Raw genomic sequence first — 115,343 nt, 5'->3', positions numbered from 1 at the left:
TAATTAAATGATATTTCAGGGGGGACTAGCTCTTTTTGTGTCTCCTCTGAATTATGATGCAAAGTTATACCATATTAACAAATATATTTACAGGAAAAAGCCTAGATGTTTATTTTTTATTTACCAGCTTACTCCTGCTCCACCTCCACCTGAGCTACCACCACCAAAACTTGAAGATGATGACGATGAGGATGACCATGAAGATCCTCCAGAACTAGAAGAACTACTACTTCTTTCTAATCTTGGAATTATTATTGTTTTACTTTCTTGATAGTTACAGTTTTTACATAAGTAGTCTTCTTTTTTTTCACCACTAGAGTCGTAAGTTGCTTTACGTATAATTTTCGTACTAATTCTTCCATAGGTTTTATAACCACATTTTTTACAATTAGAATACTTTCTACTAGAACCTTCATATTCTAAAATCAAAATATCACTTTCATCTTCTGTAACCCAGACATCATATTCTTTTGACTTAATTTTTTCTTCAAGAATTTGTGCTTTCTCTAAAAAACTGTTTTCACTCCATTCATCTTTTAAATAAAGTTGCTTTCCGTTCTTTTTACTAAAACGAGGAGAAAATCTATATCGTTTAAGCTTAGCTTTTACATATCTATTAATAAAATAAAGTGGTAATGGAAATAAAAAGAGTAAACAACCTAACCCTAGCTTACTCATATCTTGATATTTATCATAAAGATCTTCCTTAGATTTATCTATTGATTTAGCTTTTATACTAAACCAACCTCCTATAAATAAGCCAACTATTGAATAAAAAAGTAGGTATAAAAAAAGCGGATTCTTAAAAAAATTAGTTTCCTCTTCATTATAATAATTAATGTTCTGAGCATAAATTTCATCAATAACATCAGGTTTATTAATTATTTCTTCTACTCTAGAAACAGCAGATAGCAATCCTTTACCAAATTCTCCTTCTTTAAAATACGGTACAATCTCGTCTGTTCCTATTCTATGGCAAACAATATCAGTTAAAATAGGTTCTAACCCATACCCTACCTCAAATTCTGTTCTTCGTTGATCTATTACCGTTAAAATAAGTAACCCGTTATCGACTTCTTTATCGCCTATTGCCCATTCTTCAAATAATTTAACAGCAAAATTTTTAGGTACTTCCTTTCCTATACTTTTAAGAATAACAACAGCTACTTGCGCTGTTGTATTTTGTTCTATTTCCCAAAGCTTTAAATTTAATTGTTGCTCTTCAATTTCATTTATATAGTTATTGGGGTCAGATATAAACCCATTAGCACCATTCTTTTTTGGGTTTGGAACTTCTTTAACCGAATAAACTTCTTTTTGAATATATTTTGGAGGAATAAAACTATCAGGATATGTTTTTTGAGTTTTTACTTCTTCTTCCTGAACCTCTTTTTCTTTTAAAGTTGTAGCTTTATTTTCTTCACCAACAACTTTCTGAAAGCTATATACTTGAAAAACAACAAATAACAACAGGAAATTTAATACGTACTTTTTCATCTTTTATATACTCTAAATTCTTTCTATTTTCTAGTATTTTTTACTTGCTTGTAAAAGTAACAAGTTTACAACAAACATTTCCCTACAAAACTTGCCCAATATAATTCTTTGTACTACTTTTATTATAAACCTAATGAGTAAAAGAGTTTTATTATATGAGTTATAATGCAACGATAGAAGAAGAAAACAAAGAGATAGCAAATAGGTATAAAAATTTATTAAAAGGTACATATCAAACATTATCAGAAGATGATAAAAAACTGATACGTAAAGCTTTCGATATTGCTGTAGAAGCACATTCTGAACAACGTAGAAAATCAGGAGAACCTTATATTTATCATCCCATAGCTGTAGCTAAAATAGTTGCAGACGAAATTGGTTTGGGTGCAACCTCTATTGCTGCTGCTTTATTACACGATGTTGTTGAAGATACGCACTATACCTTAGATGATATGGAGCGTTTGTTTGGAGAGAATATAGCTCGTATTGTGAGTGGTTTGACTAAAATATCAAACCTAAAACAAGAGCAAGACTACTCAATCCAAGCAGAGAATTTTAGAAAGATGTTACTCACACTACACGATGACGTTAGAGTAATACTTATTAAAATTGCTGATAGGTTACACAATATGCAAACTATGGATTCTATGCCTCCTCATAAGCAGGTAAAAATAGCATCTGAAACCTTGTATATATATGCTCCTCTTGCACATCGTTTAGGACTTTATAATATTAAAACTGAACTTGAAGATCTTGGTTTAAAATACACCGAACCTGATGTTTATAGAGATATTGCTAACAAAATAAAAGAAAGCAAAGAAGATCAACAAAAGTATATTGATAGCTTTACTAGTGTTTTAAAAGAAGCATTAAACAAAGAAGGTTTTGCTTATGAAATAAAAGGACGTTTTAAGTCTATTTTCTCTATTCGTAGAAAAATGCGTAAACAAAACGTAACTTTTGATGAAGTGTACGATAAGTTTGCTATTCGAATTATATATAAGCCTACTTCTGAAGATGAAAAGTTTGATGCTTGGAAAATTTATTCTATCGTTACAGACTTCTTTAAGCCAAACCCTGCTAGGTTAAGAGATTGGATTTCTCAACCAAAATCAACAGGATATGAGGCATTACACATAACAGTAATTGGACCTCAGGCAAAATGGGTAGAAGTTCAAATCCGCTCAGAAAGAATGGATGAAATAGCTGAAAAAGGTTATGCTGCTCATTTTAAATACAAACAAGGTTCTGTTAAAGAAAATGGCTTAGAAGGATGGTTAAATCGTTTAAAAGAGAGTTTAGAAAACCAGAGTTTAGACGCTGTAGATTTTGTTGAAGATTTTAAACTAAACCTTTATGCCAAAGAAATCTATGTATTTACTCCAAAAGGAGATTTAAAATCACTTCCTAAAGGAGCTTCAGCATTAGATTTTGCCTTTTCTGTACATACCGATGTTGGATTAAAGTGTCGTGGAGCAAAAGTAAACGGAAAACTAGTGCCGTTAAGTCACGAATTAAAAAGTGGAGATCAAGTAGAGGTACTTACCGCCTCTAACAACAAACCTAATGTGCGTTGGTTAGATTTTGTTATTACAGCTAGAGCCCGTGCTAAGATTAAATCGGCTTTAAAAGCAGAAGAAAAGAAAATAGCAGAAGAAGGAAAAGCTATTTTACAACGAAAGTTACGTCATTTAAAAATCAACTCAAATGAAAAAGTTATTCATGAGTTAGCTAGTTATTTTGGATTAAAAACTAGTTTCGACTTGTTTTATCGAGTTGGTAATGGTGCTATAGATAATACACAACTTAAAGACTTTGTTGCTCAGAGAAGTAATCGCTTTATGGGCTTCATCAAAAGTACTTTTAGGCGTTCTCCATCAAAAGAAATATCAGAAAAAGAAGAAGTTACGAATAAATACGATGCTTTAGTTTTTGGTAAAGAAGAGCAAACATTAGATTATACTTTAGCTAAATGCTGTTCTCCTATTCCTGGTGATAAAGTTTTTGGCTTTGTAACTATTAATGAAGGAATTAAGGTACATAAAAATGATTGCCCTAATGCTATTTCATTACAGTCTAACTATGCTTATAGAATTATGCCTGCCAAATGGATTGATTCTACCAAGCAAGAGTTTACAGCTATTTTACACCTTTCTGGTATGGATAATAAAGGTATCGTAAACAACATTACTAGAATAATTTCTAATAGTATGGATGTGTTTATTCATAGTATTAATATTTCTGGAGACGATGGTGTTTTTGACGGAAAACTATCGTTAAGTGTAAAAAACAAGACTCAACTAGATAAATTAATTAATAACATGAAACAAGTGGAAGGCGTTCAAAAAGTTGAGCGTGTTAATACTTTGTAAATTTCGTTTTTAACATCCTTGTATTTTATCAAGAAATAAACGTAAATTTGTCCTTTCGTAAAATTTAAAAATAAATGAGTAATTCAGCCGAAAATCAAGAAATTGTAAAAAAAGTATTCACTTCTTTTTTAGAAGAGAATAAACACCGTAAAACACCTGAACGTTACGCTATTTTACAAGAGATTTACGATGCTGATGAGCATTTTGATATCGAATCTTTATACATTAAGATGAAAAACAAAAACTATCGTGTAAGTAGAGCTACGCTTTACAATACGATGGATTTATTGTTAGACTGTGGTTTGGTTCGTAAACATCAATTTGAAGGACAATCAATGGCTCGTTACGAAAAAAGTTATTTCGATAAAAATCACGATCATGTTATACTTACTGATAGTGGTGAAGTAAAAGAGTTTTGCGACCCAAGAATTCAAATTATCAAAAAAACAATTGAAGATGTTTTTGATATAGATATTCACAATCATTCACTTTATTTCTACGGAACAAAAAGAAACAACAAATAAAAACACACTTAACAACACACTAAATGGCAGTAGATTTATTACTCGGACTACAATGGGGAGACGAGGGAAAAGGTAAGATTGTAGACGTTTTAACAAAAAACTACGATATAATTGCACGTTTTCAAGGAGGTCCAAATGCTGGTCACACACTAATTTTTGATGGAAACAAGCATGTATTACATACTATTCCTTCAGGAATTTTCCATAAAACAGCTTTAAACGTAGTAGGTAACGGAGTGGTTATTGACCCTGTTATCTTTAAAAAAGAATTAGAAAATTTAGATAAACATAACATTGATTATACTTCTAAATTATTAATTTCTCGTAAAGCACATTTAATTTTACCAACACATCGATTATTAGATGCTGCTTCTGAAACTTCAAAAGGAAAAGCAAAAATCGGATCTACTTTGAAAGGAATTGGGCCTACTTATATGGACAAAACTGGTAGAAACGGAATGCGTGTTGGTGATTTAGAATTAGACAACTGGAAAGAAAAATATAGAGCTTTAACTGAAAAACATTTAAGTATGTTAGCATACTTTGATGTTCAAATCGATTATGATTTAGACGAGTTAGAAGCTGAGTTTTCTAGAGGTATTGAGAAATTAAAAACATTACAATTTATCGATTCTGAAGAGTTCTTAAACACCGCTATTAAAGAAGGTAAAACTATTTTAGCTGAAGGAGCTCAAGGATCGTTATTAGATATTGATTTTGGAACTTATCCATTTGTTACTTCTTCAAACACAACTGCTGCCGGTGCTTGTACTGGTTTAGGAGTTGCTCCTAATAGAATTGGTGAAGTTTTCGGTATTTTTAAAGCATACACTACTCGTGTAGGTTCTGGACCTTTCCCTACTGAATTATTTGACGAAGACGGAGCTACTATGGCTAAAATTGGTCATGAATTTGGAGCTACAACAGGACGTGCTCGTCGTTGCGGATGGTTAGATTTAGTTGCATTAAAGTATGCTGTTGATGTAAATGGTGTTACACAATTAATGATGATGAAAGGTGATGTATTATCTGGTTTCGATACTTTAAAAGTTTGTACTTCTTACAACTATAAAGGAGAAGAAATTTCTCACTTACCTTATAATATTGAGCCAGAAAATGTAAGTGTAAACTATACTGAATTTAAAGGTTGGGAAGATGATTTAACAAAAATGACTTCTGCTGATGAATTACCTCAAAACTTATTAGACTACATCGCGTTTATTGAAAAAGAAACTGGTGTACCTGTAAAAATAGTTTCTGTAGGCCCTGATAGAAAACAAACAATTAATAGATAAAATTTAAAGGAGCTCAATTGAGCTCCTTTTTTATGATGGTAAAAGAATACTTAGAGAATATCACTACCCAATTTAAATCGTATAAAGAGGTAGCTGATAAAACGATTGCACAACTAGAAGAAAAGGACTTACACTGGAAATACAATGAGGAAAGTAATAGCATTGCTGCTATTATTGTACATGTATCTGAAAACATGTTATCTCGTTGGACAGACTTTTTTACTTCTGATGGAGAAAAAGATTGGAGAGATAGAGATGCTGAATTTGAAACTCATGATTTATCTAAAAATGAATTAATTGCTCAATGGGAAAAGGGTTGGAATTGTCTTTTTTCTGCTTTAGACTCATTAAATGAAGAAAATTTCAATCAACCTATTCTTATCAGGAATAAACAAGTTAAACTAATTGAAAGTATTACCAGACAAATAGCTCATTTTCCTTATCATATAGGTCAAATAGCTTATGTAGGTAAGATGATTTTAAACGACAAATGGCAAACTGCTTCAATAGCAAAAGGAAAATCAAAAGAGTTTATACAGGCTCAATTTGAAAAAAACAATTCATAAAAAAACGTCTTTTAGAAATTTCTAAAAGACGTTTTTAATAGGAAACATATGGCAGCTTATTTTTTTACTGTTTCCAAAATACTTGCTACAGTTTCTTTATTGTCTACACCTAAACCTTCTTGTTGATGCACTAATTCCCCTTCAGGATTAAATACACTTATTATATTTGAGTGTGAAAAATCTAACGGAGAAATTTGTTTGTATTTTACTGCCAACACATTTGCAAACTCTCTAACTGATTCTTCTGTACCTTGTAGGAAAGTCCAATGCTCATCATCCATATAATTTTCTTTAGCAAAAGCTTTAAGTTTTTCTGGAGTATCATTTTTAGGATCAATACTGATTAAAACATATTGTAAATCACTATTGTACTTCTTTGGTATTTTAGCCTCAATATTACGCATATCAGCAACCAATCTTGGGCAAGCAGCTTTACAGGTAGTATAAATCATTACCATTACCAACGTTTTACCTCTTAAATCTTCTAAATGAATACTTTTATTTTCTTCAGTTTTCCATTCTGATGTTAAATTGAATATAGAACTTTCAGAAATATTAGTAGCTAAAGCTATTTCTTTAACCTCTTTTTGATCTTTTTGTGTTAAATCCATTTTACAAACTGGACAAACTCCTTCTTCAGTATACGTTTTATCTCCCTCACATAACATTGGGCATTCATATACAATTACTGAACTCGTATTATTCTTTTCTTTTTTACATGAACTCAATAAAGTAATTGAGAAAAGAAGTATCATTATATATTTTACTACTTTCATTGTGCTGTATTTTTATCTTTTACACATCTAAAACCTAAGTTTCGCATTGTGTATTTAGCTTTTAAGCTTCCACGGGTAGCATAACGCATAAAAGCTGCATAATTCATTAAATCTGTCGACCCTATTGCTGCACTACCGCAAAACAAATTACTATCGTTATCAACGTCTTTACGAGACTCTCCCGATACCAATACCGAGTTAAAATCGGAAGTCCATTCCCAAACCAATCCATGCATATCATACACTCCCCAATAGTTTTTAAACGTAGAGCCTATAACATTATCAAAAGTTCTAGGTTTTTCATACCATCCTAAAATATATTCATTATACATTTTTAAAGTTCTTGCATCTGGTAATTTCTGATTAGCCATTCCTACATACTCCCATTCATCTACAGTAGGTAATCGTTTTCCTTGCTTTTCACAATAACACTTAGCTGCAAACCATGAAACATTCGTAACTGGCGATTTTAAACTAAGCTTCTCTCCTATTTCCGTATCACTTTTCCAATTAATAAGATAACTTTTATCAGCAAACAGCTTAATTACTTTAGATTTTCTCCACTTCGGATTTTCTTTTACAAACTGTAAAAAATCTTCATTGGTTACAGGGTATACATCCATTAAAAAATCTTGAATCGTAACTGTTGCTGAATCTCTACCGTACAAAGGAATATAACTTCCTCCTTTAATAGGAACCATTTTAGATTGACAATTCATATGGGAAATGCCTAAGAAAAATATACAAATTGTCAATCTTAAAATAGTTTTCATTTCTTTTAATTTTAAAGTTTTACTACGTTTTTAGTGGGCACTTTTTACTTCCATTACAGTATTTACACTAACATTGGTTTTATTATTGCCCCATGAGTTGTAAACATAAGTCAGTACATCTGCCACTTCTTGATCATTCAACGCTTGTTTAGTCATTACACTATTATATTTTTGACCATTTACAGTTATTTCTCCTGTTTTACCATGTAAAACAATATCGATAGCCCTCTTAACATCATCATTTAAGTAATCTGATTTTGCTAAAGGAGGAAATGCATTTGGAATTCCTTCTCCATTCGCTTGGTGACAAGCAAAACATGTTTTCGTATAAATTTGTTTACCATCAGCTATTTTTTGTGCTAATGATTTTTCTTGCTTAGAAGCAACAGCCTTTTCTTCTTTACCATTTGGCATTTCTTGAATTGTACCTCCTTCTGGGTTATAAATACCTTCTTGTTTTACTCCTGAATAAATCTTTTTACTCTCTTCTCCTTTTACCTTTAACATTCCTAAAGCACCTTTGTTAAAAGCTCTAAAAATAGCGTGATCTACTAAAATAAAAGTACCAGGAACGTCTACTTTAAAATCAACAATTGCTGCCCCACCTGCTGGTATTGAAGTTGTTTGAACATTTTTATTAATTACATCTCCTCCTTCTATATGCACATTGTCAAAAATTTCACCAATAACATGAAAAGATGATGTTAAGTTAGGCCCTCCATTACCTACAAATAAGCGTACTGTTTCTCCAACATTAGCAGTAATTGCATTATCTCCCGTTAAGGCTCCTACACTTCCATTAAACACTACATAATCCGCATCTTCGTCTACTGCTTTTCTCATATCAAAAGCTTGTAAACCTGGCTCTCCATTTTCTCCTTTTGTATAGAAATCTCCTTGCATAATGTAATATTCCTTATCAACCTTTGGTAAACCTCCTTCTGGCTCTACTAAAATTAGTCCATACATTCCGTTAGCAATATGCATTCCCACAGGCGCAGTAGCACAGTGATATACATATAATCCAGGGTTTAATGTTTTAAATGAAAATGTTTTTTCATGACCTGGAGCTACAAATGATGACGTTGCTCCCCCACCTGGTCCAGTAACTGCATGTAAATCGATATTATGAGGTAACCTATTATCTGGATGATTTGATAGTGTAAACTCTACTTCATCTCCTACTCTAGTTCTTATAAAGCTTCCTGGAACAGAACCTCCAAACGTCCAATAAACATATTCTACACCATCTGTCATCGTTCCTTCTTTTTCAAGGATTTCCATGTTTACCAGTAACTTTTTTGCGGATCTATTACCAACAGGTGCTGGAACATGAGGAGGAGCTGTTAATTCTGCTTCTATCGTTCCTTTAACTGCTATATCTGAAGCGCTCTTCATAGCTATACTTTCAGATTTTTCATTTTTACAACTAGCCATTAAAAACATAGCTGCTAAAATCATTGAAATTGTTTTCACTTGTTTCATCTCTCTTCTATTGATGTAGTTATTAATAATTTTATATAAAAGACTTTTTTATCTTTTATATAAGCAAAACTACTAAGAGAAAGGCTTTTGAAATATGACTTTTGTCATAAAAACAAAAAAAGGAGCTTTAAGCTCCTTTTAATTTATTCTTCTTTTAAAATTTCTTCTCCAAACTGATGACACAACTCTAGAGTTTCTTTAATATCGTCCATCGTTGTTTTTGGATTTATTAAACACATTCTCAATACTACTTGCTTATTTAAAATAGTAGTTACTAAAAATGCTTCTCTAGATTCCATTATCTTTTGAGAAATTTTCTGATTTAATTCATCAATTTCTTTTTCTGATAAGTTTAACCCGATAGGATTATATCTAAAATTAATTACTGCCAACGTAGCTGGTGAAATAATTTCCCAATTTCTACTTTTTCGTAACATTTTCTCTACATCATCTGCCAATTGGATATTGTAAGTAACAGCTTCTTTGAAAGCATCTAATCCATAGGTTTTGATGGACATATAAAATTTCAATGCTCTAAAACGTCTTGTTAATTGAATTCCATAATCGTAAAAGTTAATTTCAGATTCATTCCCTTCTATATCTCTTAAATATTCAGGTTTTTCACTAAAAGTACCACTTAACCAAGAAGCATCTTTTACTAATAAGCATCCTATTTCATAAGGTTGATAAAACCATTTATGCGGATCTACAGTAAGAGAGTCAGCTCTTTCAATTCCTCGTAAAGCTTTTGCTCCTTTTTCAGCTAAAATAGCCGCTCCACCATAAGCTCCGTCAATATGGAACCATAAATCTTCTTCTTCACATATATCTGCTATTTCGTCTAAAGGATCTACAGTACCTGTATTTGTTGTTCCTGCTGAAGCGATGTAACAAAATGGTTGTAACCCTTCTAATCGGTCTTTTGCTATAGCGTTCTTTAGTTTGTTAATACTAATTCTAAACTCTAAATCTGTAGGTAAAATTCGAATTTGTTCCTTTTTAAACCCTAAAACACGAATTGCTTTAATATTTGAAGAGTGTGCTTGATCAGACAAATAAATCACTGCTTTAGAAAAATCATCACCACACTTTAAACGTCTCGCGGTAACCAAAGCTGTTAAGTTTGCCATAGAACCACCACTGGTAAAAATTCCTCCTCCTTTTTCAACAGGAAAATTATACATTTTTAGTAACCAATTCATCGTTACAATTTCTAACTCAGCTGCTGCTGGAGAAACCATCCATCCACCAGAAAAAATATTAAATCCTGTTGCCAAACTATCTGCCATAGTACTAATAAAGTTACTAGGTCCAGGTACAAATGAATAAGCTTTAGGGTGAGAAATAACCGTACTGTTTGGTATCACATTGTCCATCACAAAGTCTAGCACCTTTTCAGCAGACATTCCTTTATTTGGGGCTTCTTGTAAGAAAATACTATCCATTTCTTTTCTAGAAGCACTAGCCACAGGCTTTTTTTGCTCTAAAGTAGCCCAATGCTCTGCAATTATATCTACAATTTTATATCCGTAAGACTTCATCTCTTCTTTTGATAAATCAAAATGAGCGCTCATATCTTTATAGTTTTTTAATTTGTTACAAAATTAACCATTTACTAAATGACAGCCTTTTATTTATCTTGATAATTTTATTTCTTTATTAAGATTTTGGCATATTCTTTTCATTATTTTTGTGCATTAAATCGTATTATTTTGAAAAAACTATTTCTATTAATTTTTATATTATTCTCTGTTGTAAGTTTTTCTCAAACAAAAAAAATCAAGATACTTTCTACCGAATTAAGTACTGCTGATGAAAGCAAGTACCCTGGAGCTACTATACTGATAGGAAAAGTTAAAATGTCGCATGAAGGAGCTACTCTAGATTGTAAAAGAGCACTACTTTACAAAGACAAAAACTTATTTAAAGCTATTGGTGAAGTAATTATTGAACAAGGAGATAGTATTATTCAATACAGTGATTTTGCTACTTATAATGGGAATACAAAAAAGGCCAAATCTTGGGGAAATGTAGAAATAAACGATAAAGAAATGACGCTAAAAACTGATACGCTTCATTTTGATAGAATCAATCAAGTATTATACTACCCTAATGGAGGAACTATCCGCGATACAAAAAACACTCTGAAAAGTGTAAAAGGAACTTATCTATTAAGAGAAAAAAAGTTTACAGCAAAATCTAAAGTAACAGTTGTAAATCCTGATAACCATTTAGAATCTGACCATTTAGATTATTATACCAATACAAACTTGGCTTATTTATACGGACCAAGTACCATTACAAACTTAAAGGATAGTACTAAAGTGTATTCCGAAAGAGGTTTTTACGATACTAACACGGATGTTTCATACTTCGTAAAACGAGCAAAATTGTTTTTAAAAGAGCGAACTGTTTCTGCCGATAGTTTGTACTATGACAAGCGTAACGGTTTTGCTTCTGCAACCAACAATATTAAAGTGGTAGATACTGTGCAAAATATGGTAGCTAAAGGAAATTATGCTGAACTATACGAGCACAAAGACTCCTTGTTCATTATTGATAGGGCTGTTGCTATTTCAGTATTAGAAAAGGACTCTATGTATGTAGCTGGAGATAAAATTTTACTAACAGGAAAACCTGAAAAACGTATTGCTCGTATTTTTAATAATGTAAAAATATTTAAGTCTGACTTACAAGGTAAATGCGACTCTATTCATACCAGTCAAGAAACAGGTTTAACCAGAATGTTTAACAGACCTATTTTATGGTCTAATAACAGTCAAATAACGGGCGATAGCATTCAACTACTCACTCATAAAGAGAGTAATAAGTTAGATTCATTAAAAGTATTACAAAATGCATTTATGATTCAACAAGACTCCATTCATAAAGATAACTTTAATCAAATTAAAGGAAGAAACATTTATGGTAAGTTTGAAGATGATGACTTACGAACTATGATGGTTAAGGGAAATGCTGAGTCTTTATATTATAACAATAATGAAGATACTCATAAATTAGAAACTATTACCAAGGAAATTGCGAGTGATATTGAGTTTATTTTAGAAGACGGAGAGATTGTTCAGACTACATATTTTAAGAAGTCTGAAGGAAAAACATACCCTCCTTCCGAATTTCCTTCAGAAGAGAAAAAATTTAAAGGTTTCTTATGGCGTGGTGACGAGCAACCAAAAACAGTAGAAGATATCTTTATAAAAGACTCTACTTCTACTATTCATTCCAAAAGAAAAAAACAACCTGATGTTGTTAAAGAAGCTAGGGAACAGTTTATTAATGAAACTTCAAAAAAGGAAGAAAAACAAAAAAAGCCTAACCTTAAAAAGTTAAAATAATTCCTGTGAAAGACGATTTTTTAAAATACCAAGGCCAAACCACTCCTCACCCATTAGCTATTGAAATTACACATGCGAAAGGGAGTTATATTTATGATAGCAACGGAAAACCTATGTTAGACTTCGTAGCTGGAGTTTCTGCAAATAGTTTAGGTCATAGTCACCCAAAGATTAACGAAGCTATAAAAAATCAGTTAGAGCAATATACGCATGTAATGGTGTATGGTGAGTTTATTCAAAAGCCACAGTTAGAATTGTGCAAAGCTTTAGCAACCACCTTACCTCCTAGCCTATCGTCTGTTTATCTAGTGAATTCTGGTACTGAGGCTACTGAAGGTGCTTTAAAATTAGCCAAACGTTTTACTGGAAGAAGTGAAATTGTTGCGGCTAAAAATGCTTATCACGGAAATACCCAAGGAGCAATGAGTGTTTGTGGTGCAGAACAACAAAATAGAGCTTTTCGCCCGTTAATTCCAGGAAATAAATTTATTGAGTATAACAACGAATTAAATTTAGAAAAAATTACTTCTAACACAGCAGGAGTTATTTTAGAAACCATTCAAGGCGGTGCTGGTTTTATTGAACCTAAAAACGATTACCTAACAAAAGTTAAACGACGATGTGAAGAAGTTGGAGCCTTATTAATTTTAGATGAAATCCAGTCAGGTATTGGACGTACAGGAACATTTTGGGGGTTCGAAAATTACAATGTTACTCCAGATATTATTATCACTGGTAAAGGTTTAGGTGGCGGAATGCCAATCGGAGCTTTTATAGCTTCTTTTGAAGTAATGAATTGCTTAAAAGAACACCCGAAATTAGGACATATTACTACGTTTGGTGGACATCCAGTAATTGCAAGTGCTGGTTTAGCAACGGTACAAGAGATTACTTCCTCTGACTTAATGGAAGAAAGTTTACGAAAAGAGGTTTTAATTCGTAACAAGTTTAAAAATCACCCAAAAGTTAAAGAAATTAGAGGTAAAGGGTTGATGCTTGCTGTATTAGTAGATACACCTGAAAAAGCTTCGCAAGTTATTTTAAATTGTTTAGATAAAGGATTGATTTTATTCTGGCTACTTTTTGAAGGAAGAGCCATTCGTATTACGCCTCCACTAACTATTTCTGACGAAGAAATAGAAAAAGGATGCGATCTTATTTTAAATGAGTTAGATAAGCTGTAGTCTATAGAATATTATTTCTTATAAACACCACTTTCCAAAATTAAAGAACCATTTTTAAAATGCTCTAATAAATTCAATAACTTAGGTTTAGTGGTCTCACCCATAAGAACATTAAGTCCAATTTTTGGTGGTCCCAATTCTTTTATTTTACTGAGCATTCCTTCAAAAAATTCTATTCCTGCTTGCGTTTGATCTTTAGAGGATACTTTCGTAAGGCCTAGTTTTGTTACTATATCATTCATTTCACTGTTTTTGAATAAAAAGCTATGATCTTCGGAAGTTGCCCATGGCATTGGATACTTAACTCTTTCATCATTATTTTTTAGAATGTCATAGTATAGAAAAAAGCCATTAGGTTTCAACACACGATTTATTTCCGAGTAAAATTTCTGCTTGTTAGGTACATTCATTTGAACATGCTGTGTCCAAACCACGTCAAATGATTCATTTTCGAACGGAAGTGCTGTTGCGTCTCCTTGGAAGAAACTTGTTTTAGACTCAAGTTTTACAAGCTGAGATAGCTTTTCTGCCGTCCTAATGTATTCCTTACTAAGATCTATACCTGAGGTAGTACAATTATATCTCTCAGCTAACATTCTACAAGGACCTCCTAGCCCACATCCAATATCTAAAACTGATTTATTATTAAGGTCTATAGATTCTGCCAACTCTTTTGAAACAGCTGCACCACGCACGTGAAATTCATCAACTCCAGCTATATCTTCTCGTGTAATATTTTTAAGGTCTTTTTCCATTTCTGATAGACGCTGTAAAATATCTTCATACAAGCTTTCTTTAAGATAATGCTGTTCAATTGTTTTGTTTAAGTGATTCATCATTATGAGTTTTAATTATTATTACTAACGTTTCTACCATTTTGTTACAGGGAAAAATTAGATTTTTTCGAAGTAAGGTTGTTATAATATAAATGTAGGGATAATTCACATAATCAACTAATTAAGACACATACTATCTTCAATTTGTTACTTTTTTAAGAAAGAGTAATTCACATTCCTCTACATTCAACATTTCTGATAAAGAAATCGAAAAAACTAGCACCTTTATCTTCTATAAATTAAATAAACTTTTAAAATAGAATTATCCTTTTTCATTATTCCTACCAATAGCCTCACCCAAAAACGAGTCTTAAAACACTGGTAATTAATACTTTTTTATTATTTTAGTTTGCAAAAAAATAAAAAGCTATGTCTAAAAAACCAGTTGCAACTCTAGGTAGTAATCATCAATGCCCAATGTATAGTGGGTCTACACCTCATGTTGGAGGACCTGTTACTAAAGGAGAACAAAATATTTTAATTAACGGTAAACCTGTGGCAACCATTGGCAGCATGTGCACATGTAATGCAGGTATAGATACTATAGTCACAGGAAATCCAAGTATTCTTGCCAATGGTAAACCCATAGTGTGTATAGGTGATATGACTGCACATGGAGGAACTATTACTGCTGGAGAGAGTAATGTTCTTGTTAGTAGTAGCTCACCGCAATCAACTGTAGTAATGCCTATTGATCAAATTCCATTTCCTGATATTAGTTTTAAAGACAGAATTGGTGCTGCTTTTACTGGTAATACAAAAATGCTCAAACAAGCTGAAGCTAATCAACAAAAAATAAAAGAACTTGCTGAGCAACAAGAAACAGAAGAAAAAAAGCTTCCAAAACTACAAGGTGAAATTATTTTTATAAATGGTTATTTAAGTGACTTTAAAACAAACAGCGAATCACACTGGAATGCTATAATGGATTTAAATCCTGATAAACCAGGTTGGTTTACCTCAAGAGGTGAAAATACTAATGAATACAAACGTACTGACCATGATGATTATTATACTGCCGAACAACGTGAAAAAGACCTACACAAAAGTAAATTTAGAAAAATAGTTGAAGAAAAGTTTAGAAACCCTAATACGTTAATTTTTAAAACTCCCGAAAGTAAGTATTATGGTTACTGGAACGATATCGCTAATGATTACAAAGCTACAGAAACCTATGCTAAATATTTTAATGCAGAAGGTAGAGTACATTACATAAACGGCTCTCATGGGTTAGGTAGTAGCGGAGCGCATAGAGTTGATCACGGTATTGCATTAGGTTATGAATGGGCTCGCCATAATTGGTTGCTTATAAAAAAAGAAAAAGTTGATGCGAAAAAAGGGGAATCTCCACAAATAGAAAGCTATTCTCCGCATTATAAACCCGTAACTATTGTTGGTCATAGTCAAGGTGCGTGTATGGCAGCAGGTGTAAAACTAGGTATTATTAAATATGCTAACGAAATGGGATGGAAAAAAGTAGCCATAAATACCATTTTTTTAGGAGTGCATCAACCTAAAGGATTGTATGGAAAAAACTACAATAGTCTTATTAAGAAAAAAACGCAAGAGTACATGGTTTACAAAAATGCTGTACTTAGGGGAGAAAATGAAGATAGCGGACATAAATTTTTAAGTGCTATTTCTGAATTATATAGTCCTAAATATAAAAAAGTTTTTAACAAACGAGGTTTATTTGAACATGTAAAAGCTATTTGTTACGATTGGAACGCTTATAAAAGTAGGGCTGTACAATTTACTTTTCCAAACGACAGAGGTGATTTAGTAACTATAGATGGAGATATACCAGAAATAAAAAGTGCCTGTCATCCTAAAAGGGATAAAACGTTATTTAGTGCTGAATATTTTCATAAACAAGATAGTATTCCCTCTTATTACCAAACACAACAAAATAAAAAAATCATTGATTTATCTATGTATGGAGCCGAAAGCGGATATGTAGTTGTTCCTCCTTATGTAGCTGAAGAACGTTACGATTACGATGCTTTAGAAAAATTAGACTCCCCCACTGTAAACCAACAAATGCATGGTGTACATTGGAAGGGTTATAGTAGAGTAGCCATACGCTGGGGAGTAGCTATGAATGCCTTTAAACTAGCTAAATCAAACTACCAAAAGTACACTAACCATAAGTTTGTCGCAGATGCTGTTGGTGATCTTTTAATTGGAATCTATACATTTATAGAAAACAATCATAAAAAAATAGCGTTATATAAAAAACTAATTGCTAGTTATAAAAATAAAACGATCAAAACTAACCTTATAAATTTATTTGAAGGACATTTTAAAACTACTATTAAGATACCTAAACACCTAACTCGTAAGTGGAGCTATTCTAGCGACGAAAAGTATGCTATCATTCTATACAATTTAGCCTATGTAACTTATCAAAATATGCTACTACAATACGCTCCCTTACAAAGTGCTGATTTATATGCTCACTTTGCTCCTGTAGGACATGTTTTACACACAAAATTATTACAAGATAAAAGTGGTAGTTTTAATGATCAGTACGGTAATACTTCTATATTTGAACGTATAAAGAATGCTGGAAAAGATAAGTTCTATAGAATGGTATATAAGAATAATAAGGATGGTTCAGAACTAACAGAAGAACAAAAAAGAGAACAAGAAAAAACAGAAGTGGAAACAAAGTTAATTAAAAAGCTTATCGATTCTTCTATTGCTGACACAGAGTATATAAATAATGTTATCAAAGCATACGTACACAAAAAGAAAAGTTATGAATCTAAATTATATGATGAAAGTAAAAATAAAAATTAGTGTTATTTGTTTGCTTTTGCTAACTAGTTGTAATTATTTAAAAAAGAAAAAGGCTATACAAAAAATGGAAAAAGAATATATAGAATATCAAGATTTACACCAACATAAAGGCTCAGAAAACTATGAGGTGCTAAAAATATTAGAATCTAACACAGTAGTATATGAAATGTTTTTTGAAAAAAAACAATATTTAGTGTCTTTAATCGGTAAAAATGAAAAACTACAAAACTTTAAATATAAAAGGCTTAAGCTTGATGTTTTTGGAAATATTTTGGATGAAGGACAGCTATATGAAACCTTAACAGATGGTACTATGTGGCATATGGATAATTATAACAATTGGTTGATAAATGGAAATGATGAAGAACAAAACTACATTGACCCTTTAACCTATAGTGAAAAAAGAGATTTAAAAAGTTGGTTAATAAAATTCGATGAATTGTATAACAAAGCTTCTTATGTTTACGAATCTTCTTGGAGTTACTATATGAAAGTAGAAAATAATTGGTATAAATTTTCATATGATAAAAAACTATTTACCCCAGAAACCTTTGATACCAAGGTATATGAAAAATACCCTCCCAAAATAACCCCTGAAGAAGTACGTATGGTGAAAATTCCTGAGGTCTTTGATAACTTATTAGAAAACAAAACCCTACAATTAGCAGAATATGTAGAAATGGACAAGCAAAAAAGTAGTGGTTTAAACCCTATTAGTTTTTCTTCTGGTTATTACATGTTCGAATTACATTTACCACAAGGTGACATCTTAAAATTTAGACGTTATGGTGCCATGGGGTTTAATGCTGATATGAATATATATCAAATACCTAAAGAATTAGGTGGTAGCGACGAAGTTTTTTTTATAGAACAATTACCTAGACAAACTTATCCTGATAAATCCTTTGCTGGTTTTTATGCCATACGACCTAAAAATTACAAAGAATTACCTGAGTATAAATCATATTCCGAAAAAGAGAAAAAAAATTAACATGAATAAAAAAAGTGATAATTTTGGTTGTACACATGTGATATATGGTATTGTTTTCTTTGATATCATTGCTATAATTATATGGCATGAAAAATATATCTCTGGTAAATGTAGTTTTTGTACAGGCTTAGGTGAGTTTATTATTTTGTTATTGTATTTAGGAGTAGCTTCGACTATCGGAGCTTTTCTATCACTGCCTTTTCATTACATCTATCACTACATTAAAAAGAAAAAACAAAATAATTAATGTTGACTTCATAAATTCTACTAAAAAACTCAAAGTTTTGTTGTTGACATTAAGTCTAAAATTTATTCAATACTTTTTTATCATATGTTCATTACAATTTAAATTTACTTTGTTTTTGGGTTTGGAACAGATATTAGCAATTCCGAGTGGATTCGGACATAGTCGAATCTGCCGTATTTGCGGTTATATCTTATTAGGTTTTTATTTTTTTATTGAACTAGTTTTGTAATAATGATCATTCTGCAAAATTACTTTTAGTGAATCAAGGTCAAGTTCTTTAGTTTCTCTGGAAAAATCTATTTTCTCATATTGTTTGTAAGATTTTAGATTATTAATTCTTCGGTAAATAGAAATTAAATAATTCTCACTTGTTTTAACATTCTTTAAAAACATATTGATATTTGTTTTTCTACCATTTATTTCTTCATTTTTAATTGAACAGAACTCAGCATACTTGTTTACAAAACTTATTGATTCTGATGTTTCCATTAAATGATCAATTATTATGGGACTTGTCGAAAATGATTGATATTTATTTATGTAAACATTATTTAATCTTGTTGACACGAAAAAAGGTGTATCAATAAATCCTAATATATGATCTTTTCTAAAGTTGAGATAAATTTTCCGAAGATTGTCTTTAACTTCATTTTTCATATGAATAAAAATATTTTCTCTTTCATTTTCGATTGCCGCTTTTTGTTCTTTTAAAGCTTTTATAGCATTATCTACTAATTGTACTTTTATTGAATCGCTTTTTTGTCCATTAACTTTTAAAACATTCTCTAATTCTTTTATTCTTGTACTATCGTTTTGTCTTTTATTTTCTAGCTTTTCAATAATTGTTTTAAAATGAATTGTATCTGTAGCATACTGTTCATTACTAATTTCATCATTTCTAGCAGAAATAAAGCTATTGCCTGCATTAAGAACCAACATTAGTATTATTAAAATCCATCCAAAGAGTGAGATTTTTTTAATCTCAGCAAAGAAGTCTTTTATAGAAACTTTTTTCTTTTTCTTTTTCTCTAGTTTCAATTTACCCTCGAATACAATGGCTAGAAGTAAAACTATTGATGAAAGTATTGTCAATATTATGTTAAGGGTATCCATTTTTTAAATGTTAACTGATTAGTTTACATCCAGAATAAACTTACCATTATATCCTCTTATCAGCAGGATAAGCAGCAATATTTAGCAATTTTATTCTTTTTACTTTTCGCAATATAGCTGTATTCTATAAACTATCAAAAAGGGTATTCACAAAAAAACAACAACTTTTCTTGTTTTTTAGAACATAATTTATACATTTGGCTTAATGTTTAACAACAAAAGACATATTATCTCTATTCCAGCTGTAAGTATTACGGCTTCTTTTGTTGGCACAACAACTACAATTACTACTACAACCCTTTAGGGGTTATTTCTATACATATCATCATTCCGTATATATTTATTTTTTCAAAAGACTTGAAAACAGATAAATAGCTTAAAAAATCTTATTTTTAATTTATTATTCATTTTAAAATGAACGTTTTAAAATTTGGTGGTTCCTCAGTAGCCAACCCTCAAAACATAGAAAAAGTAGTAGAAATTATTGCCAATGCTTCAATAAACAACCAACTCATTGTAGTGGTTTCTGCATTTGGAAAAACCACTAATAAACTCATTGCATCGGCAGAACAAGCTGCTCAAAACAATGTTAATTATCTTGAAAACTTCAAAGAAGTAGAACAATTACACTTTGAAGTAATTCATGAGTTAGTACCTAAAAATCAGCAAGAAGAAGTTAAAACTCATATTACTTCACTGTTTAAACAACTAAAAACCTTGTTAGAAGGTTGCTTTTTACTAAATGAAATTACTCCTAAAACATTAGCGACCATTAGTTGTTTTGGAGAGTTATTATCCTCATATATCATTGCAAGTATAGCTAGTAAAGAACTCGATGTAGTATATAAAGACAGTAGAGAATTAATTAGTACTTCTAATGATTTTGATAAAGCACAGGTAGATTTTCAACTAACCAATGCTAATTGTAAAGCCTATTTTTCAACTAACAAGCACCAAGTAACGCTATTACCAGGATTTATTGCTCGTACAAAAGAAGGAAAATCAACTACCTTAGGACGTGGAGGATCCGATTATTCTGCGGCTATTTATGCCGCTGCTGTAAGTGCAGATGAATTACAAATATGGACAGATGTTAGTGGTATGTACACGGCAAATCCGCATCTAGTAAAACAGGCATTTCCTATTCCACATATCTCGTATCAAGAAGCCATGGAATTGTCTCATTTCGGAGCTAAAGTTATCTACCCTCCTACGATTCAACCTGTGTTAGAAAAAGAAATTCCGATTCGAATAAAAAATACTTTTGACCCTGAAAATGTAGGAACACTCATTTCTAAAATTACAGAAAATGGGAAGCCTGTAAAAGGAATTTCTCATATAGAAAATATCACGTTGCTAACTTTAGAAGGTAGTGGTATGGTGGGCGTTTCTGGCATTTCTAAACGTTTATTTGAAACACTATCTGCACACAATATTAATGTGGTGCTTATTACACAAGCTTCTTCTGAACACTCTATCTGTGTAGGGATTTATGATGAAGATGCCGAAAAAGCAGCTTTAAAAATTAATGAAGCTTTCGCTATAGAAATAGAGCGTCATAAAATAGATCCGATTATTGTAGAACAAGGATTGGCAATTATTGCTTTGGTAGGTGATAAAATGAGAAATCATCAAGGGTTGAGTGGTCAAATGTTTAGTTCTTTAGGCAAAAACAACGTAAATATTCGCGCTATTGCCCAAGGTGCTTCGGAAAAAAATATTTCTGCTGTTATCAATAGTTCAGATGCCAAAAAAGCATTGAATACCCTGCACGAACAGTTCTTTGAGGAGAAAGTTAAGCAGTTAAACTTGTTTGTTACGGGGGTAGGAAATGTGGGTGAACGCTTTTTAGCACAAATCCATCAGCAGAAAAAGTACTTAAAAGAACAATTGAAACTGAATATACGTGTTGTAGGAATTTCCAATTCTAAACAAATGGTTTTTGATGAAAGTGGTATCAGTTTAAAATCATGGAAAGAACAATTACAAAACGGAGAAGCAAGTTCTTTAGAGCTTTTTTTCCAAAGAATAAAAACATTAAACCTTCGTAATTCAGTTTTTATTGACAATACTGCTAATCAACAAGTTTCTGAAGTGTATGAGCATTATTTAGCCAATAATATAGGGGTGGTTACGTGTAATAAAATTGCCTGTGCTTCTGAACTGAACAATTACAAAAAATTAAAGCACATCTCTCATAAGTTCAATGCACCTTTTTTATTTGAAACCAACGTAGGTGCTGGTTTACCTATTATTGATACGCTTAAAAACTTAATTGCTTCTGGTGACCGAGTACATAAAATACAAGCCGTGTTATCAGGGTCGTTAAATTTTGTATTCAACAACTTTAATAAGAATATTTCATTTCACGATGTTGTACAACAAGCACAAGAACAAGGATATACTGAACCAGATCCGAAAATTGATTTAAGTGGTGTAGATGTGGCCAGAAAAATATTAATTCTTGCACGTGAAAGTGGTTATGAATTAGAACTTTCAGACATCGAAAACAATGCGTTTTTGCCTAAAAAGAGTTTGAAAACTACAAATAATGAAGATTTTTATGCTTCATTAACTGAATTTGAGAGTCATTTTCAACAAATATATAAAGAAGCAGCTGATAAAGATTGCCGCTTAAAATATGTAGCTGAATTTAACAATGGAAAAGCGAGTGTAGGCTTGCAACACATTCCGTTTGACCATCCTTTTTATAATTTAGAAGGTAGTGACAATATCGTGTTGTTTTTTACAGATAGATATCCTGTAAATCCTTTACAAATAAAAGGAGCTGGTGCAGGTGCTGAAGTAACTGCTTCTGGAATTTTTGCTGACGTGATACGAATTGGAAATCAATAGTCTATGGAAAAACGTTATCAAAATATCATACAAATCTACAATACCGTAGCTCAAAAGTATCAAGATAAATTTGCTAATGATACAGTATATAATCACAGTTATGACTTACTTCTAAAACATATGAAACCAACTCATAAGAATGTGTTGGATGCAGCTTGTGGTTTTGGAAAGATTACCAACTATCTTTTAAACCACAATCCTAAACTTTCCGTGTTAGGAGTTGATGCTGCTGAAAACATGGTGTCTTTGGCAAAACAAAACAATCCAAATGCTTCCTTTAAAGTGATGGATTGTAGAGAAATTAACAGTTTACATCAAGGTTTTGATGTCATTATCTTCGGATTTTGTTTTCCATATTTAACGAAAGAGGATGTTTTAAAACTTATAAAAGATGCTGCTATTATGTTACCTCCAAACGGATTACTGTACATCAGTACCATGATTGGAAATTACGAAAAAGATTCTCGTATAACTACTAGTTCAGATGGAAAAAATTCGATGTTTATCCATTATCATGAACCAACATATTTAATTGAAGCTCTAGAAGCACAAGAATTCAAAATTTTAGAAAATTACACCAAACTATATCAAGAAGGTGGTGATACCGACTTGTTCTTAATTGCAAAAAAATGAACTATATAAAAATATTTTCACCTGCAACCGTTGCCAATGTTTCCTGCGGATTTGATGCTTTAGGTTTAGCACTCGAAACGGTTGGAGATACTATGACTTTTTCCAAAACGGATACAAAAGGTGTCAAAATAACCAAAATAACAGGGGCTGATTTACCTCTAGACACACAAACAAATGCTGCGGGAGTGGTTGCACTAGCTATGCTAGAAAAACATCCTGTTGATTTTGGTATCAATATTACCATTCACAAAGGATATACTCCAGGAAGTGGTTTAGGAAGTAGTGCTGCCAGTGCTGCGGGAGCAGCGTTTGGTGTAAATCAGCTGTTAGGAGGCATCTTCTCCCCTCTTGAATTGACGCAATTTGCTATGTTAGGAGAAGAAGCAACTTGCGGAACGCCTATTGCAGATAATGCTTCTGCAGCTATTTACGGAGGATTCACATTGGTACGCAGTTACGAACCATTGAGTATTGTAAAAATCCCTGTTCCTGCAGATTTAAGAGTAGTTGCTATTCACCCACAGGTTGAAGTAAAAACAAAAGATGCGAGAGAGGTATTGCCTAAGGAAGTTCCTTTAAAAGACGCGGTTACACAATGGGCGAATGTTGGTGGTTTAATTAGTGGATTACATACCAATGATTATCAATTAATCTCAGATTCACTAACCGATATCATTGTTGAACCTGCTAGAAAAAAACTAATTCCTCATTTTGATTTAGTGAAAAAGGAGGCTTTAAAAGCTGGTGCTTTAGGAGCAGGAATTTCAGGTTCAGGTCCAACTATTTTTGCTTTGTGTAAAGGCGATGCAACTGCTGAGAATGTTTACAAAACCATTCAAAACACTTATCAAGACAAACAAATTGATTTTAACATGATTCTTTCAAAAATCAACACAGAAGGAATTAAAATTTTAGAACAACACTAAATATGAAATTATGAACTATTATAGTCTCAATCATACATCACCCAAAGTTAGCTTTGAAGAAGCTGTAGTTAACGGATTAGCTCCTGATAGAGGATTGTATTTTCCTGAAAACATTACGCCACTATCAAAAGAATTTATTGATAATATTGGTGAATATTCTAATGAAGAAATTGCTTACGAAGCCATTCAACAATTTGTAGGAGATGAAATTCCTAAGGAAGTTTTACAAGAAATCATTAAAGAAACCATCAATTTTGAGTTTCCTGTAGTACCGATTGAAGAAAACATTGGTACATTAGAATTATTTCATGGACCAACCATGGCTTTTAAAGATGTAGGCGCTCGTTTTATGGCTCGTTGTTTAGGTTATTTTAACCGTGATAAAGACCAACAGGTTACAGTTTTAGTTGCTACTTCTGGTGATACTGGAGGAGCTGTTGCTAATGGTTTCTTAGGGGTTAAAGGTGTAGATGTGGTCATCCTCTACCCTAGCGGAAAAGTAAGTGATATTCAAGAAAAGCAATTAACAACCTTAGGACAAAATATTACTGCTTTAGAAGTAAATGGTGTTTTTGACGATTGTCAAGACATGGTGAAAACTGCTTTTTTAGATGCAGAAATTAATTGTACGTTAACCTCAGCAAACTCCATAAATGTTGCTCGTTGGTTACCTCAAATGTTTTATTTCTTCTTTGCCTATAAGCAAGTTTATAAAAAACATAAAGAAGTAGTTTTTTCGGTTCCAAGTGGAAACTTTGGAAACATTTGTGCAGGTATTATGGCGCAAAAATTAGGATTGCCTATTAAACATTTTGTAGCTGCTACCAATGTAAACGATACCGTTCCTAATTACTTACAAAGTGGAGATTATCAACCAAAGCCTTCTAAAGCAACCATATCGAATGCGATGGATGTTGGGAATCCAAGTAATTTTATTAGAATCCAAAAATTATTCAACAATGATTTAGAGGTTTTAAAAAACGCTTTTTCATCTTTTTCTTTTTCTGATGATGAAACTCGTGAAGCCATGAAAAAAATCTATCAAAATTCAAATTATATTGCCGATCCGCACGGAGCTGTTGGGTATTTAGGATTGAAAAAGTATGATTTACTGAATGCCTATGGAATTTTCTTAGAAACAGCCCATCCTGTTAAGTTTTTAGATGTTGTGGAAGATGTTTTAAATGTAGATATTGAAATTCCTTTGCAAATAGCTTCGGTAATAGATCGACAAAAGAGAGCTACAAAAATTAGTTCCTATCAAGAATTGAAAGATTTTTTAAATGTTTAACGCAAAAAAATGCCTCATATTTGAGGCATTTAAAATTTTATAAGGTTCATTTACAATTTACTCTTTGCTTTTTGTAAGCCTTCTTTCATAACTTCTTCAAATTGAGAGTTTGGATAGTCATTTATACCTCTTTCAAAATACTTACTAGCATTTTTATAGTCTTTATATTTTAAATAAAACTGCCCTAGTCTGTTTTGCCAATATGCACTTTTATATCTATTGGTTTCTAAAACATCTTTAAACTCTTCCATAAAAAAACTAAAGTATTTAAAATTATCACGTTTCCATGCTAACCAAATCAATGCGTTTTTCGTGCTATTATCTATTTTTCCGTCACCTCCAAAACGTTTAGCTCTTTCTTTGAAATAAGATTTTAGGTAAGGGATTCCTCCTGCTTTTTCATAGGCTTCAATACTTTCAAACACCAATGAATCGTAATTATGATAATAATACATGATTCCCTTGTACATAGCTAGATGAGGCATTGTTTCATGTACCTCATCATTAAATAACTCATACTTCCAAAGTAAATTTTTAGGGTTGTGCTTTTTTAATACTCTATTAAACTCTTCCGTAGATTCTATATAATATATATCTCTTTTAGAATTTGCTATATATAAATACACATCACCATCCGATTTAAAATTTTCAACTAGCTTTTCAGAAGCATAGCCTCCATCCGTTATAATTGCTCCTTGAAATACATTATTTTCTTCTAAAATTAGTTTGCTTATATAATATGCTGCAGCTTCCCAACCATAAATAACACGTTCGTTTGTAGTTCTAAATTTATCATCTATAAATTTGATTACTTCGTCTTTTAAAAAAGAGGTAAATTTTTTATTTTCACTACTGAAAAGAGTTCTTCTTAAGGGGTTTTCATTTTTTATTCCTACAACAATCATTTCAGGAATTGCTCCTGGAGTTCTCAATGATTTCTGAATAGCTACACCATTGGTAAAAAACCACTGACCATCTAAAATATACAAAACAGGATATGCTTCTTTTGAAGTAGTATAACTATCGGGTAAATAAACCTGAATATCTCTATCCTGATTTAAAATAGTTGATTTAATAGTATAATTAATTCCTATGGTTACCTTGCTTTCTGGTATTTGAGAAAATGAATAAAAGGCGCAAACTAGAGTGAATAATAGCGTAATATGTTTAGTCATTTGGTTAAAGTTTAAACTCAAATGTAAAAATATGATTGTCATATAATTAACATTTGAGTCTTTTTTATAAATACTTTAACTAAAATTAAAGTTCTAATATATTGTCTCTTAAATTTTCATCATTTCTAGTTCCATAAGGGTCTATAGCTATATAATTAGGCTTTTCTTTTACTATAAACCTAATCTCAATAATCTCTTTATTTAATTGTTTAGACTTATAGTACAATACAGAGTTATTATCTTTTACAAGAGATGGATGCTCTGTAAAAGCTCCTATTTTTATAGGTTCATTAATCCCTATTTCTTTAGTTTCTCCATTTTCTAATGTTTCAATTCGTTTTGCTTTTATAGTTGCAGTAACCTCATAGATACCATTGGGTAGCTGTTTGTACGTACTTTTTTCTACAGCCAAGTCATAAGTTATTACCCTTTTAAACCAATCATCTATCAAATGATGATTTTCTTTAGGAGTTTCCTTATATAATTCATCTAATAATTCAATGGTATGTGCTTTAGGAGAGTTTTCAAATCGATATCGGTCTGTGATAGTTTTTAATACTCTATTTACTTGCTGTTCTCCTATTAAGTCTCTCAATGCCATGAACATTATGTATGCTTTTCCATATGATATATAGCCTTCATCCTGTACTTTATAAATTGGTGGTTCTTGAGTTCCGCCAAAAGCTCTTCCGAAGAAATAACGTCTTCTTGCTGCTTCTGCTAATTCGTATAAAGCACGTTTACCATACATTTTTTCCATTACTACAGCTTCAGTATACTTTGCTAATCCTTCTACAAATAAAGCCCCTCCTGCAACAGGTTTAGCTGTTAATGTATGTCCCCACCATTGATGTGCTACTTCATGAATTGTTCTTTTTGAAACTAAATTAAATGTATTTTCTTCACGAACATCTGATAAATACAAACGGTCTTCCACCATGCTAATAACTCCTGGATGCGCATACCCTCCGAATGACCAATGTGAAGGTATTTCTGCTATACGAACATGATTAAAGTTATAAGAACCGAAGTTTTCTTGACAATACGCTAAGGTTTCTTTGGTACTCTCTTCTATTTCACCAATATTAAAATGATGGTCAGCATTATAATACTGCTCTATTGCAATTCCTTTATATTCAGTTTTCTGAGTTTGATATTTCCCCGAAAAATAAGCTACCATAGGCAATATTTTCCCTTGAGATTTATAATGGTAGTAATTTCTATTATTTTCTGACCAAGTCTTTATCAAATCTCCTGAACTTATAGCTGTTTGGTCTTTACTTGTAGATACTATAGTTTCAAATTGTACTTTTTCAATTTTAATATCTTCAAGAGCTATATGAACATCTGAATTATCTTCTTCTTCTCTTTCAGGTAATCCTCTTTTTTTACGCTCAATTCTGTCTGCTATTTCATATCCAGAAGCATATCCAATAATAGGTTCAAAATTTCTGTACGTTATATACGTTCCGTCATAAACAATACTTTTATCTTCCTCATACCCTTTTAGCTCTTTTTCAATAGTAAAAGTATATGCTACTGAATCATTTGGTTGGAGTTTTTCTTTAAATTCAAATACATACGCTCCGTGTATTGTATCTTTCGTAGTCAAAAGAGCATTTTCTATATGAATATACTTCACAGGGATTCGTTCGGTTATTAACAGTTTAGATATAGCTTCGTTACTTGTATTTTTTAAAATGTAATTTGCTTTTACAGTATATTTTCTTTCCTCTGGAAAAATAGCTACTTCCGTTTTTTGTGAGGTTGGATACGGCTTTTCTAACACTTGATATTGCTTATACATACGTTCATAATTTTCACTAAAATTTAAATAATCATTTTCAGTTTGATAATCACCAACAAAGTTTGTATTGTAAAAGACCAAGCTTGCCATACCAATAGCTAGGGAAAGAAAAGTTAAAGACAATACCTTTTCGCTTAAGTTATATCCTTGTTTTAGTTGCTTTATTTTATACGAAAAGCCTTTTACCATTCCTCTGTTCCATATCTTAAAAGCCAATAAGATTAATAGTACCCCTATACTTAACCAATACAAACCTAAATGATTAAATAACTTAGCATTATTGGCATAAGCATTCATACCATCAAAAGTTACTCTAGGCATAAAACCTATACTTGTTAAAGGGTGTTCTAATCCTAAAAGGTTAGCTTTCATACCAACTATGACAAACAGACCGAAAGCTCCCATTCCTATATATTTACTCTTAGTAATACTATTTATAAATATGGCTAGCATAGCATAAATAACCAATTGTAAACCATAATAATAAAACACAGATGTGTACATACTGAAATCAATATCAGTAAAACCTAAGCTTACTTGAAAAACTATACACATAAACACCCCTGATCCTATCAATAACATTGGTAGTAATGATAGACTGATAAACTTAGCAGCAAAATACACCCAGTTTTTTACAGGGGTAGCGCCCATTATTAGATTAAAATTTACACTATGCTCTCTCCATACAATCTCTGAGCCGTAAAAGATTAGTAGTATCAATCCAAAAAGAGTTAGCGGACTTGTTATCAGTTCGATTAATTGATTTGTAAGTGGATAAACACTCACTCCGTATTCACCTCCTTCAACAACAGTTGCATACAACTCTGAAAAAACAATAATCAACCACATACCAACTATTACTAGAAAAGGTAAGCTTTTAAATACACTCTTTAATTCTAATCGTATGAGAGATAGTAATGATTTTATTTGTGCTGTTACTCCGTATGTTCCATTTATAGGTTTGTATGATATGACCTGTTTTTCCTCATTTTTAATTCCTTTTTCTTTCTTAACTTTTTTTGTAGTCATTCTAAAAGAAAAAACTTTATATGTTAGTAACAATACTCCTGTAGAAAATGCTATCCAAAGTATTCTATTCAATAAAAATAATCCTGAAAAAGAAAGCAATTGTGTGTTTTTTTGGTACGCAGTCCAGTATTGAGTCTGTTCAAAAAAAGCAGCTATACCAAAAGAATCTGCTATTGCGGCTACCGACATCATTTCTGGCGATGCTGGAACAGATTGTGCTAATAATGGCGAGTTTAAGAAAATAGAACTTACAAAATACAGCATGTAAATAAATACTGCACTTGCATAAGTGGCAATACTATTTTTGGTAAGTGTACTAACTGAAAATATTAAAGAGGTACAGATAAAAATATTAGGTAACACTAAATACAACCAAGGTTGTAGGTAGTTCAACGCATTAAAGCTTCCTAGTCTTTCAGCATCTAAATTAGAAAAATGATTCCCGAAAATATAGCCAATTACAAAAGGAGTAAAAGCAACAACACTAAAAATAAAAGTACCTAAAAAACGGCTCCAAAAATAATTATTCTTTTTTATGGATGAACTGTAAATTAAGCTTTCCATGTTATGCTGCTTATCTCTTATAATAGCTGTTACCGCAAAAAACATGGTTATAAAAACACTACCTAAAGTAAAAAGACCTGTATGAAAGTAAACTTGATAAACAGCATTAAAATTAACTCCAGTAGGAGCATGCCCTTGACTTCCTGTAAAATACCCTAAACCTAAAAATAAGATTGCAAATATGGGGAAAGCTCGTTGTTTTAACTGATAGTAAATTTCAAATTGTAATAATTTCTTAAACATAGATTAGGCTTTTTTATGGTGAAACAATGTAGCGAAGTAGTAGTCTTCTAAATTAGGAGTGATTCTTTCAAACCCGTTAGATAGTGAAGCTTCAGAGAAGACTCTTATTTGTGTTTCTCCTGACACTAATTTGGTTGAAATAACCTCGTACATCTTTTTGTAGTGCTCGAGGTCGTTTTTAGCTATAATTTTTGTCCAAATATTATGTAGAATACTTGCAACTAATTCTTTTGGATTTCCTTGAGAAATGATTTGACCTTCCGATAAAATTGCCATTTGCGTACATAGGTTTCTAACATCTTCTACTATGTGAGTAGATAAAATAACAATTACGTTCTCTCCTATTTCACTTAGAAGATTTAAAAAGCGGTTACTCTCTTCAGGATCTAGTCCCGCTGTTGGTTCATCTACAATAATTAGTTTTGGGTTTGCTAATAAGGCTTGAGCAATTCCAAAACGTTGTCGCATTCCTCCAGAAAATGTATGTACTGCTTTTTTTCTGTGTTGATAAAGGTTTACTTGCTGTAATAAAGAAGTTACTTGCTTTTTTCGTGCTGAGTTATTAGTAATTCCTTTCAGAATAGCTAAATGATCTAACAATTTTTCTGCTGATATTTTAGGATACACTCCAAACTCTTGAGGAAGATATCCTAAGTGTTTTCTTATTTCCTCTGGTTTATTAATAATATCATGATTATTAAACATAATTTCTCCAGATGAAGGTTCTTGTAAAGAAGCAATAGTACGCATTAAAGAAGATTTACCAGCTCCGTTAGCTCCTAATAAACCAAACATTCCGTTCGATATTTTTAAGTTTATTCCATTTAATGCTTTAACTCCGTTAGGATATGTTTTGGTAAGGTTGGTTATAGTTAATGTATTCATATAAGATTCGTTTTTGTTTGCAACAAATCTCTAGCATCTTAACTTTCTTCTAAATTAAAAATGATGTACTCTATTCTTTTCAGCACACATCATATTCTTTTAATAGCTAACTTATGTTTGACTAAAAAAGCTCTTCATTCATCTAAAAAACAATAGTGTTTATCAATATAATTGTGAGAACAGTTTTACATGAGTAATTTTGAGGTATGATAGATTTTTTAAAGAAATACAAAGCTTTTTTTATTGGGCTTCTAATTATAATTCCATTATTCACTTTATTAGATTATCTAAATTTTCTAAATATACCAGATGATCAACCTGTTGAGGTTATTGTAATTACTTTTTTTTGGGCACTTGTTATTGCCTTACCCATACATAATTATCAATACTTAAAAAGGAAAAAGAAAGCTGTAATTGGTATTGCCGCTCTTTTTGTACTGCTTTTTCTTACTGTGCTTATTGATTCATTTATGAAACTTCCAGATAATCCTATCACCTTCATTCTATTAATGATATTTTGGTGTGGACTAGCCTATTTTTTAATACCTGATTTTATAAAAAAATACTGGAAATTTATAACACTTCTATATACACCGTTACTATTATACTTTTTATACCTACGATTATTTTCTGGTGACTTAGAAGCTTATTTAAAAGTAAAGCAAGAAACTCCTTTCTATATTTTCTTCGTTCCCATTCCTATCTTCTTTTTTCTTTGGGTTTTTGAGCAATGGAAATGGGTACAGGAGCTAAAAAAAGAAAAATCTAAAACAGAACTATCACTCTTAAAAACACAAATAAATCCACATTTTTTCTTCAACACTCTAAACAACCTGTATGCCTTAACCGTAAAAAGTTCACCGCAAGCGCCAGAAGTTATTTTAAAACTATCTGATATGATGCGCTACACAATTTATGATGGAGAAAAAGAAACTGTAAAAGTTTCAGAAGAAATAGCATACTTAAATAATTACATTGAGCTACATAAAATCCGTTACAAAAAGTCTGTTGAAATTACCTTTAATCACAGCATAGATCCTAATTTAAATATTCCGCCATTATTATACATTATCTTACTTGAAAATGCTTTTAAACATGGTATAGAGTCACTAGCGGAAAACGCTTTTATTCATATCAATTTATATGATAATGATGATTCTATTTACTTTGAAATAGAAAACAATTTTGATTCTAATGAAATAACTAATTCTAAAGGAATTGGGCTGCAAAACTTAAAGCGAAGATTATCTTTGTTATACAATCAAGAACACGAATTAATCATTAATTCTACAAACAACATTTACAAAACACTTTTAAAAATCCCGAAGCATGCTTAAATATATAATTATTGATGATGAGCCTTTAGCACATGAAATCATAACGGAGTTTTGTAGCATGCTACCTCATGTTCAATTAGAAAAAAGTTGCTACAATGCTATGGAAGCTATGCAATTTTTAAATGAACATACGGTTGATTTTATGTTTTTAGATATCAACATGCCTAAATTAAAAGGATTGGATTTTTTAAAGACGTTGTCCAATCCACCAAAAACCATTATTACTACCGCCTACAAAGAATATGCTCTTGAAGGCTTTGAATTAAATGTTGTGGATTATCTTTTAAAACCTTTTAGTTTTGATCGTTTGGTAAAAGCGGTCAATAAAGTATCAGATACTTTACCTACCAAAACAATCCACAAAGAAAGCATAGAGCCTAGTCAAGTCAATACCCGACTTTTTATCAAAGGAGATAAAAAACACCATCAAATTGATTTAAGTGATTTGTTGTTTATAGAAGCTTATGGAAATTATACTAAACTATTTTTAGCAGATGAAATGATTGTAAGTCATGAAAAAATTTCTCATTACGAATCTCTGTTAAACCCTATTCAATTTTTAAGAGTACATAAATCATTCATTGTTGCTGTAGATAAAATAAAGTTTATAGAAGGTAACCGTATTATAATTCATGAGCATAAGGTTCCTATTGGTCAAACCTATAAAAGCAGTGTTAGCAAACTTTACAACTAACATCAATTTTATTTTTCGTTTATCTCTTTTATTTTCATAGATTTATGCATCAACCAAAACCATTTAAATGCATATATCTTCAAAAGTTACACGTCTTTTTGATTTCCCATATCACCAACTAGAAAACTATCCACAACAACATTGTTTAGTTTCAAAAGAAAACAATGAATGGAAAAATACCTCTACTCAAAAATACATTGAAGACGCCAATACCATAAGTAAAGCTTTACTAAACCTTGGTGTTAGACCTGGAGATAAAATAGCTGTGATTACTTCTGTAAATCAACCAAAGTGGCATTTGTTAGATATAGGAGTTATGCAAATAGGAGCTGTAAATGTGCCTTTATATCCCACTTTTTCTGAAAAAGATTATGCATATATCTTAAATCATTCTGATAGTATTTATTGTTTTGTTTCAGATGATGAGTTATACCAAAAAGTAATAAAAGTTCAAGAACAAACTCAACTTAAAAAGGTGTTTACTTTTGAAGAACTAGAGACAGACTATGGATGGTGCTCTTTCCTAAGCCTTAGTAAAGGTGAAACCCATCAAACAACAGTGAATGAATTAAAAAAAGCAGTGGAACCATCTGATTTAGCTACTATTATCTATACCTCAGGTACTACCGGAACTCCAAAAGGAGTTATGCTTTCACATAATAACATTGTTAGTAACGTTTTTGCTGTTGGAAAAAGACTGGATTTACAAGGAAATAAAAAAAGAGTAATCAGCTACTTACCTATTTGTCACATTTTTGAGCGAGCAGCATCTTATTATTGTCAATATATGGGCTTTGAAATTCATTTTGCTGAAAGTATTGATAAAGTTGGAGAAAATTTACGAGAGATTCGACCTCATTTTATGGCAGTTGTTCCTAGATTATTAGAAAAAGTTTTTGATAAGATCGTTGATAAAGGAAGTAATTTAAAAGGTATCAAAAAACGGCTGTTTTTCTGGGCATTGCAACTAGGAGAACAGTATAAACCATACAAAGAAAATGGTTGGTGGTATGAGTTTAAACTCTCTATAGCCCGTAAACTTATTTTCTCAAAATGGAAAGAAGCTTTAGGTGGGCAATTAGAATTTATGTTAGCGGGAAGCGCTCCTACACAAGCTAGACTTGTTAGAGTATTTACAGCTGCAGGAATTTCTGTTTTTGAAGGCTACGGACTTACCGAAACCTCTCCTGCTATCTCTGTAACCGATATGCGAAATAAAGGTTTTAAAATTGGAACGGTTGGGAAGATTATTGAAAACGTAAGTGTAAAAATAGCTGACGATGGAGAAATCTTAGTTAAAGGTCCTAACGTAATGATAGGATATTATAAAGATTCTACAAAAACTAACGAATCGATTATAAATGACTATTTTCATACGGGAGATATCGGAGAACTAGACAATGAAGGTTTTTTAAAGATTACGGATAGAAAAAAAGAAATCTTCAAAACTTCTGGAGGTAAATATATTGCTCCTGCTATACTAGAAGGTGAATTAAAAAAATCACGTTTTATAGAACAAGTAATGGTTATTGGTGAAGGAGAAAAAATGCCTGCAGCATTAATCCAAGTTGCTTCAGAATTTGTTCAAGAATGGGCTAAAAGACATGATTATACTATTACAAACATTACTACAGACGAAAAGCTCATCAAACGAATTCAAAAAGAAATTGACTTTTGTAACCAAAAATTTGGAAAATGGGAACAAATAAAACGCTTTGAAATAACCGCTGATGAATGGACAACAAATTCGGGGCATCTAACTCCGACATTAAAAATGAGACGAAAAATTATCTTAGAAAAATACAATAATCTCTACCTAAAAATATATAATCCTCAATAAATCAACTAGTAAACTACAACTTGTGCAATCGGGGTATTTTTCATACTTTGCAAAGCCCAAAAATTTGAACATATGTCGATTGAAATTACGCGTCTTTTTGACTTTCCTTATTATCAACAAGAAAAGTATAATTTAAAAAAAGCATTTATCACTAAATACAATGGTGAATGGCAATCTATATCAACAAACGAATATATAGACAAAGCCAATGCTATAAGTAGAGGTTTATTACGACTAGGAGTACAACCTAACGATAAAATTGCTGTAATTTCTACCAACAATAGAACTGAATGGAATATTTGTGATATTGGAATATTACAAACTGGAGCTCAAAATGTTCCTATTTATCCTACTATTTCTAAAGAAGACTACGAATATATTTTAAACCACTCTGAAGCTACTTACTGTTTTGTTTCTGATGATACAATTTTAGAAAAACTAAATCAAATAAAAGCTAATACAAAGCTTAAAGAAGTTTTTACTTTTGATGATATCCAAGGAGAAAAAAGCTGGCAAGAAGTTTTAGCCTTAGGTGAAGATAATAGCAATCAGAATGAAGTTGAAGAACGTAAAGATGCTATTAAGACAGATGATTTAGCAACTTTAATTTATACTTCAGGAACAACAGGTCGTCCTAAAGGAGTTATGCTAAGTCATAAAAATGTAGTTTCAAATGTACTAAGTAGTGAAAAACGTGTTCCTTTAGAATATGGCCAAGGTAGAGCTTTAAGTTTCTTACCTGTTTGCCACATCTTTGAACGTATGATTTTGTATTTATATCAATACTGTGGTATTTCTATCTACTTTGCAGAGGCTATTGATAAATTGAGTGAAAATGCTCAAGAAATCAAACCAAATGTTATGACTGCTGTTCCAAGGTTGTATGAAAAAATCTACGATAAGATTTATGCCAAGGGAGCTGACTTAACTGGAATTAAAAAGAAATTGTTCTTTTGGGCTATAGAATTAGGTTTACAATACGAACCCTATGGAGCTAACGGATGGTGGTATGAAAAGAAACTAAGCATTGCTAAAAAACTTATTTTCTCTAAATGGCAAGCTGCCTTAGGTGGAGAGTTAAAAATAATGGTTTCTGGTTCTGCTGCATTGCAACCACGTTTAACTAGAGTATTTACTGCTGCTGGAATGCCAGTAATGGAAGGTTACGGCCTTACTGAAACTTCTCCTGTAATTGCTGTAAACGATATGCGTGATGGAGGTTTTAGATTAGGAACTGTAGGTAGATTAATTGATGGTGTTGAGGTTAAAATAGCCGATAATGGAGAAATCCTAGTAAAAGGACCAAACGTAATGCAAGGATATTACAAAGATCCAGAAAAAACTGCTGAAGCATTACAAAACGGATATTTCCATACAGGTGATAAAGGTGAATTAAGTGAAGATGGTTTCTTAAAAATAACTGGACGTACCAAAGAAATGTTTAAAACCTCAGGTGGTAAATATATTATTCCACCATTATTAGAAGGTCAATTAAAACAATCTCGTTTTATTGAGCAAGTAATGGTTATTGGTGAAGGTGAAAAAATGGCTGCAGCTTTTATTCAACCAAACTTTGAGTTTGTGCGTGAATGGGCACAAAGACATAACGTTACCGTAGGAGATAACAAAGACTTGGTAAACAACCCTAAAGTAATAGAACGTATTCAAGAAGAAGTTGACTATGCCAATACTAAGTTTGGTAAATGGGAAACTATTAAAAAGTTTGAATTAACCGAAGAAGAATGGTCTATTGACGGTGGACAGCTTACCCCTACCATGAAAATGAAACGAAATATTATCAAAGAAATGTATAAAGACTTATACGACAAGATTTATAGAGATTAATTGTTTAAAGTGTTGTGAGAGCAACACTTTTTCTTTTTTAAGATGAGTAAAATTATTTCTTTTTCTTCGGATATTTCAACTATTGAATTACCTAAAAAGTTCGATTACCCTTATAATTATTCACCTCATACTCTAGCCCAAATAGCAACAGAGGAATTACAAGAATATTTAACGAGTCAAACTGATTTTTCGCACAACTTCGGAATCAAAAAACCTGAAGATAAAAAAGCTCTTGGAAAAATGTTTGGAGTCTTAGCTGTACAACAACAAGATGGAAATTTAGGGTATTTAGCTGCTTTTTCTGGTAAACTTGCTGAAAGTACACAACACAAACATTTTGTACCTCCAATATTTGATGTGTTAGATGCAAATGAATTTTATATTAAAACAGAAGAACAGCTTAATGAGTTAACTCATAAAATAGTAAGCTTAGAAAACGCTTCTGATTTTATTGAAATAAAAAAAGCATATCTAGAAACACAACAACTACACGAAAAGCTTTTAGCTAAAGAACAGTCTAAAATTAAACAACGTAGAAAACTTAGAAAAGAATTAGCTAAACAAAACAACCAGTTAAATATTAACGAAGAGTTTTACTTACGTGAATATGAAGTTTATTTATTTGATAAAATAGCTCCTTTAAAAAAAGCGTACGATACAAAACAGTACCAAATAGAACAATTAAAAAAGCAACGAGCAAACCTTTCAGCCTGGGCTCAACAAGAGATATTTAAAAAGTATACTTTTCTTAGCTATCGAGGAGAAACCAAAAACTTATTAGATATTTTTACTGACTCTACACAAAATATTCCTGCTGGTGCTGGTGATTGTTGCGCTCCTAAATTACTTCAATATGCATACAAACATCAACTAAAACCTATTTGTATGGCCGAGTTTTGGTGGGGTAAGCCTTTGCAAACCTCTATAAGAAAACATCAAAACTACTACCCTGCTTGTACTGGTAAATGTAAACCTATTTTAACACATATGTTACAAGGAATAACTGTAGAAGAAAATCCATTAGTTGCTCAATTAAAAGAAGAAAAAGAAATTACAATTATTCATGAGGATTCAGACTTGTTAGTAATTAACAAACCACATGAGTTATTATCAGTTGTAGGTAAAGAAATTAAAGATTCTGTATTTAGCCGTATTCAAAAATTATATCCAAAAGCTACAGGTCCGTTAGTTGTACATCGGTTAGATATGTCAACCTCTGGAATACTATTAATAGCAAAAAATGAAGACACTTATAAAGCTTTACAAGCGCAGTTCATTAATAAAACTGTACAGAAACGCTACGTAGCTTTGTTAGAAGGTGTTTTAAAAGAGAAAAAAGGTATTATTGAGTTACCACTTAGAGTAGACCTAAATGATCGCCCTAAACAGCTTGTTTGTTATAAACATGGAAAAAAAGCTCTGACTCAATGGGAAACTATAGAAATTCTAGACAATAAAACCAAAGTCTACTTTTATCCTGTTACAGGACGTACACATCAGTTACGTGTACATGCTGCCCACAATTTAGGACTAAACACTCCTATTATAGGTGATGATTTATACGGTAAGAAAGCAGATAGGTTGTATTTACATGCTGAAAAAATCACATTTGTACATCCAACTTCAAAAGAACAAGTAAGCTATACAGCTCCTGCACCTTTTTAATAGCAGGGCGATAGCCAAAAACTCCTTAAACTTATTTTAAAATAGTTTTAAGTATTATTTGTGTAGCTAATATTACACAATTTTATACTACATATTTTGTCTTTTTAAGTGTGCTTAAAATAATAAACGAAGCTAAAAAGAAAATAGCTAAACACAACACACTCCACTGCATAGAACCTGTAATTGCATTTAATGCTCCATATACAGCTGTTCCTAAAACAATGGCTATTTTTTCGGTAACATCATAAAAACTAAAATACGTAGCATGATCTTCTGTTTCTGGTAATAATTTTGAATACGTAGAACGTGTTAAGGTTTGAATAGCTCCTTGTACTAACCCTAATAAACCTCCTAACCCATAAAAGTAGATATCAACATACTCTTGAGATTTATCTAAAGAAAAAGCACAAAAACAAACTAACATCCACACTGCAATCGTTACTTTTAAAGCGGTAATATTTCCCCATTTTTCTGAAAACCTTGAAAATAAAACAGCTCCTAAAATTGCAACAATTTGTACCAATAAAATAGTAATAATTAAACTCGTAGAAGACAGCCCTAATTCTGATGAACCAAAAATAGCTGCCATTAAAATAATAGTTTGTACACTAATACTTAATAAAAAGAAAGAAATTAAAAAGCGTTTTAATGTTGGGTAGTTTAATAGCTCTTTAATTACTATTTGTAACTCTCTGTACCCTTTCCATATATAATCTTTTTCAGGCTTCTTGTTGTATACATTACCTGGTAAACGTTTAAAGGTAACTTGAGCAAATCCTAACCACCATAAACCTACCATAACAAAGGAAATTCTAGACGCCATTCCTGCACTAATACCTATAGTTTCAGGAAACATAATCATAGCTAAATTTATTAGTAGCAAAATAACAGAACCAATATACCCATATACAAAACCTTTGGCACTCGCTCTATCTTGCTGTTCTGGATGAGCTACCTCTGGTAAATAAGCATTATAAAACACCAAACTTGCCCAAAAGCCTATACTTGCTAAAACAGTAAATAAGATTCCAATCCACACAGTGTCTATTCCATCAAAAAAGTACAAACTCATTACCGATAATGATCCTAGTGTACAGAAAAACTTCATAAACTTTTTCTTACTTCCCGTATAATCTGCAATACCTGATAAAATTGGAGAAATAAAAGCTACTACTAAAAACGAAAACGATAAAGCATAGCTGTATAAACTATCTGGATGCTCCCAATCCATACCCAAAAAGCTTACTATTTTACCTTCCGTTACTCCGCTGTAATACAACGGAAAAACAGCTGTACTAATTACTAATGAATATACTGAATTGGCCCAATCGTAAAATGCCCATCCGTTAATTAACTTCTTATCTCCTATTTTGTACATATAAATTCTAATAAAAAAAACCGTTCATTTTAAATGAACGGTTTGCAATATACTATAATTTATCAATCTTATTTACTCGTAGGAACGTTGTATTTTGCCGCTAACTTTTTAGCTTCAGGTAAAAAATTTCTTAAAGTCTGAATACGCGTTTGATTAGATGGGTGTGTACTCATAAATTCTGGTGGAGCTCCTCCTCCTGAACGTTGACTCATTCGTACCCATACTTCTGCTGCTTCTTCTCCTTTATACCCTGCCATAATCATAAAAACCAACCCTAATTTATCAGCTTCTGTTTCATGTTGTCTACTAAATGGTAACATTACCCCTACTTGAGTTCCTAAACCATAAGCCATATTCCACATTTCAGCATTTTCACTGTTTTGAGTACCTAAAGCTAAAGCTACTCCTCCTAATTGTTGTAATTGCCCTGTAGACATACGCTCTTGTCCGTGTTTTGCAAATGCGTGAGCTACTTCGTGTCCCATTACTGCTGCAATACCATCTTCATTAGCACAAATTGGTAGAATTCCTGTATAAAAAACTACTTTTCCACCAGGTAAACACCATGCATTTACAGTTTTATCTTCAACTAAATTAAATTCCCACTCATAAGCATCTGCTTCTGCTTTCATACCATTAGCTCGCATAAAACGATCTACAGCTGTAGAAATATTCTTTCCTACACGTCTAATCTCATTCGTTTTAGCAGTATTAGTAGATAGTTTATTCTCTTCTAAAAACCCCTTGTATTGTGCAAAACTTGCTGGTAATATTTGAGCATCATTCACAAAATTTAATCTTTTTCTTCCCGTAATTGGCACAGTGCTACACTCTACTAAAAAAGCGGCTAAAAATGTTAGGGCTATAATTTTTTTCATTGTTTAATAGTTTAAAGTTCTATGTTCTTGGTTGTATCTTTTATGACACGAAATTAACTTATTTGTCACAAACTTGATAATATATTATGTCTTTAAAGCTACAAATTCTATCTTTATCTTAAAAACCAATTCATGAATTTTACGCATTCAAAAACAGCTATACCTAGTATTAAAATTCCTAAACCTGTAATATTTTCAGCTAAAGCTTTGCAGTTTATATCTGTAAGTAAAGCTGCTAAATTTGGGGCTAGGCTTTTTACGACTCCTGTTAACTTCCCTATTCCTAAAAGGGAAAAAGTAATGTTAGAGAGTGCACAAAAGAAAACAATAAATGTGCCATCTATTTCAAGAGATGTTCAAGTACTATCGTATGGTTACTCTACTAAAAAAGTATTATGGGTACATGGTTGGGCAGGAAGAAGTACTCAATTATATATGATTGCTGATAAGTTACTAGAAAAAGGCTATATGGTTATTTCTTTCGACGGACCAGCACATGGAAAATCTACAGGAAAAACTACTGAAATGCCTGAATTTCTTGAAACAATTACTGAAATCAATAAACAATTTGGACCATTTGAAGCTGCTATAGGACACTCTTTCGGTGGTGTATGCTTGTATAATGCCTTTTCAGAAGGTTTTACTGTAAACAAATTGGTTACTGTAGGAGCGGCTGATAAAATATCAGATGTTATTTTAAACTTTACTAAAAACTTACAAGTAAAACCTATTATAGCTCATAAAATGAAGAGCTTGTTTGATAAAAAATGGCAACGAGATATTGATACTCACTCTTCAAGTGTAAAAGCTAGAAGTGTAAAAATACCTACTCTAGTAGTCCATGACTCTTTTGATGGTGATGTTGATGTAAGTTGTGCTATAGCAATACGTCAAAACTTACAGAATGGAAAACTTTTAATTACTGAAGGCTTAGGACACACCAGAATTCTTCGTAACCCGAAAGTAGCTTCCAAAATTGTTGATTTTATAATTAAAGAACCATGAAAAAATTAGTTGTTTTATTCCTTTTAGCAATAACAGTTAGTACTACTGTAAATTCTCAAAACAAAAAAAAATACCCTGTAAATAAAACCAATAGTGAGTGGAAACAGTTGTTAACGCCAAAACAATATTATGTGCTTAGGGAAGCAGGTACAGAACGTCCAAACTCAAGTCCTTTAAACTTTAACAAAAAAGAAGGAACCTATGTATGTGCAGCCTGTAAAACCCCACTATATAAATCTGAAAACAAATATGATTCAGGTAGTGGATGGCCTTCTTTTGATAGAGCTATTAAGGGAAATGTAGAGCTTGATACAGATTATAAACTAGGCTATGCTAGAACAGAGTTAAAGTGTAATACTTGTGGCGGACATTTGGGACATTCTTTTAATGATGGACCTAAAAAAACTACTGGTAAACGCCACTGTATTAATGGAGTTGCTTTAGAGTTTATCCCTAAAAAATAAAATTGTAAATTAAGGCTGGTTTTAACCAGTCTTTTTTATTAAAAAATATGCCATGCAAAACTCCTATTTAGAAAGTATCAAAAAACAAATAACCTACTATAAAAGTTTAGGCGATAAAACTTTTAATCAACTTACTCAAGAAGAACTATTTTACCAATATAATCAAGAAAGTAACTCTATAGCTGTAGTAGCTAAACATATTGCGGGTAATATGCTATCACGGTGGAGCAACTTTTTTACTGAAGATGGAGAAAAATCGTGGAGAAATAGAGATGATGAATTTGTAAATACCTTTTCAACCAAAGAAGAAATGATTACCTATTGGGAAAAAGGATGGAATTGTTTTTTAAACACTATTAATTCTTTAAAAGAAACCGATTTAGAAAAAATCATCTACATAAGAAACCAAGGACATACTGTAATCGAAGCAATTAATCGTCAAATTTGTCACTACCCATACCATATTGGTCAAATTGTATTTTTAGGAAAAATGTTACAAAACGAAAAATGGGAATCCTTATCCATTCCTAAAAATGCTTCAAAAAACTTCAATCAAGAAAAATTTAGTCAAGAAAAAAGTCGTAAACATTTTACAGATGATTTATAGCATTTACTCCTTTTCACACCAATAGAAAAACTAAAAAAAGAGACTGCTGTTCTTACAAATCATAAAAAAACACACACTTTTATACAATTAAGCAGAAAAAATCTGCAAACAAATTGCTAAAAACTAACAACTAATAACTAAATTTGTGCCTCTAAAAAATGAAGCCGATACATGTTTAATAATTTAAGCGAAAAGTTAGATAAAGCGTTACACACGCTGAAAGGACACGGAAAAATTACTGAAGTTAACGTTGCGGAAACTCTAAAAGAAGTTCGTAGAGCTTTATTAGATGCCGATGTTAACTTTAAAATAGCAAAGAATTTTACCAAAACAGTAAAAGAAAAAGCCTTAGGTCAAGACGTATTAACAACGTTAAACCCTGGGCAATTAATGGTAAAATTGGTTAAGGATGAATTAACCGAGTTAATGGGGGGTGATACTGTTGGTATAAACCTAGGAGGTTCACCTACTGTAATTTTAATGTCTGGTTTACAAGGTTCAGGTAAAACAACCTTTTCTGGTAAATTAGCTAACTATCTTAAAACTAAGAAAACTAAACAAGTTTTATTAGTAGGATGTGATGTATACCGTCCTGCCGCAATTAACCAGTTACGTGTTGTTGGAGAGCAAATTGGAGTTGAGGTATATGCAGAAGAAGGAAATCAAAATCCGGTAGAAATTTCTCAAAATGCTATTAAGCATGCAAAAGCAAATGGTAAAAATGTGGTAATTATTGATACCGCGGGTCGTTTAGCTGTTGATGAAGAAATGATGACCGAAATTTCTAACATCCATAAAGCAGTAAAACCACAAGAAACTTTATTTGTGGTAGACTCTATGACAGGGCAAGATGCTGTAAACACAGCTAAAGCCTTTAACGATGTATTAAATTTTGACGGAGTTATTTTAACCAAGTTAGATGGTGATACACGTGGGGGTGCTGCAATATCTATTAAATCGGTAGTAAATAAGCCAATTAAGTTTATAGGTACGGGTGAAAAAATGGATGCTATTGATGTATTCCACCCAAGTCGTATGGCTGATCGTATTTTAGGAATGGGAGACGTTGTTTCGTTAGTAGAACGTGCCCAAGAACAATACGATGAAGAAGAAGCTAGAAAATTACAAAAGAAGATTGCTAAAAATCAGTTTGGTTTTGATGATTTCTTAAATCAAATCAATCAAATCAAAAAGATGGGTAGCATGAAAGACTTAGTAGGTATGATTCCTGGTGCAGGTAAAGCCTTAAAAGATGTTGATATTGACGACGATGCTTTTAAAGGAATTGAAGCCATTATACACTCTATGACTCCTGAAGAAAGAAGTACTCCTTCTGTTATTAATGCGAGTCGTAAAAAACGAATTGCTAAAGGTTCCGGAACTTCGGTGCAAGAAGTTAACCAGTTAATGAAGCAATTCAATCAAATGAGCAAAATGATGAAGATGATGCAAGGTGGTGGCGGAAGAAAAATGATGCAAATGATGAAAGGCATGAGATAATATAAAAAAGATAGGCTTCTGCCTGTCTTTTTTTATTTAGTTTACAGTACCAAAGTAAACAGTATTCAGTAAGCTGTATTTATGAGTTTTAAAACTTTATTAGCATACAAAAAAGGATTTGAGTTAGCTATGAAAATTTTTCATATAACCAAAAGCTTCCCTACTACTGAACAATTTGCTTTAACCTCGCAAATTATTCGATCAAGCAGGTCTGTATGTTCATCAATTGCTGAAGCTTACAGAAAAAGACAATATCCAAAACATTTTAAGAGTAAACTTTCTGACGCAGATAGCGAAAACTCTGAAACACAACTTTGGTTAGATTTTGCTTTAGCATGTAACTATATTGATATTGAAAAAAAGAAAGAACTAGAAAACAAAAGCAAAGAAGTTGGGAAACTAATCAATTATATGATTAAGAATCCTGATAAATTTGGAATATAACAACACAACAATTACAACACAACAACTGTATACTGAAAACTGTATACTGAAAACTTAACAAGACTATGATTTTACTAGACGGTAAAAAAACATCAGCAGACATTAAAGAAGAAATTGCTTTAGAAGTAGCAGCGTTAAAAGCTAACGATAAAAAAACACCGCATTTAGCAGCTGTTATCGTTGGTAACGATGGCGCAAGTTTAACCTATGTAAATGCAAAAGTAAAAGCGTGCGAACGCGTAGGGTTTGAATCTACTTTGATTCGTCTTCCTGAAGAAACTACTGAAGAAGAATTATTAAACGAAATTGCTATTTTAAATATAGATAATGATATTGATGGTTTTATAGTACAACTACCTCTACCCGATCATATTGACGAACAAAAGGTATTAATGGCTGTAAATCCTGATAAAGATGTAGACGGTTTCCACCCTATGAATGTAGGAAAAATGGCGTTGAACTTACCAACGTACATTTCTGCAACTCCTTTTGGAATTTTAGAATTGTTAGATCGTTATAATATCGAAACCTCTGGTAAAGATGTAGTAGTTATTGGTCGTAGCCATATTGTAGGAAGCCCAATGAGCATTTTACTATCACAAAAAAGAAAAGTAGGAAACGCAACCGTTACTCTAACACATAGTAGAACCAAAAACTTAAAAGAGGTTACTAAAAGAGCAGATATTATTATAGCTGCTATTGGTATTCCTGAGTTTTTAAAAGGTGATATGGTAAAAGACGATGTAGTAATTATAGATGTAGGTATTACACGAGTTGCCGACCCTTCTAAGAAAAGAGGTTTTAGATTGGTAGGTGATGTTGCTTTTAATGAGGTAAAAGAAAAAGCGTCTCACATTACACCTGTACCAGGCGGTGTAGGACCTATGACAATTGCAATGCTACTAAAAAACACCTTATTAGCTTGCGAACGTAGACAAGAAGAAGATTAAAAAAACACTTTATATATAATACAAAAGACTGCCTTTAAAAGCAGTCTTTTTTTGTTGTAATATCAGTTAAAAGCACTTGTTAACCATATTTAACTATCTTTTTGTTATATTGTTTAGTGTCAGGTTGTAAAAGTCTTGAAAAACAGAACAAAATAGATTTTAATGACAGATAACAAAAAACTATATAAAATAGCATTTGGACTTGCAATATTTACAATAATCTATAACATTGCAGAAGGAATTATCTCAACTTACTTAGGGTTTGAAGATGAAAGTCTTGCCCTTTTTGGTTTTGGATCAGATAGTTTTATAGAGGTTATTTCAGGACTTGGAATTGCCCATATGATAGTAAGAATTCAAAAAAATCCTAATAGTAAACGTGATGATTTTGAACGAACAGCATTAAGAGTTACTGGAATTGCTTTTTATATATTGGTTTTCGGACTTGTAGTAACTAGTATTTATAATATCTGGACAGGACATAAACCACTTACTACTTTTTGGGGCGTTGTTATTTCTATAATTTCTATCCTAATAATGTGGATATTGGTTGTTTGGAAAAGAAAGGTTGGTAATCAACTTAATTCCGCACCAATTTTAGCCGATGCAAATTGTACAATGGTCTGTGTTTATATGTCTATAATTTTACTTGTGAGTAGCGGAGTTTATGAATTGCTTAGTATTCCTTATATAGACAGTATTGGAACACTTGGGCTTTCTTACTTTGCCTTTAAAGAAGGAAGAGAATGCTTTGAAAAAGCTAAAAGCGATAAAAACTGCTGTTGCGATTAAATAAAAAGTCAACGTGCAATAAATATAAAACTACTACTCTCCTCCTTTCTAACCCTCTACTTCTTAAACACCTGTTTAATTACCTTTTTTGCTATATTAGCTAGCTCAAATTAAAAATTGCAATAATCACGTTTATACTTCCTTTTTAGGATATATAAAGGCACTAAAAGTGTTTATATAAACCCAGATTAAAAAAATACTATGAGTTCTACTATAGGAATAATACCTACTAAAAATACCGAAGTTACTTTTGGAGAGATAATAACCCTGTCTGAAAAATACATTAACTCCTCTCTAAATACAATTCAATTAAAAGAAAAAATTAAACTTCAAATACATATTCTAAACTATGATAAAGTTGAAAATAAAGAATCTTATCATGAAGTTGATTTAACAGATATATTTGAATGGAAAAAAAATCAATTACTCATCTTTTCTATTAAAGGAGTTTCTGGTGTTATAAAAACTGATTATGATGTAATATTTGACCCCGAAACCTCCCCTAATGACCCTTGGTGGAAATTAAATACGTATAAGAATGAAACCAAGACTATTCTTAACTTAGAAGATAAATTTGAAAAAGCAAAAAAAACAAACAAATCATGGTTTTTACATCGTTCAGATGAAAAGGACAAAGTTATAAATATTTGTGGTGCTATTATTAGTGCTTCTATTGCTGAATTAACCTCTGCCCTTATATCTTCTACTGACCAAACATGGGAATTTGGACAGTATTTTGTTGAAAAAGAAGAGTTTTTAAACTTTTATCTTCATCCGGAAAAGAATATTACTTCCCCTTTAAAGCCAGAAAAAGTTATAAATAACTCAAGTTTTTGGGACAAACTAAAAAAACTATGGAGTTAGCTTAAACTTATATTTATAATGAGTAGTAAAAGAAAATTTTACATATTAAGTTCAGTTATAAACTTTCTGTTAATATTCTTTGCTTTCATTGTCTACCAAACAACACATATTCAATAACTAAAAAAACTCCAAACAGCAGTTTGGAGTTCTCTTTTATAAGTTATTCTCTGTAAAATCGTATTAAAAATACTGACTAACCTCAGTATTTGTATCTAACTCTACTGGTTCTTTTCCTTGTTTAAATAAGCGTGCGGTATAACTTCCTCTTAACGTAATAGTTGCTCCGTTAACCTCTAACCAACTACCTTCACGTAGTCCTAACACAGGAATTTCGTTAAATATATGATACTCTTTAATACGCGTTTCTCGTGTTTCGCCCATGTGGGTAGAGTCTGGATTAGGGTCTAAATAATGCGCATTGATATTAAACGGAATAAACCCTAGGGTTTTAAAACTCGGTGGATATACAATAGGCATATCGTTCGTATTCATCATAGTTACTCCACAAATATTACTTCCTGCACTGGTACCTAAATACGGAGTTCCGTTTTCAACTGCCGTTGTTAAATCTGGTAGTATATCATTTTTATATAATTGGTTTACCAGTTCAAACGTATTACCTCCACCTGTAAAAATAGCCTCCGCTTGCTGAACAGCTTCTTTCGGGTTATCAAACTCATGAATACCTTTTACCTCTTTACCAATTGTAGCAAAAGCTTTGCGAGCTACAGAAGTGTATTTATCATATGTTTTTCCGCTTGCGCGTGCATAGGGTATAAATAATATAGTAGAAGCTTCTTTAAAAAAATTAGTTAAGGTGGGTAAAATATATTCTAGGTATCCACTACCATGAACGGTAGATGTACTTGCTACAATTAGTTTTTTCATTTTTTATTTTTATTAAATGTTTAATAATTTACTTTTTGTTTGTGCTAAACGTATGTTTTACAACCTACTATAAACACTACGCTCTACAAGTATTTATGGCGAAAATATACAGTTAAAAATAAACCGTAAAATTATTTGATAAATAAAGTAGGGTTATTCAAGTCCTAGTTGTTTTTGTAGGTGTTATTTTATAAATCAAAAGCATATAAAACTATGAAAAAATTATTTTTCCTTTTTACAATTACATTATTATTCTCTTGTTCAGATTCTGTTGAAATTCCTATACATGAAAATGCTTCAATAAAGCCTGAAGGTACTTGGAATTTAACTAGCTTAACATCTGAGTATACAACTAAAGTTACTTCGCGTGTTTTATCTTATGAGAGTAAATCTAATATACATGGAAAGGACTATAACTTTTCGTTTAACTTTTTACAAAACTCTAATAAGTATACAACCAAAGGAGCTGTGAAAATAGTAACTAAAACAAAGATTAATGACAAGGTAGAAACTACAAACCATAATGCAACTGCTATACAAGGTTTAAGTGCTGGTAAATGGGAAGTGAAAGGAAATGAACTAATATTTAAAAACGGTAATAGTAATATAATACAATCAAAATTTACTATTGAGTCGTTTTCTAAAAACAGAATGGTTTTAAAACAAGATTTATCTGAAAACAAGGTAGAAAACAATGATGTTATTGCAATAACAGGAACTGCTACTATTGTGTTAGAAAGATAACATTTTATACTTTTTATTAAATGCCATAAGACCGTTTGAAAGTTATTTTTCAAACGGTCTTTTTTCTTTGTTTAACAAAAATTTACCATGTTCTTAAAACATTTTTAAGACTGCTTGGTGGTTTATTTGTGATATGAGAAAATTGTTACTTGTTCTTTTTATTTGTTTTTCTTGTGTTGCTATCGCGCAAAACACACCTAAAATTATTACCGGTACTGTGTTTATAGATAGTATTGCTACACAAGATGTACATATTATTAATAAAAAAATGGCCATTGGTGCGGTATCTAATGAAAATGGACGTTTTGAAATTTTAGCTGCAGAAAATAATACCTTATTAATTTCTCACCTTAACCTAGAGTATAAAGAGGTTACCATTACTAAAGAGCATATAAAAGCTAAAAACATTGTAATTTTTGTTGATAGTAAAACACACATGTTAGATGAAGTTGTGCTAGAAAGACAAAAAAGTATTTTAGAAATTGATAACGATATTCTTACCAATGCTCCTATTGTTAATGCAAAAACCCTAAAACTCCCTTATGCTAATGTTATACAACCAAAAGATGAAAAAACAGTAAAAATTCAATCGGGAGTAGCAATTAGTTTAACTGGCCTCATTAATGCTTTAAATGGAAAAAACAAGCTAAAAAAACAATTAAAAAAGGCAACTATTGAAGATAAAAATATTGAAAAAATTAGAAAGCACTTTACCGATGGCTTTTTTGTACAACAACTAAAAATAAAGAAAGAAAACATTAATCAGTTTTTGCAAGCGTGCATTTCAAAAGGAATTATAAACCTATATAATAAAGATAAAGTTTTAGAACTTACCGCTGTTTTAATTGAAAATAGTAAAACCTCTCCTTACCTATTAGAAAATGAAAATATAAGAGTTACCAAAAAATAATTGCATGATTAAACAACTACCCATCACACTTTTACTTCTTATTACGTTAGGTGCTACTGCCCAGAAAAAAAGAAAGTTCTTATACGGGGTTTTAAACGATGAACTTGGTGTTATACCTAACGCCCATATTATTAACCTAAATACCCAACAAGGTACATTTAGTAATGATTTAGGTAAGTTTAGAATATTGGCAAAGCCTAATGATACCTTACAGGTTTCGTTTATAGGATACGAAACCAAAAAAGTTAAGGTCACGAGTCTTCATTTCGGAATGGAAGAAAACGAGATTAAACTGATTAAAGTTCCTTTTGAATTAGATGAAGTGGAAGTAAAAAAACACAACTTAATAGGTTCACTTGCTATAGATACTAAACAAACACCTAAAGATATTGGTATGGAAAAAGCTAAAAGTGCTTTGGATTTTTCTATGATTGATTTTCAAGACCCTATTATTATGCCTATTGATGAGATTGATAAAATGGGGGTTCCTAATATGAGAAAAGTAACTGACCCTACTGCTAAATTTGCTGGTGTTGGTACAGGATTTAGTTCTGGTCTTGATAAATACTCACAAGAGCTAAAAAGAACCCGAAAAACAATAAAATTTAAAGAAAGCTTTCCTAAAATGCTACTCTCAGAATTTGGAGAACATTTCTTTTATAAAGAACTTAACATACCTAAAGATAAGTATCTTCATTTTTTAGAATATTGTAATCCCTTAGGTATAGAAAAATTATATAAAGAAAAACAACTCTTAAAAGTGATTGCTATCTTACAACAAGAAAGTAAGAGCTATTTAAAAGTAATTAGTAATAACTAAACACATGAAAAATATACTCCCTTCAATTATTTGTCTGTTTTTTATAGTTAAAGCTACAGCGCAAGAAAGAAGAAAATTCTTTTACGCTACCATACAAGATGAAGTAAGTGCCGTTTCTAGCGCACATGTTATTAACCTAAACACTAAACAAGGAACCTTTACTAATAATAATGGTGAGTTTAGGATTTTAGCCAAAGTAAATGATACCTTACAAATTTCGTTTGTGGGCTATAAAACCAAAAACTTTGTAGTAAACATAAATAACTTCGGAATACAAGAAAGTTACATACAACTAAAAAAAGTACCTATTGAACTGGATGAAGTAGCAATAAAAAAACATAATTTACTCGGATATATTTCTTCTGACTCAAAACATATAAAATCTGAAAAAGAAATAAATGCTGAAACATTAAAGCTACCCTTTGCCGGTTCTAGAATACTTACTCCTGCTGAAAGAAGGCTCTATACCGGAATGGGAGGACGTCCCATGAAACTTGAAGGCCTAGGGTTTGTTTTATCTACAGATTATATTATTAATTCAATATCAGGAAGACTGAGAAAACTAAAAAACAATAAAGCCATTGAAGACAGAGAAAAAAGAATAGAAAATATACGTAACAACTACCATATAGTTATTGAGCATGAAATAAAAATACTAAAAGAGGATATTGACAGGTTCATCTACTTTGCCGAATCTGCCAATGACTTCAATACTCTTTATTTAAATAATGAAGTAGCAATGATTACATTTTTACAGCAAAAATCAGAAGAATTTAAAAAGCTAAATCCTAAAAAATACAATTAAAACACCTCTTCCCTATTTGGTTATTTAAGTTACGCTTTCTTAAAATATTTTGTACCTTTAGGTGTATACTAATCTAACCTTATAAAGTACCATGAAAAAAGTTCTAATAACCTTATTGTTTTTATCTCAATTAGTATTCTCTCAAGAAGAACGAAAAACACTTTTTGGAATTGTTTATGATGAAAACGGTGTGTTAGAAAATGCTCATATTGTTAACTTTTCAACAAACCAAGCAACATTTTCTAACGATAAAGGAGAATACAGACTTTTTGCCAGACCTACCGACTCTATAAGGTATAGTAGTATAGGTTATAAAACCATATATGAAAAGCTTACCAAAGCAGATTTTAACACCTATAGAAAAAGAACTACCCTTGAAAAACAAGATTATGAACTAGATGAAGTTTTACTAAGAAACAACGAACTTTCAGGAGAGTTAGTTAAAGACCTTAAAAAAGTAAAGCGTGATAAAAACTTAGAAATAGCAAGTAAAGCTACCGACTTTTCTAATGTTAACTATACTAATTATCACTCAGACGATTATATAAGTAAACATGTAAAGCCTAATGAGGTTAGAGTAGATCCTACTAAAGCTTTTGAAGGAATGGGTACTACCAATACATTTCCAGTAAAAGACTCAGAAAAACTATGGAAACTTCGTAAAGAATTAGCTTTTAAAGAAAGTATGCCTACAAAATTACTTAATGAATTAGGCGAAGACTTCTTTTTTGGTGAGCTTGAAATTCCTGTAGATAAATATTATCACTTTTTAGAATATTGTAATCCGTTAGGCATAGAAAAACTCTACCAAAACCGTGAAGTGTTAAAAGTGATTAAAATTTTTAGAAAAGAGCATACAGAATACCTTAAAATTATTGGAAAACACTAATTTGGCGCAATAATTGATTTTTAATCAACCATGAAGAAAGTTATCATCCTTTTATTAGTACTTCCATTACTACTATCATTTACCTTACATAAATACTATGTTGCCTTAACTGAAATTGAATACAGAGAAGATACTCAAAGTGTTCAAATGATTATGAATGTTTTTATGGATGATATTGAACTTGCCATAAACAAAGATTATAACACCAATCTTAAAATTGCTACTAAAAATGAATTATCGTCTATTAATGAATATTACTATAAATACTTAAAAGCTCACTTTAAAATATTTATTAATAATGAAGAAAAAGCCTATAATTTTATAGGTAAAGAATATGATGGTAACATTGTTTACTTTTATTTAGAAATTGAAAATGTTTCACTCCCAAAAACAATAAAAGTAGAAAACAATATTTTAGTAGATCACTTCTCTGATCAACAAAACCTTATTAAAGCAACTGTTAAAAAAGAACGTAAAAGTTTGTTTTTATCGAGTGATAATGATAAAGGTTTGTTAAATTTTTAATAAACCTTCTTTTTTAGTAATAAGATTTCATTAACTTTCCGCTTATTTATTCAAAAACTAATAAGCATATAATGAGAAAATATTCTACGCTATTATTCTCGGCACTCTTTGTATCCGCTTCCTTATTTGCCCAAGAAGCTCCTAAAAAAGAACGCCAGCAAGGTCATACCGACCAAAACAAATTTCGACAATTAAAAGATGTTTTAGCAACTCCTAACGATCAACGTACAGCATCAGGAGCGCCAGGTCATGCATACACGCAACAAAAAGTTGACTATGTAATGAGTTTACGCTTAGATGAAGCTACAGACAGGTTATACGGAGACGAAGATATTACTTACCACAATAACTCTAAAGACCATTTAGAGTACTTATGGTTACAGTTAGATCAAAATATGAGAGCTCCAGATTCTAAATCACCTTTAGCTGAATCTAAAGGAGCTAATGGTTTTCAAACTCCTGATAAGTTTGTGAGTGAAAACATGGACAAGCCAAAAGCATTCGGTTTTAATATTGAAGCTGTAAAATATGCTGATGGTAGAGATTTACCTCACACTATTAATCGTACCATGATGCGAATTAATTTGCCAAAGCCTTTGGCTCCAGGTGAAATTTTCAAATTTAAAATCAAGTGGAACTACTTAATCAACAATTCTGTTGAAGACGGTGGTCGTTCTGGTTTTGAGTCTTTCCCTGACGGAAATAAAAACTACACCATTGCTCAGTTCTTCCCAAGATTATGTGTTTATAATAATGTTGAAGGATGGCAAAACATGCAATTCTGGGGTCGTAGTGAATGGGCTTTAGAATTTGGTGATTACGATGTAAAAATTACAGTTCCTGCTGACCATATTTTAGAGGCTACTGGTGAATTACAAAACGAAAAAGAAGTTTTAACAAAAGAACAACGCAAGCGTTTTGAAAAAGCTAGAAAATCGTATAAAAATCCTGTATTTATTGTAACGCAGGTTGAAGCTGAAGCAAACGAGAAAAAAGGAACTACAAAAACTAAGACTTGGCATTTTAAAGCTAACCAAGTACGTGACTTCGCTTTTGCTTCGTCAAGAAAATATATTTGGGATGCAATGGCAGTAAACATCAACGGAAAAGATGTAATGGCTATTTCATTATATCCAAAAGAAGGAAATCCTTTATGGGAAGAGCACTCAACTCGTGTTGTTGCTAATACTTTAGAAGAGTATTCTAAAATGACTTTTGATTACCCATATTCTAAAGCTATTTCTGTACACGCAAAACGTCAAGGAATGGAATATCCAATGATTTGCTTTAACTACGGACGTCCAAATCCTGATGGAACATATTCTGATAGAGTTAAAAACGGAATGATTGGAGTAATTACTCATGAGGTTGGTCATAACTTCTTCCCTATGATTGTAAATTCTGATGAGCGTCAGTGGACTTGGATGGATGAAGGGTTAAACTCTTTTGTAGAAATTTTAGCTGAATTAGATTACGATCCAAACTTTAATACTGGTAATTTACCTAAAGATATTGTTCGTTACATGAGTTTAGATCAGAATAAGTTAAGTCCAATTATGTCTCAAGGTGATTATGTGCATAATTTTGGACCTAATGCTTATACTAAACCAGCAGCAGGTTTATATATGTTACGTCAAACAATTATGGGACCTGAATTATTCGACTATGCTTTTAGAACATACTCAAAAAGATGGATGTTTAAGCACCCTACTCCTGCTGATTTCTTTAGAACAATGGAAGATGCTTCTGGTATGGACTTAGATTGGTTCTGGAGAGGTTGGTTCTACACAACTGATTATACTGATATTGGAATTAAAGAGGTTAAGCCTTTATATTTAACTAATAAACCAAATGAAAAAACTAAGAAGTTACAACAACAATATCCTTCTTACTTTGCTCAATTAGGTAAATTAGTATACTTAACTACTGACAAGGAAAACGCTGATAAATCTGAAGTAGAAGCATATATTAAAGGATTACCTTCTGATAAAAAAGCTAGCTTAAAAGATATTCCTAACTATATGTATCAGGTAGAGTTTGAAAAGCCAGGAGGTTTAGTAATGCCTATTATTGTGGAGTTAACATATGCTGATGGTACTAAAAAACGTGAAACCTTCCCTGCTCAAATATGGAAGAAAGATGAACGTAAAGTATTCAGAGTATTTACTTCTTCTCAAGAAATTAAAAGCATTGTTGTAGATCCTGATTTAGAAACTGCTGATATTGATACTTCAAACAACAGCTGGCCTAAACAAACAACAAACAAATTTGATGCTTTTAAAAACAAAGCAAAAAATTAATAAGGTTATAAAAACCTAGTCATAAAAAAAGCAGCCTTAAAGGCTGCTTTTTTTAACTTATCATCTTAATTATTATTTACTAAATAACTTATTTACTTCTTCATAAGTAAGTAATTTAGAAACTGTCATAATATCTGGATCTCTGCTTACATATTGTTGAATTTGTAACATAACAACTCCATCAACCTTTGTATATTTTAACCAAATTACATCCCCGTTTGCTTTAATTTTATAAGGATCTCTTGGGTTTTCTTCAAAACCTTTTACGATTATTTGATGTAGTTTTTCCACATCATTATCTAAGTTTTTAAAAGAAAAATGAACATACTCGTGAATAGGATCGTTAATATTCTTATAATAAAAGTTATAAGCTTCGTTTCCTATTTTCTCTAAATAAACATACTCTATCTTTCCTACTATTTCAGTTTTAGTAGTTTCAATAAATTCAATTTGAGAATACGAAGCTACAGAGAATAAAAGACCTGTTAATAAAAGTAGTTTTTTCATAAAATTCAAGGGTTTAAATTTGATATTGTTTTTAAGTTTTTAAATATAACTAAAACAACAACGTTTTTTACCTATAAAAAGTATTTTATCTTTTTAATTATCGTCTAAATTCTTTTCTTTTATCTGGACATTATTTACTAAAGTAATCTGTATATAGACTAATAACACTCTATAAACCATTAAAAAAGAACAAAACAAGCTGCTGATTAATAGCTCAAAATATTTAAATATTTTTTATTTTGCAGTTCCTATTAATTCTTTAACTCCTCTAAAAAATCATGTTAAAACAAATTTCGTTTCTCTTCTTAGTATTTTTTACTTGTTTTGTTTCTTTCTCTCAAACAACAAAGAAGTATAGCGAGACTGATTTAAAAGATTTTAAAAAAAAGTTCTACTTGAATAGAGAAATTGGTGTTGATAGCTCTCTATATTATATGAAAAAGCTTTTACAAAGTGATAATGTTGCTTACAAGACTTTTGGGTATGCTGCTACAGAATATTTAAAAGTAAGAGAAAAACAGCCTATAAACATTCCTTTTAAAGATAGTATAAATAAGTATCTACCCAAGATAGCCAAAACTAATAAAAATTTTCCCTTACTATTTGATATCCATATATTATTAGGTAATTCTGATAAAAGAAAAAAGTTAATTAAATCTGCTTTACAAAATTATATAGCAGCTGAAAACTACGCTTTTTTAGCTAAAGATATTGAGCGAACTATTAAAATTAAAGGTAATATAGCGCTCATTTATCAAGATATGGGAGAGTTAGACAAAGCTCTTAATAAAGCAAAAGAAACTCTTGAACTTATAGAAATAAATAAAGAAGCTCTTTCTAATAAGTACTATAGTAGTAAGTACAAAAGAATGTTTAATGTTGCCGCTATTTATGCCACTTTATATAAAAATAACAAAAAGCAACATCAATACGCAGATTCTTCATTACATTACTATAACTCCATACTAAAAACAAAAGAGTTCAATCTTAATAGCTATTACACTGGCAAAGTTTATTATGGTAAAGGGACTATCTATACTTTAAAAGAAGAATACTCTAAAGCCAGTTCTTTCCTTGAAAAAAGCTTAGAATTATTTGAAAAAAGTAAATCACAATCATACTTATATAAAGGTTATTATAATAATGCCTATAATTATTATATGTCTAATAATCTAAACAAAGCAAAAGAGAACTTTCTAAAGGTTTTAAAAATAAAAAAAGACACAATTCTAGATTACAATTATTTACACACACATTATTACCTTTCTAAAATTCACTCTAAGCAAAATAAAATAGACTCTGCTAAATATCATTTAAACACTTTTATTATTGATTATGAAAAACTTACTTCAAGAAAAAAACAGCAAATCAATGGAGCCTACAAGATAGATCTTGATAAAAAAATAAAAGAGTTAAAAGAGTTAAAAGAATACATTGCTAACAAAAGTTTTTATTACAGAACAATTTTTATAATACTAATCCTTACTCTACTAATTATTAGTTTTCTAGTTTTTAAAAATTCTAAAGAAAAAAGAAAAGCTAATGAAAAATTAGATGAATTATTAGCTAAAATCTCAAAAAAAGAAGACTTAAATGAAAAATCTTTTTCATCATCTAATACCGTAAAAATAAAAGATGAACAACATCAACAAATTATTAACGGTTTATTAAAAATAGAGGAGAAAAAATACTTTTTAAAAGAAGAGTTTAACCTGTATAATGCGGCAAAAAAAATAGGTACTAACACAACTTATTTATCAAAAATCATTAAAGATTATAAAAAAATGAGTTTTAATGATTATACAAATGAGTTACGAATTAATTATATTATTGGAGTATTAAGTAATGACAAGAAAGTGAGATCTTATACAACTCAAGCTATTGGAGAAATAGCTGGATACAAGAACTCTAAGTCCTTTACTCGAATTTTTAAAAAACATATAGGTATAACTCCTTATCAATTTATAGAAAAAATTAATAAAGAGTTATAGTGTTGTAATTATTTTAAATACTAAAAACTTTGTACTCATAGCATTTATCTCTACTATCCTCTCCAGGAGGTGGAGGTAAACAATCTTCTTCTCCATCTGTATCAGGTCCACCAAATACTTCTGTGTTTGGTTTTGCAATTGGATCCCCTGCAAATATTTTAAATTTTTCTTCTGATGTTAATTCATACTTCATTAACGACTCAATAGATAAGCATTTCATAAGTTTTAATTTTTCTGTTTAGGTAAAGTTAATTTTTTTATCAGTTTATTTTCCATTTATAAATGCATCACCCTAAACAAAACCACAAGACACTGATAAACAAAAACTTAAAAAACCAATAAGGATGTCATTTTTTTAAAATAGTACCTGCTTTTTTCTTAAATAGTCACTTAATATGCTTCTTTTCCTTTCCTAATCTCCCAATATTTGTGATACATAATTCTTAAATGCGGAACCTGAAAAGCATATAATAGAGTAAGGAAAATTAAATTAATTAACCATGTTAAAATCAATTTCAAGCTTAGGAAATGTTTTGAATAAGTCAGAACAAAGAGAAGTTAATGGAGGTCAAATTGTATGTCCTAGAGGAACTTATTTAAAATGTGACTGGATAAGATGCTGGTGTGAGCCAGAATATACTGAAAAACCTTTTGAAGATTTTGATCATTAAAAACAAATAACTAAAACTAATCAATCATGTTAAAATCAATTGCAAACTTAGGAAACGTTTTGAACAAATCAGAACAAAGAGAAATCAATGGAGGCCAAATAACTTGCCCTAGAGGTCAAGTATTAAGGTGTAACTGGTTAGGTTGCTGGTGTGAGTTTGAATATGCTGAAGAACCTCTTGAAGACTTTGATCATTAAAAAGTTAATACCTAAAATCTATTAATTATGTTAAACTCAATTTCAAAATTAGGAAATGTTTTGAATAAATCAGAACAAAGAGAAATCAATGGAGGAGCTATAAAATGCCCGCCACATACAAGATATGTATGCTTAGGTGTAGCTCCATTAGTGTCTTGTTGGTGTCAGCCATTTGCACTTCCAGGTGACGAAATAGCTACTATGTAATCAAGTAACTTGTTAAAATTAAAAAGCCACTTATATCTTAACAAGTGGCTTTTTTTATAAACTATACAAGTTTCTTAGCATTCTTAACTTTTTGTTTGGTAAGTGCAATATCAATTACCTCACTCATATCGGTTACATAATGGAATGTTAATCCTTTTAAGTAACTTTCTTTTATCTCTTCTATATCCTTTTTATTATCAGCACACAAAATAATTTCTTTGATGTTAGCTCGTTTTGCAGCCAATATTTTTTCTTTAATACCTCCAACTGGAAGTACTTTTCCACGTAACGTAATTTCACCTGTCATAGCTAATTTATTTTTTACTTTACGTTGCGTAAATAAAGATACTAAAGAAGTTAGCATAGTAATACCAGCACTTGGTCCATCTTTTGGAGTTGCTCCTTCTGGTACATGAATGTGTACATCATACTTATCTAATACTTCAGGGTTTATTCCAAACTCCTCCGCATTAGATTTAATATACTTCATTGCAATTGTTGAAGATTCTTTCATTACCGTACCTAAGTTACCTGTAATTGAAAGGTTACCTTTTCCTTTAGAAAGAATAGATTCAATAAATAAAATATCTCCTCCAACACTTGTCCAAGCCAATCCAGTAACTACTCCTGCCACATCATTACTTTCATATTTATCACGTTCTAAACGTGCAGGTCCTAAAATAGTTTCTATATCTTCATTTGTTAAAGCAACATTATACTCCTCCTCCATTGCTATAGATTTTGCAGCGAAACGAACTACTTTTGCTACTTGTTTTTCTAAACCACGAACTCCAGATTCTCTTGTATATCCTTCTACTATTTTCTCAATTTGCTTTTTACCTACTGTTAAATGCTCTTTAGATAATCCGTGCTCTTTTAACTGCTTAGGAAATAAGTATTTTTTTGCTATTTCTACTTTTTCTTCAATAGTATAGCCTGTAACATTAATAATTTCCATACGATCTCTCAATGCCCATGGAATTTGATTAATGTTATTAGCTGTAGCAATAAATAATACCTTAGAAAGGTCGTACCCTACTTCTAAATAATTATCGTAAAACGATGTATTTTGCTCTGGATCTAAAACTTCTAACATAGCAGAAGAAGGATCTCCTTGATGACTTTGACTTAACTTATCAATTTCATCTAATACAAACACTGGGTTTGAAGTCCCTGCCTTTTTTATATTTTGAATTAAACGACCTGGCATCGCTCCTATATAAGTTTTACGGTGTCCACGAATTTCAGCTTCATCACGTAAACCACCTAAAGACATACGCACGTATTTACGTCCTAGTGCTTCAGCAACCGATTTACCAAGCGATGTTTTACCTACTCCTGGAGGTCCATATAAACAGATAATAGGCGATTTCATATCACCTCGTAACTTAAGAACAGCCAAATGTTCTATAATACGTTCTTTTACTTTCTCTAATCCGAAATGATCTCTATCTAAGATTTTTTCAGCTCTTTTTAAGTCAAATTTATCTTTTGAATACTCTCCCCAAGGTAACTCCAACATTAACTCTAAATAGTTACGTTGAACACCATATTCGGCCATTTGAGGATTCATACGTCTTAAACGGTTTAACTCTTTTTCAAAAGTTTCTCCAACCTCTTTATTCCATTTCTTTGACTTTGCTTTAGCACGCATTTCATCTAGCTCTTGCTCATGAGAAACACCACCTAACTCATCTTGAATGGTTTTTAATTGTTGATTTAAATAATATTCACGTTGTTGCTTATCTAAATCAGAACGTGTTTTAGACTGAATATCATTACGCAACTGTAGTTTTTGAAGCTCTTTATCTAAGTTTTTTAACGTTAGTAGCGCACGCTCTTTTAAATTGTCTTTTTCCAACAACACTTGTTTTTGCGATACACTTAACTCCATATTTGATGAAATAAAGTTCACCAAAAATGAACTTGATTGAATATTTTTTATCGCAAACGACGCCTCTGAAGGTAACATAGGGTTTTCTTTAATAACCTCTAATGCTAAATCTTTAATTGACTCAATAATAGCATCAAACTCTTTTTGATCATCAATTTCTCGTTCATCAACTGCTTCTTTTACTTTAGCCTTTAAATAAGGTTCTTCTTGTATAACTTCTTCAATCTCGAAACGTTTTTTACCTTGAATGATTACAGTTGTATTACCATCAGGCATTTTTAACACACGTAATATTTGTGCAACCACACCTGTTTGATAAATATCATCTATTCCTGGATCTTCTACTTCACTATCTTTTTGCGCTACTACTCCTACAACCTTATCTCCCTTGTTAGCATCTTTAATTAACTGAATAGACTTATCTCTACCTGCAGTAATTGGAATTACAACTCCTGGAAATAAAACTGTATTACGTAATGGAAGAATTGGTAACTCTTCTGGAATACTTTCTCTATTTATTAACTCTTCATCTTCTGGTGTTAGTAATGGAATTAACTCCGAATCTTCATTAAAAACATCTTGAAGCGACAAATTGTCTAAATGTAATATTTTTGATTTACTCATATCTTATTTATTCTGTCATAGTGGCACTTTTCATCTTTTTATTGAAAGAAAACCACTTTTTAAAAACCTTAATCAACTGATAAACAAAAGAATACAAAAAACCTTATGTCTATCGCACCAAGTATAATTCAATTCTTATGCCAACGAAAGTTATAAATAACTTAATTTGTAACTTATTTTATTTTGAGTCGTCTCATTAGTGTAATATTTCAACAAAAACTAACCAAAAAATGAAATTTAAATTTTTAATTCTTTCACTTACCTTACTATTAATCAGCTGTAGTTCTAAAACAAACTCTCCAGAGTTTATAGAAAAAGTAACCGGGCGCTATTATTTTAATGCTGATGAAATTATAGCAGTTACTTTTAATGAAGATAATAATTTACTTATAAAATGGCGTAATCAAGATTTAGAACCTTTAAAAGTAAACGATTCTTCTTTTTACGTTAGAGAGTTAAATGAAAAGTTAATTTTTAACACCTCTGAGAACAAAATAGAGTTAGCAGAAAAAAGAGAACATGATGGTGAAAAATATGTTTTTAAAAAGCTAAAAAAAGGAGAAAAAACACCTAGTGAGTATTTAACAGAAGGCAACTTTGAAGCTGCTTTAAAAGGTTATAAAGCTATTAAAGAAAAAGATAGTTTAAATCCTGTAATTAGAGAGAGAAACTTAAACAGATTGGGATATCAATATCTTAGAAAAGATGAGTTTGAAAATGCTATTAATGTTTTTAAAATAAACATTGAATTATACCCTAATAGCTCTAATACCTATGATAGTACTGCTGATGCTTATACTAAAATGAAAGATACTATAAAAGCTATTGAATACTATAAAAAAGCACTAGCTATCAATCCTGAAAATAGTAGTTCTAAACGAAATTTAGAAAAACTAACTTCAAAAAAAGAAGAGTAATGGAAAAGTTAAAATATCCTATTGGTAAACCTGAAATTCCAAATAACATTTCTTCTAAAAATATTGCTAAATGGATTGAAACTATAGAAGACTTTCCAAAAAGACTGAATAAGTTAGTTTCTGATTTATCCGAAGAACAATTAGATACTCCGTACAGAGAAGAAGGTTGGACAATTAGGCAAGTGATACATCACTGTGCTGATAGTCATCATAATTCTTATACTCGCTTTAAATGGGCTTTAACAGAAGATAAACCAGTTATTAAAACTTATTTTGAAGATCGTTGGGCTGAATTATTTGATTCCAAAACTGCTCCTATTCAACTTTCGTTAGATACTCTAAAGGCATTACATGCCAAATGGGTTTACTTCATGAAAGGTTTAACTGAAGAAGACTTAAACAAATCGTTTATCCATCCTGACGGAAATGAAGAAGTTGGCTTAAAAGAAAATATTGGAATTTATGCTTGGCATTGTAACCATCACTATGCGCATATTGAACAATTATTAATCAGGAAGGATTGGCTACAAATAAAGAATGTTTAAAGAGAAACTTTTACATACTATCACTTCTTTTATTGAAGAAATAGGTATTGATATCATTTATCAAAAACTTGATGAGCCTTGCTTTTTACCTGGATTAAAATTATATAAAGGGAATATTTTAGTGGATAAAAACAAGTTACAATATCCTGGTGATTTATTACATGAAGCTGGTCATATAGCTACCACTTTACCTGAACAAAGACTTCTTATTGGTACTCCTGAAATGCCTGAAAATTGGCCCAGTGATGGCGACGAAATAGCCACTGTTATATGGTCATATGCCGCTTTACATAAACTGAATTTAGCTCCAGAAATTGTTTTTCATGAAAATGGTTATAAAAACCAATCCAAATGGCTTATAGAACAATTTGAAAACAAAAATTACATAGGTTTACCTTTACTAGAATGGATGGGACTTTGTCATCAAAATAGCAAAGAAGATTCTTCTCACTTGACTTTTCCGAACATGATAAAATGGCTTCGTTAACCTTACAGTAAAATCAACAGAGCAATACCTACAAACACTACAATTTGTGCCCACTTTAAGTATATTCCTACTTTATTATGCTGTTTAATGTAATCAGAAATTTTTCCTGCCAAAATAGCAATGGAAGAAAATATTAAGAAAGATGTTAAAATGAATAATCCTCCTAGTACATAAAACTGGAGTACGTTTGACAAGCTGTCAGAAAACAAAAACTGTGGGAAAAACGCCAAAAAGAAAATTGTAACCTTAGGGTTTAGCACATTCATCCAAAAACCTGTTTTGAATAATTGTAGTATTGATTTTTTCTGTACATTTTCTGTTGAAAAAGCAATATTAGCATCACTTTTATACACTTGAAAAGCTAAGTACAGTAAATACCCTGCTCCAAATAACTTGATAATGAAAAATAAGTTCGGGTTTTGTTTTATGATTTCTGATACTCCAAAAGCCACCAAAGTTGTATGAATTATACATCCCGTCATTAACCCACCCACAGTTGCCAACCCATATTTTTTACCATTAACAATGCTTTGCGTTAATACAAAAATGTTATCAGGTCCGGGTGAAATAGCTAAGGTAGCGGTAGCAAAGACAAAAGAAATAAGGGTTTCTAGCATAAATTAATTTGTTTATTCTTTTAAAAAGTTTATTAACTTATTAATTTTAAATTTACACTCTCTATCCTTTATTATTTCAACCTTCAACTCAAGCATAGTAACAAAATGTACGTTTATATTTCCTACGAAAAGCATTTTTATTTGCCTTCTTTCCTTTTCGTTTAACCCACCCTCAGAATCTAATATTTTCTGAAAACTATCAACAACCGATAAAACATTATTTATAACAGGCATAATACCATTGGTATTATGTTCTATTATTGAGTTTATAAGAGGTTTATTATTAATTAAAAAGGGAATAAGTATGTCTATATTGATATATTCTTCTTTTAGTTTTAATCCTGGAGTGTAAAATTTAATACTTTTTATATGATTATTTAAATATTCAACTTGTTTAAATAAAATATTAGTTATTCTATTTACCTTGAATTCTTTTCTTGTATCAGAAAGTTCTAAGCGTTGAAGATTTAATTCTTTTTGTTGAATTAAAATAGATACTATAATTCCAAAAAGAGCCAACCCTGAAAATAATGCATTAACTGCTCCAAACATATCTCCAAATGTACCTCTATCTGAAGAATCATATATAGAGTCTATTATTATAGCTGAAAAAAACCAAATTAAAAGAACTGACAACACCCCAAAAACAACTTTCTTCTTCGTTAACTCCATAGCTTAAATTTTATTTTTCTTCTTTCAAAATAGCCTTATTGATTCTTTTTACCAAACTTGGTCCTTCATAGATAAAACCTGTGTAAACCTGCACTAAGTCTGCACCTGCTTTTAACTTTTCTAAAGCATCTTTTTCTGAATGAATACCTCCTACTCCAATAATTGGAAATGCTTTGTTAGAATTGTCTGCTAAGTATTGAATCACTCTTGTGCTTCTATCTTTTACAGGTTGACCACTTAAACCTCCATTACCAATTTCTTCCAAACGTTCTTTAGAAGCTTTTAAACCTACTCTATTTACCGAAGTATTTGAAGCTATTACTCCGTCAATCTTTGTCTCAGCAACTAACTCAATAATTTCATCAAGCTGTTGATTGTTTAGGTCTGGCGCAATCTTTAATAAGATAGGTTTTTGTTGTGCTTCAGCGTTATTTAACTTTTGGACTTCTGTAATTAATTCCTTTAAATAATCGGCATCTTCAAGTTTTGCATGACTAGATACATTTGGACAACTTACATTTAGTACAAAATAATCTACATACGGATGCAACCCTTTAAAACAGGCTACATAGTCTTCTGTATAATTTTCAGGGGCAGTATTCGTGTTCTTTCCAATGTTTCCTCCTATGAGAATCTTTCCTTTGTTCTTTTTTAATTGTTCAACCGCTGCTTCTAAACCTTCATTATTAAAGCCCATTCGATTAATAATTCCTTTATCATCTTTTAAACGAAATAAGCGTTTTTTCGGATTTCCTGCTTGACCTTTTGGTGTTACGGTACCTATTTCAACAAAACCAAACCCAAAATTAGCCAGCTCATTGTACAACACTGCATTTTTGTCAAACCCAGCTGCTAATCCTACAGGGTTTTTAAAAGTTAAACCAAATAAGTTACGCTCTAATTTTTTATCATTTACTTGATACATTCCTCTAAAAATAGATGGCACTCCTGGTATCTTCGATAAAAACTTTACCAATGAAAATGTAAAATGATGAATCTTTTCAGGATCAAAAAGAAAAAAAATTGGGCGAATCAGTAATTTGTACATCAGTTTATTTTAGTTTGTCTTGTTTGTTAAATATAAAAAAAGCTCCAAAAATGGAGCTTCTGAATTATCGTAATACAGCATCTAAACTCTTTTCGAATGTTTGCTGTAGTTTCTGCATTATTTTATCTATTTGTTTATCTGCCAATGTTTTGTTTTCATCTTGTAAAACAAAACTTACTGCATACGATTTTTTACCCTCTGGTAATTTATCTCCTTCGTATACATCAAATAAATCTACTTCTTTTAAAAGCTTTCTTTCTGACTGAAATGCTAAGTTATAAATTTCTTTGAATTCAACTTTATTATCCAATAACAAGGCTAAATCACGCTTTACAGCAGGAAATTTAGGTAAATCAGCTACTTTTATTTTTTTCTTTCCAACTAAACCTAAAATATTTTGCCAGTTAAAATCAGCAAATAATACTTCTTGTTTAATTGAAAACTCTTTTAAAATTGCTCTTTTAACAACTCCTAACTCTACTAATTTAGTTTTTCCTAAGCTTAATGTGATTCCTTCAGAAAACACATCTGATTTTGTTGGAGTAGTTTTTAGTTTATCAATTCCTAAACGACTTAATAAAGCTGTTACAACTCCTTTAACATAGAAGAAGTCTGATGCTTGTGAAGCAACTTTCCAGCTATCTTGTGTTCTATTTCCTGTAACAAACAATGTTAAATGCTTGTCTTCTTGGTAACCACTTTCGTATTTATGATACGTTTTACCGAACTCATAAAACTTTAATGAATTATTCTTTCTATTGATATTGTAAGCAACTGACTCTAATCCACTAAATAGTAACGATTGACGCATTACTTTTAAATCATTACTCAACGGATTAAGCATTTCAACATTAAAATCAGCGTTCAAGTTATCAGATAACTCAATATAATCAGCTTTCGTTAACGAATTAGCCATAGTTTCATTAAAACCTATCGACGTTAACTGGTCAGCTACAATGTTTTCAATCTTAACATTTTTATCACTATCAAAAGAAATTGATGTGTTTAGTTTATGAGAAAACTCAATGTTATTATATCCATAAACACGTAAAATCTCTTCTATGATATCCGACTCACGTTGTACATCTACTCTATAAGAAGGTACTACTAGCCCTAAACCAGCTTCAGTAACACTATTTATTTTAATATCTAATGAAGCTAAAATCTTTTTAATGGTTTCTTTCGGAATTTCCTGACCTATTAATTTGTATGCATTATCAAACGATAAGAATACCTCAAAATCTTCCACCTTTACTGGGTAAAAATCTAAAATATCAGAAGACATTTTTCCTCCTGCATATTCTTCAATTAATAAAGCAGCACGCTTTAAAGCATACTTTGTAGTATTAATATCAATTCCTCTTTCGAAACGGAAAGAAGCATCCGTATTTAATCCATGACGTTTTGCTGTTTTTCTAACCGATACTGGATTGAAGTAAGCACTTTCTAAGAAAATAGAAGTTGTATGCTCTGTTACACCTGATTTTGCTCCTCCAAATACTCCTCCAATACATAACGGATTATCATCCGCATCACAAATCATAATATCTTCAGAAGATAACTCTCTTTCTACATCATCTAGAGTAGTAAATTTTGTTCCTTCCTCTAAAGTTTTTACTACTACTTTACCTCCTCTAATTTTAGAAGCATCAAAAGCATGTAATGGCTGTCCTAATTCGTGTAATACGTAATTTGTAATATCTACGATATTATTCTTAGGGGTCAATCCAATTGCTTTTAACCTATTTTGAATCCACTCTGGTGATTCTTTTACTTCTACATCAGTTATTGTAATACCACAATAACGAGGAGCTAAATCTTTATCTTCAATTTCGATATCGATTTTATGAGTACGCTCATCAACATGGAAGTCTGATACTGATGGAGAAATTAATTCAATATTAGTTCCTTGCTGAATTAATCCAGCTCTTAAATCACGTGCAACACCGTAATGGCTCATTGCATCCGCACGGTTTGGTGTTAAACCAATCTCAAAAACGTGATCCGTTTCAATATTAAAAACTTCTGAACAAGGAGTACCTGGAACCAAACTTTCGTCTAAAACCATAATTCCGTCATGACTTTGTCCTAAACCTAATTCATCTTCAGCACAAATCATTCCGTGACTCTCTTCTCCTCTAATCTTTCCTTTTTTGATTTTAAAGCCTTCTCCTTTTTCATCATACAACATGGTACCAACAGTAGCTACAGGTACTTTTTGACCTGCTGCAACATTTGGTGCACCACATACAATTTGCACAGGGTTACCATCTCCTAAATCAACAGTAGTAACTTTTAACTTGTCTGCATTTGAATGCTTTTCACAAGTTTTAACTTCACCTACGACAACTCCTTTAAGGCTTCCTTTAATACTCTCTACAGTTTCTATTCCTTCAACTTCAAGACCTAAATCAGTCAATAACTCACCTGTTTTCTCAGCCTCCCAGTCTGTTTGTAAAAATTGTTGTAACCAATTGTATGATATCTTCATAATCAATCTCTAATTTTAGCGTGCAAATTTACGCAAAATAAAGGAAAAACTATAAACTAGTTATCTACAAAAGATATACAACTGATTATTAACCTTTTGGTAACATTGGAAAATTATATTTTTTATTGATTTGTAACGAGTTAACAAAATTTTAACATTTCAAGAAAATATTATGAAACATAAACTACTCTTCTTTTTTTTGATAGTATCTCTATCAGTTTTTTCACAGATTCCATCATACTATAACGATGTAAACCTAAATTTATCGGGTTCTGCTCTAAAAAATGAACTGGCTACAAAAATTATTAATACACATACCACTAACTTATCATATACTCCTGGTGTGTGGAACGCTTTAAAACAAACCGATTTAGATCCTAACGATCCTAGTAAAGTTTTATTAATTTACGGATATAGTGACACTGATGGTAATTATGTTACTGACAGAACTAGAGATAAGGATGCTAACGGTGGTACTGCTGGTACACAATGGAACAGAGAACACGTATATGCTAAATCATTAGGAAACCCTAATTTAGGAACTTCTGGTCCTGGTGCTGACGCACATCATTTAAGAGCTGCTGATATTTCTTTCAACTCTCAAAGAAGTAGTAAAAAATTTGCAGATGGTTCTGGTAATGCTGGTAGTGTTTCTGGTGGCTGGTACCCTGGTGATGAATGGAAAGGTGATGTTGCCCGTATGATGATGTATATGTATTTACGTTACGGTAATCAATGTTTACCTACTGGTGTTGGTACAGGAGCTACTATGGCTTCTGATTCTAACATGCTTGCTTTGTTTATTCAATGGAATGTAGACGATCCTGTATCTGACTTTGAAAAACAACGTAATCCTATTTTAGAAGGAATTCAAGGAAATCGTAATCCTTTTATTGACAACCCTGCTTTTGCTACTGAAATTTGGGGAGGTCCTCAAGCTGAAGATTTATTTGGAGGAGGTAGTGGTTCTGACACCCAAGCTCCTACTGCTCCTACTAACTTATCTGCTTCTAACATTACTGAAACTACAGTTGATTTAACTTGGTCAGCTTCTGCAGATAATATTGGTGTTTCAGGATATGATGTATATAATGGAGCTGCTAAAATAGCCACAACCTCTTCAACTTCTTATACTGTTATAAATTTAACAGCAGCTACTAATTATACTTTTTCTGTAAAAGCCAAAGATGCAGCAGGTAATGAATCTACTTCTAGCAATTCAGTTTCTGTAACAACTAATACTAGTTCAGGTGGAGGAAACGGAACAGCAACAGATTTATTAATTTCTGAATATGTAGAAGGTTCTTCAAACAATAAAGCTATTGAAATTGCTAATTTTACTGGAGCTACTGTAAACTTATCTGGATATTCATTAAAAAAAGCTGCTAATGGTGGCGGGTGGACTAATACTTTAACTTTAAGTGGCCAATTAACAAATGGAAATGTTTATGTAATCGCTAATAGTAGTGCTTCTAGCACAATACTTAACAAAGCAGACAGAACAGATACAGGTGTAATTTCTTTTAACGGAAACGACGCTGTTGGTTTATTTAAAGGAAGTACCCTTATCGATTTAATTGGAGATCCTAATAGCTCTTCTACATTTGCGCAAGACAAAACAATGCAAAGAAAATCTTCTGTTACATCTCCTAACAGTTCTTATACAACTTCTGAATGGGATATCTTAGCTAAAGATACATTTAGCGGCTTGGGAAACCACAACATTAATGGCGGATCTACTACTCCAGACACTACTGCTCCATCAACCCCTACTAACGTTGCTGCTTCTATCATAACACAAACTTCTGTTAACCTAAGTTGGACAGCATCAACAGATGATACTGGTGTTACAGGATATGAAGTATATCAAGGAAACACAAAAATAACAACTGTTACTGCAACAAGCTATTCTGTAAGTGGGTTAACAGCTTCAACAAGCTATACATTTTCTGTAAAAGCAAAAGATGCTGCTAATAATATTTCTTCAGCTAGTAATACAGTAAATGTAACAACTTTAGCAAACACAGTTTCTTACTGTAGCACTAAAGGGAATAACGTAAATTATGAATGGATTGACAATGTTGCTATCGGAGGAATTTCAAATACTACTGGCGCTAATAGTGGATATGCAGACTTTACGTCTTTAACTGGTAATTTACCTTACGGAAGTAACACTATAGTTGTGAGTGCAGGTTTTTCTAGCTCTTCTTATACTGAATATTGGAAAGTTTGGATTGACTTCAACCAAAACGGAACTTTTGAATCTTCTGAAGAAGTTGTTAGTGGCTCTTCATCTAGCTCTGGTAATTTATCATATAATTTTTCTGTACCTACCTCTGCTTTAGCAGGCGCTACAAGAATGCGTGTATCAATGAAATGGAATGCAGCTCCTTCACCTTGTGAAACTTTTTCTTATGGTGAAGTTGAAGATTATACGGTAAACATAGGTGCTAGCGCAAAAGGATTAGGAGACAGTAATATTACTATTGATGGAAAGTTAGGAAATGAAGCTTCTATCTTTGATGCTAGTGTTTTACCAAACCCTAGTGTAGACTTCGTAAAAATTAAATTAGCAGATGACAGAAATGCTACTTTTAAAGTTACAACCTTAACAGGTCAACAAGTTTTAACAGGAAAGGTTACTCATAACAATCTTAATATTTCAAGCTTAAATAACGGAATTTATATTCTTGAAGTAAACGACGGTCAAAAATCGTTTACTAAAAAGATTATCAAAAAATAGTTTATAGCTATAGAATACAAAAAGAGCTTCCAAAATTGGAAGCTCTTTATTTTTTATACAATTTAAAAGACTAAACTTCAATTGTAGTTTTTGATCCTTTTGAAGAAAACACATAAGTATATAACCACATAAGAGTAAATGTTGGTACAACATCTAACCCAGGCATTGCTTCTTCGATAAAAGCAATGGCTCCTGCTACTTTACCTTTATTTCCTTTATACATTTTTGTCATTATATACGCAGATGCTGGTGCCCAAACAATATCAGACAACTCTCCAAGCCCAGGTATTAAATAAGATACATACCCAATAGCGTCAAACAATAAACTTAATGCTAGTTTTTGGTACTTTTTTTCTTTATTCATTTAGTATTAAATTAATTCCACACTTAACAAATCAAAATTCAAGCCAAAATTTATAACTTTTATCTTGTAAATTGATAAGTTTGTCCTAAAATACTAAAAACTAAGTAAACACGCTAAAATCGCCAATGAATCAAAAAATGAAAAGATTAGTATGGGCAAAAGCAATATTAATTTTTATACAGTTTGGCTCTATAGCAGGCTTTTTTCTATTAGCTCTAGTATTCAGAGGAGGATATGGAATGATCAAAAAGTCACATTTGTTCAAAAAAGAGATTGTGGTAATTGACTCTATGGAATCAATTCAAACTGCACATGGGGGACAGTTAGTATGTGTATATTTCAAAACGAATAAGAATATATCAAAAGATTTAATTCTACCAAAAGATAAAGAAAGAACAAAAGGAATAAAAGATTCAATAAAAATATGGAATATACCAGGAGATAATAATTTCACAGATTATAGATATGACGGTGAACATGAGTTCCCAAAGGATAAATATATAAAACAGGTTATTTATGCCGTTCTTGGATACATGTTTTTTATTGCGGGCTGGATAGCAGCTTATTATGTAAATAAAAAAATAAAAAAGATTAAAAACGAATGACTTTTTCTGATTTCATCAATCAAATAGAACGATTGCAGCAAAAGCAACTGGGTGGTTTAACATCTCAATTTAAATTAGCTCCAAAGTTAAGAACACGTTTTTCAGAAGAATTAATACAAAGTAAAAATCCTAGAAAAGCAGCTGTTTTAGCGTTATTTTATCCTGACAATAATAACCAAACACGTTTTTTACTTACTGAAAGAGCCAGTTATAATGGAGCACATTCATCACAAATAAGTTTTCCTGGAGGTAAATTCGATAAAGAGGATAATAACCTACAAACAACTGCTTTACGTGAAACTTTTGAAGAAGTTGGTGTACACTATAAATCTATTGAAATAATACGACAAACTTCAGACGCTTATATTCCTCCTAGTAACTTTTTAGTAGCTCCATTTATAGGTATTTCAGAAAAAACACCTCATTTTACTCCAAATGAAGAAGTTGCAGAAATTATTGAAGTTTTATTAGCTGATTTATTAGACGATTCAAACTTAACTTCAGTAGAAATGGAAACCTCATACATGAAAAATATTGAGGTACCATGCTTTAAATTAAACGATTACATTGTGTGGGGTGCAACTGCCATGATGCTTTCAGAAATTAAAGATTTATTTAAATAGTTTTTTTTATGGTTTTCTTTTGTAATTTAGCATTTACACTAATAAAACCTGATTATAAAAATGCCTTTATTTAAAAGGAATCCTTTTGGACATATATTGTTCATTAAAAGATTTTTAATACAAGTTCTCGGAGTTATTTCTCACGGACGTTACCGTAAGTTTAATGACCTACAAATAGAGGGAATGGATGTTTTAAGAAGTCTCCCCGACCAAAAAGTACTATTTATTTCTAACCATCAAACTTACTTTGCCGATGTAGCAGCCATGTTTCATGTATTTAACGCTGCTTTAAAAGGTAGAGACGACAATATTAGAAACGTAGGTTATTTATGGAAACCTAAACTAAACATTTATTATGTTGCTGCAGGTGAAACCATGCGTTCTGGTTTACTTCCCAAAATTTTTGCTTATGTAGGTTCTGTTTCTGTTGAAAGAACTTGGAGAAGCGCTGGTAAAGATGTAAACAGACAAGTAAAAATGTCTGACATTTCTAATATAGGTAAGGCTTTAGATGATGGTTGGGTAATCACCTTCCCACAAGGTACAACTACCCCTTTTAAGCCTATTCGCCGTGGTACAGCTCATATTATTAAAACCTACAAACCTATTGTAGTTCCTATAGTAATTGACGGGTTTAGACGTTCTTTTGACAAAAAAGGGTTGATGATAAAAAAACGTAACGTACTACAATCTATGGTTATTAAAGAGCCTTTAGAAATTGATTACGAAAATGAAGATGTAGCTAGCATTGTTGAGAAAATTGAATATGCTATAGAGCAACACCCATCTTTTTTAAAGGTATTAACACCTAAACAACTTCAAGAACAAGAAGAATTCATTGAAAAAAGACGTTTTTGGGGAGCTGATAAACCTAAAGAAAAAGAAAAGAAAGATTAATAACATTAAAATTAACGTTTAAGTTATGGCTGATAAATCTATTTTAAATAAAAAGTCGATAGACTTCTTAGAAAAATATTTAAATAATGCTGCTCCTACTGGATACGAATGGGAAGGGCAAAAAATATGGATGGACTATTTAAAACCTTATGTTGACGAGTTCATTACAGACACTTATGGTTCTGCTGTAGGAGTTATAAATCCTGATGCTAAATATAAAGTAGTTATTGAAGGACATGCTGATGAAATTTCTTGGTATGTAAATTATATTTCTGATGACGGGTTAATTTATGTAATCCGTAACGGAGGTAGCGACCACCAAATTGCTCCTAGTAAAATTGTAAACATTCACACAAAAAATGGAATTGTAAAAGGTGTTTTCGGATGGCCAGCAATTCATACACGTAATAAAGCAAAAGAAGAAGCTCCTAAACCTGATAATATTTTTATTGATTTAGGATGCGCTACTAAAGAAGAAGTAGAAAAACTAGGTGTGCATGTTGGTTGTGTTATTACATATCCAGATGAATTCCATATTTTGAATGGAAATAAGTTTGTTTGTCGTGCATTAGACAACCGTATGGGTGGGTTTATGATTGCTGAAGTAGCTCGTTTACTACACGAAAACAAGAAAAAATTACCTTTCGGACTGTATATTACAAACTCAGTTCAAGAAGAAATTGGTTTACGTGGTGCACAAATGATTACTGAAACCATTAAACCTAATGTTGCTATTGTTACCGATGTAACTCATGACACTACTACACCTATGATCGACAAGAAGAAAGAAGGTCATTTAGAGTTAGGTAAAGGTCCTGTAGTAGCCTATGCTCCTGCTGTGCAACAAAAATTAAGAGATTTAATTATTGATACTGCCGAAGCTAACAAAATTCCTTTCCAACGCTCTGCCTTATCAAGAGCTACAGGAACTGATACTGATGCATTTGCATATAGCAATGGCGGTGTTGCTTCTGCTTTAATCTCTTTACCATTACGTTACATGCACACTACCGTTGAAATGGTACACCGTGAAGATGTTGAAAACGTAATTAAAATGATTTACGAAAGTTTATTAAAAATTGAAGACGGAGAAAACTTCTCTTATTTCAAATAATAAAAATAATTAAACGTCATTACTTCCCTGTAATGACGTTTTTTTTACCAACCTCTTATGGATGAATTAATAGATATTGTTGACGAAAACGGAAACTACACAGGAAAAACCTGCTTAAAATCCGAAGCTCACAAAAATGGCTACTTCCACCCTACTATTCATATTTGGTTATATACTCCAGATCAACAAATACTACTTCAAAAAAGAGCATTAACAAAAAAAGTGTTTCCTGGTTTATGGGATATTTCTGTAGCAGGACATATAGCCGCTGGTGAAGACATTAAAATTGCTGCTATTAGAGAAATTAAAGAAGAAATAGGTTTTGATATTCTTTCTGAACACTTGCATAAAATAGGTACACGAAAACACATGGTAAATCATCCGAATGGAATTATCGATAATGAGTTTCATCATGTATTTATTGCAGAATTAACAGTTTCTGTTAAAGATTTAACTCTTCAAGAAGAAGAAGTTGCCGAACTTAAATTATTTCCTTTAGAAACAATTCTAAACACCAAAGACTACAAAAACGTACTACTTCCTCAATATCAAGACTATTATTCGTTTGTACATAGCCAAATTGTAAAAAAACTTAGTATATTATAGTATCTAATTTCATTTAAGATGAAACAGTTACTATTCTTTTTATTTGTTTGTATACTTCAATCCTGTGCCTCTAAACAATATTTAAAAAAACATGGTTTTTCAAGTGATATTAAGAGCTTGATAGAAGAGACATATGTAATAGAAAACGATCAAAAAAAGTTAATTCAAACTAAAAAACTACATTTTACTAAAAATGGACGTGTAAAATCATCAAAAACCACTGATAACCTAGGCAATATTATCGAACAAACCGAAAAACGTCTTTGGTTTGAAAAACGTTCTTATCCAAATAAACTTCCTTATTACTGTAAAACACGCTGGAAACCAAAACAACGAGAACGTATTAGTTGTTACACCCAAAAACAGTATAAGCAAAATGAAGTCATTGCTTATTATACTCAAAAAGGATTAATTGATAAGATAGTAGATAATTTCTCTACGTTTTATACACATCAATACCAATACACAGATGGTCAACTTTCAAAAATTGTGGTTACTAATAAAGACAACAATCTTGTAAATACTATCAAGTTTGAATGTCTCTCTAAAGACTACAAAGGAAATTGCCTTAAACAAAAGAAAGAGTATACAAGTTCAGATATTATAAATATTATATCTTTTACATTCACCTATCAATAGTCTTACTTAAGAGTACGTTTAAACTTAAATAGCTATATTTAAGACAAATAATCTCTCTATATGTTAACAAAACAAGAAAAATCTGCATTAAGAAGTAGGTTATTTCGTCATTTAGACGGAATTGTAACTTGTCCCGCAGCCTACACTTTATACGAAAAAGGAATTACAGAATATTTGTTAGATAAAAAATCAGTTAGTTTAACTGAAATCACCAATCATTTCAAAGCTAATGATGGTTACTTAAATGTTGCCTTAAGAACGCTCTGCTCACAAGGTTGGCTAACACAACATGTAGACAATACTCAAAATAAAGTTTGGTTTGAAGTAAATAAAGCTTCTGCTATTGCTTTTTCTTATTTTCATTTATACAAGGAAGCTTTTTCATTGTTGAAGTTTTCTGAAAATTATAGCGCCAGAAAATTTGAAATTGAACCTTTTATAAAGCTAGAAAACCTATATAAAAACTTTACAAACAATTTCGGAATTGAACCTCCATCAACTTCCGAAGAAAAAGAAATCATAGCGCAAATTCTTACACATATTGAAGGAATTATCGTTGGTCCAACAATAGTTTTATTAGGAATGAGCGGTATGTTTCATAAATACTTTATGCAAACAAAATTTAGCGCTGATGAATTTCATAAAGACGCTGATAATTTTAGTCGACTACTTGATTTATTAACCAATTTAGGTTGGTTTTCCAAAACAAATGACTCATATGAATTTACTGATGAAGGCTTATTTTTTGCAAGAAGAGCAAGTGCTTACGGAGTTACAGTATCCTATATCCCTACTCTTAGAAAACTAGACAAACTTATATTTGGAAATCCTGATATTTTCAGAACTTCAGAAGTTGGAAATGACGAAATTCATGTAGATAGAGAAATGAACGTTTGGGGAAGCGGAGGCGCACACTCAACCTATTTTAAAGTTATTGATGAAATAATCATCAATCTATTTAACAAACCTATTAATGAGCAACCTAAAGGAATTTTAGATGTTGGTTGTGGTAATGGTGCTTTTTTAAAACATTTATTTAACGTAATTGAACATCAAACCAAAAGAGGTACTATGTTGGAGGATTATCCACTTTTACTTATTGGTGTCGATTATAACGAAGCTGCATTAAAAATTACTCGTAAAAATCTGGTACAAGCCGATATTTGGGCGAAAGTGATTTGGGGAGATATTGGGAACCCTAAAGCGTTATCAGAAGATTTACATGATAAATATGGCATTAATCTTTCTGATTTATTGAATGTCCGCACCTTTTTAGATCACAACAGAATTTGGCAAAAGCCTACTCCCAACGATAATTTAACTATTACCAATTCAACTGGAGCTTATGCTTACAGAGGAAAACGTTTAAACAATAACCTTGTGGTAGAATCATTAAAACAACATTTCAATAAATGGAAACCCTATATCAGTAAATTTGGGCTGTTATTAATTGAACTACATACCTCAAAACCAGAATCGGTTGCTAAAAACTTAGGAAAAACAGCTGCAACTGCCTACGACGCAACACATGGCTATTCCGACCAATATATTATTGAACTTGATGAGTATATGAACGCTATGGAAGCTATTGGGTTGACTTATGATAAAAATACGTTTAAGAAGTTCCCAAACTCGGAATTAGCAACGGTTTCTATTAATCTTTTTAAGTAAAAAAGCTAGAGTAGTTTAACTACTCTAGCTTTTTTAAAAGATAAGTTCAATTTATCTAAATGTTAAACTGGAATTCCTTATAAATAGACGATGAGTTTCCATTTTTGTCTAAGACCACAACCATTAAAAAATAAGTCGTGTTATAATCAATACTTTGTTTTTCAATAAAAGTACTTTCTGTTTCTTTTATCAATTCAACTGAATCTTTTGACTCCCCTAAATATACTTTGTATTTTAAAATGTCATTGTCAAGATCAGATGCTTCCCAACTGATATTAATCGTACCATCTTTATTATCTTCTAATGTTATACTCGCAGGAAATGGAGCATGATTAGAAACAGAAACTCCTTCTGTATAAAAATTCCAAGCACTATTACTCTGTTTTCCTTTATTTTGTAAAATAGCAGTTACATTCCAAGAAAATTTTGTTGCTTTTGGCAAAATAACACTCATAGAATTAGTGTTAGTCATCTTTTCAATTCTATTTCCACTTTCAGTGTTAGTAAGTACCACTTCATAAGATATAGCATTTGTAGAATTACTCCATTTTAAAGGAATAGAAACTTCGGTATCAGATACTTCAGTTCCTTCTGTACAAAGCGTATTATTTACAGGAAAAACTAACTCAAAAGCTCCTAATTCTGGTTCTGATGGTACTGGATCTTCACTTCCTCCTCCTCCTCCACAAGAAGTTAAAATTAATTGTATAAATAGTATAAATATTAGTTTTCTCATTTTTTGAATATTTTGGTATTAACAGTTTGTGTTGAAGTAGTAACTGTTACAAGATACATTCCTGTAGCAATAGTATTCATTGGCAATTTAGCTACTCCGTTATAAACATCAAGTTTAGTTGATAATACAGTAGCTCCCTCAAGGCTTCTTACGATTACTATAGCCGAATTATCTGTAACACCAGAAATGTTTAGGTAATTTGTAACTGGAATAGGATACAATGTAATACCTTTAATTGTAACGCTCTTGTTATAAATACCTTGACATGGTTTATTTGTTGTTATTTCTACAGAGTTGTTTCCATTATCTAGATTAACTATTATTTCTTGTTTACCAGCATCTTTAAAAGTATACAAATACTCTTTGTTATTTACGGTTACTTTATAATTTTCACTTCCTGAAACTTGATACGTAAGTGAAGTACCTTTTAAACTAGTTTGAGAAACTTTTAAGGCTGCTGGAGCGCTAACCATTACATTGTAACATTGGCTAAAACTAGGTAACTCTGACGCAGTAACACATATTTCATAACTTCCAACAGGTAACCCTGTAATTTCTAATCCAGAAGTGTAGTTTACATTATCAAAATTTTTATTTATTACACCTTGTCCTACCAAAATTACTTTATAGGTATAATCTTTATTAAAGGAAATATTTACAACACCGTTACTTTTATCAGGACAAGTGGTACTACTTACCTTAACTTGAATGTCACTAGGAGCTATATCAATTAATTGGTATTGAGCACAACCATTAGCATCAACAACACTACCTTCTACTGTATTCGGGCATTTATCGACATTATTGAATATGCCATCATTATCATTATCTAATTGACTTTCCGAACATCCGTCTGCATTTACCGATTCTCCGGTTGGAGTGTTAGGGCATAAATCTTTATCATTATTGATTCCATCATTATCATCATCTAATTGACTTTCGGAACATCCATTAGAGTTTACCGATTCTCCAGTTGGAGTATTAGGACATAAATCTTTATCATTATTGATTCCATCATTATCATTATCTAGCTGACTTTCTGAACATCCGTCTGAATTTACCGATTCTTCAGTTGGAGTATTAGGGCATAAATCTACATCATTATTTACTCCATCATTATCAGTATCAAAAATATTTACATTCAAAGTAATAGGCTCTTTAAACAATTCTAAACCAGTAACTATAGTATTAGTAACAACACATGTGTATTCACCTATATCTGATAAATTCGCTTTATTTATAGTATATGCTTTTTGTATAGCTCCCTTTATATTTTCTCCATTCAATCTCCATTGATAAATATTATTATCACTAGAGGTTTCACTGACAGTTAACGTAATAGATTCATTTTGATCTACAGCATATTCTTCAACTATTCCAATAGATGCTTGTGAAGAATAGGTATAATAATTCATTAATTTACTTTTCAAAAATAAATGCTCTTCTTCTAAATCTTCAAAAAGAAATTTATTATTTTCTATTTTAAAGTTTGCAAGATTTAGCATCTCTTTAATTGTTGCGGGAATCCTACCAGATAGTTTATTATCATATAAGAACACTACTCTCAAGCTTGAAAGATTACCTAGTTCTGAGGGTATCATCCCCGTTAATTCATTATTATTTATAAAAAAAAACCTTAAATTATTAAGTTTGCTAATTTCTGTTGGTATCTCCCCTGTTATACCATTATTATTTAATTCTAACCATGTTAAATTAGTAAGATTACCTAGTTCTGATGGTATTGATCCCGTTAAATTATTATACTTTAAAATTAAATGTCCCAAATTAAGTAATCTTCCTATTTGTGAAGGAATAGAACCGGTTAACTCGTTATTACTCAAGTTTAAATACGATAAGTTAGTTAAATCACCTAATTCAGGAGGAATCTCTCCTGACAATTGATTACCTTCTACGGTTAAGGTATTTAAATTAGTTAGGCTTCCTATTTCAACAGGAATTTTTCCTGTAAATTGGTTATGATCTAACTGTAAATTTTTCAACTTAGTTAAGTCTCCTATCTCAGAAGGCAAAGTTCCTGTCAATTGACATTTGACTAAGTACAAGGTTTCTAAATTTATTAATTTTCCTATTTGAGTTGGGATCCCACCAGTAAACTTATTACCTGGCAGAAATAATTCTTTTAGGTTAGTCAAATCACCTATTTGAGAAGATATCGTTCCTGTTAACTGGTTTCCTCCTAAAAACAGCTTCTCTAAGCTACTAAGACTAAATACCTCAATAGGAATCTCTCCTGTAAACTGATTATCAGATAGAGTTAAGTATTTTAAATTAGTTAGGTTTCCTATTACTGGAGGAATAGTCCCTGTTAATTGATTTCTACTTAAACCCAAATCGCTTAATTTAGTTAGATTTCCTATTTCTGAAGGAATAGAGCCTGTTAACTGATTTTCTCTTAAATTTAAAATTGTTAAATTAGCTAGGGCACCTATTTGAAAAGGTATTTCTCCTGTCAATTGATTCCATGATAAGTTCAGATATTTTAACTTAGTTAGGTTACCTATTTCTACAGGAATAGTTCCTGTCAATCCTTCCATAGTTTCAGTAAAATTCCCCATTAACAAAAGACTTTCTAAGTTAATTAGGTCCATAATTTCAACAGGTATGTTTCCTTTTATGCCACTTAAAAAAAGTTTTTTTAAGTTAGTTAATTTTCCTACATCAACCGGGATTGTTCCATTTAAATTATTTCTGTAAAGATCTATTTCTATAACATTACCTAAAACATCTATAGTTACTCCATACCAATTCTGTGGAGAGTCATTCAAATCCCATTTGTTTGTCCAATTTGCTCCATCTGTAGCATTATAAAGCGCTATTAAAGCATCTTTATCACTTTGAGAAATTTCTTGAGCATTTACATATACGCCAAAAAGGACTAGCGTAAAAAGTAGTAGTCTTTTCATATAATTTTTTTAATATTTGGCGTCAAAAGTAATTAAAGTTATCTCAATCACAAAAGATTACTTTTCGTTTAGTTTGTACTTACTTAGAAATCTATTTTTATTAATATTTTAAATAAACCTAATTCTCTAATTCATACAGTTTAGGTTCGGTTATATTAACTTTTGAAAAGACTTCTTTATTTATTTCAAAGTGCATTTTAGACATTTCGTTTAAATACACTTCAAGAGCTTTCATACCTATTTCGTTTCTACGCTTGTTTACGTTTATACTATCTATTAATGGTTTTGGATATGCTTGACAAACTTTCCAATTATACAACACTTGAGTTCCGTAAACTTGCTTTTCTCCCATATTCAATTGTACTCTATCTAGCAAATAGGCATAGTTTTCAGGGCTAGCATTCATATTCTCTATCTCTATTTTCATCTTCTTTAAAACTTCTTCTTGAAATTCTGGTTTAGTATCCAAATGTTGTACAACAAGCCAAAAATTTCTAGAACCTTCTTCTCCTGCTATATCAAAACCTACAAAACCATACTCTTTAAAAATTTCTAAAACTTTCTTATGAGTTATAGCAAAAACACTGTCTTTAAATGACTTCCATTCTTCTTTAGTTAATTCTTTGTGTTTTCCAGAAGGAATCCCAGCTGCAACTTGGTCTATTTCAACCATACTTGCTAGTTCATCAACCAACTCCTGGTTATATTTTTTTTTGACAGGATTCTCATTTTTGGTTTTACAACCAACTAATATTACCAACACTAAAGCTGTAATAAATTTAATTCTCATCAGTTTTATTTTCTTTAACTGACAATAAATTAGCAAAAAGCTTATAAGCTCCTGAAACTCCTGCAGGAAGCTCTCTAAAGAAACTCAACCCTGTGTAGATATAGTTTCCTTTTCCATATTTCGCTACAAGTAAACTTCCATCTTTAGCTGACTCTCCTTTATCATGCATTGATAAAATAGGCGTGTATTCTTTACTCCATTTGTTTGGAAAGTATAGTCCACGTTCTTGTACCCAACCATCAAAATCAGCTTCAGTGATTTTGTTTGGGTAATTTAAAATAGAATGTTCTTTAGCTAAGAATGTTACGTTTGCATTTTCATCTGTAACTCTATCACGAGATAACTGTAAATTGTACGGAGCTTGTACATCTACTCCTCTATTAGTATTGTATTGTACGATTACGTTTCCTCCATTTTTTACATACTCTAACAAATGTTTTTGTTTAAACTGTAACTCTTTTATAGTGTTGTATGCTCTAATACCAACAACAACTGCATCAAATTGCTCTAAATTGCCATTAATCTCATTTACATTTAACTCTGTTACTTCGTAACCAATTTGTTGTAAGCTTTCTGGAATAGCATCTCCAGAACCTTGTATATACCCTATTCTAGTACCATTCTTTTTTATATTCATACGCACAACTTTAGCTTGTGATGGTAATAATACTGACTGCTTAGGGATATGATTGTAATTGATTTCTATCAATTCTTTATCATAATTTTTTTCTTCAACTTTTGCTATAGCTTTTAATACTCCTTCTGATTCTTTCTGTGTTGGAGTAACCATAAAGTCAATCAATTGAATATCCCCTTTTTGAGCTATGGAGAACTTTACTTCTTTTGGTGTAACTTCCCATCCTTTAGGTGCATTCAGCTCTACAATTCCGCTAGTATTTTTTGCTCCTGAACGAACTTCTACAGTCACCTTTTGAGATTTTTCTGAAGAGAAGATTAGTACTTTGTTCAGTAATTTTGTTGTTACTTTAGGTAATACCTCAAAAGGCTCATAAATTTCCCCTTTATCTCTTTTTGAATAACGATATACTACTGGCTTTATAAAAGAAATAGATTGATTTTCTATCATCAAATTGAATTCTACTTGAATTGGTCTAGGTGTTTCTGGTTTCCCTCTTAATTGTTGATTTTCTACCGTATACATTCCTAAACTCCATGGTTTTTGCAGCCAATACGGTGATGAATACGTTATCTCAGATATTGAAATAGTTTCTGTAAACGTTTTCTTTTCGTTATTCGCTAAATCTAAGTCTTTCATTATTTTTTTATTCTCTGGAAGTACTTTTATTGAAGATAACTCCATTGAAACTCCACTCCTATTTAACACTTCAAAATCAACATTTACTGAACTACTTTGTGTTGCACTAGAACTTTCTGCTGAAGCTTCCAAGTACAAACCTGCACAGGCTTCAATGATTTTCTTTAGTTCTTTGGTTTTAATTGTTTTCCAGTGTTCGTCTTTTAGTTTTTGAACTTTTTGATATGCTTTTAACAAATCTGGAAGGTGTTTTGACGGATTTACAAAATCAAAATTTTGTTCAACATCATATAAAATATCTCCTATTTCTCCTCCACCTTCTACTCTATTCCATGTGGTATTGATTCCTGAAAAAATATCTTTTTTGTCTTTAGGAAAATCTCCTTTTAAGAACTCTACATATTCTGTTTGAGTTCCTCTAGTAGTTAATCTACCAAAGCCTTGGCATAAATGTTGACTACTTGCAATAGATGCTAATTCATTGTTTGACAACCCTTTTAAAGGATAATACGTTCCAATATCAAAACTTAACATTTTACTTTTGTCTGCTTTTGCAAACTTCTCTTGACTACCGTAAAACCACCAAGAAGTATTAAAAAACAACCTGTTTGGTTTCCATGTATTGGTATATTCTAATTGCTCAGGATATTTTGTTTTGTCATTAGCCAAATCAAAAGCTTCCACACTTAACATTGCCGATGAAGTATGATGACCATGTGTAGTTCCTGGTGTTCTGTGATTAAAACGATTAATGATTACATCCGGCTTGAAAGTACGTATTGCCCAAACTACATCGGCTAATACTTTATCCTTATCCCAAATTTTTAACGTTTCATCAGGGTGTTTTGAATATCCAAAATCATTAGCTCTAGAAAAACGTTGTTCTCCTCCATCTACTCCTCTTGCAGCTAGTAACTCCTGTGTACGAATAACTCCTAATAGTTCTCGCATTTCAGAACCTATTAAATTTTGACCACCATCACCACGCGTTAATGACAAATATCCTGTTCTTGCCTTTTCATGATTAGATAAATAAGCAATTAAACGTGTATTTTCATCATCTGGATGTGCAGCAATATACAATGCAGAGCCTAAAAAGTTTAGTTTTTGAACTTTCTCGTAAATTTGGTTTGAAGTAAGTTTTTGTGGTTTTTGTGCATTTATTGTTAGTGAAATCAATAAAAAAGACAGTAATAAAAGTACTTTTTTGTGCATTTTTAATAGTTTGTATAATACACAAATGTAACTTTTTTAACTTGAGTATGAAGTACATTAACAAAATGCTAACATATTGAATAATAAATTTTATACTTAAAAAAAAACGAACTTGATATCAAGTTCGTTTTTTACATAACTCTACACTCTACTGTCCGTAGTAATATGTTATATTGTATCTATCTCCAATGTTTTCAAACTCAATGGATTCACCTTGATATCCAAACCCCATATCTATTAAATAAGAATTTTGATCAAAAATAAACTTATATTTATTAATACCTACTCTTTCCCATTGAAACGCTTCTAACTCTTCCTCACATTTACCTGTTGAATCGTTAGTATTAAACCAACTTGCATTGACATTATTATTAGGTAAAAACTCAATTGCACTCAATTTTTGACAACTTGTAAGATTTATCGGTATGTCTTTATCTTCTAACTTATCATATTTTTTTAAATCTATTAAGAATCTTTTACCTAAAATAGGGTCTTCGATAACAACTTCATTACTTTTAGTTTTACTTCCTCCACCTTTAACTGTTAGATATATAGTAATAGGAAAACTTACAGTGTTGTCTAAGTATAAGTTTTCATAATAGTAATCTCCTCCTTCACCTCCTGTTGTTAATATTTCTGAATCTTTTAATTGACCATTCATATACAACTCTAAAGTCAATTTTCCTCCTTCACCAAACTCATTTGATTGAACCCCCAATGAACTTCCTATAGTATTCCAGTTTACTTCTATAAATGGTTTGCTAGACGTTAAATGGTCACCGTCACTGCATGAAGAAAAAGACAATAGTATTAAGGAAAAAATTAATGCAATTTTTGTTTTTGTAAAATACATTTTCATAGTTTTAAATTTTAAATTGACGCGAATATAGCTTTTTAATCTAAAAAATACTCGTCTTTAAAACCTATTAAATACAATTTTTCTTGTGCACGTGTAACAGCCGTATATAACCAACGTAAATATTCTACTGATGCACCGTCTGGTAAGTATGGTTGCTCTATGAAAACAGTCTTCCATTGTCCCCCTTGTGATTTATGACAAGTCATTGCGTATGAAAATTTCACCTGAAGTGCGTTGAAATACTTATTTTTCTTCACTCCCATAAATTGCTTGTATTTAGATTTTTCATGCGCAAAATCCTCCTTTACAGCTTCATACAAACGGTTTGACTCTTCATATGTTAATGACGGGCTTTCACTTGTAAGAGTATCTAAGAGTAAAACAGTTTCAAAAGGTTTCATATCTGGATAATCAATCATGCGAACTTCCACTTCGGCAAACTTGAATCCGTATAACTCTTTAATTGCATTAATACGCATCACCTCACAAATATCACCATTAGCAATAAATCCTGCTGAAGAAGAGTCTTTTAACCAGTAGTAGTTATTTTTCACCACCATTACATAATCTCCCGTAGAAATTTCGTTTTCTTGTCCGCGAATTTTAGTTCTTATCTGTTGATTGTACTGATTTGCTCGTTTATTTGAGCGCACAATTATTGCTGTATCCTCTACACCTATTTCACCATCATAAGCAGTAGTTATTGCGTCTTGAATATCATATCCGTCTTGTAATCGAATAATATCTGGGTAATTTACATCAAACTGAAAATGTGTTGAATCGTTCTGAATTAATAAGCGTAAATCGGTTGCATTGGCTAAAATTCCAGAACCTTCTTCTTGTCGAACCACTTCATCTAACTCAATTTCTGTAACTTCTTTGTTAAATTCAAAAGAGAGCTTATCCGCTTCCAAAGCTGGACTCATCGTCAATTTTACTGGTGGTAGCTGCGCAGTATCACCAATAAAAATAATTTTACAATTTTTTCCTGAGTATACATACGATATTAAATCATCCAATAAAGAACCGTTTTCAAATAATTTAGCGTTCTGTTTTTCATCAGAAATCATAGAAGCTTCATCAACAATGAAAAGGGTATCGGTATGCTTATTGGGTTGCATTACAAAGTTTACTGCACCACTACTTTGTTTTTTAGGAAAGTATATTTTTTTATGAATAGTAAATGCTTGTCGATTAGAATATCCTGAAATCACCTTCGCTGCACGTCCTGTAGGTGCTAGTAAAACTGCTTTTTGTCCTATCTTCCATAAATTATGAACAACAGTACTTATTATGGTTGTTTTTCCTGTTCCTGCATACCCTTTTAACAAAAATAAAGCGCGATTATCATCCGAAAAAATAAAGTCTGTTAATACATCTAATAACTCATTTTGCTTTTCTGTAGGTGTGTATGGGAACTTTTGTAGTATTTCTTTATAAAATTTCGAAGCAGTTTGTATCATATATCAAATAATATTCAAAGATAAGTCTATTTATAAATTAATTATTTTCATCATTGAAAAAAAATTGTAGATTTGCGAATATCATACATTAAAAATTAAAAAAATGAGTTTATTATTAATGATTTTAGCAGCTGTTGTAGTTGCAGTTCTTTTAGCATTACTTGTTGTTAAGTTTGTTCCTCTAAAAATGAGATGGTTAGTCTCAATATTATTATTAGGAGCAACTGTCTTTTTAGTATATAAAATTTATAATGGTGTTATGGAGCCTATCAATTTTAACAAAGACAAGAGAGTACGTTATGCTAAGGTTATTAAGAATTTAAAGTTGATTCGAGACGCTGAAGTAAAATATAAAGAAGTTTACGGAACATATACTAACAATAAAGACACTTTACTTACCTTTATTAAGAACGGTCAATTAGCTATTACCGAAACTAAAAACGTTGAGAAAACAATTGAATTAGGTGGTGGTATTACTAAAGACATATCTGTTAAAGTTATTGATACTGTAGGATACGAACCTGTTTTAAAATATTTTGAAGGTAAAGAGTATGCTACTATGTTTGATGTTCCTGGTACAACAGAGCAATTTGAATTAGCTACTGGTAGAGTTGAAAAAGTTGCTGGTTTAGAAGTTCCTGTTTTTGAAGCTAAAGTTTCTAAGAAGCCTATTTTAACAGGAATGAATCCTTCTTTAATAAAACAAGAATTAGAAGCTATTGAGACAGATCAAATTAAAGGTGAATTTGTTTCTGTTGGTTCTTTAACTGAAGTAACTGTAGGTGGTAACTGGCCTCCTTATTACGATAAAGGTGAAGCAATTGCAAAAAAAGAGTAAAAAAAATAGCGCTTTTGCGCAGCATAAAAGTCTATCCATCCAATTTAGTTTGGATGGATTTTCTTTTTGTATTTCAAACTCAGATACTAAAGAACCTCTTCTTTTTACTGAGTATACCTTTTCTAGTACTACTCCTTCTCCTGAACTTTTACTAGAAAGAATTATTCGTGTTTTTGACACTGACAAAGATTTACAACAAGATTTTACATCTGTTTTTGCTATTCATCAAAATAATTTGGCGACGTTAGTTCCTAATAAGCTTTTTGATAGAAATAACTTAGCTCCTTATTTAAAATATGATGTAAAAACACTAAAAACAGATTTTATTACTTATGATTTACATAATGTTATAGCTGCTAATACGGTTTATATACCTTATGTAAACATTAACAATTATCTTTTTCAAAACTTTGGTGAATTTGAGTATAAACACCATTCAACAGTTTTAATTGATAAACTACTTACTTATTCTGAAAACGATTCTGAAGAACAATTTTTTGTACATGTTTCTTCTTCTCATTTAGATATTGTCGTTTGCAAAGAAGGTAAACTATTATTTTACAACTCATTTTCTTACAATACAAAAGAAGATTTTATCTATTATATTCTTTTTACTGCTGAACAGTTACAAATGGATCCTAATACCTTTCAATTAACTTTTATTGGTGATATTGAAAAAGAATCAGATACATACTCTATTACTTACACATATGTTCGAAATATTCATTTTATGAATCCTGTAAATAGCTTTTTTGCAGATAGTGAAGACTTTTCGAACCATTCTAATTTTATACTTATAGCCTAATGCGAATTATTTCTGGAAAATATAAAAGTAAAAGAATTACAGCTCCTAAAAACTTACCTGTACGTCCTACAACTGATATGGCAAAGGAGTCTTTATTTAATATTTTAAATAACTTCTATTACTTTGAAAACATTTCAGTATTAGATTTATTTGCAGGAACTGGAAATATCAGTTACGAATTTGCTTCTAGAGGTACAGAAACTATATATGCTGTTGATGCTCATTTTGCTTGTATAAAGTTTATTAATCAAACTTCAAAGGAGTTAGATATGAATATTACTAGCTACAAAAGTGACGTATATAAGTTTTTAGAAAAAACACCTCTTAAAACAGATGTTATTTTTGCTGATCCTCCTTATGACTTTGAAGAAAGTCAGTTTTTAAAAATTGCTGATATTATTTTTGATCGCGGTTTATTAAATGAAGATGGTCTTTTAATTATTGAACACTCTAAACATACAGACTTATCTCAACACCCTTTTTATAGCTATGAAAAACGTTACGGGGGTAATGTTTTTAGCTTTTTTGAAATCGTTGAGAATGACGAAGAAGAATAATAGAGTAATAAAAAAAGGGAGCTAATTAGCTCCCTTTTTTTATTACTCTATTATTTACATACCGCATTATTATAAAACGGTATTAAGTTTTAATTGCTCTTCATACATTTTTCTTGTTTTATCATCCATTTGAGATACATTATCGTATACTACTGGTTCTGTTAATTTACTTTCAGAAGAATCAAGAATTTTATAGCTTGTTTTTTCATTAAAGTATTCTATTACTCCTGTTGCATACTTAATATTCCAAACACTGGTTAGTGCATAGATATTTCCTGGCTTTAGAGTGTATTCATCTTCTATAGACTGGCTCCAAATTCTAGTTATTGAATTTTCATACTTCTGAGTAAATGAGTCCTCTATTTTTGACTTAAATCCTGCAGAAACTTCAGCACTTCCTCCTGCTGGATCATCTTTTCCTCCAATCCAGCCTCCAATTTTTCCATTTATGCTAAACTCAGAGCTTTCGCTATGTGATTTTGAAAAAGAAGACGATTGTGAAAAAGCTGTTTGAAATGTTGTTTTAATAGTCCTTTTTACAGTTTCATTAAAATTTCTTAAATCAAAAAAGTAATACACTCTCACATTCTCTTCTTCTATTTTTTCTCTTGTTGGTTTTAATTCAACCTTTTGTAAAAAGTGTCCTTTATCACTGCTCCAATTCACATAAAAATCATCTGTCATATTGTAAATAGTACCTGGTTCTATAATTACAGGAAGCCCTATACCTTCTTTTTTCCAAACTCTAACTTTAACCGTTGGATAAGAATCATCTCTAAGCTCTCCTATATTTCCCTCATTTATATCAATCTCCATTCCTGGGATTGTACCTAAATATGGTTTTCCATCTGTAGTTTTATAGAACCCTACTCTAATGTTTGCTCCTGTTAATACATTTTTAAATCTCATTTTTTTCTGTTTTTAAGTTATGTGTTAATTGATTAAATTTTATACTAGGTGTTACCAAAAAGAAATTGATAAAACCTCATTTTACAAATATTAACAATATCATCATCAATATTGTGTCAACCATACTCACCATTATATCAAATAGGTTATATAACTAAAAAACACCTTATTTAAATAAGGTGTTTTTTGTTTCACTAGTTATTTTCTAACTACTTTATGATAATTAATAGATAATATAAACCCAACCTTTTAAGTTTCTTGAATTTTCTTCTATTGTAAGCATATAAAAATAGACCCCTGCAGGTAATTTTTTTCCTTGGTTTTTACTTATACCATTCCAATCGTTTTGATAATTATAAGAATGGTAAACTCTGTTTCCCCATCTATTATAGATTTCTAATTTATTGTTTGGGTAGTTATGTAAACCTTCTACCACAAATACATCATTTACTCCATCACCATTAGGAGAAAATCCATTATATACTGACAATTCTGATGAGTCACATATATCACCTATTCCATTATTACCCAAATCCTTTTGATCAGGGTTTGACATTCTTGGACAATTATCATTTATATTTAATACTTCATCACCATCTATATCATTATCACATACATCTGCTATCGAGTCATTATCTAAATCATCTGATATAAAAGTTACAACAGCTTCTTCAGAACTCGACAAACCATTGGAGTCAATAACTGTTAGAGCAACCGTATAGTCTGTTAAGTTAGGACAGTTAAAATTTGTTTGACTTAAGCTCATACTTGCTATTCCAGATGCATCATAAGATCCATCATCTATATCTTCAGGATTAATAATTGCATTTCCATTACTATCTAGGCTAACTACAATATCTTTTGTTATAGCCATTGGCGGGGTAACATCTTCTACGGTTATATTGGCTGTACATGTATTAGTATTTCCATTGGTATCTTCAACAGTTAAGGCTACCGTATTAATTCCCACATTAGTAGAATCAAAAGTTGTTTTGTCTATACTTATTGAAGCTATTCCACAAGCATCTGAACTACCATTATTAATATCAGTAGCTGTAATAGTTACAAATCCTGAAGCGTCTAACGGCACTGTGATATCTTGACAAATTGCCTCGGGTGGAGTTACATCTTCTATGGTTACTGTTGCTGCGCAACTATTAGTATTTCCATTGGTATCTTCAACAGTTAAGGTTACTATATTTATTCCTACACTACTACAATCAAAAGTTGTTTTATCTAAACTCATTGAAGCTATCCCGCAAGTGTCTGTACTACCATTATCAATATCAGCAGCCGTTATTGTTGCAATTCCTGAAGCGTCTAATTGTACCGTAATATCTTGACAAATTGCCTCGGGTGGAGTTACATCTTCTACGATTACATTAGCCGCACATGTATTGGTATTTCCATTGGTATCTTCAACAGTTAAGATTACATTATTTACGCCTACATTGGTACAATCGAACGTTGTTTTGTCTAAACTCATTAAAGCTATTCCACAAGTATCGTTACTACCATTATTAATATCAGCAGCTGTAATAGTTACAAATCCTGAAGCGTCTAACGGCACTGTGATATCTTGACAAATCGCCTCGGGTGGAGTTACATCTTCTACGGTTACTATAGCCGTAGCTGTGTTATTATTACCACTTGTGTCTGTTACTGTTAATGTTAGCGTATTATCCCCAACATCTGAGCAATAAAAAGAAGTCTTATCTAAACTAATGGAGGACACCTCACAATTATCATAAGAGCCATTATCTATATCAGCAGCAGTTATCGTTGCAACTCCTGAAGCATCTAACGATACTGTTATATTCTGGATTAAGACCGTAGGTGCTATAGTTTCTGTAGTGTTTATATATGCTTTTTTAATAATTGTTTTACTACATCCGTCAATATCAGTAACTGTTAAACTCACATCAAAAACACCTGCTGTTGTATATGTATGTTTAGGGCTTGTTGCATTACTCGTATTACCGTCTCCAAAATCCCAAAACCAATCGGATGATGGACCATAAAAAACAGTATTATCAGTAAAACTAACTGTTAAAGGTGCACAGCCAGTTGTTATATCTGAAGAAAAATCAGGAGTGAGACCTATAACTTGTATAAAACTTGCTTTAGTTTCTGTTCTTGTAAATCCTGTTATAGCAGTTTTTATAGTTAAACTTACATTATATACTCCTACTGATTCGTAGGTATGAGTAGGGTTTTGTTCGGTAGAAGTATTACCATCCCCAAAATTCCATAACCATTCTCCCACCGTATCATTTCCTTCTATTGTAGATTCATCTGTAAAGTTTACCGTAAAGGGACCACAACCCAAAGTATCATCTACACTAAATTGTGCTTTTGGAATTACTATTTTTATTAAACTTGTTGCTTTGTCAACACACCCATTTATGGTATCTCTTACTGTAAGATTTACCGTATAATCTCCTGCAGCAGTATATGTATGTATTGGGTTTTGAGCTGTTGAAGTATTTCCATTACCAAATTCCCAAAACCATAAATCTGGCAACGTTGATTGATCTGTAAAGAATACAGTATGTGGTGTTGCTTGCCCTCTTGTAGGGTTAGCAACAAACCTAGCTTTTGGTGATTGTACATTAAAGGATTTTGTTATAGAATTTGTTTCTCCAATGACATCAGTTACTTTTAATGATATTGTAAAGTTACCTAAGTCAGCGTAACTATGAGTTGGGCTTTGTTCGGTAGAAGTTGTGCCATCTCCAAAATCCCATTCCCAACTTACAATAGCTCCATTAGGAGACGAAGAATTGTCTGTAAAAGTAACTACATTACCAATACAATATCCTCCTGAAATTGTAAAATCTGCCAATACTCCATCATACTCGTAAGCACCAATATCTATGGTGTTACCAAACAAACGCGGGTTGCCGGTTAAATCTGTATCGTTATTTAGGTCTCCCCCGACATCGGTATATAATGTATTGCTACCGGCGTTAATCGCAGGACTACTCAGTTTTAAAGTATAATCTCCGTTAGCAGGGTCTGTAAAAATGTCTTCGGCTGTAAGCCCTGTAGCATCGATATTGCCGTTAGCGGTATTAGTGTTGTCTTGTATTAAAGAATAATTTGGTGTGTAAAGAAGACCTATGTTAAATATCGTTCCCCAAACAATACTGTTATTTATCGTTAGCGAAGACTCATATTCATTATGTATCCCATCGCCAGAATTCGCTGTGTTTCCTACGATGGTTACATTGGTTAAGCTGGAAGAGGAATAAAAATAATTATATATTCCGCCGCCATAATTTGCTGTATTTCCAACAATCGCCACATTGGTTAAGCTCAGAGAGGAATATTGACTATTATATATCCCGCCGCCATAATTTGCTGTATTTCCGGTGATGGTTATATTGGTTAAATTTGGTGAAGAAGAAGCATTATACATCCCGCCACCATAACCTGCTGCTGTGTTTCCGGTGATGGTTACATTGGTTAAACTTGAAGAAGAAGAAAAAGCATTATACATCCCGCCACCATAATCTCTTCTGATACTATTTGCGTTGACAGCTATACTACTAACATTATCATTAGCATTTCCGCCGGTGATGGTAAAACCGTCTAGCAGGGCTGCACCCACATTACCGGCATCCACTACCACGTGATATACATTATCACTAAGATCATTAAGCCCCCCTATATCACCACTTAAAATTGTAGCGTTTCCGGCAAGACTAAGATCACGATCGCTAAGATTGACTTCACTCCCAGCAAAACCTCCGTACAATTGTACGTTATTCACCATTACAAAAGCGTTATCGCGGTTGCCGTTGGTGGTATAGTTCCCGTCGGCCGCATTATATAAAGGCTTGTAAACTCCTTTGGCAACAAAAACCTGTAAGCTATCATTTTGTAACCAATTATTGTCTGCATCATGCTGGGTTCTTGCCCATAGCAAAGCATCGGCAAGCTCGGGTACGGCATTCGCCCAAGAGTCACCCGAACCATCGCCACCACTTACGTTTTTATTGACATACAAAATGTTGTTGGTATCTGGGGTAATTGGAGTTAGCTCACTTTCATAATAAAGTCCGACATTAATTCTGTAAGCATTCAAATAATTATATTTTGAAAGTGCTTTTTTATTATTCGTTTTTGTAAAGCTAGTTAATTCAAAATTTGAACCCTTTTTTTCTTCTTTTATAGACTTTGCTATACCTAAATAACTTAATAATAAAAATATGTATAATAATTTTAATTTCATATTCTACTTTCTTTCTGTTGAAGCTCTAAAAATAAATTGATAATAAAAGTTTCGATTACGGCTCAAAAAAGAATCGACCTAACAAGGCTCACTAACCGAATTGCAAACATAAATTTTCTCTAAGGCAATATTACTTCAATTACACTCACTATTGTGTCAAACATCCTAAAACACTGGTAACAAATCATAAAAAAGATGTTGTTTATGGATAGATTAATATATTTGACCTTTTAATTATTCTAATGGGGGAAGTAGCTAAACTTTATAATAACATAACTAATATTGGTGTAACAGATAAACTTTCTAAATTAGAAATGAAGAGGGTTCGTTTACTTAATATCTTTATTTCTAATTGGTTTTTAATTGAACTTATTTTAATCACAGAAGACACTCTGAAAAAAGGAATTTATTCACTTCCTGTTTTAATACATATGGGTAGTATAACAGGGTTGTTGGTTACCTTATTTTTACAATACAAACGTAAATTTATGGTAGCACGTATTTTATTTTTCTCGTTAATTCTATACAGTAATTTTATGTTCTGTAATTTTGCTGAAAGAGGTGGTTATATTGAATACTTTTACATTGTTGTACCTGTATTTCTATTACTTTTTACCAATAACAAATACTTACTTTATAGTGTTTTTATTATTTCTTACTTACTTTTTGTTATTCCAATACATATTTTCCCTATTTATCCAGAAGGTACATTTGGTTCTCCTGTACTTATTTTAATTCAATTCATTATTTTCTTTTTTTTAGTACAGTACTTTAAAAATGCCAATATTAAAAGTGAGGAAACTCTGGAGAACCAACGAAAACAGCTGGAAGAACTAAATGAATTTCAATCTCAATTTTTCATCAATGTTTCTCATGAAATCAGAACTCCTCTTACCTTAATTAAAGGTGAAATAGACCAATTAGAACTTTTAAAAGGATCCGCATACGAAAAAGAAGGTTTTGAGATTAAAAACCGCCTAAACAAACAGGTTAATAAAATTAAAAACATAGTTGACGATGTGCTTGATTTAGCTAAAATGAAAGAAGCTAATTTTAAAATATCACCTACTCCCTACTTAATAAATAAGTTAATTGATAAACTCTATACCTCTTTTGAACCTTTATGCAACCAAAAAGAAATTGTTTTCACTGTAAAAAAAGAAAAAAGTGAGTGCTGGGTATCATCTGACATTATTTTTTTAGAAAGAGCGTTAAATAACATTATTCTTAATGCTATTAAATACACTCCTAAAAAAGGAAACATTACAGTTTCTTTAAACAAGCTAAACGAACAAATTATTATCTCTATCAAAGACTCTGGTATAGGAATTTCTGAAAAAAATATTAAACTCATTTACAACCGTTTTTATCAAGTTAAAAATGATATTAATAAAGCTGGAGGTAGCGGTATAGGCTTAGCTTTTAGCAAAGAAATTATTGAGCTACACCAAGGAAGCTTAACTGTAAAAAGTGAATTGGGTAAAGGCAGCACATTTATAATCTCTTTACCAGAAACAACTAAAATAAACAAAGAAATACAACTTGAAAAAACCTCAAAAAAGAATGCACATAAAAGTACTTTAATTTCTAAAGACATAATTAAACAACCTAAATCAGGTCACTATAGAATTCTTATTGTTGATGATAATTTTGAAATGCGAGCTTACTTAAAGAGGATTCTAAGCAATTACACTTGTTTTGAAGCTGAAAACGGAGAAGAAGCGTTAGATTTTCTTTCTAAAGAAAAAATTGACTTTGTTATTACCGATTATATGATGCCTGTAATGAATGGTTTAGCTTTGATAGAAAAAATTAAGGCAAACAAAATAAATGTCCCTATTTTAATGCTTACAGCCCGTACTGACACTAAAAGTAAATTAGAAGTTCTGCGATTAGGTATTGATGATTATTTAAATAAACCTTTTGAAAAAGAAGAGTTACTTATTCGAATACAAAATGCCTTAAACAATAGCATAAACCGAACAACCTTTATTAAAGAGAATACTATTAAAAAGGAAGAATTGAGCGAAGGTGATTTGTGGATAAAAAAAGTAGAAGAGTTTATTAACAAGCAATGCTCTGATCCAAACATGACACAAGAAGATATTGCTCAACATTTCAACACTTCAAGAAGTTCTTTAAATAGAAAAATTAAAGCAGCTACTGGGTTAACCCCTAATCAATTTATTACAGAAATTAAATTACAAAAAGCTCGAAGTATTGTAGAACAAAACCCTTCTGTATTATTAAAAACATTAGCCTTGGAAGTAGGTTACCTACATTCAACACATTTTTCTAAAATATATAAACAACGTTTTGGGGTACTTCCTCTAAATAAAAGCACAATAAAAAAGGGAGCTAATTAGCTCCCTTTTTTTATATCTTATAATTTTAAGAGTACATCTTCTCTCTTAACTCTTTTACTTTAGGATCATCTAAATACTCATCAAAAGTAGCATATTTATCAATAATACCCTTAGGTGTTATTTCTATAACTCTATTCGCTACTGTTTGTGCAAACTCGTGGTCATGTGTAGTAAACAACACAGTTCCTTTAAAGTTAATTAAAGAGTTATTCAATGCTTGAATAGATTCTAAGTCTAAGTGGTTTGTTGGCTCATCTAACATTAAAATGTTAGCTCTAGTCATCATCATACGAGATAACATACAACGTACTTTCTCTCCTCCTGATAATACATTACTTTTCTTTAGAGCTTCTTCTCCAGAAAAAATCATTTTCCCTAAGAAACCTCTTAAAAACACTTCCTCTCTTTCCTCTTCAGTTTGCGCGTATTGACGTAACCAATCTACTAAATTCAATTCTCCATTTTGAAAGTAAGCAGAATTATCTGCTGGCAAGTATGACTGTGTAGTAGTTACACCCCAACTGTATTTACCTGAATCAGCTTCTTCATTGCCTGAAATTACTTGATAAAAAGCTGTAGTTGCTTTAGAGTTTTTAGAAATAACAGCAACTTTATCTCCTCTATTTAAGTTAAGATCTACTTTAGAGAATAATAATTCGCCTTCTGCATCTTTTTTAGAAAGACCTTCTACATTTAAAATTTGATCTCCTGCCTCTCTATCTCTTTCAAAAATAATTGCTGGATAACGACGTGAAGATGGTTTAATTTCATCTACGTTTAGTTTCTCTATCATTTTCTTACGAGAAGTCGCTTGTTTAGATTTTGCAACGTTTGCAGAGAAACGACGAATAAACTCCTCTAATTCTTTCTTTTTATCTTCTGCCTTTTTATTTTGTTGCGCTCTTTGTTTAGCTGCTAATTGAGATGATTCATACCAAAATGTATAATTTCCTGAGTAGTGGTTTATCTTCCCAAAATCAATATCAGAAATATGTGTACAAACAGCATCTAAAAAGTGACGGTCGTGAGATACTACAATTACTGTATTATCATAATTTGCTAAGAAATTCTCTAACCAAGCAATGGTTTCGAAGTCCAAATCGTTGGTAGGCTCATCCATAATTAATACATCAGGATTACCAAATAACGCTTGTGCTAATAATACACGTACTTTTTTCTTCGAGTCTAACTCTGATAGTAATGTATAATGATCTTCTTCTTTAATACCTAAATTAGATAATAAACTTGCAGCAGAAGCATCGGCATTCCAACCATCCATTTCTTCAAAACGAACTTGTAATTCTCCTATTTTCTCTGCATTTTCATCAGAATAATCCGCATACAAAGCATCTATTTCTGACTTTATTTTATGTAGTTCTTTATTTCCCATTAACACAGCTTCTAAGGCAGTATACTCGTCAAAAGCATAGTGGTCCTGTGTTAATACAGACATTCTTTTTCCTGGTTCTAAATGAACTTGACCAGAAGTAGGTTCTTGTTTTCCTGATAAAATCTTTAAAAATGTAGATTTCCCTGCTCCATTTGCTCCGATAATTCCGTAGCAATTTCCTTGTGTAAACTTAGTGTTTACTTCATCAAACAAAACACGTTTTCCAAACTGAACTGATAAATTAGAAACTGATAACATGTATATTTTTTTTAATTCCGTGCAAAAGTATAAAAACTAAAGACTATAAAAGAATTTGCATGAAAGTTTTTAACATCTTACTTTTGGCTCGTTTTAATTCTTTTTAACAACGAATTAACAGCCTAATATTAAAGAGTTATCTATTTTTGAGCTCTAATATTTAGGGTAATTTAAATCATGATTAAGTATTTTATACCTCTCATATTAATTCTATTTATTGGATGTAACGAGTCTAATAAAAATAAGCCTACCTATTTTGGGGGTAAAATCATCAATCCTAAATGTGACTTCGTTGTGTTATCTGATAACTACAACTTTAACGATACTATTCCTCTTAGTAAGAATAATACATTTTTAGGAAGCTACGATAAATTTAAAGAGGGGCTGTATATTTTTCACCATGGTAATGAGCTTCAGTATGTGTACATGCAACCTTCTGATAGTTTATTAATTAGATTAAATACTTGGGATTTTGACGAATCTCTTGTTTTTAGTGGTGTTAATGCTGAACGAAATAATCTATTAATTGAGTCTTTTTTACAGTATGAGCAAGATTATAAAAACACTTCAAAATATCTTTCTTTACCCAAAGAAGAATTTTTAGCTAAAATAGATTCAATGAAATCTATTAAAAAAGCCATTTTTGAAAACTATAAAGCTCGTAGTAATGATGCTTCTGGTTTTATGGATATTTTTAATATTTCTTTAAATTTTCCTTTATATGCGAAACTTGAAGAGTATGCTATCCTAAACTTAAAGGAAAAAACATCTGAAAAGATTAATAGTTCTTATTTTGAGTATCGTAAGAATGCACCAACAAACAAAGACTCTTTAATGTTTTATGGTCCATATTACAGATTTATTATTGAGAAAATACAAAATGATGCTTATCTTAAGAGTAATGGTGTAAAATCAGAAAATTTTACTCAAGATTTACTACACTCTATTGATGAAAATATAGCGCTTGAAACAGTAAAAAACAAAATGTTATACAATGCTGTTATTCGTAACTTTTATGAAGAACCTAGTAGCGAAATGAAAAGCGAAGCTTTTTTTACTTTCTTCAAGCTAAATACTAATAACGAGCATAAAAAGAATGTTCAACGTTTAATTAATGACTTAAAAATATTAACTAAAGGAGAACGATTACCTTCTTTCAAATTAATTGCAGCTGATGGTGAACTGAAAGACTTCAAGAGTATTTCTAAAGATAAAAACACCGTTGTTTTGTTAAAAAATTACCAATACGCTTCAGACGATTGGGTATCTTCCCGTTTCAATTACTTAGTTAAAAAAAATCCAGACGTTAATTTTATACTAGTTAATTTATGTGACTCCTCTAAAAGGTTTACTAAGAATGTAGATGTTAAGTATCAATACACTATACCTAGTGAGAGTGCTGTATGTGACTTTACTACCAGTAAGTTTCCTCGTATGATTTTAGTTGATAAAAACGGAATTATTCAAAATGGTTATACTAGTTTATCTGCTAAAGATATAAATCTAGAAATCAGTAATTTACAAAAAATTAAATAGTTAACCTCTATTCATTTTATTTAGTGTACTTTTGCACCGTCCAAAAAAAATCGTACTAAACGATTTAATTAATATTAATTATAGAATTCGCGGAGGGGCATCTGTGGGTTCTCTAAAAACACAGTATGTCAACATTTTTAGATTTAGGTTTGCAAGAACCTATCAATAAGGCGTTAACCGATCTAGGTTATGAAAAGCCAACAGTAATTCAAGAAAAAGCAATTCCACAAATAATTTCTTCTACCGAAGATTTAAAAGCATTTGCACAAACTGGTACAGGTAAAACTGCTGCCTTTAGTTTGCCTATTATTGAACTTGCTGATCAAACAAGCACACACACACAAGCAATCATTTTATCTCCTACTCGTGAACTAGCAGTACAAATAGGAAAAAACATTGAAGATTTTTCAAAGTATTTACCAAACTTAAAAGTAGCTACTGTTTATGGTGGAGCTAACATTGAAGAGCAGATAAGAAAACTTAAAAAAGGTGTTCAAATAGTTGTAGGTACTCCTGGTAGAACTGTAGACTTAATTAAAAGAAGAGCTTTAAAACTAGGTAATGTACAATGGTTAGTTCTTGATGAGGCTGATGAAATGCTTAACATGGGCTTTAAAGATGAATTAGACCAAGTTTTAGAAGCTACTCCAAACACTAAGCAAACATTATTGTTTTCTGCTACTTTTCCTAGAGAAGTAGAAGATATTGCAAAAAACTATATGACAAACCCTGTAGAAGTTACTTCAGGGCAAAAGAATCAAGGTTCTGATAATGTTAGTCATGAGTATTATTTAGTAAACGAAAAAACTCGTTACCCTGCTTTAAAAAGAGTTGCTGATTTAAATCCTGATATTTACGGAATTGTTTTCTGTAGAACACGTAGAGAAACACAAGAAGTAGCCAACAATCTTATTAGAGATGGCTATAATGCTGATTCTTTACACGGTGATTTATCGCAAGCTCAACGTGACTCTGTAATGGAGAAATTTCGTAAAAAGAACATTCAAATATTAGTAGCTACTGATGTTGCTGCTCGTGGTTTAGATGTTAACAACTTAACACACGTTATCAATCATAAATTACCAGATCAAATTGAAAACTACAACCACCGTAGTGGTAGAACTGGTAGGGCTGGTAATAAAGGAATTTCTATTGCTTTAGTAAGCAAAAAAGAACAAGGAAGATTACGTCCTATTGAGCGAATTATAAAAAAGAAATTCGAACAAACACCTATTCCTTCAGGCAAAGAAATATGTCAAAATCAATTATTTCATTTAATTGATAAGGTTCATAATACTGAAGTAAATACAGATCAAATTGAAGGTTTTTTACCTAGTATTTATGAAAAGTTAGAAGATTTAAGTAGAGAAGAGTTAATTCAAAAGTTTGTTTCTTTAGAATTCAATACATTTTTATCATATTATGAAAATGCTCCTGACTTAAATAATTTATCTTCAAGAGAAAACTCTAGAGGACGTTCTTCTAGTGAAAACATGACTCGTTTCTTTATTAACTTAGGTAGAAAAGATCGTTTAAATCCAGCAAAACTAATTGGTTTAATCAACGACCAAAATATTGGTGATAAAATAGAGATTGGTGCTATAGACATCTTAGATACTTTTTCTTTCTTTGAAATAGATAAAAACTTCGAAAAAGAAACTTTAGATGCTTTTGCTGCTAACGACCCTGATTTTAATGGAAGATCAGTAAATATAGAAATTACTAAAAACGACCGTAGCGGTGGTGGAAGAAAACCACGCAGAAGTGGCGGTGGTGGATTCAATGGTAAAAGACGTAGAAGCGATAAGCCTTCTGACAACAAAAAAGGTTTTGGTAGAAGACGTAGTGAAAATAGTTCTTCTAGAAGAGGAGATAACAAGCCTGCTGCTGGTTTCGGAAGAAAACGTAGAAGAGGTTAAATCAGCCTTAGTCATAATAAAAAAAGCAGCTCAATTGAGCTGCTTTTTTATATAATATAAATTATAATTAGTCATTCTTTAATTTACTGTATACTTCTAAGTCTGTAAAAAGATTCCCTGTTAGTAGCTCCCCTTCTCTTTCAACTCCTTCTAACTTAAAACCTAATCTTTTAGGTATATTTTTACTTGGTATATTTCCTACTGCACATTTAATTTGAATTCTATTCATTTGTAATTCCGTAAAAGCTAAGTTACATATCTCTTTTACTGATTTCGTCATTATACCTTTACCTTGTTCCTCCTCAGAAAGCCAATACCCTACTTCTGTTTTCTTATTTAAAACATCAGTATCTTTTAAACCTATCAATCCTATAAACTTATCTTGCCTTCTTATCGTAAACGTATATTCTAACTTATCCTCAGAAACACCTACAACTGAATTTACAAAACCTTCAGTATCTTTTAACTCTTTTGTGTATTCTACAAAAGGCAACCATTTACCTAAATATTCTCTTTCTTTATTAATTGTTTTGAAAATATCAGTAGCATCCTTTAGCTCTAGTTTTCTTAACTCTATATCAGAGCCCACTTTTAAAACCATTACTTTCTTCTAGACTATTTATTGATTTCCTAAAATAATTGGCATTCCGCTTTTTCCAGAACCTATAATAACCACTTTACTATTGTTAGAGTTTGCTAATCTATTGGTAGCTTCGATACCTTTATCCTGCAAAATTTTATCTGTTAATGAAGCACTTAAAATTCTATTTGCATCAGCTTTACCTTTTGCTTCAATAATTTGCTTTTCTGCTTCTTTTTGAGCCGTAACTAATCTAAACTCATATTCTAACGACTCTTGCTCTTGCTTTAACTTACGTTCAATTGCTTCTTTAATAGTTGATGGTAACGTTACATCTCTTACTAAAATTTCATTTAACTGAACATATTGCTTTTCTAATATCTTTTTTGTTTCTATAAATATTTCATCTTGAATAGCATCCCTTTTACTTGAATACAATTGTTCAGGTGTATAACGGCCTACTACACTACGCGCTGCTGAACGAATTGCTGGCTGAATTACACGTTGTAAATAATTTTCACCTAGTGTTTGATGTAAGTTTCCTAAATCTTTATAAACTGGTTGATACCAAGCGGATGCATCTATTTGAATTTCTAATCCGTTAGATGACAATACTTTCATTTTTTCAAAAAGCTCTTGCTGTCTTACCTCATATACATGTACTTTATTCCAAGGAGCAACCACATGAAAACCTTCTCCTAATGGTGGTTCGTCTGTAACAACTCCTCCTCCAAACGTTTTATACAACACACCTGCTTCTCCTGAATTAATTGTTACAGTTGATTTTGCTATAAAAATTACTAGAACTACAACTACTGGAATTAACAATCCGAATTTTGGAAACTTTAACTCTACTTGATTTCTTGTCATTTTTTTATGTTTTATACTCAAATGTACAATTAAATTTATGAACCGCAGTTTTCATAATCGCATTCTTGTGATGCAAATTCAAGCTCAAGAGTAATATGTTCTAAGTGAAATTCATCATGCAAAACTCGCTTAACTTCTTGTTTTATTTGATGATTTTTTCCCCAAGATAATTCGCTGTTTTTTATTACTAAATGAGCTGTAAACACATTATACTGCCCGTCCATCGTCCATAAGTGACAATCGTGAATATTCTCTATCTCTTCCATAGAAACTATTCTTTGTTGAACCTCTTCTACAGAAACATTTTCAGGAGTTCCTTGTAATATAACTCTAAGACTCTCTTTAATGTTTTTATATACATTATACAGCACAAAACCAGCAATAGCAATAGATAAAACTGGATCTAAAACTGGAACATCCCAAAACTGCATTACAATACTTGCTAGTAATACTACTACCCAACCTAATACATCTTCTAATAAATGTAATGAAACTACTCGTTCGTTAATTGAGGTTCCCTTTTTTAGTTTTAATACAGCAGCACCATTTACTATAATTCCTAAAACAGCCAACCACATCATTCCTTTAGCATCTGCACTTTCTGGATTAATAATTCTAGGAATCGCCTCTTTTATTATAAATACCGAACCAATAACTAATACTATTGAATTAATTACAGCTCCTAAAAGAGAGAACCTTTTATACCCGTATGAATATTTCTTATTTGCTCTTTTTGTCGATTTTTTTTGAAAATACCAAGACAACCCCAAGCTTAAACTATCTCCTAAATCATGCAAAGCATCAGACATAATGGCTAAACTATTCGTGTAAAAGCCTCCTATAAATTCAATAATTGTAAATGCGAGATTAAGAAAAAAAGCTACAGCTATATTTCCTGTAGAACTTCCATGTGAATGATGATGATGGTTGTGTCCCATGTTTTTATTAATTGACTTTAAATGTATAAAAAAGATGCATTAAAACTAAACAAGCGATTATCTAATCTATAATCGCTTGTTTTTTTTATTAATGAGCATGACCTTCCATTCCGCCTGCCATTTGTAATAACTTTCCTTTTAAAAAGTGTGCTCCTTTAGTTACAATAGTTACATTGTAATTATTCTCTTGAATTGTTTTGATTTCGACAAATCCATTATCAGAACCTCCAACAGTTACCTCAACAGGTATAAATTCATCTGCTGACTTTTTAATAAAAATAAAATGCTCTCCTTCATTTTCTATTACTGCTTCTTCAGGTACTGCATACACTTCCTCTCCTCCTAACAAAATCTGAGCATTGATAAACATCCCTGCTTTTAATCGGTTTTGCTCATCCTCAAAGTGTCCATGTACATTTACTGTTTTCGTTTGATCGTCTACTTTCTGACTAATCAATTTTATATATCCTCTGTAGGCTACATCTATTCCAGATGGTTGAAACTCGAACTCATCTCCCTTTTTTATTTTTGTTATATCCGTTCCAAAAACATTTAACTCCGCATGCATATGATCATTATCTATTATTTCCATCATCTCCGAGTTAGCTGCTAAAAACATTCCTTTATTCAAGTTATTCTCTACAACATAACCAGAAATCGGAGCCTTTACATATACATATTGCTGAATTCCTTTAGTTGCAACTGTAGTAGGTGATAATCCTGCCATCTTTAATTGTGCTGCATAGCTATTCGCTAAACTTTTTGCAGATCGATAACTTCCTTCAGCTATTTGAAACGATTTTTTTGAGGTAATATCATTTTCTAACAGCATTTTCTTTCTTTCATAATCTGCCTTAGTTACTTTTAGCTTATTCACTGCTTCAAGGTAAGCATATTGTAACTCTATAAAGTTAGGATGCTGTAATACTGCTACTGTTTGTCCTTTTTTCACTTTATCACCAGGTAACAAATCTGTTTTATAAACAAACGCTTCTAAAGGTGCATATATAGTAGCTTTGCTTTGTGGTGGTACCTCTATTGTTCCTGTTACTGCTACTTTTTCTCTAATCTTTCTCTTTTCGATTACAGATGTCTCTATTTTAGCTGTTACAACCTGTTGTTGAGTTAAATGAATTCCATTTTCATCATGCTCTTCTCCTTCCTTTAAATTCTGAGTTATTTTTTCTTCTGTTGCATGATCATGATCTGAATGATCTTCTTTTTTTTCCTTACAACTAACAACAAAGATGATAGTTACTACTATTATTACTAATTTTTTCATGTGTATATTTTTATTCTTTTATATAAAATTCGTAGGCAATTACAGTTTGATTAAAATTATTAACCAAGGATAAATAGTTTTGCATTACCTGAAAATAAGCAGTAAAACTCTGGTTATATTGATATGCATCAATCTCTCCTACCTTATAAGCTAATGCTAGTTTTTTTATAAACTTCTGCGCTTGTGTAACTGTTGAATGAATACTTACTAACTCTTCATTTAAATAAGTAAGCTGTTCTTGTAAGCTTTTATAATTATTCTGAATTACCATAGCCCTGTTATTATTTTCATAAGCTATTTCTTCTTGTATAATTTTTTGCTCTTTAATTTTTGCATTATTAGACCAAAACGAAAGCGGAATATTTACCCCTACATTAAAACCTGTATAGCTGTTCTCGCTTCCTGTTTTTCTGTTAATTATACCCGCTGTTAGTGCAGGGAAATAAGTTGATTTTGCTACAGACACACCTTTAGCAGCTACCTTATTTTGTTGTTCTAAACGCTGAATAAAATCATTTGACAACGAGTCTTTTTGAATTAAAAACTCCTTTTTTTGAGGTAGTTTTTCAAAGGGCTCTATCAAATAATCAATTTGTAATAACTGCTTTAGTTTATTTTCTACCTGAATAAAGTTCTTATATGTTTTGTTTTTTTGTGATTGTACTCCTAACGACTGTAATGAGGTTAAATCGTTTTCTAATCCTCCTATTTCTCCAGAGGCATGTAACTTATTAGCTATATCTTTTATTTGATTTGTACTAAGCTGTTGCTCTTCCATTAACGATAACAATCCATACAAATAATTCCATTGCTGGTACAAGCTTCTTGCCTTTCTTATTGTTTCTTTCTTAGATATGTTATTGTTAATAGTTGCTAAGTTATTTTTCTCTTTAGCTAACTTCTTTTTTTGAATATGTGTTAAAATAGAACCGAAATTCTGATTAACAGACCATTCTTTTTCTGAAATACCATTAGCAACACCAACATCTTGATATTGAACCGTTGTCGGATTCAATTCAATCGCTTTATCTATTCCTGCTTTCGATTTTTCAATAGCTAAGGTTGATTTTTTCATCAACACTGATTTATTCAAAGCCAATTCAATAACTTGTTGTTCCGTTAACTTTTCAGGCACTTCTTGTGCTTGAACTCCAAAAACACCAAGAGTAAATACCACCATAGTTACTATGCCTTTTTTCACTTTTAAGTTCACTTTCTTTTCAAAAAGCATATACAGCACAGGTAAAATAAGTAAGGTTAATAGAGTTGCAGACATCAGTCCTCCAATTACTACGGTAGCTAAAGGTTTTTGTACTTCTGCTCCTGCTGATGATGATAATGCCATTGGTAAAAAGCCTAACGAAGCCACTGCTGCTGTCATAATTACAGGACGTAAACGTACAGATGTTCCTTTTTTTACAATCTCTGTAAGATCTGATATTCCAGCTGCTTTTAAACGATTAAACTCAGCAATTAAAACGATTCCGTTTAACACCGCTACACCAAATAATGCTATAAAACCTACTCCTGCTGAAATTGAAAAAGGCATATCTCGTAACCATAAGGCAAAAATTCCACCAATAGCAGACATAGGTATGGCAGTAAATATCAATACACTTTGTTTAATCGATTTAAAAGTAAAATACAGTAACAAAAAGATGAGTAATAAAGCTACTGGTACTGCAATACCCAACCTTGCACGAGCCTCTTCTAAGTTTTTAAAAGTTCCGCCATAAGTAATATAGTATCCTGGGTCGAATGCTATTTTATCTGAGACTTTACCTTTTAGTTCTTTAACAATACTAGCTACATCACGTTCTCTTACATTAAAACCAACTGTTATTCTACGTTTAGCATCATCTCTTTGAATTTGATTTGGTCCCGTTTTAAAATCTACAGATGCTACTGCTGTTAACGGAATTTGTGCCCCCGTTGCAGTTGTAATATATAGTTTACGAATATCTTCAATGCTAGCTCTTCTATTTTTTGCTAAACGCACTACCAAATCATAACGTTTCTCACCTTCATATACTGATCCTGCACTTTGACCTGCAAAAGCTGCATTAACAGTAGTATTTACATCAGCAATATTGAGTCCATAATACGCTAACTGACTTCTGTTATAATCAATTACAATTTGTTGTAATCCAGTCATTTTTTCAACATACACATCCTCTGCCCCTTCTACATCTGGAATTATTCTACTTAATTGATTGGCATATTTTACCAATTTATTCAGGTCTTCTCCATAAATTTTAAGTACAACATCTTGCCTAGCACCTGTCATCAACTCATTAAATCGCATTTGAATAGGCTGTTGAAATCCAAAAGAAACACCTAGCATGTTTTCATCTAACAATTGTTGCATTTTTTCTGTCAGTTCATTCTTTGTGCTAGCTTTTGTCCATTCATCTTTTTCTTTTAAAATGATAATGATGTCTGAAGCCTCTATTGGCATTGGATCTGTTGGAATTTCCGAAGAACCTATTCTACTTACAATTTGCTCTATTTCGTTTGGAAACTCTTTCATTAACAGTGCTGATGCTTGATTTGAAACATCTATAGTGTACGACAGTGAACTTCCTGTTGATACAATAGCTTGCACTGCTAAATCTCCTTCATCTAAAGAAGGAATAAACTCTGATCCCATTTTAGAAAAAGTTACTAAACTGAATATAAAAATAGCTACTGAACCTATCACAACTTTTACTTTATGAGTTAGCACAAAGTTGAGTATTGGAGTATATACATTTTGTAATGTTGTGATGATTTTATCTGAAATATTCTTCTTGTTGTTGATTGTTTTCTTTAAAAACAACGAACTCATCATAGGTACATAGGTAAGTGATAATAAGAAAGCTCCTAAAATTGCAAAACTTACGGTTAATGCCATAGGTTTAAACATTTTTCCTTCAATACCTACTAAGGCAAGAATTGGTAAGTACACTATAAGAATAATAATTTCTCCAAAAGCCGCACTTGTTCTTATTTTTGAAGCCGATTCATACACTTCATCATCCATTTGATCTTGGGTTAACTGCGTTCCTGATTTTTTTAACCCCAGATGATGTAATGTTGCCTCTACTATAATTACCGAACCATCTACGATAATACCAAAATCAATAGCTCCTAAACTCATTAGGTTTCCAGAAACACCAAACACCTTCATTAAACTAATGGCAAACAACATTGCTAACGGGATAACCGATGCTACAATTAAACCTGCTCGCAAGTTTCCTAGCAATAACACCAAAATAAAGATGACAATTAAAGCCCCTTCAACAAGGTTGGTTGATACCGTTTTTATGGCTTTGTCTACTAATTTAGTTCTATCTAAAAAGGGTTTTATGGCAACTCCTTCTGGCAAACTTTTTTCTATTTGTGCTATTCTTTCTTTTACATTCTCAATCACTTTTGAAGAATTGGCTCCTTTTAACATCATAACAATAGCACCTACCACTTCTCCATCGGTATTTCTTGTCATTGCGCCATATCGTACCGCATGCCCTAACTGAACTTTCCCTATATCTTTCATCAAGATAGGTGTTCCATTTACATTGTTTTTTATGACAATATTCTGGATGTCTTCTGGAGTTTTTATCAATCCTTCACTTCTAATAAAATACGCTTTCGGGTTTTTATCTATATATGCCCCACCTGTATTCTGATTGTTTTTAGATAGTGCCTCAAAAACCTCATTTATACTAACATTTAACGATTGCAAGCGTTCTGGTTCAATAGCTACTTCATATTGCTTTAAAAAGCCTCCAAAACTACTTACATCTGCAACTCCTTCAATTCCTAACAGTTGACGACGTACAATCCAGTCTTGAATAGAGCGTAACTCCATTGCATCGTACTGCTTTTCATATCCTTTTTTAGCATATAGTGTGTATTGATAAATTTCTCCCAGTCCTGTGGTTACAGGTGCCATTTCAGGTGTTCCTACTCCATCGGGAATCTGGTTTTTGGCTTCTATCAATCGTTCACTAATTTGTTGACGCGCCCAATAAATATCGGTACTCTCTTTAAAAACGATTGTAACGACGCTTAATCCAAATCGAGAGAAAGAACGAATTTCTTCTATATCTGGAATGTTTGACATGGTAATTTCTATAGGAAACGTAACTAAGCGTTCTATATCTTGGGCTGATTGTGAGGGTGCAGATGTTATTATTTGCACCTGATTATTGGTAATATCTGGTACTGCATCAATAGGTAACTGTTTTAGAGAGTAGATTCCCCAGCCTATTAATGCGACAACCAATGCTCCAATAATCAATTTATTTTTAATTGAAAATTTTATAATGTTATCTAACATTTTGTATTGATTTAATTCTATTGTAACATAATTTCTACCGGTTATTATTAAATAATCGGTACAACAGTTTGTAGTTCTTGCTTACACAAGAGCTACCGCTGTTTTTAATAATAAAATAGAATTAAGACTTGGGTGGCTGAAAAATAGCCGATAGGTATGAGTTATAATATGTGTTTTGATAAAAGTTAATACTATTTCTTATTTCTAAAAAAATAGGAATATCAAAACTATAATCAATCGGAATAAAATCTGCTGTAACAGTAATTACGTTACAATGATGGTGATGTTCTTTGCTTTTTTCTTCTTCAGTATCATGTTGATGATGCTCATCTTGATGATCTTCATTTAACTCATCATGATGCACCTCTGATTCAGCTACAAAAACCACAGCATCAGTATGTGCCTGTAAAGGAGGCACAACTAATAATAAGGTTAATAATATGATGATACTGTTTTTCACGAATACCGTTTAGGGTTACAAAATTATAAAAATTTATGAATCTTCATTATTCAATCTATCTTTAACGTACTCAATTTTTGTCTTACCATGTGCAAAAGGTTTCCCTTCTTCGTCTAAACTCACCATGATAATTTTATCAATTGCAATAATTGTTTTTCGGGTTATTTTGTTACGAACCTCACAACTTAAGGTGATAGATGTTGTTCCAAACTTTACTACATCAATTCCTATTTCTACAATATCTCCTTGTTTTGCTGAACTAACAAAATTTATTTCAGACATAAACTTGGTTACTGTTTTTGGAATTTCTAACTGAATAATAGCATATAACGCTACTTCCTCATCAATCCATTGTAATAATCGCCCTCCGAAAAGTGTTCCGTTAGGATTTAAATCTTCTGGTTTTACCCATTTACGTGTGTGAAATCTCATCGTACTTATTGTTCTATATTTTTAGCTTCAAAAGCTATTAAATCGTTATTTACAAAGGTAAAAGTTATTTGTATAGGATTACAACATACCTCACAATCTTCTACATAGGTTTCAGATGTACTAGCATCCAGCAACATGGAAATTTCTTCCCAACAATGCGGACATTGAAAAAAGTGCTCATACATCATATTTTACCATAATATTTTCTAACAAACCATTCTATTGACAATAAAACTATAATTAGTAATAACAACCATTTCCAATCAACTAAACTTTGTTTTTTGGTAATAGACTTTTGTGTGGTATAAAAAGATGCATCTTCTTGTATCTTTTTTAGTAAATCGTCAACTTTATCTACATAAGCAATTGCTCCGTCTGTTTTTAACGCTAGCTGTTCTAGTTTCTTAAAATTAGCATTGGTAAACTGCTCTTCTATCTGATAATCTTCAATTTTAAACCTACCTAAACTACTTATATTTTGGTTTTTTACAGTTACTGTATATGAATATTCTCCTGAAGCTAATCCTTCAACGGAAACTTGATATGAGTTATTAAATAAAGAAAACGGAATACTTTTTTTAGCCTTTGTTTCTAAATTAGTTATTGTTAACTCTAAAGATGCTCTGCTATCAAACTGGTAGTTTTTATCAACGTAAAATGCACTTATAGTTATAGGTTCATTGGCTGCGTACAAACGTTGTGCTTTTACATCTAAACGTCTTCTCTTTTTAGTGGATGCTAAATACTGAACTAAGTTTCCTACAAACGTGTCAAAACTTTCAAAGCTTTTCTCTTTTAAATAACTGGCAGCTCTCCACTTCCAAATACCTTCACCAAATAGTATGGCATACTTTTTATCATTCTCTTCAAAGGTTGATAATAATGGTTGCGTGGTTTCTACCCCTGCATACTTCTGATACAACAAGCTTTGAGATTCTTTTTTAGTCTGTACTTCTCCAAACTTGTCTTTTAGTGGCGGAAATTGACCAAAACCTATATCCTCTTGATAAAAAGTTAAAAAGTCTGGATTGTAAATAGCAGTATATTCTTCTTTTTGGTTGATAACTCTTTTTTGAACCCCAAAATTTTGACTATTCAAAAAGTTCCAATCTGTTTTAGTTCCTGAAACCAGTAAAAAGTTAGATTGTATTTTTTCTAAAGTGGTTTTAAAATAGCTGTTAGGTTGATACAAAACAAAAAACTGATACGCATCTAAATTTATATTCTTATCCTGTATCAAAGCAATATCCATTTTTCGTTGTTTATTGCTCTCTATCGCTTTTTTAAGCGCTCCTAAATCTGGGTGTAAAAAAGAACTGAGTAATAAAACTTTGGTTTGCTCATCTAAAACTTCTACTGAAAAGTTTTTATAATTGTTCTTCGTGTTCTTTTCATTCGCTATACTACTTATCGACGCTGTGTAATAGTGTACTCCTTTGGTATTAGACACTAAATTGGCTGTAACAGTTTGCACAGGATTTTCTGGTGAGAAACGCACTCTTTTTGAGAAAACTCTGCTCCCGTTTTTTACGATTGAAAAAGTAGTATTCACGGTTTCTTTTCCTTCATAATACAACAATGCTTCTACAGGAAACTTGTTCTTTACATAGCTGTACTTATTCACATTTAACTGCGATATTTGAATATCTTGATACTTAATAGTATCACCAATAACTACAGGAAATACTTTATGCTTTGTTGATGAAAACTCATAATCATTTCCTTGGGTTTGATTTCCATCGGTTATTAAAATGGTAGCTGCATTTTTATCTTTATTCAACTCATTAACAGCTTCAACTGCTTTTGAAATATCTGTTTGTGTTTCAGCAAACGATAAACTATCCAACACCTTAATATCATTCCCAAAAGAAAAATACTGTACATCAAACTTATCTTGAAGTTCTTCGTTGCTTTCTACTTTTGTTATTAATTCTTGAACCTTTTTTTCTTCTTTAAAAAATTGAGTGGATAACGAATTGTCTGCCAATACAGATAACACAGGTTTTATGTTTTCTGTTTCAAGAGTTGTTATCTTCGGATTAATCAATAGCAGCCCAACTAAAAAGAGACTTAGTGCCTTTAAGCTAAAAAGTAAGATATGTACTTTCGGAGTTCTATTTACCTTATAGAAATATTGAAAAAAAGCAATGGCTACGCTTATTAATACGGCTAATACAATGTAAATTATAGTTATTGACTCCACTCAGCTTATTTTAGTATGTGAAGATAAAAATATCTAACAAATAAAAAGACCTTTTCTTCTTTTTCATTTATGACTTCAATCATAAAAATCTAGTTATCAGTTGCATAATTTTACTAAAAACTAGTATATATGGTAACTACTGAAAACTTAACCGCTGAAAAAACACTTCAAAAAACAAATAGTATGGGAATTAAGGCTTACATCAATAAAAAAATTGCTGAAGGAGAACAAAATAGCATTGGTGTATCTATTATATTAATTACCGTAGGCTCTATGATTGCTTCCATTACAGCTGCTTTAGCCGTAAATGGTGAGGTTAATTTATTTGCCCTAATTTTTGCTTGTGTAACGGCTATGGGAGCTAATGCTGCTGCCATAAGTCAACGTCCTTTTAAAATAATTGCATGGGCATTTATTATTAATATAGTAGGTAATATTTCGTTGATTTTTTACCTGCTTATGTCGTAGATTTGGGCTTCGGCTTAGCCTCAAACATTCTAAAAAAGAGCATAGAAGCTATGTTTCGTGCTCTTTCTTTAGCTTCATGTGCTTTTGTTCCGTCAAAAAGTTCATCAACCGTTTCAAACCACAATTGTAGCCAGCGTCCAAAGTGTTCTTGGTAAATAGAATACTCAAAATCCCTATCTACATCTTTATGTGCTTTCATAGGGTTTCCTTTAAATTTTCGCACAAAAAACAAATTCGTTTCCCAAAAATCGGTGAGCTTTTGTAAATGAAGTTCCCAAGTTTCTTCTGGAATTGTTTTTAAAAATATAGGGCCTATAAAATCATCCTTTCTAATTTTATCATTATAAAAGGTTGATACTAACTTATACACATCTTCCCTATTTTCTATGTCTCTTTTATCCATTTACAAATCGTTGTTGAAATACGCTACAAAAGTATATCTTTATGCAATTGCAATTTATGACTTAAATCATAATGATTCCAGAAGAACTCTTATTAAAATACCACGCTGAAGCCAAAGGTTTTCAAAAAGACGAAATTATTTTTTCTGAAAAACAAACCGCACACTACTACTACCAAATAGTAAGTGGTGCTGTAAAAATGAATAATTTTAATGATGATGGTAAAGAGTTTATTCAAGGTATTTTTTATAAAAACCAAAGCTTTGGTGAACCGCCTTTGTTTATCGATGTAAAATATCCTGCCAATGCCGTGGCTATTTCTGACAGTACGATTCTAACTTTAGCTAAAAGTGATTTGTTTAAATTACTACAAGACAATCCTGAAATTCACCTAAAAATCACCCAAAGTTTAGCAAAACGTTTGTACTATAAAGCCATTATTGCTTCTGAAATATCGAGTCAAGAGCCCGCACACAGAGTACTCCGCTTTATTGATTATTTAAAAGACGATGTATATAAAGTTGAAGGAAAATACTCGTTTAAAGTTGCCTATACACGTCAACAAATAGCTGATATTTTAGGTTTACGTGTAGAAACTGTAATTAGAGTGATAAAATCCTTAGAAAAAAAGGGAGACGTAAAAATTAGTAAACGAAAAGTATATCGTTAAAGCTTTCTTTAAGAGAGACCATTCAATAAAGTGTGTCATAAACTATAAAAATTAATAGGTTTATGGAATTCCGTAAGAATTTGTACATCCCTTGTAGTAAGTTCGTTGGAATTGTATAATTAGTTAATAAATAACAGCAACTCGTTAATAACTTTGTTTTAGATAACGTACTGATTTTAATACATTTGATAGCGTATAAAAATTACTAAAAGTTCAGCTTACCCTACCATTAAGAGAATATAACAATAATTTTATTACGTATATAAACAAGTTGTGTGCAATTTAAGAGATGACAGATTCTAAAGAAACAAATAAGATTTTACAAAGAATTTTAGAAATTCTAGCAAAAAATGAAGCGAGAGTTTCGACCAATGAATTAACAGCCGAAGGAGACAAATTAATTGAAAAAGCTGAACGAGAAGGAGAAGAAGCAAGTAAAAAAATTCAATCTACTTTTGACCGTATTCACGACAAACTTTTTACAATTAACGGAATACTAGTCGCTTCTTATTTTGGGCTTGGGAAATTCCCAACAGATAATCCAATTATTAGTCTTTGGTTAGCACTTCTACCTATTTCTGTTTTAATTTATTTAGTGTTTTTAGAACAACAACAAATGGAAATTTATAGACATGCTTCGCAAAGAATGAATTGGAATTTAGACACAGACGTAGCAAAATATGGCAAAATGATTAACAGACAGAATTTAAAGTCACTTCTCGCAATTATTTTAACATTTGGACTATTTATTTATCTAGCAATTAAGATTATAATTTATTAAGAAAAATATGCATTGGAAAACAAAAAAGAAACTATTAAGTACTCAAAAATTATACTTGACTCATAAGGACATCAATTCTGAGTTCTGTTATGAAATACGTTTTCAATTACCAAACAATGAATATGTATTAATTGACTTAAGACATGAAATACCATCAAGAATAAGATATGAAAGTTTAATCCCTAATGGTTTTGGTTATAATGAAGATACTGATAATCCAATAATAATCTACAGAAAAAAAATTATTTTAAAATATTTGGAAAACACTAAAAAAGAAAAAGGAAGTAACATAAAAACACTAGATACAATTATTGATCTAGTAAATGAAATGGAAAATTTAGTTAATCAATAAAAAACTGCAC

General features: G+C 31.4%; 98 protein-coding genes. 58 read left to right on the top strand and 40 right to left on the bottom strand.

What is annotated here, in order from left to right:
* Nucleotides 1-120: 120 nt before the first annotated feature.
* On the bottom strand, nt 121-1,497 hold the full coding sequence (locus LCI24_RS07405; RefSeq protein WP_274639804.1) for a TPM domain-containing protein: 1,377 nt from the start codon (nt 1,495-1,497) through the stop codon (nt 121-123).
* A 155-nt stretch (nt 1,498-1,652) separates the two neighbouring features.
* Between LCI24_RS07405 and LCI24_RS07400 the strand changes: the two genes are divergently transcribed.
* The 4 genes from LCI24_RS07400 to LCI24_RS07385 all read left to right on the top strand — a co-directional run bounded on the left by LCI24_RS07400 (nt 1,653) and on the right by LCI24_RS07385 (nt 6,254).
* Nucleotides 1,653-3,869, top strand: coding sequence for a RelA/SpoT family protein (locus LCI24_RS07400; protein ID WP_274639803.1), 2,217 nt, complete (start codon nt 1,653-1,655; stop codon nt 3,867-3,869).
* A gap of 74 nt (nt 3,870-3,943) precedes the next feature.
* A complete protein-coding gene (locus LCI24_RS07395) occupies nt 3,944-4,393 on the top strand; it encodes a Fur family transcriptional regulator (RefSeq protein WP_125067666.1) in 450 nt (149 codons plus the stop codon).
* 23 nt (nt 4,394-4,416) lie between these two features.
* Nucleotides 4,417-5,688 (top strand): adenylosuccinate synthase, encoded by a 1,272-nt coding sequence (locus LCI24_RS07390; RefSeq protein WP_274639802.1) that lies wholly within the window; start codon nt 4,417-4,419, stop codon nt 5,686-5,688.
* A 32-nt stretch (nt 5,689-5,720) separates the two neighbouring features.
* On the top strand, nt 5,721-6,254 hold the full coding sequence (locus tag LCI24_RS07385; RefSeq protein ID WP_274639801.1) for a DUF1572 family protein: 534 nt from the start codon (nt 5,721-5,723) through the stop codon (nt 6,252-6,254).
* A gap of 56 nt (nt 6,255-6,310) precedes the next feature.
* Here the strand turns inward: LCI24_RS07385 and LCI24_RS07380 are convergent, their stop codons facing one another.
* The 4 genes from LCI24_RS07380 to LCI24_RS07365 form a co-directional block, all read right to left on the bottom strand.
* Entirely contained in the window at nt 6,311-7,030 is a 720-nt protein-coding gene (locus tag LCI24_RS07380) for an SCO family protein (protein ID WP_274639800.1), read from the bottom strand.
* Nucleotides 7,027-7,803: a formylglycine-generating enzyme family protein gene (locus LCI24_RS07375; RefSeq protein ID WP_420802987.1), complete on the bottom strand. Its 777-nt coding sequence runs from the start codon at nt 7,801-7,803 to the stop codon at nt 7,027-7,029. Before LCI24_RS07375 ends, LCI24_RS07380 begins: the two co-directional genes overlap by 4 nt.
* 30 nt (nt 7,804-7,833) lie before the next feature.
* Complete coding sequence (gene nirK, locus LCI24_RS07370) at nt 7,834-9,288, bottom strand: copper-containing nitrite reductase (protein ID WP_274639799.1); 1,455 nt, start codon at nt 9,286-9,288, stop codon at nt 7,834-7,836.
* 143 nt (nt 9,289-9,431) lie between these two features.
* A complete protein-coding gene (locus tag LCI24_RS07365; RefSeq protein WP_274639798.1) occupies nt 9,432-10,862 on the bottom strand; it encodes a pyridoxal phosphate-dependent decarboxylase family protein in 1,431 nt (476 codons plus the stop codon).
* Nucleotides 10,863-11,000: 138 nt separating this feature from the next.
* Between LCI24_RS07365 and LCI24_RS07360 the strand changes: the two genes are divergently transcribed.
* Both LCI24_RS07360 and LCI24_RS07355 read left to right on the top strand, forming a co-directional pair.
* The gene (locus LCI24_RS07360; protein WP_274639797.1) at nt 11,001-12,641 is read left to right on the top strand and encodes an OstA-like protein; all 1,641 of its coding nucleotides are present in this window, start codon (nt 11,001-11,003) and stop codon (nt 12,639-12,641) included.
* 5 nt (nt 12,642-12,646) lie between these two features.
* Nucleotides 12,647-13,825 (top strand): aspartate aminotransferase family protein, encoded by a 1,179-nt coding sequence (locus tag LCI24_RS07355; RefSeq protein WP_274639796.1) that lies wholly within the window; start codon nt 12,647-12,649, stop codon nt 13,823-13,825.
* An 11-nt stretch (nt 13,826-13,836) separates the two neighbouring features.
* On the opposite strand, the gene LCI24_RS07350 is transcribed toward LCI24_RS07355, so the two are convergent.
* Entirely contained in the window at nt 13,837-14,664 is an 828-nt protein-coding gene (locus tag LCI24_RS07350; RefSeq protein WP_274639795.1) for a class I SAM-dependent methyltransferase, read from the bottom strand.
* 366 nt (nt 14,665-15,030) lie between these two features.
* On the opposite strand from LCI24_RS07350, the gene LCI24_RS07345 reads away from it, so the two are divergent.
* The 3 genes from LCI24_RS07345 (at nt 15,031) to LCI24_RS07335 (ending at nt 18,701) form a co-directional block, all read left to right on the top strand.
* Entirely contained in the window at nt 15,031-17,463 is a 2,433-nt protein-coding gene (locus LCI24_RS07345; RefSeq protein WP_274639794.1) for a PAAR domain-containing protein, read from the top strand.
* 64 nt (nt 17,464-17,527) lie between these two features.
* A complete protein-coding gene (locus LCI24_RS07340; RefSeq protein ID WP_274639793.1) occupies nt 17,528-18,454 on the top strand; it encodes a hypothetical protein in 927 nt (308 codons plus the stop codon).
* Nucleotide 18,455: 1 nt separating this feature from the next.
* Nucleotides 18,456-18,701 carry a hypothetical protein gene (locus LCI24_RS07335; protein WP_274639792.1) on the top strand — a complete coding sequence of 82 codons (246 nt, stop codon included), beginning with the start codon at nt 18,456-18,458 and terminating at the stop codon, nt 18,699-18,701.
* Nucleotides 18,702-18,902: 201 nt separating this feature from the next.
* On the opposite strand, the gene LCI24_RS07330 is transcribed toward LCI24_RS07335, so the two are convergent.
* Nucleotides 18,903-19,739, bottom strand: coding sequence for a hypothetical protein (locus LCI24_RS07330; protein WP_274639791.1), 837 nt, complete (start codon nt 19,737-19,739; stop codon nt 18,903-18,905).
* A gap of 489 nt (nt 19,740-20,228) precedes the next feature.
* On the opposite strand from LCI24_RS07330, the gene thrA reads away from it, so the two are divergent.
* Genes thrA through thrC form a run of 4 tightly spaced genes read left to right on the top strand, consistent with a single transcriptional unit; the run spans nt 20,229 to nt 25,520 of the window.
* Complete coding sequence (gene thrA / locus LCI24_RS07325) at nt 20,229-22,670, top strand: bifunctional aspartate kinase/homoserine dehydrogenase I (protein ID WP_274639790.1); 2,442 nt, start codon at nt 20,229-20,231, stop codon at nt 22,668-22,670.
* Nucleotides 22,671-22,673: 3 nt separating this feature from the next.
* Nucleotides 22,674-23,303 (top strand): class I SAM-dependent methyltransferase, encoded by a 630-nt coding sequence (locus tag LCI24_RS07320; protein WP_274639789.1) that lies wholly within the window; start codon nt 22,674-22,676, stop codon nt 23,301-23,303.
* Complete coding sequence (locus LCI24_RS07315; protein ID WP_274639788.1) at nt 23,300-24,229, top strand: homoserine kinase; 930 nt, start codon at nt 23,300-23,302, stop codon at nt 24,227-24,229. The genes LCI24_RS07320 and LCI24_RS07315 overlap by 4 nt, the downstream gene beginning before the upstream one ends.
* 10 nt (nt 24,230-24,239) lie before the next feature.
* On the top strand, nt 24,240-25,520 hold the full coding sequence (thrC, locus tag LCI24_RS07310) for a threonine synthase (protein WP_274639787.1): 1,281 nt from the start codon (nt 24,240-24,242) through the stop codon (nt 25,518-25,520).
* A 50-nt stretch (nt 25,521-25,570) separates the two neighbouring features.
* Here the strand turns inward: thrC and LCI24_RS07305 are convergent, their stop codons facing one another.
* The 3 genes from LCI24_RS07305 to LCI24_RS07295 all read right to left on the bottom strand — a co-directional run bounded on the left by LCI24_RS07305 (nt 25,571) and on the right by LCI24_RS07295 (nt 31,223).
* Complete coding sequence (locus LCI24_RS07305; RefSeq protein ID WP_274639786.1) at nt 25,571-26,695, bottom strand: alpha/beta hydrolase-fold protein; 1,125 nt, start codon at nt 26,693-26,695, stop codon at nt 25,571-25,573.
* 85 nt (nt 26,696-26,780) lie between these two features.
* Complete coding sequence (locus LCI24_RS07300; protein WP_274639785.1) at nt 26,781-30,338, bottom strand: ABC transporter permease/M1 family aminopeptidase; 3,558 nt, start codon at nt 30,336-30,338, stop codon at nt 26,781-26,783.
* Nucleotides 30,339-30,341: 3 nt separating this feature from the next.
* Complete coding sequence (locus tag LCI24_RS07295; RefSeq protein WP_274639784.1) at nt 30,342-31,223, bottom strand: ABC transporter ATP-binding protein; 882 nt, start codon at nt 31,221-31,223, stop codon at nt 30,342-30,344.
* Between the two features lie 206 nt (nt 31,224-31,429).
* Between LCI24_RS07295 and LCI24_RS07290 the strand changes: the two genes are divergently transcribed.
* The 5 genes from LCI24_RS07290 (at nt 31,430) to LCI24_RS07270 (ending at nt 38,604) form a co-directional block, all read left to right on the top strand.
* Entirely contained in the window at nt 31,430-32,560 is a 1,131-nt protein-coding gene (locus LCI24_RS07290) for a sensor histidine kinase (protein ID WP_274639783.1), read from the top strand.
* Entirely contained in the window at nt 32,553-33,254 is a 702-nt protein-coding gene (locus tag LCI24_RS07285) for a LytR/AlgR family response regulator transcription factor (protein ID WP_274639782.1), read from the top strand. The genes LCI24_RS07290 and LCI24_RS07285 overlap by 8 nt, the downstream gene beginning before the upstream one ends.
* 67 nt (nt 33,255-33,321) lie before the next feature.
* A complete protein-coding gene (locus LCI24_RS07280; RefSeq protein ID WP_274639781.1) occupies nt 33,322-35,094 on the top strand; it encodes an AMP-dependent synthetase/ligase in 1,773 nt (590 codons plus the stop codon).
* Nucleotides 35,095-35,166: 72 nt separating this feature from the next.
* Nucleotides 35,167-36,939: an AMP-dependent synthetase/ligase gene (locus tag LCI24_RS07275; protein ID WP_274639780.1), complete on the top strand. Its 1,773-nt coding sequence runs from the start codon at nt 35,167-35,169 to the stop codon at nt 36,937-36,939.
* Between the two features lie 42 nt (nt 36,940-36,981).
* A complete protein-coding gene (locus tag LCI24_RS07270; RefSeq protein WP_274639779.1) occupies nt 36,982-38,604 on the top strand; it encodes an RluA family pseudouridine synthase in 1,623 nt (540 codons plus the stop codon).
* Between the two features lie 82 nt (nt 38,605-38,686).
* On the opposite strand, the gene LCI24_RS07265 is transcribed toward LCI24_RS07270, so the two are convergent.
* Both LCI24_RS07265 and LCI24_RS07260 read right to left on the bottom strand, forming a co-directional pair.
* Nucleotides 38,687-39,982 (bottom strand): MFS transporter, encoded by a 1,296-nt coding sequence (locus tag LCI24_RS07265; protein ID WP_028892072.1) that lies wholly within the window; start codon nt 39,980-39,982, stop codon nt 38,687-38,689.
* A 68-nt stretch (nt 39,983-40,050) separates the two neighbouring features.
* Nucleotides 40,051-40,860: a M48 family metallopeptidase gene (locus LCI24_RS07260; protein WP_274639778.1), complete on the bottom strand. Its 810-nt coding sequence runs from the start codon at nt 40,858-40,860 to the stop codon at nt 40,051-40,053.
* Between the two features lie 132 nt (nt 40,861-40,992).
* Here LCI24_RS07260 and LCI24_RS07255 point away from each other — a divergent pair, with 132 nt between their 5' ends.
* From LCI24_RS07255 to LCI24_RS07220, 8 genes are all read left to right on the top strand, one after another.
* Entirely contained in the window at nt 40,993-41,865 is an 873-nt protein-coding gene (locus tag LCI24_RS07255) for an alpha/beta hydrolase (protein WP_274639777.1), read from the top strand.
* The gene (gene msrB, locus LCI24_RS07250) at nt 41,862-42,329 is read left to right on the top strand and encodes a peptide-methionine (R)-S-oxide reductase MsrB (protein WP_124588477.1); all 468 of its coding nucleotides are present in this window, start codon (nt 41,862-41,864) and stop codon (nt 42,327-42,329) included. The genes LCI24_RS07255 and msrB overlap by 4 nt, the downstream gene beginning before the upstream one ends.
* A gap of 52 nt (nt 42,330-42,381) precedes the next feature.
* Nucleotides 42,382-42,936 carry a DUF1572 family protein gene (locus LCI24_RS07245; RefSeq protein ID WP_274639776.1) on the top strand — a complete coding sequence of 185 codons (555 nt, stop codon included), beginning with the start codon at nt 42,382-42,384 and terminating at the stop codon, nt 42,934-42,936.
* Between the two features lie 171 nt (nt 42,937-43,107).
* Nucleotides 43,108-44,436 (top strand): signal recognition particle protein, encoded by a 1,329-nt coding sequence (ffh, locus tag LCI24_RS07240; protein ID WP_274639775.1) that lies wholly within the window; start codon nt 43,108-43,110, stop codon nt 44,434-44,436.
* Nucleotides 44,437-44,517: 81 nt separating this feature from the next.
* The gene (locus LCI24_RS07235; RefSeq protein ID WP_274639774.1) at nt 44,518-44,880 is read left to right on the top strand and encodes a four helix bundle protein; all 363 of its coding nucleotides are present in this window, start codon (nt 44,518-44,520) and stop codon (nt 44,878-44,880) included.
* A gap of 65 nt (nt 44,881-44,945) precedes the next feature.
* The gene (gene folD, locus LCI24_RS07230; RefSeq protein WP_099214514.1) at nt 44,946-45,830 is read left to right on the top strand and encodes a bifunctional methylenetetrahydrofolate dehydrogenase/methenyltetrahydrofolate cyclohydrolase FolD; all 885 of its coding nucleotides are present in this window, start codon (nt 44,946-44,948) and stop codon (nt 45,828-45,830) included.
* A 162-nt stretch (nt 45,831-45,992) separates the two neighbouring features.
* Nucleotides 45,993-46,622 carry a cation efflux transmembrane domain-containing protein gene (locus LCI24_RS07225; protein ID WP_274639773.1) on the top strand — a complete coding sequence of 210 codons (630 nt, stop codon included), beginning with the start codon at nt 45,993-45,995 and terminating at the stop codon, nt 46,620-46,622.
* A gap of 201 nt (nt 46,623-46,823) precedes the next feature.
* The gene (locus tag LCI24_RS07220; protein WP_274639772.1) at nt 46,824-47,486 is read left to right on the top strand and encodes a hypothetical protein; all 663 of its coding nucleotides are present in this window, start codon (nt 46,824-46,826) and stop codon (nt 47,484-47,486) included.
* Nucleotides 47,487-47,666: 180 nt separating this feature from the next.
* Here LCI24_RS07220 and pepE read toward each other — a convergent pair whose 3' ends face one another.
* Nucleotides 47,667-48,374, bottom strand: coding sequence for a dipeptidase PepE (gene pepE / locus LCI24_RS07215; protein WP_274639771.1), 708 nt, complete (start codon nt 48,372-48,374; stop codon nt 47,667-47,669).
* A 213-nt stretch (nt 48,375-48,587) separates the two neighbouring features.
* Between pepE and LCI24_RS07210 the strand changes: the two genes are divergently transcribed.
* The 7 genes from LCI24_RS07210 to LCI24_RS07180 all read left to right on the top strand — a co-directional run bounded on the left by LCI24_RS07210 (nt 48,588) and on the right by LCI24_RS07180 (nt 55,367).
* A complete protein-coding gene (locus tag LCI24_RS07210; RefSeq protein ID WP_274639770.1) occupies nt 48,588-49,118 on the top strand; it encodes a hypothetical protein in 531 nt (176 codons plus the stop codon).
* A gap of 133 nt (nt 49,119-49,251) precedes the next feature.
* Nucleotides 49,252-50,028 (top strand): carboxypeptidase-like regulatory domain-containing protein, encoded by a 777-nt coding sequence (locus LCI24_RS07205; RefSeq protein ID WP_274639769.1) that lies wholly within the window; start codon nt 49,252-49,254, stop codon nt 50,026-50,028.
* A 4-nt stretch (nt 50,029-50,032) separates the two neighbouring features.
* Complete coding sequence (locus LCI24_RS07200) at nt 50,033-50,848, top strand: carboxypeptidase-like regulatory domain-containing protein (protein WP_274639768.1); 816 nt, start codon at nt 50,033-50,035, stop codon at nt 50,846-50,848.
* Nucleotides 50,849-50,852: 4 nt separating this feature from the next.
* On the top strand, nt 50,853-51,653 hold the full coding sequence (locus tag LCI24_RS07195; protein WP_274639767.1) for a carboxypeptidase-like regulatory domain-containing protein: 801 nt from the start codon (nt 50,853-50,855) through the stop codon (nt 51,651-51,653).
* 91 nt (nt 51,654-51,744) lie between these two features.
* Nucleotides 51,745-52,542 (top strand): carboxypeptidase-like regulatory domain-containing protein, encoded by a 798-nt coding sequence (locus LCI24_RS07190; protein WP_274639766.1) that lies wholly within the window; start codon nt 51,745-51,747, stop codon nt 52,540-52,542.
* Between the two features lie 30 nt (nt 52,543-52,572).
* A complete protein-coding gene (locus tag LCI24_RS07185; RefSeq protein ID WP_274639765.1) occupies nt 52,573-53,067 on the top strand; it encodes a DUF6702 family protein in 495 nt (164 codons plus the stop codon).
* A 71-nt stretch (nt 53,068-53,138) separates the two neighbouring features.
* Entirely contained in the window at nt 53,139-55,367 is a 2,229-nt protein-coding gene (locus LCI24_RS07180; protein WP_274639764.1) for a M1 family metallopeptidase, read from the top strand.
* A gap of 72 nt (nt 55,368-55,439) precedes the next feature.
* Here the strand turns inward: LCI24_RS07180 and LCI24_RS07175 are convergent, their stop codons facing one another.
* On the bottom strand, nt 55,440-55,874 hold the full coding sequence (locus tag LCI24_RS07175) for a hypothetical protein (RefSeq protein ID WP_099214525.1): 435 nt from the start codon (nt 55,872-55,874) through the stop codon (nt 55,440-55,442).
* Nucleotides 55,875-56,269: 395 nt separating this feature from the next.
* Here LCI24_RS07175 and LCI24_RS07170 point away from each other — a divergent pair, with 395 nt between their 5' ends.
* Complete coding sequence (locus tag LCI24_RS07170) at nt 56,270-57,865, top strand: helix-turn-helix domain-containing protein (RefSeq protein WP_274639763.1); 1,596 nt, start codon at nt 56,270-56,272, stop codon at nt 57,863-57,865.
* A 13-nt stretch (nt 57,866-57,878) separates the two neighbouring features.
* On the opposite strand, the gene LCI24_RS07165 is transcribed toward LCI24_RS07170, so the two are convergent.
* Nucleotides 57,879-58,085, bottom strand: a complete 207-nt coding sequence (locus LCI24_RS07165; RefSeq protein WP_274639762.1) for a hypothetical protein — start codon at nt 58,083-58,085, stop codon at nt 57,879-57,881.
* Between the two features lie 280 nt (nt 58,086-58,365).
* On the opposite strand from LCI24_RS07165, the gene LCI24_RS07160 reads away from it, so the two are divergent.
* Genes LCI24_RS07160 through LCI24_RS07150 form a run of 3 tightly spaced genes read left to right on the top strand, consistent with a single transcriptional unit; the run spans nt 58,366 to nt 58,940 of the window.
* On the top strand, nt 58,366-58,536 hold the full coding sequence (locus LCI24_RS07160; protein ID WP_164723413.1) for a hypothetical protein: 171 nt from the start codon (nt 58,366-58,368) through the stop codon (nt 58,534-58,536).
* A gap of 26 nt (nt 58,537-58,562) precedes the next feature.
* On the top strand, nt 58,563-58,733 hold the full coding sequence (locus tag LCI24_RS07155) for a hypothetical protein (protein ID WP_274639761.1): 171 nt from the start codon (nt 58,563-58,565) through the stop codon (nt 58,731-58,733).
* A 27-nt stretch (nt 58,734-58,760) separates the two neighbouring features.
* Complete coding sequence (locus tag LCI24_RS07150) at nt 58,761-58,940, top strand: hypothetical protein (RefSeq protein WP_124588444.1); 180 nt, start codon at nt 58,761-58,763, stop codon at nt 58,938-58,940.
* A gap of 61 nt (nt 58,941-59,001) precedes the next feature.
* Here the strand turns inward: LCI24_RS07150 and lon are convergent, their stop codons facing one another.
* Nucleotides 59,002-61,458: an endopeptidase La gene (lon, locus tag LCI24_RS07145; protein ID WP_274639760.1), complete on the bottom strand. Its 2,457-nt coding sequence runs from the start codon at nt 61,456-61,458 to the stop codon at nt 59,002-59,004.
* 230 nt (nt 61,459-61,688) lie between these two features.
* On the opposite strand from lon, the gene LCI24_RS07140 reads away from it, so the two are divergent.
* From LCI24_RS07140 to LCI24_RS07130, 3 genes are read left to right on the top strand one after another with little or no spacing between them, the layout of a single operon-like run.
* The gene (locus tag LCI24_RS07140; protein WP_274639759.1) at nt 61,689-62,375 is read left to right on the top strand and encodes a tetratricopeptide repeat protein; all 687 of its coding nucleotides are present in this window, start codon (nt 61,689-61,691) and stop codon (nt 62,373-62,375) included.
* Entirely contained in the window at nt 62,375-62,920 is a 546-nt protein-coding gene (locus LCI24_RS07135; RefSeq protein ID WP_274639758.1) for a YfiT family bacillithiol transferase, read from the top strand. Before LCI24_RS07140 ends, LCI24_RS07135 begins: the two co-directional genes overlap by 1 nt.
* Nucleotides 62,913-63,407 carry a hypothetical protein gene (locus LCI24_RS07130; RefSeq protein ID WP_274639757.1) on the top strand — a complete coding sequence of 165 codons (495 nt, stop codon included), beginning with the start codon at nt 62,913-62,915 and terminating at the stop codon, nt 63,405-63,407. Before LCI24_RS07135 ends, LCI24_RS07130 begins: the two co-directional genes overlap by 8 nt.
* A 2-nt stretch (nt 63,408-63,409) precedes the next feature.
* On the opposite strand, the gene LCI24_RS07125 is transcribed toward LCI24_RS07130, so the two are convergent.
* From LCI24_RS07125 to pheT, 4 genes are all read right to left on the bottom strand, one after another.
* Entirely contained in the window at nt 63,410-64,024 is a 615-nt protein-coding gene (locus LCI24_RS07125) for a LysE family translocator (protein WP_274639756.1), read from the bottom strand.
* Between the two features lie 12 nt (nt 64,025-64,036).
* A complete protein-coding gene (locus LCI24_RS07120; RefSeq protein ID WP_274639755.1) occupies nt 64,037-64,696 on the bottom strand; it encodes a hypothetical protein in 660 nt (219 codons plus the stop codon).
* A 10-nt stretch (nt 64,697-64,706) separates the two neighbouring features.
* Nucleotides 64,707-65,744 carry a quinone-dependent dihydroorotate dehydrogenase gene (locus LCI24_RS07115; RefSeq protein ID WP_274639754.1) on the bottom strand — a complete coding sequence of 346 codons (1,038 nt, stop codon included), beginning with the start codon at nt 65,742-65,744 and terminating at the stop codon, nt 64,707-64,709.
* A 64-nt stretch (nt 65,745-65,808) separates the two neighbouring features.
* Nucleotides 65,809-68,235 carry a phenylalanine--tRNA ligase subunit beta gene (gene pheT, locus LCI24_RS07110; RefSeq protein ID WP_274639753.1) on the bottom strand — a complete coding sequence of 809 codons (2,427 nt, stop codon included), beginning with the start codon at nt 68,233-68,235 and terminating at the stop codon, nt 65,809-65,811.
* Nucleotides 68,236-68,407: 172 nt separating this feature from the next.
* Here pheT and LCI24_RS07105 point away from each other — a divergent pair, with 172 nt between their 5' ends.
* Nucleotides 68,408-70,978, top strand: a complete 2,571-nt coding sequence (locus LCI24_RS07105) for an endonuclease (protein WP_274639752.1) — start codon at nt 68,408-68,410, stop codon at nt 70,976-70,978.
* A 70-nt stretch (nt 70,979-71,048) separates the two neighbouring features.
* Here LCI24_RS07105 and LCI24_RS07100 read toward each other — a convergent pair whose 3' ends face one another.
* The gene (locus tag LCI24_RS07100) at nt 71,049-71,342 is read right to left on the bottom strand and encodes a hypothetical protein (RefSeq protein WP_274639751.1); all 294 of its coding nucleotides are present in this window, start codon (nt 71,340-71,342) and stop codon (nt 71,049-71,051) included.
* A gap of 137 nt (nt 71,343-71,479) precedes the next feature.
* Here LCI24_RS07100 and LCI24_RS07095 point away from each other — a divergent pair, with 137 nt between their 5' ends.
* The 7 genes from LCI24_RS07095 to LCI24_RS07065 are packed head-to-tail and all read left to right on the top strand — an operon-like array spanning nt 71,480 to nt 77,497.
* Nucleotides 71,480-71,947, top strand: coding sequence for a hypothetical protein (locus tag LCI24_RS07095; RefSeq protein ID WP_274639750.1), 468 nt, complete (start codon nt 71,480-71,482; stop codon nt 71,945-71,947).
* Nucleotides 71,944-72,570: an NUDIX hydrolase gene (locus tag LCI24_RS07090; protein ID WP_274639749.1), complete on the top strand. Its 627-nt coding sequence runs from the start codon at nt 71,944-71,946 to the stop codon at nt 72,568-72,570. Before LCI24_RS07095 ends, LCI24_RS07090 begins: the two co-directional genes overlap by 4 nt.
* Nucleotides 72,571-72,630: 60 nt before the next feature.
* Nucleotides 72,631-73,467 carry a lysophospholipid acyltransferase family protein gene (locus LCI24_RS07085; protein ID WP_047789545.1) on the top strand — a complete coding sequence of 279 codons (837 nt, stop codon included), beginning with the start codon at nt 72,631-72,633 and terminating at the stop codon, nt 73,465-73,467.
* A gap of 25 nt (nt 73,468-73,492) precedes the next feature.
* Entirely contained in the window at nt 73,493-74,581 is a 1,089-nt protein-coding gene (locus LCI24_RS07080; protein ID WP_274639748.1) for a M42 family metallopeptidase, read from the top strand.
* Nucleotides 74,582-74,638: 57 nt separating this feature from the next.
* Nucleotides 74,639-75,187 carry an NUDIX hydrolase gene (locus tag LCI24_RS07075; RefSeq protein ID WP_274639747.1) on the top strand — a complete coding sequence of 183 codons (549 nt, stop codon included), beginning with the start codon at nt 74,639-74,641 and terminating at the stop codon, nt 75,185-75,187.
* Between the two features lie 18 nt (nt 75,188-75,205).
* Nucleotides 75,206-75,826, top strand: a complete 621-nt coding sequence (locus tag LCI24_RS07070) for a hypothetical protein (RefSeq protein WP_274639746.1) — start codon at nt 75,206-75,208, stop codon at nt 75,824-75,826.
* Between the two features lie 60 nt (nt 75,827-75,886).
* Nucleotides 75,887-77,497 (top strand): class I SAM-dependent methyltransferase, encoded by a 1,611-nt coding sequence (locus LCI24_RS07065; protein ID WP_274639745.1) that lies wholly within the window; start codon nt 75,887-75,889, stop codon nt 77,495-77,497.
* Between the two features lie 55 nt (nt 77,498-77,552).
* Here the strand turns inward: LCI24_RS07065 and LCI24_RS07060 are convergent, their stop codons facing one another.
* The 6 genes from LCI24_RS07060 to LCI24_RS07035 all read right to left on the bottom strand — a co-directional run bounded on the left by LCI24_RS07060 (nt 77,553) and on the right by LCI24_RS07035 (nt 86,760).
* Nucleotides 77,553-78,233 carry a fibronectin type III domain-containing protein gene (locus LCI24_RS07060; protein WP_274639744.1) on the bottom strand — a complete coding sequence of 227 codons (681 nt, stop codon included), beginning with the start codon at nt 78,231-78,233 and terminating at the stop codon, nt 77,553-77,555.
* Entirely contained in the window at nt 78,230-81,157 is a 2,928-nt protein-coding gene (locus LCI24_RS07055) for a leucine-rich repeat domain-containing protein (RefSeq protein WP_274639743.1), read from the bottom strand. The genes LCI24_RS07060 and LCI24_RS07055 overlap by 4 nt, the downstream gene beginning before the upstream one ends.
* 118 nt (nt 81,158-81,275) lie before the next feature.
* On the bottom strand, nt 81,276-81,947 hold the full coding sequence (locus LCI24_RS07050) for a DUF6624 domain-containing protein (RefSeq protein WP_274639742.1): 672 nt from the start codon (nt 81,945-81,947) through the stop codon (nt 81,276-81,278).
* Nucleotides 81,937-84,438, bottom strand: coding sequence for a PIG-L family deacetylase (locus tag LCI24_RS07045; protein ID WP_274639741.1), 2,502 nt, complete (start codon nt 84,436-84,438; stop codon nt 81,937-81,939). Before LCI24_RS07045 ends, LCI24_RS07050 begins: the two co-directional genes overlap by 11 nt.
* A gap of 148 nt (nt 84,439-84,586) precedes the next feature.
* Complete coding sequence (locus LCI24_RS07040) at nt 84,587-85,291, bottom strand: hypothetical protein (RefSeq protein WP_274639740.1); 705 nt, start codon at nt 85,289-85,291, stop codon at nt 84,587-84,589.
* A gap of 41 nt (nt 85,292-85,332) precedes the next feature.
* The gene (locus tag LCI24_RS07035; RefSeq protein WP_121146711.1) at nt 85,333-86,760 is read right to left on the bottom strand and encodes an ATP-dependent DNA helicase; all 1,428 of its coding nucleotides are present in this window, start codon (nt 86,758-86,760) and stop codon (nt 85,333-85,335) included.
* A gap of 103 nt (nt 86,761-86,863) precedes the next feature.
* Here LCI24_RS07035 and LCI24_RS07030 point away from each other — a divergent pair, with 103 nt between their 5' ends.
* Genes LCI24_RS07030 through LCI24_RS07020 form a run of 3 tightly spaced genes read left to right on the top strand, consistent with a single transcriptional unit; the run spans nt 86,864 to nt 88,960 of the window.
* Nucleotides 86,864-87,598: a hypothetical protein gene (locus tag LCI24_RS07030; RefSeq protein ID WP_274639739.1), complete on the top strand. Its 735-nt coding sequence runs from the start codon at nt 86,864-86,866 to the stop codon at nt 87,596-87,598.
* On the top strand, nt 87,573-88,403 hold the full coding sequence (locus LCI24_RS07025) for a DUF3822 family protein (RefSeq protein ID WP_274639738.1): 831 nt from the start codon (nt 87,573-87,575) through the stop codon (nt 88,401-88,403). The genes LCI24_RS07030 and LCI24_RS07025 overlap by 26 nt, the downstream gene beginning before the upstream one ends.
* Nucleotides 88,403-88,960, top strand: coding sequence for an RsmD family RNA methyltransferase (locus LCI24_RS07020; RefSeq protein WP_274639737.1), 558 nt, complete (start codon nt 88,403-88,405; stop codon nt 88,958-88,960). The genes LCI24_RS07025 and LCI24_RS07020 overlap by 1 nt, the downstream gene beginning before the upstream one ends.
* Nucleotides 88,961-89,029: 69 nt before the next feature.
* On the opposite strand, the gene LCI24_RS07015 is transcribed toward LCI24_RS07020, so the two are convergent.
* Both LCI24_RS07015 and LCI24_RS07010 read right to left on the bottom strand, forming a co-directional pair.
* Nucleotides 89,030-89,869, bottom strand: a complete 840-nt coding sequence (locus tag LCI24_RS07015) for a hypothetical protein (protein ID WP_274639736.1) — start codon at nt 89,867-89,869, stop codon at nt 89,030-89,032.
* A gap of 223 nt (nt 89,870-90,092) precedes the next feature.
* Complete coding sequence (locus tag LCI24_RS07010; protein ID WP_274639735.1) at nt 90,093-94,106, bottom strand: PKD domain-containing protein; 4,014 nt, start codon at nt 94,104-94,106, stop codon at nt 90,093-90,095.
* A 242-nt stretch (nt 94,107-94,348) separates the two neighbouring features.
* On the opposite strand from LCI24_RS07010, the gene LCI24_RS07005 reads away from it, so the two are divergent.
* Nucleotides 94,349-96,472 carry a hybrid sensor histidine kinase/response regulator transcription factor gene (locus LCI24_RS07005; RefSeq protein ID WP_274639734.1) on the top strand — a complete coding sequence of 708 codons (2,124 nt, stop codon included), beginning with the start codon at nt 94,349-94,351 and terminating at the stop codon, nt 96,470-96,472.
* 25 nt (nt 96,473-96,497) lie between these two features.
* On the opposite strand, the gene LCI24_RS07000 is transcribed toward LCI24_RS07005, so the two are convergent.
* Nucleotides 96,498-98,120 carry an ABC-F family ATP-binding cassette domain-containing protein gene (locus LCI24_RS07000; protein ID WP_274639733.1) on the bottom strand — a complete coding sequence of 541 codons (1,623 nt, stop codon included), beginning with the start codon at nt 98,118-98,120 and terminating at the stop codon, nt 96,498-96,500.
* 177 nt (nt 98,121-98,297) lie between these two features.
* On the opposite strand from LCI24_RS07000, the gene LCI24_RS06995 reads away from it, so the two are divergent.
* Both LCI24_RS06995 and LCI24_RS06990 read left to right on the top strand, forming a co-directional pair.
* A complete protein-coding gene (locus LCI24_RS06995) occupies nt 98,298-99,656 on the top strand; it encodes a TlpA family protein disulfide reductase (RefSeq protein WP_274639732.1) in 1,359 nt (452 codons plus the stop codon).
* A 125-nt stretch (nt 99,657-99,781) separates the two neighbouring features.
* Nucleotides 99,782-101,575, top strand: coding sequence for a DEAD/DEAH box helicase (locus LCI24_RS06990; protein ID WP_274639731.1), 1,794 nt, complete (start codon nt 99,782-99,784; stop codon nt 101,573-101,575).
* A gap of 67 nt (nt 101,576-101,642) precedes the next feature.
* Here LCI24_RS06990 and LCI24_RS06985 read toward each other — a convergent pair whose 3' ends face one another.
* The 9 genes from LCI24_RS06985 to LCI24_RS06945 form a co-directional block, all read right to left on the bottom strand.
* Complete coding sequence (locus LCI24_RS06985; RefSeq protein ID WP_274639730.1) at nt 101,643-102,176, bottom strand: GNAT family N-acetyltransferase; 534 nt, start codon at nt 102,174-102,176, stop codon at nt 101,643-101,645.
* An 18-nt stretch (nt 102,177-102,194) separates the two neighbouring features.
* Nucleotides 102,195-103,025, bottom strand: coding sequence for a prohibitin family protein (locus tag LCI24_RS06980; protein ID WP_274639729.1), 831 nt, complete (start codon nt 103,023-103,025; stop codon nt 102,195-102,197).
* 35 nt (nt 103,026-103,060) lie between these two features.
* Nucleotides 103,061-103,963 (bottom strand): cation diffusion facilitator family transporter, encoded by a 903-nt coding sequence (locus tag LCI24_RS06975; protein ID WP_274639728.1) that lies wholly within the window; start codon nt 103,961-103,963, stop codon nt 103,061-103,063.
* Nucleotides 103,964-104,051: 88 nt separating this feature from the next.
* Nucleotides 104,052-105,245 carry an efflux RND transporter periplasmic adaptor subunit gene (locus tag LCI24_RS06970; RefSeq protein WP_274639727.1) on the bottom strand — a complete coding sequence of 398 codons (1,194 nt, stop codon included), beginning with the start codon at nt 105,243-105,245 and terminating at the stop codon, nt 104,052-104,054.
* Between the two features lie 10 nt (nt 105,246-105,255).
* Nucleotides 105,256-109,566: a CusA/CzcA family heavy metal efflux RND transporter gene (locus LCI24_RS06965; protein ID WP_274639726.1), complete on the bottom strand. Its 4,311-nt coding sequence runs from the start codon at nt 109,564-109,566 to the stop codon at nt 105,256-105,258.
* 121 nt (nt 109,567-109,687) lie between these two features.
* Nucleotides 109,688-110,026 (bottom strand): hypothetical protein, encoded by a 339-nt coding sequence (locus LCI24_RS06960; protein WP_274639725.1) that lies wholly within the window; start codon nt 110,024-110,026, stop codon nt 109,688-109,690.
* A 33-nt stretch (nt 110,027-110,059) separates the two neighbouring features.
* Nucleotides 110,060-110,458: an acyl-CoA thioesterase gene (locus LCI24_RS06955; protein WP_274639724.1), complete on the bottom strand. Its 399-nt coding sequence runs from the start codon at nt 110,456-110,458 to the stop codon at nt 110,060-110,062.
* A gap of 5 nt (nt 110,459-110,463) precedes the next feature.
* Complete coding sequence (locus LCI24_RS06950) at nt 110,464-110,643, bottom strand: CPXCG motif-containing cysteine-rich protein (protein ID WP_167714310.1); 180 nt, start codon at nt 110,641-110,643, stop codon at nt 110,464-110,466.
* Nucleotides 110,643-112,661: a VWA domain-containing protein gene (locus tag LCI24_RS06945; protein ID WP_274639723.1), complete on the bottom strand. Its 2,019-nt coding sequence runs from the start codon at nt 112,659-112,661 to the stop codon at nt 110,643-110,645. Before LCI24_RS06945 ends, LCI24_RS06950 begins: the two co-directional genes overlap by 1 nt.
* Before the next feature lie 129 nt (nt 112,662-112,790).
* Here LCI24_RS06945 and LCI24_RS06940 point away from each other — a divergent pair, with 129 nt between their 5' ends.
* Entirely contained in the window at nt 112,791-113,129 is a 339-nt protein-coding gene (locus LCI24_RS06940) for a hypothetical protein (RefSeq protein WP_274639722.1), read from the top strand.
* Here LCI24_RS06940 and LCI24_RS06935 read toward each other — a convergent pair.
* A complete protein-coding gene (locus tag LCI24_RS06935) occupies nt 113,119-113,532 on the bottom strand; it encodes a group III truncated hemoglobin (protein ID WP_274639721.1) in 414 nt (137 codons plus the stop codon). The genes LCI24_RS06940 and LCI24_RS06935 overlap by 11 nt on opposite strands.
* A gap of 71 nt (nt 113,533-113,603) precedes the next feature.
* Here LCI24_RS06935 and LCI24_RS06930 point away from each other — a divergent pair, with 71 nt between their 5' ends.
* The 3 genes from LCI24_RS06930 (at nt 113,604) to LCI24_RS06920 (ending at nt 115,333) form a co-directional block, all read left to right on the top strand.
* Nucleotides 113,604-114,200 carry a Crp/Fnr family transcriptional regulator gene (locus LCI24_RS06930; protein ID WP_274639720.1) on the top strand — a complete coding sequence of 199 codons (597 nt, stop codon included), beginning with the start codon at nt 113,604-113,606 and terminating at the stop codon, nt 114,198-114,200.
* Between the two features lie 289 nt (nt 114,201-114,489).
* Nucleotides 114,490-114,981, top strand: coding sequence for a hypothetical protein (locus LCI24_RS06925; protein ID WP_274639719.1), 492 nt, complete (start codon nt 114,490-114,492; stop codon nt 114,979-114,981).
* Between the two features lie 7 nt (nt 114,982-114,988).
* Entirely contained in the window at nt 114,989-115,333 is a 345-nt protein-coding gene (locus LCI24_RS06920) for a hypothetical protein (RefSeq protein ID WP_274639718.1), read from the top strand.
* Nucleotides 115,334-115,343 lie beyond the last annotated feature (10 nt).

The sequence above is a fragment of the Tenacibaculum larymnensis genome (assembly GCF_028829235.1).
GTDB lineage: Bacteria > Bacteroidota > Bacteroidia > Flavobacteriales > Flavobacteriaceae > Polaribacter > Polaribacter larymnensis.
This window is presented reverse-complemented; position numbering and strand designations above follow the sequence as displayed.

What these genes read in the sequence shown, in the direction of transcription:
- LCI24_RS07405 (WP_274639804.1), bottom strand. Translation starts at nt 1,497, where the DNA reads ATGAAAAAGTACGTATTAAATTTCCTGTTGTTATTTGTTGTTTTTCAA.
- LCI24_RS07400 (WP_274639803.1), top strand. Translation starts at nt 1,653, where the DNA reads ATGAGTTATAATGCAACGATAGAAGAAGAAAACAAAGAGATAGCAAAT.
- LCI24_RS07395 (WP_125067666.1), top strand. Translation starts at nt 3,944, where the DNA reads ATGAGTAATTCAGCCGAAAATCAAGAAATTGTAAAAAAAGTATTCACT.
- LCI24_RS07390 (WP_274639802.1), top strand. Translation starts at nt 4,417, where the DNA reads ATGGCAGTAGATTTATTACTCGGACTACAATGGGGAGACGAGGGAAAA.
- LCI24_RS07385 (WP_274639801.1), top strand. Translation starts at nt 5,721, where the DNA reads ATGATGGTAAAAGAATACTTAGAGAATATCACTACCCAATTTAAATCG.
- LCI24_RS07380 (WP_274639800.1), bottom strand. Translation starts at nt 7,030, where the DNA reads ATGAAAGTAGTAAAATATATAATGATACTTCTTTTCTCAATTACTTTA.
- LCI24_RS07375 (WP_420802987.1), bottom strand. Translation starts at nt 7,803, where the DNA reads ATGAAAACTATTTTAAGATTGACAATTTGTATATTTTTCTTAGGCATT.
- nirK (WP_274639799.1), bottom strand. Translation starts at nt 9,288, where the DNA reads ATGAAACAAGTGAAAACAATTTCAATGATTTTAGCAGCTATGTTTTTA.
- LCI24_RS07365 (WP_274639798.1), bottom strand. Translation starts at nt 10,862, where the DNA reads ATGAGCGCTCATTTTGATTTATCAAAAGAAGAGATGAAGTCTTACGGA.
- LCI24_RS07350 (WP_274639795.1), bottom strand. Translation starts at nt 14,664, where the DNA reads ATGATGAATCACTTAAACAAAACAATTGAACAGCATTATCTTAAAGAA.
- LCI24_RS07345 (WP_274639794.1), top strand. Translation starts at nt 15,031, where the DNA reads ATGTCTAAAAAACCAGTTGCAACTCTAGGTAGTAATCATCAATGCCCA.
- LCI24_RS07340 (WP_274639793.1), top strand. Translation starts at nt 17,528, where the DNA reads ATGGAAAAAGAATATATAGAATATCAAGATTTACACCAACATAAAGGC.
- LCI24_RS07335 (WP_274639792.1), top strand. Translation starts at nt 18,456, where the DNA reads ATGAATAAAAAAAGTGATAATTTTGGTTGTACACATGTGATATATGGT.
- thrA (WP_274639790.1), top strand. Translation starts at nt 20,229, where the DNA reads ATGAACGTTTTAAAATTTGGTGGTTCCTCAGTAGCCAACCCTCAAAAC.
- LCI24_RS07320 (WP_274639789.1), top strand. Translation starts at nt 22,674, where the DNA reads ATGGAAAAACGTTATCAAAATATCATACAAATCTACAATACCGTAGCT.
- LCI24_RS07315 (WP_274639788.1), top strand. Translation starts at nt 23,300, where the DNA reads ATGAACTATATAAAAATATTTTCACCTGCAACCGTTGCCAATGTTTCC.
- thrC (WP_274639787.1), top strand. Translation starts at nt 24,240, where the DNA reads ATGAACTATTATAGTCTCAATCATACATCACCCAAAGTTAGCTTTGAA.
- LCI24_RS07305 (WP_274639786.1), bottom strand. Translation starts at nt 26,695, where the DNA reads ATGACTAAACATATTACGCTATTATTCACTCTAGTTTGCGCCTTTTAT.
- LCI24_RS07300 (WP_274639785.1), bottom strand. Translation starts at nt 30,338, where the DNA reads ATGTTTAAGAAATTATTACAATTTGAAATTTACTATCAGTTAAAACAA.
- LCI24_RS07295 (WP_274639784.1), bottom strand. Translation starts at nt 31,223, where the DNA reads ATGAATACATTAACTATAACCAACCTTACCAAAACATATCCTAACGGA.
- LCI24_RS07290 (WP_274639783.1), top strand. Translation starts at nt 31,430, where the DNA reads ATGATAGATTTTTTAAAGAAATACAAAGCTTTTTTTATTGGGCTTCTA.
- LCI24_RS07285 (WP_274639782.1), top strand. Translation starts at nt 32,553, where the DNA reads ATGCTTAAATATATAATTATTGATGATGAGCCTTTAGCACATGAAATC.
- LCI24_RS07280 (WP_274639781.1), top strand. Translation starts at nt 33,322, where the DNA reads ATGCATATATCTTCAAAAGTTACACGTCTTTTTGATTTCCCATATCAC.
- LCI24_RS07275 (WP_274639780.1), top strand. Translation starts at nt 35,167, where the DNA reads ATGTCGATTGAAATTACGCGTCTTTTTGACTTTCCTTATTATCAACAA.
- LCI24_RS07270 (WP_274639779.1), top strand. Translation starts at nt 36,982, where the DNA reads ATGAGTAAAATTATTTCTTTTTCTTCGGATATTTCAACTATTGAATTA.
- LCI24_RS07265 (WP_028892072.1), bottom strand. Translation starts at nt 39,982, where the DNA reads ATGTACAAAATAGGAGATAAGAAGTTAATTAACGGATGGGCATTTTAC.
- LCI24_RS07260 (WP_274639778.1), bottom strand. Translation starts at nt 40,860, where the DNA reads ATGAAAAAAATTATAGCCCTAACATTTTTAGCCGCTTTTTTAGTAGAG.
- LCI24_RS07255 (WP_274639777.1), top strand. Translation starts at nt 40,993, where the DNA reads ATGAATTTTACGCATTCAAAAACAGCTATACCTAGTATTAAAATTCCT.
- msrB (WP_124588477.1), top strand. Translation starts at nt 41,862, where the DNA reads ATGAAAAAATTAGTTGTTTTATTCCTTTTAGCAATAACAGTTAGTACT.
- LCI24_RS07245 (WP_274639776.1), top strand. Translation starts at nt 42,382, where the DNA reads ATGCAAAACTCCTATTTAGAAAGTATCAAAAAACAAATAACCTACTAT.
- ffh (WP_274639775.1), top strand. Translation starts at nt 43,108, where the DNA reads ATGTTTAATAATTTAAGCGAAAAGTTAGATAAAGCGTTACACACGCTG.
- LCI24_RS07235 (WP_274639774.1), top strand. Translation starts at nt 44,518, where the DNA reads ATGAGTTTTAAAACTTTATTAGCATACAAAAAAGGATTTGAGTTAGCT.
- folD (WP_099214514.1), top strand. Translation starts at nt 44,946, where the DNA reads ATGATTTTACTAGACGGTAAAAAAACATCAGCAGACATTAAAGAAGAA.
- LCI24_RS07225 (WP_274639773.1), top strand. Translation starts at nt 45,993, where the DNA reads ATGACAGATAACAAAAAACTATATAAAATAGCATTTGGACTTGCAATA.
- LCI24_RS07220 (WP_274639772.1), top strand. Translation starts at nt 46,824, where the DNA reads ATGAGTTCTACTATAGGAATAATACCTACTAAAAATACCGAAGTTACT.
- pepE (WP_274639771.1), bottom strand. Translation starts at nt 48,374, where the DNA reads ATGAAAAAACTAATTGTAGCAAGTACATCTACCGTTCATGGTAGTGGA.
- LCI24_RS07210 (WP_274639770.1), top strand. Translation starts at nt 48,588, where the DNA reads ATGAAAAAATTATTTTTCCTTTTTACAATTACATTATTATTCTCTTGT.
- LCI24_RS07205 (WP_274639769.1), top strand. Translation starts at nt 49,252, where the DNA reads ATGAGAAAATTGTTACTTGTTCTTTTTATTTGTTTTTCTTGTGTTGCT.
- LCI24_RS07200 (WP_274639768.1), top strand. Translation starts at nt 50,033, where the DNA reads ATGATTAAACAACTACCCATCACACTTTTACTTCTTATTACGTTAGGT.
- LCI24_RS07195 (WP_274639767.1), top strand. Translation starts at nt 50,853, where the DNA reads ATGAAAAATATACTCCCTTCAATTATTTGTCTGTTTTTTATAGTTAAA.
- LCI24_RS07190 (WP_274639766.1), top strand. Translation starts at nt 51,745, where the DNA reads ATGAAAAAAGTTCTAATAACCTTATTGTTTTTATCTCAATTAGTATTC.
- LCI24_RS07185 (WP_274639765.1), top strand. Translation starts at nt 52,573, where the DNA reads ATGAAGAAAGTTATCATCCTTTTATTAGTACTTCCATTACTACTATCA.
- LCI24_RS07180 (WP_274639764.1), top strand. Translation starts at nt 53,139, where the DNA reads ATGAGAAAATATTCTACGCTATTATTCTCGGCACTCTTTGTATCCGCT.
- LCI24_RS07175 (WP_099214525.1), bottom strand. Translation starts at nt 55,874, where the DNA reads ATGAAAAAACTACTTTTATTAACAGGTCTTTTATTCTCTGTAGCTTCG.
- LCI24_RS07165 (WP_274639762.1), bottom strand. Translation starts at nt 58,085, where the DNA reads ATGAAATGCTTATCTATTGAGTCGTTAATGAAGTATGAATTAACATCA.
- LCI24_RS07160 (WP_164723413.1), top strand. Translation starts at nt 58,366, where the DNA reads ATGTTAAAATCAATTTCAAGCTTAGGAAATGTTTTGAATAAGTCAGAA.
- LCI24_RS07155 (WP_274639761.1), top strand. Translation starts at nt 58,563, where the DNA reads ATGTTAAAATCAATTGCAAACTTAGGAAACGTTTTGAACAAATCAGAA.
- LCI24_RS07150 (WP_124588444.1), top strand. Translation starts at nt 58,761, where the DNA reads ATGTTAAACTCAATTTCAAAATTAGGAAATGTTTTGAATAAATCAGAA.
- lon (WP_274639760.1), bottom strand. Translation starts at nt 61,458, where the DNA reads ATGAGTAAATCAAAAATATTACATTTAGACAATTTGTCGCTTCAAGAT.
- LCI24_RS07140 (WP_274639759.1), top strand. Translation starts at nt 61,689, where the DNA reads ATGAAATTTAAATTTTTAATTCTTTCACTTACCTTACTATTAATCAGC.
- LCI24_RS07135 (WP_274639758.1), top strand. Translation starts at nt 62,375, where the DNA reads ATGGAAAAGTTAAAATATCCTATTGGTAAACCTGAAATTCCAAATAAC.
- LCI24_RS07130 (WP_274639757.1), top strand. Translation starts at nt 62,913, where the DNA reads ATGTTTAAAGAGAAACTTTTACATACTATCACTTCTTTTATTGAAGAA.
- LCI24_RS07125 (WP_274639756.1), bottom strand. Translation starts at nt 64,024, where the DNA reads ATGCTAGAAACCCTTATTTCTTTTGTCTTTGCTACCGCTACCTTAGCT.
- LCI24_RS07120 (WP_274639755.1), bottom strand. Translation starts at nt 64,696, where the DNA reads ATGGAGTTAACGAAGAAGAAAGTTGTTTTTGGGGTGTTGTCAGTTCTT.
- LCI24_RS07115 (WP_274639754.1), bottom strand. Translation starts at nt 65,744, where the DNA reads ATGTACAAATTACTGATTCGCCCAATTTTTTTTCTTTTTGATCCTGAA.
- pheT (WP_274639753.1), bottom strand. Translation starts at nt 68,235, where the DNA reads ATGAAGATATCATACAATTGGTTACAACAATTTTTACAAACAGACTGG.
- LCI24_RS07105 (WP_274639752.1), top strand. Translation starts at nt 68,408, where the DNA reads ATGAAACATAAACTACTCTTCTTTTTTTTGATAGTATCTCTATCAGTT.
- LCI24_RS07100 (WP_274639751.1), bottom strand. Translation starts at nt 71,342, where the DNA reads ATGAATAAAGAAAAAAAGTACCAAAAACTAGCATTAAGTTTATTGTTT.
- LCI24_RS07095 (WP_274639750.1), top strand. Translation starts at nt 71,480, where the DNA reads ATGAAAAGATTAGTATGGGCAAAAGCAATATTAATTTTTATACAGTTT.
- LCI24_RS07090 (WP_274639749.1), top strand. Translation starts at nt 71,944, where the DNA reads ATGACTTTTTCTGATTTCATCAATCAAATAGAACGATTGCAGCAAAAG.
- LCI24_RS07085 (WP_047789545.1), top strand. Translation starts at nt 72,631, where the DNA reads ATGCCTTTATTTAAAAGGAATCCTTTTGGACATATATTGTTCATTAAA.
- LCI24_RS07080 (WP_274639748.1), top strand. Translation starts at nt 73,493, where the DNA reads ATGGCTGATAAATCTATTTTAAATAAAAAGTCGATAGACTTCTTAGAA.
- LCI24_RS07075 (WP_274639747.1), top strand. Translation starts at nt 74,639, where the DNA reads ATGGATGAATTAATAGATATTGTTGACGAAAACGGAAACTACACAGGA.
- LCI24_RS07070 (WP_274639746.1), top strand. Translation starts at nt 75,206, where the DNA reads ATGAAACAGTTACTATTCTTTTTATTTGTTTGTATACTTCAATCCTGT.
- LCI24_RS07065 (WP_274639745.1), top strand. Translation starts at nt 75,887, where the DNA reads ATGTTAACAAAACAAGAAAAATCTGCATTAAGAAGTAGGTTATTTCGT.
- LCI24_RS07060 (WP_274639744.1), bottom strand. Translation starts at nt 78,233, where the DNA reads ATGAGAAAACTAATATTTATACTATTTATACAATTAATTTTAACTTCT.
- LCI24_RS07055 (WP_274639743.1), bottom strand. Translation starts at nt 81,157, where the DNA reads ATGAAAAGACTACTACTTTTTACGCTAGTCCTTTTTGGCGTATATGTA.
- LCI24_RS07050 (WP_274639742.1), bottom strand. Translation starts at nt 81,947, where the DNA reads ATGAGAATTAAATTTATTACAGCTTTAGTGTTGGTAATATTAGTTGGT.
- LCI24_RS07045 (WP_274639741.1), bottom strand. Translation starts at nt 84,438, where the DNA reads ATGCACAAAAAAGTACTTTTATTACTGTCTTTTTTATTGATTTCACTA.
- LCI24_RS07040 (WP_274639740.1), bottom strand. Translation starts at nt 85,291, where the DNA reads ATGTATTTTACAAAAACAAAAATTGCATTAATTTTTTCCTTAATACTA.
- LCI24_RS07035 (WP_121146711.1), bottom strand. Translation starts at nt 86,760, where the DNA reads ATGATACAAACTGCTTCGAAATTTTATAAAGAAATACTACAAAAGTTC.
- LCI24_RS07030 (WP_274639739.1), top strand. Translation starts at nt 86,864, where the DNA reads ATGAGTTTATTATTAATGATTTTAGCAGCTGTTGTAGTTGCAGTTCTT.
- LCI24_RS07020 (WP_274639737.1), top strand. Translation starts at nt 88,403, where the DNA reads ATGCGAATTATTTCTGGAAAATATAAAAGTAAAAGAATTACAGCTCCT.
- LCI24_RS07015 (WP_274639736.1), bottom strand. Translation starts at nt 89,869, where the DNA reads ATGAGATTTAAAAATGTATTAACAGGAGCAAACATTAGAGTAGGGTTC.
- LCI24_RS07010 (WP_274639735.1), bottom strand. Translation starts at nt 94,106, where the DNA reads ATGAAATTAAAATTATTATACATATTTTTATTATTAAGTTATTTAGGT.
- LCI24_RS07005 (WP_274639734.1), top strand. Translation starts at nt 94,349, where the DNA reads ATGGGGGAAGTAGCTAAACTTTATAATAACATAACTAATATTGGTGTA.
- LCI24_RS07000 (WP_274639733.1), bottom strand. Translation starts at nt 98,120, where the DNA reads ATGTTATCAGTTTCTAATTTATCAGTTCAGTTTGGAAAACGTGTTTTG.
- LCI24_RS06995 (WP_274639732.1), top strand. Translation starts at nt 98,298, where the DNA reads ATGATTAAGTATTTTATACCTCTCATATTAATTCTATTTATTGGATGT.
- LCI24_RS06990 (WP_274639731.1), top strand. Translation starts at nt 99,782, where the DNA reads ATGTCAACATTTTTAGATTTAGGTTTGCAAGAACCTATCAATAAGGCG.
- LCI24_RS06985 (WP_274639730.1), bottom strand. Translation starts at nt 102,176, where the DNA reads ATGGTTTTAAAAGTGGGCTCTGATATAGAGTTAAGAAAACTAGAGCTA.
- LCI24_RS06980 (WP_274639729.1), bottom strand. Translation starts at nt 103,025, where the DNA reads ATGACAAGAAATCAAGTAGAGTTAAAGTTTCCAAAATTCGGATTGTTA.
- LCI24_RS06975 (WP_274639728.1), bottom strand. Translation starts at nt 103,963, where the DNA reads ATGGGACACAACCATCATCATCATTCACATGGAAGTTCTACAGGAAAT.
- LCI24_RS06970 (WP_274639727.1), bottom strand. Translation starts at nt 105,245, where the DNA reads ATGAAAAAATTAGTAATAATAGTAGTAACTATCATCTTTGTTGTTAGT.
- LCI24_RS06965 (WP_274639726.1), bottom strand. Translation starts at nt 109,566, where the DNA reads ATGTTAGATAACATTATAAAATTTTCAATTAAAAATAAATTGATTATT.
- LCI24_RS06955 (WP_274639724.1), bottom strand. Translation starts at nt 110,458, where the DNA reads ATGAGATTTCACACACGTAAATGGGTAAAACCAGAAGATTTAAATCCT.
- LCI24_RS06950 (WP_167714310.1), bottom strand. Translation starts at nt 110,643, where the DNA reads ATGTATGAGCACTTTTTTCAATGTCCGCATTGTTGGGAAGAAATTTCC.
- LCI24_RS06940 (WP_274639722.1), top strand. Translation starts at nt 112,791, where the DNA reads ATGGTAACTACTGAAAACTTAACCGCTGAAAAAACACTTCAAAAAACA.
- LCI24_RS06935 (WP_274639721.1), bottom strand. Translation starts at nt 113,532, where the DNA reads ATGGATAAAAGAGACATAGAAAATAGGGAAGATGTGTATAAGTTAGTA.
- LCI24_RS06930 (WP_274639720.1), top strand. Translation starts at nt 113,604, where the DNA reads ATGATTCCAGAAGAACTCTTATTAAAATACCACGCTGAAGCCAAAGGT.
- LCI24_RS06925 (WP_274639719.1), top strand. Translation starts at nt 114,490, where the DNA reads ATGACAGATTCTAAAGAAACAAATAAGATTTTACAAAGAATTTTAGAA.
- LCI24_RS06920 (WP_274639718.1), top strand. Translation starts at nt 114,989, where the DNA reads ATGCATTGGAAAACAAAAAAGAAACTATTAAGTACTCAAAAATTATAC.